Consider the following 115,343-nt stretch of genomic DNA (forward strand, 5'->3'; position numbering starts at 1 on the left):
ACGGGACCGGCTCCCGAGCGTCACCGGCCCCCGGCCCCAGCGCCACCGGCCTCCGAGCCTCACGGACCCCGGCCCCGAGCCGTACCGGACCCCGGCCCCGAGCCGTACCGGGCCCCGGCGCCGAGCCGCACCGGGCCCCGTGCCGGGTGCCTCCGACCCGGCTGGGGAGCCGCGCGCCCGCTGAGCGAGCCGCGTGGTCCTGGCGGAGGGGCACCGCCGGGCCCGGCCGCACTGGTCGCGTCACCTCCGCCCGCCCCCCGGTGGAGCGGGCCGCCCCGCCCCGGGGCACCGGGGGCTACGCCCGTTCCGCCTCCGCCGGGGCGGACTCCGCGTCCGGTTCGTCCGGTTCCCAGCGGAGGAGGTCGCCCGGCTGGCAGTCGAGGACCTCGCAGAGGGCGGCGAGGGTGGTGAAGCGGACCGCCTTGGCGCGGCCGTTCTTGAGCACCGCCAGGTTGGCGGGGGTGATCCCGACCCGCTCGGCCAGCTCGCCCACGGACATCTTCCGGCGGGCCAGCATCACGTCGATGTCCACCGCGATCGGCACGGTCAGATCACCTCGTCCAGCTCGGCCCGCATCCGGGACGCCTCCACGTCCCGGTCGACCGCCTGCGCGAGCAGCGTCCGCAGGACCAGCACGACGAGCGCCACGCCGAACACGGCCAGGCCCACGCCGCCGACGATCAGCACGACCCCCGGCGGGACCTGGTCCTCCTCGGGCGCGCCCGGGTTCAGCGACGCCAGCAGCACGCCGAACACCCAGATCAGCACCGCCGCGGACGCGAACGCCCCGGTGATGACGTCGACGAAGCGGAACGCGGCGTGCGAGAACACCGTCCCGCGCCGCACCATCGTCACCAGCTTCCAGACGCAGACCAGCACCACCTGCGCGGCGACCACGCCCAGGAAGACCAGGAGCACGAACGGCAGCGGCGCGACGTCCCCCGCCTCGTCACGGACGTCGAAGTAGATCAGCGGCAGCAGCACCGCCTGCACGAACAGCGACCCGGCGAGCAACACAGCGATGACGGCGCGCAACGCGAGCACGGCCAGCTTCCCCATCGCCCCTCCCTCTCTCGTTCAATCGAAGAACGATGGGAAGTTATCGAAAAACGATAGGTTTGCGCAAGCGCGAGGGAACGCCGCACCCCCCGGAGGCGAAGCCGCGGCGCTACCCCCGCCGCTTCGCCGCCTGGTCCGTGAGGACCTGGTGGAGCGGCTCCGTCGCGCGGCGGCGGTACTCCTGGACGGCCCACCCGTTGCCGTCGGGGTCGGTGAAGTACAGGAACGTCGCGCCGTCCTGGCCCTCGACGTAGGACACCGGCTCGCTGACGTCGAGGCCGCGGGCGGTGAGCTCCTCGTAGGCCCGGTGGATGTCGGCGACGCACAGCTGGAGGCCGTGGTACGTGCCGGGCGTGAGGGAGCCGGTGGGGATCTCCATGCCCTCCGCCAGGGCGACCGAGCAGCCGGAGCCGGGCGGGGTGAGCTGGACGATCCGCAGGCCGGGAGCCACCTCGCCGTCGAAGTCGACGTGGAAGCCGACCTTCTCCGCGTAGAACCGCTTGGCCCGGTCCACGTCCGAGACGGGGACCATGACCACCTCGAGCGTCATCTCCATGTTCGTCATGGATTCACCGAAACCCACCCGCACCGACCTCGCCAGCGCACGCCGCCGGGCGGGTGGGGGGCGACTAGGCTCGGCTCCGGACGATCACGCTGGGCCGGGTCGGCCACAGGCATCACGACGGAGGAGAGGGCGGCGCGGATGGCGACTCCGGGGCGGCGGAGCAGCACGTTCAGCCAGCTGCTGCGGCACGGGTTCACGGACCCCTCGGCCGCCGGCAAGCTGCTGGAGGCCCCCGAGCTGAGCGGTGTCCGCGGCGATCCCCTGCTGCTGGAGGCGCTCGGCGCCACCGCCGACCCGGACCTCGCGCTGAAGGGCCTGGTGCGGCTGCTGGAGGCGCAGCCGGAGCGGACCGACCGGGTGCGGCTGCTGGACACGCTGCTGGCCGCCAAGCCGCTGCGGGACCGGCTGCTGGGGGTGCTGGGCGCCTCCGAGGCGCTCGGCGACCACCTCGCCCGGCACCCGCACGACTGGCAGGCCCTGGTCACCTACGAGCCGCGCGACCTGCACCAGGGCGTGCCGGAGTTCGAGGAGGGCCTGGCCGAGGCCCGGGACCCGGTGGAGCTGCGGGTGGCGTACCGGCGGTGCCTGCTGTCCATCGCCGCCCGGGACGTGCGCGGGACCATCGACGTCGCCGAGACGGCGGGGGAGCTCGCCGACCTGGCCACCGCCACCCTGCGCGCCGCGCTCGCCCTCGCCGAGGCGGCCGCGCCCGAGGACGCCGGACTGTGCCGGCTCGCCGTGATCGCGATGGGCAAGTGCGGAGGGCACGAACTCAACTACGTCTCCGACGTGGACGTGATCTTCGTGGCCGAGCCCGAGCGGGACGCCGACGAGCGCCAGGCGCTGCAGGCGGCCACCCGGCTGGCCTCGCACCTGATGCGGATCTGCTCGGAGACCACCGTCGAGGGGTCGATCTGGCCGGTCGACGCCAACCTCCGCCCCGAAGGGCGCAACGGGCCCCTGGTGCGGACCCTGAACAGCCACGTTGCGTACTACCAGCGCTGGGCGAAGACCTGGGAGTTCCAGGCCCTGCTCAAGGCGCGGCCGGTGGCCGGCGACCGGGAACTGGGCGCGGCCTACATGGCGGCGCTGCAGCCCATGGTGTGGCAGGCGGCCGAGCGGGAGAACTTCGTCGCCGACGTGCAGCAGATGCGGCGCCGCGTGGTGGCCGGCATCCCGGCGGCCGAACTCGAACGGGAGCTGAAGCTCGGCCCCGGCGGCCTGCGCGACGTCGAGTTCGCCGTGCAGCTCCTGCAGCTGGTGCACGGCCGGGCCGACACCTCGCTGCGCAGCGGCACCACCCTGGACGCCCTGAAGGCGCTGGCCACCGGCGGCTACGTCGGCCGGGAGGACGCCGCGGGCCTGGACGCCGCCTACCGGTTCCTGCGCGAGACCGAGCACCGGATCCAGCTGTACCGGCTGCGCCGCACCCACCTGATGCCCGAGGACGAGGGGGACCTGCGCCGCCTCGGCCGCTCGCTGGGGCTGCGCGCCGAACCCGTCACCGAGCTGCGCAAGGAGTGGCGCAAGCACTCCTCGGTGGTGCGCAGGCTGCACGAGAAGCTGTTCTACCGGCCGCTGCTCAACGCCGTCGCCCAGCTCGCCCCCGGCGAGGCCCGGCTGCGGCCGGAGGCCGCCCGGGAACGTCTGGTGGCGCTCGGCTACGCCGACCCGGCCGCCGCGCTGCGGCACCTGGAGGCCCTGTCCGCGGGCGTCTCGCGCAAGGCGTCCATCCAGCGCACGCTGCTGCCCGTGCTGCTCGGCTGGTTCGCCGACTCCGCCGACCCGGACGCCGGGCTGCTCAACTTCCGCAAGGTGTCCGACGCGCTGGGCGCCACGCCCTGGTACCTGCGGCTGCTGCGCGACGAGGGCGCCGCGGCGGAGAACCTGGCCCGGGTGCTGTCCGCCGGACGGTTCGCCCCCGACCTCCTGCTGCGCGCCCCCGAGGCGGTCGCGCTGCTCGGCGACGGCGAGGGCGAGGGCGGACGGGGCGTCGGCGGCGGCCTGGAACCGCGGTCCCGGCAGCGGCTGGAGCAGGAGATCCTCGCCGCCGTGAACCGCGCCGGCACCGCCGAGCAGGCGGTGTACGCGGCCCGCGGCGTGCGGCGGCGGGAGCTGTTCCGGACCGCCGCGGCCGACATCGTGGGCTCCTACGGCACCGAGACCCAGCCCGCCGAGGCCGACCGGGGCGCGCTGGTCGACCGGGTCGGCGGCGCCGTCTCCGACCTGACCGCCGCCACCCTGGCGGGCACGCTGCGGGCGGTGGTCCGCGAGCGGTGGGGGGACGAACTGCCCACCCGCTTCGCGGTCATCGGCATGGGACGGTTCGGCGGGCACGAGCTGGGCTACGGCTCCGACGCGGACGTGCTCTTCGTCCACGAGCCGCGCGAGGGCGTCGACGAGGCCGAGGCCGGCCAGGCGGCGAACGCCGTGGTGTCCGAGATGCGGCGGCTGCTGCAGCTGCCGAGCACCGACCCGCCGCTGATCGTCGACGCCGACCTGCGGCCCGAGGGCCGGACCGGGCCGCTGGTGCGCACCCTCGCCTCCTACGCGGCGTACTACCGGCGCTGGGCGCTGACCTGGGAGTCGCACGCGCTGCTGCGCGCCGAGCCGGTGGCGGGCGACGAGGAACTGGGACGGCGGTTCCTGGAGCTGATCGACCCGCTGCGGTACCCCTCGGGCGGGCTCGGGGAGGACGCCGTGCGGGACGTGCGGAGGCTGAAGGCCCGCATGGAGTCCGAGCGGCTGCCGCGGGGCGCGGACCCCACCCTCCACACCAAGCTGGGCCGGGGCGGCCTCACCGACGTCGAGTGGACGGTGCAGCTCACCCAGCTGCGGCACGCCGCCGAGGTGCCCGGACTGCGGACCACGCGGACCCGCGAGGCCTTGCTGGCGGCACGCGACGCCGGGCTGATGTCCGACCGGGACGCGGCGGTGCTGGACGAGGCCTGGGTACTGGCCACCCGGGTGCGGAACGCGGTGATGCTGGTGCGCGGACGGGCCGGGGACACCTTCCCGACCGACGTGCGGGAGATGGCGGCGGTCGGCCGGTACCTGGGATACGGGCCGGGGCGGGCCGGCGACATGATCGACGCCTACCGGCGCACCACCCGGCGGGCCCGCGCCGTGGTGGAACGTCTCTTCTACGACAGCGCCGTGTGATGGCCGAGGCGGGGCCGCCCCGGCCGCCCCGGGCTCAGCGCGAGCCGCGGGGCAGGGCCGGCTCCGGCGGCAGGGCCGGTTCGGCGGGCGGCGGGTCCAGGAACGGTGGCGGCGCGGTGTGCCGCAGCGGGCCCGGCACGGAGGCCGCGCCGTACCAGGCGCGGGCCACCGTCCAGCCGAAGGCCAGGCAGAGCAGGCCGCCCACCGCGTCCAGCCAGAAGTGGTTGGCGGTGGCCACGATGACCACCAGCGTGGCCAGCGGGTACAGCAGCGCCAGCACCCGCGCCCAGGGCACCCGGGCCAGCGCGTAGATCGTCAGCCCCGACCACACCGACCACCCGATGTGCATGGACGGCATCGCCGCGTACTGGTTGGACATGTGCTTGAGGTCGCCGGAGGCCATCGACCCCCAGGTCCCGTGCACCAGCACCGTGTCGACGAACATCGAGCCGTTCATCAGCCGCGGCGGCGCCAGCGGGAACAGGTAGTAGCCCACCAGGGCCACCGCCGTGGTCGCGAACAGCACCGTGCGCGCTCCGGAGTAGAGCAGCGGACGACTACGGAACAGCCACACCAGGACACCGAGCGTGACCGCGAAGTGCAGCGTCGCGTAGTAGTAGTTCATGCCGACGATCAGCCACTCGACCGAGTTCACCGCCTGGTTGACCGTTTCCTCGACGGCTATGCCGAGACGGTTCTCCACGTCCCAGAGCCAGTCCGCGTTGCGCAGGGCCTCGGCCTTCTGCTCGGGGACGGCGTTGCGGATCAGCGAGTACGTCCAGTAACTCGCCCCGATCAGCAGGATCTCGAACCAGATCCGCGGCCGACGCGGTGTGCGCACCCGGCGCAGCAGGCCCGGCCGTCGCTCGTCCGCGCCCGCGACGGAGTCCGGAACGGCCTGCCGGGGGCGGCCTTCCAAAGCGGTCACGGTCCCTCACCCATGGCACGTCAGTCTGCCAGAAATGCCTTACTCGACCGATCATCCTCCGGAAGGATCCCGATCGCATTTCTTTCGGGGAAAACTCCGGGGAAACCAGGGGCGATCCCGGGTGGAAACCCGGCGGAACACTCAGGAGCGCTCAGGGTGTCCGGTACGTCCGTCGCGTCAGATACGTCCGTCGCGTCCGGATCCGGCCGGCGCGGAGGCCGTCGAGCCGCGGACGACCAGCTCCGGCATGAAGACGAACTCGCTCTGCGGCGCCGGCGTCCCGGCGATCTCCTCGAGCAGCGTGCGGACCGCGGCCTGGCCCATGGCCGGGACCGGCTTGCGGACGGTGGTCAGCGGAGGGTCGGTGAAGGCGATCAGGGTCGAGTCGTCGAAGCCGACCACCGAGATGTCCTCCGGCACCTCGAGCCCCAGCCCGCGGGCCGCGCGTATCGCGCCCAGCGCCATCATGTCGCTGGCGCAGACCACCGCCGTGCAGCCGCGGTCGATCAGGGCGGTGGCGGCGGCCTGGCCGCCCTCCAGGGTGTACAGCGAGTGCTCGACCAGCGAGTCGATCTCCGCGCCGCTCAGCCCCAGCCGCTCCCGCATCGCGGACGTGAAGCCCTCGATCTTGCGCTGGACCGGCACGAACCGCTGCGGGCCGAGGGCCAGACCGATCCGGGTGTGGCCGAGTGACGCCAGGTGGGTCACCGCCAGGGACGTCGCGGCCCGGTCGTCGGGGGAGATGAACGGCGCCCGCACCCGCGGGGAGAAGCCGTCCACCAGCACGAACGGGACGCCCTGGGCGCGCAGCCGCTCGTAGCGGCCCATGTCGGCGGAGGTGTCGGCGTGCAGGCCGGAGACGAAGATGATGCCGTCGACCCCGCGGTCCACCAGCATCTCGGTGAGCTCGTCCTCGGTCGAGCCGCCCGGGGTCTGGGTGGCGAGCACCGGGGTGTAGCCCTGGCGGGTCAGCGCCTGGCCGATCACCTGGGCCAGCGCCGGGAAGATCGGGTTCTCCAGCTCGGGCGTGATCAGCCCGACCAGGCCCTCGCTGCGCTGGCGCAGCCGGACGGGCCGTTCGTACCCCAGGACGTCGAGCGCGGCCAGCACGGCCTGGCGGGTGGCGGCGGCTACCCCCGGCTTCCCGTTGAGAACCCGGCTGACAGTCGCTTCGCTCACTCCCGCCTGGGCGGCGATGTCGGCAAGCCGTGCGGTCACGGGACGCGACTGTACCGGCCTCCGCGCGCGTGTTCTGTACGCGGGCTGCTGCGTCATCCGCTCCCCGTCTCCTCGTGGCCTTCCGATGATGGGCCGTCACCTACCGGCCCGCAAGAACTTGCAAAGTCTTGCACAGGCGTACGACCGGACCCCTCGGAAGTGCGACTCACGCCACAGAGGATGAATTTGAGGGGTGAATGTCCGGATTCGGGGTGGCGGTGTTCGGCCAGACCGGCCTTCCCGGAGACGGGACGGCAGCGGGAAGGACACGGTTCGGCAGCTTTTTTTCTGCAAGGTCTTTCGCTGAGGTTGCAGCGCTGTTACGTTCTCCGTCGCCCGCCGGTTGCAAGGACGCAGCCGGCCAGTGCACCGGGCATTCACCCTCAAGGAGAACTCATGCGGCGTGGCATAGCGGCCACCGCGCTGGCGGCGTCCCTCGCTCTGACGGCGACGGCGTGCGGCGGGGACAGCGACTCGAAGGCCGACGGCGGCACGGTCACCATCACGTGGTGGGACACCACCAACGCGACCAACGAGGCGCCGACCTACAAGGCCCTGGTCAAGGAGTTCGAGGCCGCCAACAAGGGCATCAAGGTCAAGTACGTCAACGTGCCCTTCGACCAGGCGCAGAACAAGTTCGACACGGCCGCCGGCGCCTCCGGCGCCCCGGACGTGCTGCGCGCCGAGGTCGGCTGGACCCCGGCCTTCGCCAAGAAGGGCTACCTCCTGCCGCTGGACGGCACCGAGGCCCTCGCGGAGCAGGACGCCTTCCAGCCGAACCTGATCAAGCAGGCCCAGTTCGAGGGCAAGACCTACGGCGTCCCGGTCGTCACGGACACCCTGGCGCTCGTCTACAACAAGAAGCTCTTCGCCGACGCCGGCATCGACAAGGCGCCGACGACCTGGGAGGAGCTGAAGAAGGCCGCCGCCACCGTCAAGGACAAGACGGGCAAGGACGGCTACTGGGGCTCGACCCAGGGCTACTACGCCATGCCGTTCCTCTACGGCGAGGGCACCGACACCGTCGACGTCGCGGGCAAGAAGCTCACCGTCGCCTCGCCCGAGGCGAAGAAGGGCCTCGAGGCCTGGCAGGGCCTGTTCGACGGCAAGGGCCTGCACAAGGCCGACGGCACCGCCGACGCCTACGCCCACATCCAGGACGCCTTCGTCAACGGCGAGGTCGCCTCGATCATCCAGGGCCCGTGGGAGATCACGAACTTCTACAAGGGTTCGGCGTTCCAGGACAAGCAGAACCTGGGCATCGCCCCGGTCCCGGCCGGCTCCGCCGGCAAGCCCGGCGCCCCCACCGGCGGCCACAACCTGTCGGTCTACGCCGGTTCGGACAAGGCGCACCAGGAAGCCGCGCTGAAGTTCGTGAAGTTCATGACCTCCGCGAAGTCGCAGGAGACCGTGGCGCTCAAGAACTCCACGCTGCCCACGCGTGACGACGCCTACACCGACAAGGTCAAGGCCGACCCGGGCATCGCCGGCTACCAGGGCGTCCTCCCAGTCGCCCAGCCGCGCCCCGAGCTGCCCGAGTACAGCTCCCTCTTCGGCAAGCTGGACGCCGAGCTGCCCGCCGTCGCCACCGGCAAGAAGTCGCTGGACGCGGGCCTGAAGGCGATCGAGACCGAGATGGCCAAGCTCCTGCCGGGGTTCGCCAAGTAGTCCCGGCAGCCTGAGACCGGGGCGGCTGCCCGGCCCGACCTGACACGGGTCCGGCGGCCGCCCCCGCCCCCTGCCCCCCCTTTGCCCCCGCTCCCGGGCGCCGGCGTCCTCGCGCCCCTCCCGCCCCCGACCGAACGGCCGACTGCGGCCTCGAAGGTGTCGTATCCATGATCGCTCGTATCCGCCACGGATGGCATCGGCACTGGTACGCCTACGCGATGATCGCGCCGGTCGTCCTGGTGCTGGGCGTGCTCGTCCTGTACCCGCTGGCCTACGGCTTCTGGCTCACCCTGACCGACGCGAACTCGCTGAACTCCGCGCGCACCATCGGCGTGAACGAGATCGAGGCGACGTACAAGTTCGTCGGGCTGGACAACTACGCGGACATCCTGTTCGGGGAGACCGCGTACGACCGGTTCTGGTCCCACTTCCTGTGGACCATCGCCTGGACCGTCATCTGCGTGACGCTGCACTACACGCTGGGCCTCGGCCTGGCGCTGCTGCTGAACCAGAAGCTGCGCGGGCGCACGTTCTACCGGCTGCTGCTGATCCTGCCGTGGGCCGTGCCCACCTTCGTGACCGTCTTCGGCTGGCGCTTCATGCTCGCCGACGAGGGCATCATCAACGCCGGCCTCGAGCTGCTGCACCTGCCGACGCCGGCCTGGCTCGAGGACAGCTTCTGGCAGCGGTTCGCCGCCATCATGGTCAACACCTGGTGCGGTGTGCCGTTCATGATGGTCTCCCTGCTGGGCGGCCTGCAGTCGATCGACGGCAACCTCTACGAGGCCGCGGAGCTCGACGGGGCGTCGCCCTGGCAGCGGTTCCGCTACGTCACCCTGCCCGGTCTGCGGTCGGTGAGCTCCACCGTCGTGCTGCTGGGCATCATCTGGACGTTCAACCAGTTCGCGGTGATCTTCCTGCTGTTCGGCACCAAGGCGCCGGACGCGCAGATCCTGGTCACCTGGGCCTACTTCCTGGGCTTCGGCCAGCAGCCGCGGGACTTCGCGCAGTCGGCCGCCTACGGCATGTTGCTGCTGGCGATCCTGGTCGTCTTCACGTCCTTCTACCGCCGCTGGCTGGCCCGCGGCGAGCAGCAGTTCTGAGGCAGGAGCCATGACTACCAACACCCTCGAGACGCCCGTCGAGGCGGCCCCCGCCGCGGCCCCCGCCCGGCGCAAGGTGCGCCGCCGCGGTGAGGCCCGCCCGCTGGTCAAGCTCGCCTCGCACGCCGTGCTGATCGTCGCCAGCCTGATCGCCGTCTTCCCGGTCGCCTGGATCTTCCTGCTCTCGCTCGGCCCGGACAAGGACGACTACCTGAGGCCCGGCGGCATCTTCGGCAAGGCGACCTTCGACAACTACGTCACGGTCCTCACCGAGACCAACTTCTTCCACTGGCTGCAGAGCTCGCTGATCGTCTCGCTCGGCACCACCGTGATCGGCGTGCTGATCGCGGCCTCCACCGGCTACGCGGTCTCCCGGATGCGCTTCCCCGGGCAGAAGAAGCTGATGTGGGTGCTGCTGTGCACCCAGATGTTCCCGATCGCCGTGCTGATCGTGCCGATGTACCAGATCCTCACGGAGCTGCGGCTGATCGACACCTACGGCGGCCTGATCCTGGTCTACTGCTCCACCGCGGTGCCCTACTCGGCGTGGCTGCTCAAGGGCTACTTCGACACCATCCCGTTCGAGATCGACGAGGCCGGCCGCGTCGACGGCCTGTCCCCGTTCGGCACGTTCGTGCGGCTGATCCTGCCGCTGGCGCGGCCGGGCCTGGCGGTGGCGGCGTTCTACAACTTCATCACCGCCTTCGGCGAGGTCGCCTTCGCCTCGACGTTCATGCTCGACGACACCAAGTACACCTTCGCGGTGGGCCTGCAGAGCTTCGTCAGCGAACACGACGCCCAGCGGCACCTGATGGCCGCCACCGCGGTCCTGGTGGCGATACCGGTCTCGGCCTTCTTCTACATGGTCCAGAAGAACCTGGTCACCGGCCTCACCGCCGGCGGCACCAAGGGCTGACCGCGGCGCCCGACGGCACCCACCTCCCCCCACCACAGCGACCCTCGGCAACAGCAAGGACGTCATGAGTCACCAGACCGCCGACTCGGTTTCTCCCACCGCCCGCCCGGCCCGCGCCTCCGCCCTTGCGGACCGCCGTGACTGGTGGCGCGACGCGGTGATCTACCAGGTCTACCCGCGCAGCTTCGCCGACAGCAACGGCGACGGCATGGGCGACCTGCCCGGCATCCGCGCCCGGCTGCCCTACCTGCGCGACCTGGGCGTGGACGCCGTGTGGCTGAGCCCCTTCTACGCGTCCCCGCAGGCCGACGCCGGCTACGACGTGGCCGACTACCGCGCCGTGGACCCGATGTTCGGCAACCTGCTGGACGCCGACGGCCTGATCCGCGACGCCCACGAACTGGGCCTGCGGATCATCGTCGACCTGGTGCCCAACCACTCCTCCGACCAGCACGAGTGGTTCAAGCGGGCCCTCGCCGACGGCCCCGGCTCGCCGCTGCGCGACCGCTACCACTTCCGCCCCGGCAAGGGCGCCGACGGTGAACTCCCGCCCAACGACTGGGAGTCCATCTTCGGCGGCCCCGCCTGGACCCGGGTCACCGAGCCCGACGGCACGCCCGGCGAGTGGTACCTGCACCTGTTCGCCCCGGAGCAGCCCGACTTCAACTGGGAGCACCCGGCGGTCAACGACGAGTTCCGCTCCATCCTCCGCTTCTGGCTGGACATGGGCGTCGACGGCTTCCGCATCGACGTCGCGCACGGCATGGTCAAGGCGCAGGGCCTCCCCGACATCGGCGGCACCGAGCAGGTCAAGCTGCTCGGCGACGGCGTCGTCCCGTTCTTCGACCAGGACGGCGTCCACGAGATCTACCGCCAGTGGCGGCACATCCTCGACGAGTACAGCGGCGACCGGATCTTCGTCGCCGAGGCGTGGACCCCGACCGTCGAGCGCACGGCCCACTACGTCCGCCCCGACGAGCTGCACCAGGCGTTCAACTTCCAGTACCTGAGCAGCCACTGGGACGCGGCCGAGCTGCGCGACATCATCGACCGCACCCTCGACGCGATGAAGCCGGTGGGCGCGCCCGCCACCTGGGTGCTGTCCAACCACGACGTCACCCGGCACTCCACCCGGTTCGGCAACCCCGCCGGCCTGGGCACCCAGATCCGCGTGGCCGGCGACCGCGAGCTCGGCCTGCGCCGCGCCCGCGCCGCCACCCTGCTGATGCTGGCCCTGCCCGGCTCCGCCTACCTGTACCAGGGCGAGGAGCTCGGCCTGCCGGACGTCGTCGACCTGCCCGACGAGGTGCGCCAGGACCCCGCCTACTTCCGCGGGGCGGGCCAGGACGGCTTCCGCGACGGCTGCCGGGTGCCGATCCCGTGGACCCGCGAGGGCTCCAGCCACGGCTTCGGCCCGGGCGGCAGCTGGCTCCCGCAGCCCGAGGGCTGGGGCGAGCTCAGCGTCGAGGCGCAGACCGGGGTCGCCGGCTCCACGCTGGAGCTGTACCGGTCCGCGCTCGCCGTGCGCCGCGCCACGCCGGACCTCGGCGCCGGCGAGGACGTCGAGTGGCTGCCGTCGCAGGAGGGCGTGCTGGCGTTCCGCCGCGGCGCGTTCGTCTGCGTCGCCAACACCACCGGCGAGGCGGTGACGTTCGCGGCGCCCGGCGCCCTGCTGATGGCCTCCGGCGACATCACCGTCACCGACGGCCAGGCCCGCGTCCCGGCCGACACCACCGCCTGGTGGACCACCGGCTGACCCACGGCCGGCACCGACCACCGGTGGACCACGGGGCGGCGTTCCGCCCGCTCGACCGTCCCGTGGCCCACCGGCTCCCCCCGGTCCACCGCACGACCGCATCACCGCACAACCGCACAACTCCCCGTGGCCTGCCGCTCGTTCGCGGCAGGCCACGGGTGAACCCAGCCCCCGCCGCGGCCATCCCCCACGCTCCGCCGGCCGCCGGCCCACCGCTCACCGGACGTCAAGGAGGACCTTCGTGGTGAGTACCAGGAGAACCGGAGCAGCACCCCTGCCCGACGGCAGAGGGAAGCCGGGCCGCCGCGGCCCCGCGGGCACCACGGCGCGGATCGCCGCCGTCACCGCCGCCGCGCTCGCCGCCACCCTGCTGCCCCCGCTCGCGGCCCAGGCCGCCGAGCCCCCGGCGCCCCCGACGGACGCGAAGCTGGCCGCCCAGCCCGCCCGTCACGACCTGACGCGCGACCAGTTCTACTTCGTCCTGCCGGATCGTTTCGCCAACGGCGACACCTCCAACGACCGCGGCGGCCTCACCGGCTCCCGCACGGCCACCGGCTTCGACCCCGCCGACAAGGGCTTCTACCAGGGCGGCGACCTCAAGGGCCTCACCCAGAAGCTGGACTACATCAAGGGCCTGGGCACCACCGCCATCTGGATGGCGCCCATCTTCAAGAACCAGCCCGTCCAGGGCACCGGCGACCAGGCCTCGGCCGGCTACCACGGCTACTGGATCACCGACTTCACCCAGGTCGACCCGCACTTCGGCACCAACGCCGACCTGGAGAAGCTGATCGACGCCGCCCACGCCAAGGGCATGAAGGTCTTCTTCGACGTCATCACCAACCACACCGCCGACGTCGTCGACTACCGGGAGAAGTCCTACTCCTACCTCTCCAAGGGCGCCTTCCCGTACCTGACGAAGGACGGGAAGCCCTTCGACGACGCCGACTACGCCGAGGGCCGCGACCGCTTCCCCGCCGTCGGCTCCGGCTCCTTCCCCCGCACCCCCGTCGTGCCGGAGGCGAAGAAGAACGTCAAGGTGCCCGCCTGGCTCAACGACCCGGCGATGTACCACAACCGCGGCGACTCCACCTACGCCGGCGAGTCCACCACCTACGGCGACTTCTCGGGCCTCGACGACCTGTGGACCGAGCGTCCCGAGGTCGTCTCCGGCATGGAGAAGATCTACCAGCGCTGGGTCAAGGACTTCGGCATCGACGGCTTCCGGATCGACACCGTGAAGCACGTCAACATGGAGTTCTGGACCCAGTGGGCCACCGCCCTCGACGCGTACGCCGCGAAGAAGGGCCGGGACGACTTCTTCATGTTCGGCGAGGTGTACTCCAGCGACACCTCCGTCACCGCCCCCTACGTCACCGAAGGCCGCCTCGACTCGACGCTCGACTTCCCCTTCCAGGAGGCCGCGCGCCAGTACGCCTCCCAGGGCGGCAGCGCCAGGAAGCTCGCCTCGGTCTACGGCGACGACTACAAGTACACGACCGACAAGGCGAACGCCTACGAGCAGGTCACCTTCCTCGGCAACCACGACATGGGGCGCTTCGGCCACTTCCTCAAGGCCGACGACTCCGGCGCCTCCGACGCCGCACTGCTGCGGAAGGCGAAGCTCGCCAACGAGCTGATGTTCCTCGGCCGCGGCAACCCGGTGATCTACTACGGCGACGAGCAGGGCTTCACCGGCAACGGCGGCGACAAGGACGCCCGCCAGACCATGTTCGCCTCGAAGACCCCCGACTACCTCGACGACGACCAGCTCGGCACCGACCGCACCCACGCCGAGGACGCCTTCGACACCGGAGCACCGCTCTACCGGCAGATCAGTGCTCTCGCCAAGCTGCGCAAGGCCCACCCGGCCCTCGCCGACGGCGTGCAGACCGAGCGCTACGCGGCCGACGGGGCCGGCGTCTACGCCGTCTCCCGCACCGACGCCAGGACCGGCGTCGAGTACCTGGTCGCCTTCAACAACGCCGGTGAGGCGAAGTCCGCGACCTTCGCCACCGGCTCCGCGAACGCCTCCTTCCGCGGCATCCACGGCACCGGCGCCACCCTGACCAGCGACGCCGACCGCAAGGTGACGGTCACCGTCCCGGCCGGCTCCGCCGTCGTGTTCCAGGCCAAGGCCCCGCTGCCCAAGCCGGCCGCCGCGCCCTCCGTCACCCTCACCGCCCCGGACGCCGGCGCCACCGGCACCGTGACGGTGAACGCCGATGTCGACGGCGGTCAGCTGAACCGCGTCGTCTTCGCCGCCCAGGTCGGCAACGGCCCGTGGAAGGTCCTCGGCTCCGCCGACCACGCCCCCTACCGGGTCACCCACACCATCGGGAAGGACGTCCCCGCCGGGACCGCCCTGCGCTACAAGGCCGTCGTGGCCGACCGCGCCGGCCGCACCGCGAGCGACCTCGGCGCGAGCACCACGGGCACCCCGCCCGCGCCCGAGAAGCCCGTCGCCACCTCCCGCGACCACGTCCTCGTCCACTACCGGCGCGCCGACGGCGACTACGACGACTGGGGCCTGTACGCCTGGGGCGACCTCGCCGAGGGCGAGGCCACCGAGTGGCCCAAGAGCCACCCCTTCGTCGGCCGCGACGCCTACGGCGCCTTCGCCTGGGTCAAGCTCAAGCCCGGCGCCTCCGACGTCGGCTTCCTCGTGATCGACAAGGACGGCAACAAGGACGTCGCCGCCGACCGCACCGTCGACGTCACCCGCACCGGCGAGATCTGGATCGAGCAGGGCAAGGAGGAGATCCGCACCGAGAAGCCGGCCGGCGAGTACCCGGAGCCCGACCGCTCCAAGGCCGTCCTGCACTACCACCGCGCCGACGGCGACTACGACGGCTGGGGCCTGCACGTCTGGAACGGCGCCGCCAACCCCACCGACTGGGCCCGCCCCGTGCAGCCCACCGAGGTCGACTCCTTCGGAGCCGTCTACGAGGTGCCCCTCGCCGAGGGCGCGACCAGCCTCAGCTACATCCTCCACAAGGGCGACCAGAAGGACCTGCCCACCGACCAGGCCCTCGACCTCAAGGCCAGCGGCAACGAGGTCTGGCTCCTCGCCGGCCAGGAGAAGTACCTGCTCCCGCAGCCCGCGGGCAGCGCCGGCGCCCTCGACCTGACGACCTCCAAGGCCGTCTGGATCGACCGTGACACCGTCGTCTGGGACGGCTCCCCGGCCGCCGCCTCCACCCAGCTGCTCGCCTCCCGCGACGGCTCCCTCGCGGTGAAGGACGGCGCGCTCACCGGCGACGCCACCTGGCTGCGGCTCACCCCGGGCAAGCTCACCGACGAGCAGAAGAAGGCGTTCCCGCACCTCGCCGAGGGCACCGCCTGGACCGTCGACCCGCGCGACGCCGACCGCGTGCGCACCGCCCTGCGCGGCCAGGTCGCCGCCACCCAGCACGCCGCCAACGGCGCCGTCCTCGCCGCCACCGGCGTGCAGATCGCGGGCGTCCTCGACGACCTGTACCCGAAGGCCACCCAGGCCGACCTCGGCCCGGTCTTCGAGCGCGGACGGCCCACCCTGTCCGTCTGGGCGCCCACCGCGAGCGACGTCGACCTCGAGATCGGCTCCGCCACCGTGCCCATGAGGCGCGACGCGGCCACCGGCGTCTGGTCGGTGACCGGGCCCGCCTCCTGGCGGAACAAGCCCTACCGCTACGCGGTCAAGGTCTTCGCACCCACCGAGCAGAAGACCGTCGTCAACAAGGTCACCGACCCCTACTCGGTCGCCCTGACCGCCGACTCCACCCACAGCCTGGTCGTCGACCTCGACGACCGCTCCCTCGCCCCCGCGGGCTGGTCGCAGCTGGACAAGCCCGAGGCCGTCCCGCTGCGCGACGCGCAGATCCAGGAACTGCACGTCCGGGACTTCTCCGTCGAGGACCCGACCGTGCGGGCCGCCGACCGCGGCACCTACCGGGCGTTCGGCGACACCGGAAGCGACGGCTCGAAGCACCTGAGGAAGCTGGCCGACGCGGGCACCTCCCACGTCCACCTGCTGCCCGCCTTCGACATCGCCACCATCCCCGAGCGCCGCGCCGACCAGGCGAACCCGGACTGCGACCTCGCGTCGCTGCCCGCCGACTCGCCCGCGCAGCAGGAGTGCGTCGCCGCCACCGCGGCGAAGGACGCCTACAACTGGGGCTACGACCCGTACCACTACACCGTCCCGGAGGGCTCCTACGCCTCCGACCCCGACGGCACCGAGCGCACCACCGAGTTCCGCGGCATGGTGAAGTCGCTCAACGACAGCGGCCTGCGCGTCGTCATGGACGTGGTCTACAACCACACCGCCGCCAGCGGCCAGGCGAAGACCTCCGTCCTCGACAAGGTCGTGCCCGGCTACTACCACCGGCTCCTCGCGGACGGCAGCGTGGCCACCTCCACCTGCTGCGCCAACACCGCGCCCGAGAACGCCATGATGGGCAAGCTGGTCGTCGACTCCGTGGTCACCTGGGCCAAGGAGTACAAGGTCGACGGCTTCCGCTTCGACCTGATGGGCCACCACCCCAAGGCCAACATGGTCGCCGTCCGCGAGGCGCTGGACGCCCTCACCCTCGAGAAGGACGGCGTCGACGGCAAGAACATCCTGCTGTACGGCGAGGGCTGGAACTTCGGCGAGATCGCCGACGACGCCCGGTTCACCCAGGCCACCCAGAAGCACATGGCCGGCACCGGCATCGCCACCTTCTCCGACCGGGCCCGCGACGCCGTCCGCGGCGGCGGCCCGTTCGACGAGGACCCCGGCGTCCAGGGCTTCGCCTCGGGCCTCTACACCGACCCCAACTCGTCCAACGCCAACGGCAGCGAGGCCGAGCAGAAGGCGCGGCTGCTGCACTACCAGGACCTGATCAAGGTCGGACTCAGCGGCAACCTGGCCGGGTACCGCTTCACCGACACCTCCGGCAAGGAGGTCACCGGCGCCCAGGTCGACTACAACGGCTCGCCCGCCGGCTACGCCGAGGCCCCCGGCGACGCCCTCGCCTACGCCGACGCGCACGACAACGAGTCGCTGTTCGACGCCCTCGCCTTCAAGCTGCCGGCCGGCACCCCGGCCGGCGACCGGGCCCGGATGCAGGTCCTCGCCATGGCGACCGCCGCCCTCTCCCAGGGACCGGCGCTCTCCCAGGCGGGCACCGACCTGCTGCGCTCCAAGTCGCTGGACCGCAACTCCTACGACAGCGGCGACTGGTTCAACGCCATCCACTGGAACTGCGAGGCCGGCAACGGCTTCGGGCGCGGCCTGCCCCCGGCGGCCGACAACGAGCCCAAGTGGACGTACGCCAAGCCCCTGCTGACGGACCCGTCGCTGCGGGCGGGCTGCGAGGAGATCGAGGGTGCCTCCGCCGCCTACCGCGACCTGCTGCGGATCCGCACCACGGAGAAGGCGTTCTCGCTGGACAGCACCGCGAAGGTGCAGCAGCAGCTGTCCTTCCCGCTGTCCGGCAAGGAGGAGACGCCCGGCGTGATCACCATGCGGCTCGGTGACCTCGTGGTGGTCTTCAACGCCACCCCCGAGAAGGCCGAGCAGCACGTCGGCGGCCTCGGCGACACCGCCTACCGGCTCCACCCGGAGCAGGCCCGCGGCACCGACCCGGTGGTGAGGTCCGCCGCGTACGAGGACGGCACCTTCACCGTCCCGGCCCGGACGGTGGCGGTGTTCACCGCCTCCTGACGCCCGTCCCCGACCGGCACGACGGCGGCGGCGCCCCCCACGACCCGTGGGGGGCGCCGCCGTTCGCCGTTCGCCGTTCGCCGTGCGCTGTCGGCCGTTGGCCGGCCGGGGCGCGTCAGTCGTTGACCTGGTCGCCGTAGTCGCGCTCGCACCGGTCCATCTCCGCCTGCGTCCGCGCCTGCTCCACGCACTCCTGGAGGTTCGCGAACTCGTCCGAGCCGACGATGGACGCCCCGATGACGACGATCACCAGCGAGGCGATCAGCCCGAGGCCCCCCAGCACCGCGCCCGCGATCGACAGGCCCCCGTGCGGGGCGCCGCCGCGGCGGGCCCGGCGCATGCCGAGGATGCCGAAGACCACCGCGAGCACCCCGAGCAGGATGCCGCCGAGCACCGTCCAGAAGAGGACGACCGCCAGGACGCCGAGCACCAGGGCGGGGATGGCGAGACCGTTCTTCGGCAGCGGCCGGTCGAAGGAGGACATGGAGCACACTCATCTCTGGGGAGGATCCGACAGGTATGAACTGCCGTCTTCCCCGCGAGCGTTGACGGACTCCTCCCGCTCCCCGGAGGGCCCTGCGGCACCCCTCAGGGCGCCAGCGCGACCAGCTTGCCGATCAGCTCCACGAAGGGACTGTCCTCCGGCTCCCGGGCCAGCACCGTGCGCAGCAGCGCCGCCAGCTCGGGGTCGGAGGTCGCGGCCACCGCCGCCAGGGCGGCGAAGTCGTGCACCAGCCGCACCTCCAGCTCCTCGCGGGGGATCGCCCGGTCGGCCAGCCAGAGCAGCGCCGTCGACTCGGCGTGCGAGATCCACGACCGCAGCAGCAGCTCCAGCCGCGGCGAGACCGGCGGGGCCATCTCCAGGTGCGCCAGCATCTGCTCGAAGGCCACCTGCCGCACCCCGTCGACCAGCGCGTTGGTGGTGGAGGAACCCACCGCCGGGCCACCGCGCATCAACGCCGAGAACCCCGGGCCGTGATCGTCGACGAAGGCGAAGAAGCGGCGCATCACCCGCAGCAGCCGGGCGCCCAGCGGTCCCTCGCGGGGCTCGGTGAACCGCTCGGCCAGCTCCTGGGAGGCCAGCTTCAGGGCGGCCTCGTAGAGGCTGAGCTTGCCGGGGAAGTAGTGGTACACCAGGGGGCGCGAGATGCCCGCGGCGGCGGCGATCTCGTCGATGGAGACCTCGTCGGGCGAGCGGTGGCTGAACAGCTCGAGCGCGACGTCGATCAACTGCTGCCGCCGCTCCTCGACCCCCATCCTGCGGCGTACCCCGGTTGTCATACGAACACCTTAGCGGGGGCCATGGCCGGGGTCAGGACGGTGACGGCCGCCCTCCCGGCCACCCTCCCAGCCGCCCTCCCGGCCACCCTCCCAGCCGCTCTCCCGGCCGCCCCCCGGCCGCCGCGCGTTCCGAGGCCTTTGGGCCCCCCGAGCCCTCCGAGCCCCCTGAGCCCTCCGTGACCCCCGAGCCCCCCGGGCCGCATCAGCCGAGCCCGTCGACCGTCCGGCCGTCGGAAAGGGTCGCCTCGAGGTCGGCGCGCGCCCCCTGCTCGGCCGGGGCGCTGAGGAAGCGTCCCCGCGCCTCGGCGCGGACCCCGCCGGAGGCCGTGACCGATGCCGTCTGCGGGCCGCCCGCCGCCAGCAGGTGCCAGGCGCCGCTCGACGCCTTCCACAGCACGCCCGCGACCACCTGCGGATCCCGCGCCCCGCAGTCCGTGACGTCCGTGCCCTTCGCGGTGACCGCGGCGGCCTCGACGCCCGGCGGGCGGAACTGGGCCAGCGCCTGCGTGCCCCGGCCGCGCCAGGTCTCCGAGCGCGTGCACACCCAGGCCGCCGTCCCGGTGCCGTCCGGCAGCGGCTGCTGGGCGAACCGCCAGGCGTTCACCGACCGGACGCCCTGCCCGCGCATGCCGGTCAGCGAGCAGGCCAGCGGCTGCCAGGCCTGCCGCGACTTCGGGCCGAAGTCGGCGGGGGCCGACCCCGGATCGCCCACCGTCAGAGCGGCCGGGGTGAGCTCGCCCAGGTCGGTGACCATCCGGCGGCCGCCGTCCCCGGTGAGCTCCAGGGCGTTCCACGCCGTGCAGGCGCCGGGCTGCTGCTGCACCGGGCCGGCCAGCGGCGAGGTGACCCCGTCCGGGCCGATGTCCAGCGGCTGCTTGCGCGCCCCGTCCCCGGTGCCCAGCAGGTCCCGGCCGGCCGCCCCGGTGACCCACGGAGCCAGCAGGTAACGGACGTTGCCGTCGGAGCGGCCCACCACCACCGCGCTCGCGGTGACGTCGGAGGCGCCGTCGACCCGGGCGAAGTCCAGGGCCGCGCCGGTGGTGCCGGTGGCCGGCTCCGCGTACCGGACGATCCGCAGCCCGTCGTGGAGCAGCACCACCCGGGCGCCGTCGACCTCGCCGGCGTAGAGCAGCTGCGGCGGCCCCGCGGGAGCGCCGGAGGGCGTGCCGGTGGTCGCGGAGACCTGCACCGTCCGCCCAGGACGCGCCCAGACGGCCAGCGCGCGGCGCAGCAGCCGCTCGTCATCGGCCAGCGCGCCCCGCGCGGGCCAGGCCGAGAAGTCCAGGCGGGGCGAGGTCTTCCAGGCGGCGGGGGCGGCGCGGGTGAGCTCGCCCGGGTCCAGGGCGGCCCGCGCCGCCGGGTTGCTGGCGTAGGGCGGGGCGGCCGCGCCGTCCGGCCCCCAGCCCTCCCCGGGCATCAGCACCAGGGCGGCGCAGACGGCGGCCGCCGCCGCGGCGGCCAGGGCGGCCTTGGTGTGCTGACGGCGGCGCATCAGGTCGGTCGGCCGGGCCTGGAGGGCGCAGGGGTCGAACTCGGGGGAGTCCAGCAGCGTGTACTGCACCGGCACCTTGTCCGCCTCGCGGACCGCCGTGTACGGGTTCTCCACCCCCGCCGACTCCAGGACCTCGCGGACCTCGTCGTCCGGCAGCCGCTCCAGCCCGCGCAGCACGTACGCGGCACGCCCGGCCGGGGAGAGGGCGGACAGGCGCTGCTCCAGCGCCAGCTCGCCCGCGCCGCCCGAGCGGGGGAACAGCCGCAGCCCCCAGACCTGGGGCAGCAGCGGCGGGAGCTGCGAGAGCCGGGGCAGCAGCCGCCGCCTCCCCCCGGCGTCCTGCGCGGCCCGCACGATGCGCATGCGCACCACCGCGTACCCCGGGTCGCCCTCCCGGCCCTGCGCCTGGGCGGGGATCACCGACGGCGGCGTCCTGCCCTTGGGCAGGGCGCGCTGGGTGACGGCGTGCGCGACGAGGACCCGCCGGCCGCGGTCGAGGTCGGCCGGCAGCAGCAGGTACGCGAGCCGGACCAGCCGTGGATAGTGCTCGACGAGCGCGGCCTCGGCCTGTTCGACGTCGAGGCCCCCGCCGGTGCGGTGCGGGCGGGTCTTGCGGGCGGGCGGACGGGAGGCGACATGCTGTGGCTGCACGTTCAGCAGAACGAGCGAATCGAGCGTTGGTCACCCGTTGGTGGGAGAGTCGTCCCTCACCCGTCGCGCAGCACCCGGGCGTAGGCGGCCATCGACCGCTGGTAGCGCGGCAGATGGGCGGCCATGGCCTCGAGCACCAGGGACAGGCCCTCCCGGTCCCGCCCGAGCGAGGAGAGGCAGAGCGCCAGGACGCACCGGACCGCGTCGTCCAACTTGTCGGACGGTGCGGTCAGTTCGGGTTCGAGCAGGGCGAGTCCCTCCTCGGCCCGGCCCACGTTCCGCAGCGAACTGGCGAGCTGGACGCGGGCCCGGCGGCCCTTGTAGCCGTCGAGTCCGCCGTCCAGCGCCCGCCGGTAGAGCGGAACGGCGAGATCGGAACGTCCGGTCGAGTCCCAGGCGCACGCGCGCTCGAACAGTCCGTACGGGTGGTCGTCCGGCAGCTCGTCGGCCAGGATTCCGATCGACTCCCGGAACCTCTCGGCGCCCTCGTCGGTGGGCGGGTACGCGTCGAGCCTCGCCCACGCGGCCGTGACGCGCTCGTCCCAGTCCCGCTCGTCCCAGTTCCGCTCGTCCTTCGGTGTGTCCACCGTGATCCGGTCCATGACGATCACCCTGCCATGGACCGGACCGCGGGGGGAGGCCCATCCCGGAGGATCAACCTGCCTGCGGGGGCGTGTACTTGTAGCCGACCCGGCGGACGGTCCGGATCGACTGCCGGTACTCGGCGCCCAGCTTGCGGCGGAGCCGGGCGATGTGGACGTCGACGGTGCGGCCGTCGCCGACGTGGCCGTAGCCCCAGACGGTGGCCACCAGTTGGTCCCGGGTGTGCACCCGGTGGGGGTGGGCGACCAGGTGGGCGAGGAGTTCGAACTCCAGGTAGGTGAGGTCCAGCGGCCGCCCGTCGACCTCGGCGGTCCGCCGCGGCACGTCCACCCGGATCACGTCGCCGTCCGCGGGCGCGGCCCCGGGCGGCGTGCCCGTGGCGGCCGCGTCGTGCGGGGCGGCGAACCCGGTGGCGGCCGCGTCACGCAGGAACGGCGGCTGCCGGTCGGCGGGGACCAGCACCAGGTAGCCCACCATCGGCGGCTGCCCCGGCAGCGTGGGCACCGCCTGCGGGGGAGCGGGCAGCCAGGTGGCCCCCGGCGGCAGGACCTGCTCGACGACGGCCGCGGCCGTGGAGGCGGCCGTGGCCCCCAACCCCACCGCCCGCAGACGGCGGCGTCCGGCGGGGTCGGCGAGGTGCGGGACGGACCCGTGCGCGGTGGAGGTGTGCGCGGTGGACCCGTGCGTGGTGGGGGCGTGCGGCACGGAGGCGTGCGGGGCGGGGACGTGGAGGTCGGAGGCGTGCGTGGTCGCCATGGGAATCAGCTCTTTCGCGCGGAAGGACGTCGGACGGGACGTGGATCACGCGCGGCGGCTGGGCCGACGAGGCCCAAGGGGCCTCAGGAGAAGGGGAACGTCAGCGGGCCGGCGCGCAGGTCGCGCGGCGACACACCCGGTCGAAGTCGTGGTGCTGACGCGACGGCCAGAAGGGCTCGAGGTCGAACCGACCTGTCATGCCACACCTCCGATGCCGTTGATGGGCTCCATTGAAGCAGAGTCACGCCCAAGGGGAAGGGGGCGTCCACCAGTTGGCGGGCGCCCCCTTCCCCGGGTGCTGCGCGCGGGACGTGCCTCCCGCGGCCGGGTCAGACCTGGCCGGCCTTCTCCAGGGCCTCGCAGCAGGTGTCCACGATCAGGCGGGTCACCACGTACGGGTCGACGTTGGCGTTCGGACGGCGGTCCTCGATGTAGCCCTTGCCGTCCTTCTCGACCTGCCACGGGATGCGCACCGAGGCGCCGCGGTTGGAGACGCCGTAGGAGTACTTGTCCCACGGGGCGGTCTCGTGCAGGCCGGTCAGGCGGTCGTCGATGCCGGCGCCGTAGTTCTTGACGTGGTCCAGCGGCTTGGAGCCCTCACCGAGGGACTCGCAGGCCGTGATGATGGCGTCGTAGCCCTCGCGCATGGCCTTGGTGGAGAAGTTGGTGTGCGCGCCGGCGCCGTTCCAGTCGCCCTTGACCGGCTTGGGGTCGAGGGTGGCGGCCACGCCGAAGTCCTCGGCGGTGCGGTAGAGCAGCCAGCGGGCGATCCAGAGCTGGTCCGAGACCTCGAGCGGGGAGAGCGGGCCGACCTGGAACTCCCACTGGCCCGGCATGACCTCGGCGTTGATGCCGGAGATGCCCAGACCCGCCTTCAGGCAGTTGTCCAGGTGCTTCTCGACGATCTCACGGCCGAAGATCTCGTCCGCGCCGACGCCGCAGTAGTAGCCGCCCTGCGGGGCCGGGAAGCCGCCGCGCGGGAAGCCCAGCGGGTAGCTGTCCTTGAAGAACGTGTACTCCTGCTCGATGCCGAAGATCGGCTCCTGGGCGGCGTAGCGCCCGGCGACCTCGACCAGCGCGGCACGGGTGTTGCTCGGGTGCGGCGTCAGGTCGATGTTCAGGACCTCGCAGAGCACCAGGATGTCGTCGCCGCCGCGCACCGGGTCGGGGCAGGAGAAGACCGGCTTGAGCACGCAGTCGGAGGCGTGGCCCTCGGCCTGGTTGGTGCTGGAGCCGTCGAAGCCCCAGATCGGCAGCTCGGCACCCTTGGCGTCGTCGGACAGGATCTTCGTCTTGGAACGGAGCTTGGCCGTCGGCTCGGTGCCGTCGATCCAGATGTACTCAGCCTTGAAGGTCACGGGCCACATCCTTCGGGTGGTCTCGACCGTGCGGGACGGTCAGTCGCGGGGCGAGGCGCTGCGGCATCGGTGCGCCGGTATGTCCCGCAGACTGTCAAGAGGCGATTTCCCGGCCATTGCTCTCGTGTGAACCCCGTGTTACCTACCGTCCCCGCCACCCGTACGGGTGTGTGAGGCGTCCCGGTGACGCCGCACGGGACGACGCGACGGCCCCCGTCCGGCGCGGCCCCGGCGGGGGCCGTCGGCTCGTATGCGATGGGCTTGACCCGTGCCCGGAGGGGGTAGGGCCCGTCCGTTCACCCGCCCGCGGCGGGGTCCTCGTGGGCCACCACGGTGGCGTTGACATGCTCCAGCAAGCGCTCGGTGTGCGCGGTCAGCTCCTTCTCGCCGGTCTCCGCGCCGTCGGTCCACTGTCCGCTCGCGAAGACCACGGAGCGGACGGTCATCACCCGGCGGAAGACGCCCGCGGAGCCCGGCGGCACCGGGTCCAGGCCGGAGGCCGGCGGCGGGTCGAGGGCCACCACCTGGTAGCTCACCGGGTCCATCGCGGCCATCGAGAAGACCCGGATCGCGTCCTCCTGCCGCGCGAAGCTCAGCACGGTGACCGTGACCTGCGCCTTCCCGGAGGGGTCGGTGTAGAGCGCGGCGCTCTGCCGGGCGCAGGGCCCGCCCTGGGCGATCAGGTCGGCGAGCTGCTGCGACATCCAGTTCGTGCAGTCGGTGGTGGTGGAGGCGTCGACGCGGCGGTAGGTGGTGTCCCGGGTCGTCACCGAGGTGTCGGGGAAGGCCTGCTCCGGGGTGATGACCGGCCTCCGCAGCGCCTCCGCGAGGGCGGGAGGCGCGTCGTCCGGTATCTCCACGTCCACCGGGGGAGGCGAGGTTCCGTCCGCCGGAGCGGCCGACGCCGAGGGGAGCGCGGAGACGTCGCCGGAGGCGCTGTTCCCGCCGGGCCAGAAGACCGCGCCCAGGGCCACCACCGCGGCCACCACGACGACCGCCGCCGCGACGGCGGTGCGGCGGGTGCGGCGCCGCCGCTCCTCCTCGCGCAGCCGGTGCTGCTCCGCCTGCCACGCGGCGTGCTCGGCCGCCTGCCCCTGCCAGGCCGCCGGCTGCCAGGGGTCGTAGGGCTGCGGTCCCTGGGCGGCGGGGCCGGGGCCGGCGGGGGTGTGGTGGTCACCGTGGTTCATGGGCGCGGACGGTAGCAGCGGCCACCGTCAACCCGGCCGCCGGGGCCGCCCGTTCGGAGCGAAGGGGCCGCGTGCGCCGCCCCGGCGGGGGCCGCGGTCCCGTGCGCTGCGGGGGCCTCGCGTCCGTACGCCGCTGGGGCCTGAGGCTCGTGCGCCGGCCCGCGGGGGCCGCGGTCCCGTGTGCGCCGCTGGGGGCTCAGGCCGTGTGCCGCTGGGCCCTCGCCGCCCCTGTGCCGCTGGGGTCTCGCGCCCGTGCGCTGCCGGGGCCGCGGGCCCGTGTGCCGCTGGGGGCTCGCGCCTGTGGGCCGCTGGGGCCTCGGGCCCGTGTGCGCCGCCGGGGGCTCAGGTCCCTGTGTCGCGGGGGTCTCGCGCCCGTGGGGCGCCGCTGGGCCCTCAGTGCTTCCGTGGGCCGCGCGCCAGCGCCTCCCGTACCGCCTCCTCCGACCGGGCCACCACCGCCGTGCCGTCGTCGGCGGTGACGATCGGGCGCTGGATCAGCTTCGGGTGGGAGGCCAGCGCGGTGATCCACCGGTCCCGCGCACCGGCGTCCCGCGGCCACTCCTTGAGCCCGAGCTCCTTCGCCGCGGCCTCCTGGGTCCGCGTGATCTCCCACGGCTCCAGCCCGAGCCGGTCCAGCACGGCCCGGATCTCGTCCTCGGTGGGGACGTCCTCCAGGTAGCGGCGGACGGTGTAGTCGGCGCCCTCCGCGTCGAGCACCGAGAGGGCGCTGCGGCACTTCGAGCAGGCGGGGTTGATCCAGATCTCCATGGCCTCACGATACGTCGCCGGGCCGCCCGCGGAACTCGTTTCCCCCACCCGCCACCGGGGCCCCAACACCCGTTCTGGCCAGGGACTTTGTCAGTGCCAGGCAGTAGAATGAATACATGTTCGAGGGAGTTCGGCGGGCCTTCCGCCGGCCCGTCGGGCGACCCGACCGCGACAGGAGGATTGCCTGTGCCCGCTGCCGCTTCCACCACCCGGCCCAAGGCCCGTTCCACCCGGTCCACCGCCAAGCGTCCCGTTCCGCTCGACCGTCCCTACGTGCCCGTCCAGAAGCGTCCGCTGCCCCCGGGCCGGCCGCGTGAGTGGTACGTCGACCACAACCGCCGCCTGAAGGCGATGCGGCTGGCGATCGCCCTGCTCGACCTGGGCTTCCACACCCCGCGCCAGGCCCCGGACGAGGTCGTCCACCTGGCCGCCCAGCTGATCGGCGTCCACCCGCCGTCCCCGGCCACCTGCCGCCTGGTCCGCGCGCTGCTCCAGGCACACTGACACCCCGTCCGCCCGTCCGTACGTACGCACACACGTCACGCCCCGGCCGTCCGCGGCCGGGGCGTGACGCGTCCGCTCACCGGGCGAGGTCGACGCCGGTCGCCCACGCCAGGAACGGCAGCCGGGAGCGGGGGACGCGGTGCCGGCCACGCCCGAGCAGCGCCGCCACCTCGGGGTCGCTCTTGGGCAGGCCGGGCGGGGGCTCCCACGTGGCGAGACACCGCGCCGCCCGGTTGCGCGTGGGCTCCTCCGGGTCGTCCAGCAGGTCCACCGCAGCCCGTAGCGCGGGCAGCCCGCCGTGCGCGACGAGCAGCCGGAACGCCGCCCGGCGCCGGTGCGGGGGACCGCCGGGCTCCAGCATCCGGCTCAGGGCGTCCGGGTCGAGGGCGTCGGCGTCCGGCAGGAGCGCCGCGGCGGCCTCCCGCACCACGGCGGCCGACGGGTCGTCCAGCAGCGGCAGGAGCTCCGCCCGGTCCAGTGCGTCCACGCCGCGCAGCGCGGCCACCGCCCCGGCCCGGACGGCCGGCGCCGGGTGCGCCAGCAGCGGCCGCAGCAGCAGGGCGTCCTCCCGCCCGCCGCACTCGGCGAGTCCCGCCGGCGCGCCGCGCGGGACCGCCGGGTCGGCGGGGTCCGCGCACAGGGCCCGGTAGCGGGGGAGCGGGTCGATCCCGTGCTCCCGCAGCACCCAGCGCGCGCACGCCCTGACCACGGGGGAGCGGTCGGTCAGGAAGGCCTCGGCCCGCCCGGGCCGGCCCGCGCGGCGCAGCGCGGTGACGCCGGTGGAGCGGGCGCGGGAGTTGCGGGCGGTGAGCAGCGGCTCCAGGACGGCGTCGCGGCCGGCCTCGTCCTCAGGCAACGCGGCCAGCGCCGCGTCGGCGCAGAGGTCCTGGACGACCACGTCGGGGTCGCCGGCGGCCGCGCGGGCCAGTTCGACGGCGGTGAACAGGCTCGCGGAGACGGCGAGTTCGACGGCGAAGCGCCGCACCCACCGGTTCGGGTGCCGCAGCAGCGGCCCGAGTTCGTCCGCCGAGGCGGGCCGCAGGGCGTCGCGCACCAGGCCGACCGCGGTCGCGCCCTGGGCCCGGCGCCCCAGGCGCAGCACCAGCGGCGTGAGGGCCACGGCCCGCTCGACGGTCAGCATCCCGCGCAGCAGGCCCCGGGCCCGCAGCCGGACGGGACCCGCCCAGTCCGCGCACCGGACGACCACCAGCGGCAGCACCTCGGGGCGCGCCTCGGCCTCCTTCAGCGCCTTCTCGCGGATCCGGCCGTCCCCGTGGCAGAGGGCGAAGGCGAGGGCCGGCGGGGTGTACGCGCCCTCCCGCGGCCGCAGTTCCCGCAGGGCCCGCCACCGTGCGTGGCCGGGGTTCCAGGCGGCGTCCCGGCAGGCCTCGCGGACGCCGTGGTCCAGGGCGAGCCACGCCTCGGGGTCGGCGTCCAGGCCGCCGACCACCCGCTCGACGCCTTCCCCCACGGTGAGCCGCAGGGCGCCGGCGTAGTCGTCCCAGGTCACCGGCTCACCGCACGGGCCGGAGGTCGTCGCGGGTCAGCGCGGCGGTGGAGGCGTAGCCGTCGATGGCGAGGGTGAGGTCGAGCTCGGCGAGGAGGCAGCGCAGCACGTGCTCCACGCCGGCCTGGCCGCCCACCGCGAGGCCGTAACCGTAGGGGCGGCCGATCGCCACGGCGCGGGCGCCGAGGGCCAGCGCCTTGACCACGTCGGGGCCGCTCCGGACGCCGGAGTCGAAGATCACCGGCACCTCGCCCGCCGCGTCGACCACCTCCGGCAGGCAGTCCAGGGCGGGCAGGCCGCCGTTGGCCTGACGCCCGCCGTGGTTGGAGCAGTAGATCCCGTCCACGCCGCTGTCCACGGCCCGCCGGGCGTCCTCGGGGGAGCAGATGCCCTTCAGCAGCACCGGCAGGGAGGTCAGGGAGCGCAGCCGGTCCAGGTCGTCCCAGGTCAGCCGCTGGTTGCCGAAGATCATCGCCCAGTGGCCGGTGGCCGCCTCGGGGTCCTCCTCCGGCGGCGCGGCGAGCCGGGAGCGGAACACCGGGTCGCTGAAGTAGTTGGCGAGGCACTGGCCCTTGAGCTGCGGGAAGCTGGCGATGGACAGGTCGCGCGGGCGCCAGCCCAGGGTCAGGGTGTCCAGGGTGACGACGATCGCCGAGTAACCGGCCGCCTCCGCGCGGCGGACCAGGCTCTCCGTCAGCTCGGGGTCGTTCGGCGGGTAGAGCTGGAACCACCCCGGGGTGTCGCCGAGTTCGCGCGCCACGTCCTCCAGCGGGTCCTGGGAGAGCGTGGAGGCGATCATCGGGACGCCGGTGGCGGCCGCCGCGCGGGCGGTCACCAGGTCGCCCCGGCCCTCGGCCAGGTCGCACAGACCGATCACGCCCACCGGGGCGAGCATCAGGGGCGTCGGCAGCCGTCGGCCGAACAGCTCGGTGGACAGGTCGCGTTCGGCGGCACCGGCCAGCATCCGGGGCATCAGGCCCCAGCGGTCGAAGGCCGCCACGTTGGCGTTCTGGGTGCGCTCGTCCCCGGCGCCGCCGGCCACGTAGGACCACAGCTCCGGCGGCATCACCTGCTCGGCGCGGCGCTCCAGGTCGGCGTACGCCATCGGGTGGTCGGGCATCTTCCCGGTCAACCCGTCGAGGTAGATGCCGAGTTGCCAGTCACCGTGGTTGGGCACCGAGGTCTCCTTGGACGATCAGGACGTTCAGGCGTGGCGGGCGTTGGCGAGGGCGGTGGTCATCGCGTAACCGATCGGGCCGGCCGTGTCGTACAGGGTGCAGTGGCCGACCGCGACGCCCTCCTCGCTGCTGTGCGCCGTGGCCTGGAACCCTATGGCGTCGCTGAGCGGGAGACGAGCCAGCGTCAGCGTGTAATCCGCGTTGATGAACTCCAGGTCGTCGTCGGACCGGTGGGCCATCGGACTGGCCGTGTCGGCGGCGAGGGCGACCCGGACGAACGGCGAGAGCGCCTCGCCCGCGACCAGCTCGGCCTCGTCGCGCAGCCAGGCCCGGCGTTCGGCGACGCCGTCCCAGCTCTCCACGGGCCGGTTGTCGCCGCCGAACAGCCAGAGGTTCCACGGCATGCCGTGCCGCACGGGCGCGATCTCCTCCGGGGGCGGGGCGTCCCAGTCCGGGGTCGCCGGGACGGGACCGGCGGGCTGCTCGCCCCGGCGCAGCAGCACGGCGCTCGCACGGGCGGCGACGCCGTTCGCGCCGTGGACCACCGCGTCGGCCACGCGGATGCGGCGGCCGTCGCGGATCCGTTCCGTGGTCACGCGCAGCGGGGCGAAGGGGCAGGCGCGGAAGAGGTCGACGGTGAGGCGGGCGAAGTGGAGGCCCTCCGCGCTGTGCTCGCGCTCCAGGGCGCGGGCGAGGAGCCCGCCGAGGAGACGGCCGTGCACGGCGTCGGGGGTCCACCAGCTCCGGGCGTGCTCGCCGGGGAGCAGGGTGTCCCCGTCGGCGGTGAAGAACGCGGCGGCGTCGTTCGTCGGGTCCATACGGGCGGCGCGCCCCCTCTTGTGTTCATAGGCCAACCATCTGGTCGGGGGCAGCGTAAGCCACGACCCCGCGGGGCTCCCCCGCGAGGTCCCGCGCCGGATGCGGGGCCCGTGGGCGCATCCTGCGGGCAGTCGTGCCGCCGGGGCGGCACGGGTGGGCGCAGGCGGTGGGTCCGCGCGGAACGGCTCGCCGCACCGGGGCCCGGCCGCCCCGCGGGGGCTCGCGCACGCACGCACGCGGCCCCCGCGGCGCGGGGCGCACGCCGCGGGGGCCGGGGTCGAGGCAGGGACCGCGGCTCAGAGGAGGGTGGCCACGCGGTCGCGGTACGTGCGGACCGGCGCGGCGTCCTTGTACGGCTCGAGCCGCCGCTCGAAGTCCCGCACGTACTCCACCGCCCGCACCGACCGCATCTCCGCCGCCTGCCCCGCCGCCTCCGCACCCAGCTGGCACGCCTGGTCGAGCTCGCCGAGCCCCAGCCGCGCCGACGCCAGCACCAGCCGGCAGAACAGCCGGCTCCGCGCGTACGCCGGGGCCCGCAGCTGCAGGGACCGCTCCGCGTACTGCGCCGCCGCCCGGTACTGCTGGAGGTCCCGGTGGCAGTGCCCGAACTCGTCGGCGAGCTGCGCCTCGTCGAAGAAGCGGGCCCACGGCGGGACCTCCTCCTGCGGCCGCGCCGCCTCCAGCGCCCGCTCCGCCCGCACCAGCGCCGCCGTGCAGGCCCGGACCTCGCCCAGCACCCCGTGCGCCCGCGCCTCCACCGCGTGCAGCAGCGCCTGGACCACCGGCGGCGCCGAGCCGCCGGCCCCCTGCTGCGCCACCCGCGCGAGCTGCACCGCCTCACGCCCGTGGCCCAGGTACACGGCCTGCCGGCTCATCGACACCAGCACGTACGCCCCGTACATCCGGTCGCCCGCCGCCTGGCTGAGCCGCAGCGCCTGCACGAAGTACCGCTGGGCCAGCCCGTGCGCCCCGATGTCGTACGAGGTCCACCCGGCCAGCCGCGTGAGGTCGGCCACCGCGCCGAACAGCCGCCGCCCCAGCTTCTCCCCGTAGGCGCCGCGCAGCATCGGCTCGGCCTCGTGCTCCAGGTACCGCACCAGCGCCTGCCGGGCGTGCCCGCCGCCGTAGGCGTGGTCGAGGGAGCGGAACAGCTCGCCCACCGACCGCAGCGCCGCCACGTCGCCGCCGGTGACCCGCTGGCCCGGGCCCCGCTCGGCCACCCGCTCGCCGCCGCGCCCGCCCCGCTGCCGGGGCACCGCGGCCAGGGTCCCGCCCGCCTCCCGTCCGGGACGGGCCTGCGCCGGCACCCGCACGGCGCCCGCGGGCGGCTCGCCCCGGCCGACCCGGTCGTCGGGACGGCCGATCAGCCAGTCCCGGCTGGGCACCACCAGCCCCGCCGGGGTGAAGGCGATCTTGCGGAGCTCCGCGTGGCTGCCGGAGTCCTTGCGCCACAGGCCGCCGACGATGTCCACGGCCTCCTCGGGCGTCGCCGCGAACTCCAGCCCGGCGTAGACCGGGGCACACGCGTCCAGGCCGAGGTCCTGCGCGGTCAGCCGGCGCCCGAGGCGGCGGGTGAAGACCTCCGCGATCAGCGCCGGTGTCGTCCCCCGGGGCTGCTGGCCGCGGAGCCACCGGGTGACGGACGTCTTGTCGTACCGCAGGTCGAGGCCGTGCTCGAGTCCCAGCTGGTCCACGCGCCGGGCCAGTCCCGCGTTGGAGAATCCCGCCTCTGCGATGAGCGCGGCGAGCTGGCGGTTGGGAGTGCGCTGCGCGGGTCGTTCCGTCATCTGCGGTGCGGTCTCCTGCCTTCCGTGGCGAGCCCCGTGGGGCGCCCGGATTGCCTATGAGCAGCCGTTATGGCCAGTGAACGGCGTGAATGTAGCGGAGAGTAGGCAGCTCATCGCACACTTCCCCATTCGTTCGCTCTAACGGGTGAGTTTCCTATCCGGAAGTGACGCTTCGCCCCTGCCGATGTCGACCCAGACGAAGCCGAACGGTCCGGTCCGGACCGGACCACTTACAGTGAGAGGGGCCGCCTGCCGTGGCCGGGTCCGGAGTACGCCTGGAGGTTTCCGTGGGTGAGGTGCGGTTCGTACGCGTGGGGTTCGGCGCCGAGGCCGTCGAGTACACGCAGGCGTGGGAGGAGCAGCGCCGGGTGCACGCGGCGCGCTTCGCCGACGAGATCCCCGACACCGTGCTGCTCCTGGAGCACCCGCCGGTCTACACGGCCGGCCGGCGCACCGCGGAGAGCGAGCGCCCGCTGGACGGCACCCCGGTGATCGACGTGGACCGCGGCGGCAAGATCACCTGGCACGGCCCCGGCCAGCTCGTCGGCTACCCCATCCAGAAGCTCCCCCGCCCCGTCGACGTGGTGGCCCACGTCCGGCGGCTGGAGGAGGCCATGATCCGCACCTGCGCGGAGTTCGGCCTGGAGACCACCCGGATCGAGGGCCGCAGCGGCGTGTGGGTGCTGGGCGACCCGGTGGAACAGCGGCCGTCGCTGGGCGGGCTCTCCCTCGACCTGGACCCGCGGATGACGGACGAGGAGTTCGACCCCCGTCTCAACGGCCCCGAGTACGCGCCCTCCAACGCCGGCCAGCGCCGTGAGGACCGCAAGCTGGCGCAGATCGGCGTCCGGGTCTCCAAGGGCGTGACCATGCACGGGTTCGCCATGAACATCAACCCGGACACCACCTGGTTCGACCGGATCATCCCCTGCGGCATCCGCGACGCCGGCGTCACCTCGCTCGCCGCGGAGCTGGGCCGGGACGTCACCGTCGCCGAGGTGCTGCCGGTGATCGAGAAGCACCTGCGCGAGGTGCTGGAGGACGCCGAGCTCCGCCCCCGCGAGACGGAGCCCGCCGCCTCCGTCTGACCGCGCGGCCCGGTCGGGCGGGCACACTGGGGCGCATGGACGACACCGTGCGCCCCTTCTCGGAGCTCATACGCACCGCCACCCGCGCCCAGCACACGGAGGCGGAGAGCAGCGGCTTCCTGAGCGCCATGCTCGCCGGCGACCTCGGCCTGGAGGGGTACGCCCGCTACACCGAGCAGCTGTACTTCGTGTACCGCGCCCTGGAGGAGTCCGCCGCCGCGCTGCGCGACGACCCGGTGGCCGGACCGTTCGTCCGCCCCGAGCTGATGCGGCTGCCCGCCCTGGAACGCGACCTCGCCCACCTGCGCGGCCCGGGTCGTCGGCGGGAGGCCGTCCCGCTGCCCGTGACCGAGGAGTACGCCGCCCGGATCGCCGCCTGCGCCCGGGACTGGCCGGCCGGCTACGTCGCCCACCACTACACCCGCTACCTGGGCGACCTCTCCGGCGGCCAGATCATCCGCGGCACGGCCGAGAAGACCTGGGGCTTCGCCCGCAAGGGCGACGGCGTGCGCTTCTACGTCTTCGACGGCATCCCGAACCCGGCCGCCTTCAAGCGCGACTACCGCGCCCGGCTGGACGCCCTCCCCCTGGACGACGACGGCAGGCGCCGTGTGGTGGACGAGTGCCGCCGCGCCTTCACGCTCAACACGGCCCTGCTGCGCGGCCTCGAAGGGGAATTCGCGGCCACCGTCCGAGCCTTGTGACAGGGGCGGGGTGGGTGAGAGCCACCCCACGTCCGAAACCCCGGCCTCGGGACGGACACCGAAACAAGGCGGCGTACGCTGGTTACGCCTACGAACCGAAGTCACAGGGAGCCGATGTGTCCGCAGTCGCACCCGACGGACGCAAGATGTTGCGCCTGGAGGTCCGGAACAGCCAGACCCCCATCGAGCGCAAGCCCGAGTGGATCAAGACCCGGGCGAAGATGGGTCCCGAGTACACCAAGATGCAGAACCTCGTGAAGAGCGAGGGGCTGCACACGGTCTGCCAGGAAGCCGGCTGCCCCAACATCTACGAGTGCTGGGAGGACCGCGAGGCGACCTTCCTCATCGGCGGCGACCAGTGCACCCGGCGCTGCGACTTCTGCCAGATCGACACCGGCCGGCCGGAGGCGCTCGACCGCGACGAGCCCCGCCGCGTGGGCGAGTCCGTGGTCACCATGGACCTGAACTACGCCACCATCACCGGCGTCGCCCGCGACGACCTCGAGGACGGCGGCGCCTGGCTCTACGCGGAGACCGTCCGCCAGATCCACCAGCAGACCGCCGGCCGCGCCGACGGCCGGACCAAGGTCGAGCTGCTGGCCCCCGACTTCAACGCGGTGCCCGAGCTGCTCCAGCAGGTCTTCGAGTCCCGCCCCGAGGTCTTCGCGCACAACGTCGAGACGGTCCCGCGGATCTTCCGCCGGATCCGCCCCGGCTTCCGCTACGAGCGCTCCCTCGAGGTCATCACCAAGGCCCGCGAGTTCGGCCTGGTCACCAAGTCCAACCTGATCCTCGGCATGGGCGAGACCCGTGAGGAGATCAGCGAGGCCCTGCGCGACCTGCACGGCGCCGGCTGCGAGCTGATCACCATCACCCAGTACCTGCGCCCCTCCGTGCGCCACCACCCCGTGGAGCGCTGGGTCAAGCCGCACGAGTTCGTCGAGCTCCAGAAGGAGGCCGAGGAGATCGGCTTCGCCGGCGTCATGTCCGGCCCGCTGGTCCGCTCCTCGTACCGCGCCGGCCGGCTCTACGGGATGGCCGTCGAGCAGCGCGCCACCGAGGGCCTCGGCGCCGCCCAGGCGGTCTGAGCGGCGATGCGCCCCACTGCCCGCGTCCGCCCCTCCGGGGGACGGGCGTGGGCAGTTCTTTCATCCGGCTTTGACCGGTGAGTCACGCTCTGGTAACACCTTTCGGGGACGCTGGAACCCGATCCGCCGCCTACGCCGCCCACGAATCCCAGGGGGGACCGTGACCACGGAGACCGTCGAGGCCGCGCCCGTCCGCGCCGCCGCCCTCACCCCGCGCAGGCCGTCGCTGACCGGCGCCCTGCTGGCCATGGAATCGCTGCTGCTCGGCGGTGGTCAGCGCACCGCCCGCCGCAACGCCTGGACCTCCGTCCTGGAGGACCGGCAGCGCGCCCGCGAGCGCGTCGAGGTCCAGCGCGTGCTCGACGGGACCCCCGTCACCGCCGCCGTCCGCTCCTGACCGCCCGCCCCCCGGACGGTCACCGCCCGGGACCGGGCGTACACGGTGCGGGCACCGCCTTCGTGACGGCGGCGTCGTACACGTAGACTTCGAGACATGGCGAGGAAGGAAACCGCAGCGGAGTCTGCGAATGCCGGGCGACTCAAGCAGATCGCCCTGACGTACAAGATGACCCGCAGGGCCGACAAGAAGATCGGTCTTGTACTCGCGGCTGTCGGAATCATCACCCTCGGTGTCTTCCTCGCGATCGGCTTCTGGATCGGTCACCCGATCTACCTGGGCATCCTCGGTCTGCTGGTCGCCCTGCTGGCGACCGCGATCGTGTTCGGGCGCCGGGCCGAGCGGGCCGCCTTCGGGCAGATGGAGGGCCAGCCGGGCGCTGCGGCGGCGGTGCTGGACAACATCGGCCGGGGCTGGAGCACCACCCCCGCGGTGGCGATGAACCGCAACCAGGACGTGGTGCACCGGGCGGTCGGCAAGGCCGGCATCGTGCTGGTCGCGGAGGGCAATCCGAACCGGGTGAAGAGCCTGCTCGTGGCCGAGAAGAAGAAGATGGGCCGCATCGTGGCCGACGTGCCGGTGCACGACATCGTGGTGGGCAACGGCGAGGGCCAGGTGCCGCTGAAGAAGCTGCGCACCACCATGCTCAAGCTGCCGCGGGTGCTCACCGGGCCGCAGGTCACGGTCACCAACGACCGGCTGCGGGCGATGGGCGACCTGATGAAGAACATGCCGCTCCCCAAGGGCCCCATGCCCAAGGGCATGAAGCTCCCGCGCGGCTCCAAGGGCCGCTGACCCGCATCCCACTCCGACGACGCGTGAGGGGCGCCCGGTCCACCGACCGGGCGCCCCTCACGCGTTCCCGTCGCCGCGGGGCGTCGCCGCCTCGCCGGGCGACGTCAGATCCGGACCTCGACCGTTCCGGCGGCCCGGTCGTGCAGACCCCGCCCGTCGCGGTCCCACACCAGCGCGGGCAGCGCCAGGCACAGCAGCAGCGTCCGCACCGCCGCCCGCCACGGCACCACCGTGCCGCTCGCGAGGGCCACGACCCGCAGCCCGAAGAGCCGCTTGCCCGGCGTGAAGCCGACCGAGCCGACGGTCAGGACGCCCAGCCCGAAGAAGATCAGCAGTGCCCAGTTGCTCGTCGCCTGACCGTAACCGTCCGTGATCAGACCGTATGCGATCAGCATGCAGAGCGCCCAGTCGACGACCAGGGCGCCGAGACGGCGCCCGGGGCGTGCGACGGAGCCGGGGCCGTGCTCGGGCAGTCCGAGCTGCTCACCCCGGTAGCCGAAGTCGACACCGGCCTCCTCGGCCGCCGCGCGGGGGCCGGAGAGCCAGGATCCGAGTGCTTGCCTGTTGTCCACGCACTCCACGGTACTTGCCGGGCGCGCGCGTGGCGGAAGGCGGGGTGCGCCACCGGCCGCGGGGCAGGACCATGGGAGGAGACCCGGGCGCGGCGCCGCCCCCAGGGCCGTGATCGAGCGGTTAACTTCCCGGAAACAAATGAGTCATGTTCGAGAAATCGCCGATCACTAGGGTCCCAGTCAGCGTGTGTCACCGCACTGGCGCACGAAGTACTACCACCCCTGGCGGAACCGGCCGGGAGTAGGAGGAGCTGGATGTTCCAGAACGCCGACGAGGCCAAGAAGTTCATCGCCGATGAGGACGTCAAGTTCGTTGACGTTCGCTTCTGCGACCTGCCGGGCGTGATGCAGCACTTCACGATTCCCGCCGAGGCGTTCGACCCGGGCGAGGAGCTGGCCTTCGACGGGTCCTCCATCCGCGGCTTCCAGGCCATCCACGAGTCGGACATGGCCCTGCGCGCGGACCTGAGCACGGCCCGTGTCGACCCGTTCCGCCGGGACAAGACGCTCAACATCAACTTCTTCATCCACGACCCGATCACCGGTGAGCAGTACTCCCGTGACCCGCGGAACGTGGCGAAGAAGGCCGAGGCGTACCTGGCGTCCACCGGCATCGCCGACACCGCCTTCTTCGGCCCCGAGGCCGAGTTCTACGTCTTCGACTCGGTGCGCTTCTCCACCGAGGCCAACCAGGCCTTCTACCACATCGACTCCGAGGCGGGCGCCTGGAACGCCGGCGCCACCGAGAACAACCGTGGTTACAAGGTCAAGTACAAGGGCGGCTACTTCCCGGTCGCCCCGGTCGACCACTTCGCCGACCTGCGCGCCGAGATGTCCCTGGAGCTGGCCAAGTCCGGCCTGCAGGTCGAGCGCCAGCACCACGAGGTGGGCACGGCCGGCCAGGCGGAGATCAACTACAAGTTCAACACGCTGCTGGCCGCGGCCGACGACCTGATGCTGTTCAAGTACATCATCAAGAACGTCGCGTGGCGGAACGGCAAGACCGCCACCTTCATGCCCAAGCCGATCTTCGGCGACAACGGCTCCGGCATGCACGTCCACATGTCGCTGTGGACCGGCGGCCAGCCGCTGTTCTACGACGAGACCGGCTACGCGGGCCTGTCCGACATGGCCCGCCACTACATCGGCGGCATCCTCAAGCACGCCCCGTCGCTGCTGGCCTTCACCAACCCGACGGTGAACTCCTACCACCGCCTGGTGCCGGGCTTCGAGGCGCCGATCAACCTGGTGTACTCGCAGCGCAACCGCTCCGCCGCCATGCGCATCCCGATCACGGGCGCCAACCCGAAGGCCAAGCGCGTCGAGTTCCGCGCCCCCGACTCGTCGGGCAACCCGTACCTGGCGTTCTCGGCGCTGATGATGGCCGGCCTGGACGGCATCAAGAACAAGATCGAGCCGGCCGAGCCGATCGACAAGGACCTCTACGAGCTGGCTCCCGAGGAGCACGCGAACGTCGCGCAGGTCCCGACCTCGCTGGGCGCCGTCCTCGACGCGCTCGAGGCCGACCACGAGTACCTCCTCCAGGGCGACGTCTTCACGCCCGACCTGATCGAGACCTGGATCGACTGCAAGCGGACCAACGAGATCGCCCCGATCGCGCTCCGCCCGCACCCGCACGAGTTCGAGCTGTACTACGACGTGTGATCCACGGGCTCCGTCCCGCACGGAGCCGAGGTCGTGACGAGGGCCGCCACCCGGACGGGTGGCGGCCCTTCGCCGTGCCCGATGCGACGCGTTCGTCGCGGGCGGCGAAACTTTCGGAACCCGGGGCCGCCCCCGCCCGTGCCCCGTGTGGCGGACAAAGGACGCTCCTCGGTGAGCAGAGGTCCCGCGGTGGTCGAAGTCCGGCGTCGGCGGGCTGCCGCGGTCTGAAGGAAGCTACGAAGGTTTTCGAAACTTCGACCGAAACAATTGACACCCGTCCGCGCCTCTCCACACTGTTCAACACCGCACGACCTCTCCCCCCAGAGGAGGCAGCACGTATGAACACGTCCATCCGGCGCACGGGACGCAGACGGGGCGAAGGCGGGTTATTGACCCGGGGCCTGTTCGTCCTCGCCATGGCCTTCGTGGCGTTCGTCGGCGGCCTCGCCCCCGCGAGCGCCGACACGACGATCACGCAGAACCAGACCGGGAACGACGGCGGGTACTACTACTCGTTCTGGACGGACGCGCCCAACACCGTCTCCATGACCCTCAGGTCGGGCGGCGCCTACAGCACGCAGTGGAGCAACACCGGCAACTTCGTGGCCGGCAAGGGCTGGGCCACCGGCGCCCGCAGGACCGTCACCTACTCGGGGTCGTTCAACCCCTCGGGCAACGCCTACCTGACCCTCTACGGGTGGACCACCGGGCCGCTCATCGAGTACTACATCGTCGACAACTGGGGCACCTACCGGCCCACCGGCACCAGGATGGGCTCGGTCACCAGCGACGGCGGCACGTACGACATCTACAAGACCACCCGGTACAACGCCCCCTCCATCGAGGGCACCAAGACCTTCGACCAGTTCTGGAGCGTGCGCACCTCGAAGCGGACCGGGGGCACCATCACCACCGGCAACCACTTCGACGCCTGGGCCCGGGCCGGCATGAGGCTGGGCAACCACAACTACCAGATCATGGCCACCGAGGGGTACCAGAGCAGCGGCAGCTCCAGCATCACGGTCGGCTCCGGCGGCACCACCCCGCCGCCCACCACGCCGCCGCCCACCAACCCCGGGGGCTGCACCGCGACGCTCTCCGCCGGTGACAGGTGGAGCGACCGGTACAACCTGAACGTGGCGGTGAGCGGCTCGAGCAACTGGACGGTGACGGTGAACGTCCCGTCGCCCGCCAAGGTGCTCGCCACCTGGAACACCTCGGCGAGCTATCCCACCGCCCAGACCCTGGTGGCGAAACCCAACGGCAGTGGCGACAACTGGGGCATGACCATCCAGCACAACGGCAACTGGACCTGGCCGTCCGTCAGTTGCAGCACCGGCTGAGCATTCCTCCCGACGCCCTGCCCGACGCCCTGCCCGACTCCTTGATCAACCCCCGCGCCCGGCCCCCGGCACCCTCCGGGGCCCGGACGCCGCCAGGAAAGGCGCCACCGGAGAAGAGGGCCGCCCGGGACCGTGCCCGGGCGGCCGTGAGCCGCCCCCGACCAGGAGATACCGCATGCGCAAGCTGCTCCGTCCGCTCGCCGCACGAGCCGCCGCCGTGATGGGCGCGGTGAGCACCCTCACCGCCCTCACCGCCGTCACCGCACCGGCCCAGGCCGCGCCCGCGCCGCAGGAGGCGCCGTCCGTCCGGGCCGCCGCCGCCTGCAACGGCTACGTCGGCCTCACCTTCGACGACGGCCCCTCCGCCCAGACCTCCGCCCTGCTCAACGCCCTGCGGCAGGCCGGACTGCGGGCCACCATGTTCAACCAGGGCCAGTACGCCGCCGCCAACCCCGGGCTGGTCAAGGCCCAGGTCGACGCCGGCATGTGGGTCGCCAACCACAGCTACACCCACCCGCACATGACCCAGCTGAGCCAGGCCCAGATGGAGTCCGAGATCTCCCGGACCCAGCAGGCCATCGCCAACGCCGGCGGCGGCACGCCGAAGCTGTTCCGCCCGCCCTACGGCGAGACCAACGCGACCCTGCGGGCCGCCGAGGCCAAGTTCGGCCTCCGCGAGATCATCTGGGACGTCGACTCGCAGGACTGGAACAACGCGAGCACGGACGCCATCGTCCAGGCCGCCGGACGGCTCACCGACGGCCAGGTGATGCTGATGCACGACTGGTCCGCCAACACCCTCGCGGCGGTCCCGCGGATCGCCCAGGTGCTGAGCTCCAAGGGCCTGTGCGCCGGCATGATCTCCCCGACGACCGGTCGCGCGGTCGCCCCCGACGGCGGCGGCACCACGCCCCCGCCCACCAACCCGGGCGGCTGCACGGCGACGCTGTCGGCCGGGTCGCAGTGGAGCGACCGGTACAACCTCAACGTGACGGTGAGCGGCTCGAGCAACTGGACGGTGACCATGAACGTCCCGTCGCCGGCCCGCGTGCTGTCCACCTGGAACGCCTCCGCCAGCTACCCCAGCAGCCAGACCCTGGTGGCCCGGCCCAACGGCAGCGGCAACACCTGGGGGGTGACCATCCAGCACAACGGCAACCGGACCTGGCCCACGGTCACCTGCGCCGCCAGCTAGCGCCCCACCGCACCGCCCTTTCCCACCGCGCCACGGCACCACCGTGCGGCGGGGCCGCCCGGGTCACGCCCGGGCGGCCCCGCCGCCCCGACCAGGAGACCCCACGCATGTCCGAGCCTTCACGCCCGCCGGCCGCCGGAGCCGCCCGCGTTTTCGCGCCCGGGGAGGAGGGCGCACCCGCCGCCTGCCGCGGCTACGTCGGCCTGACCTTCGACGACGGCCCGTCCAGCCGCACCCCCGGCCTGCTGGAGGCCCTGCACGACGCCGGGCTGCGGGCCACCATGTTCAACCAGGGCAACCACGTGGACGCCGACCCGGGCCTGGTCCGCGCCCAGGTCGACGCCGGGATGTGGATCGGCAACCACAGCTACAGCCACCCCCGCCTCACCGAACTCGGGCCCGCCGAGCGGGAGTCCGAGATCGCCCGCACCCAGGACGCCGTCGCCGCGGCGGGCGGCGGCATCCCGACCCTGTTCCGCCCGCCCTACGGCGAGACCGACGACACCGTGCGGGCCACCGCGGCGGCGTTCGGCCTCACCGAGATCCTCTGGGACGTCGACCCGCAGGACTGGAACGGCGCGAGCGCCGACGCCATCGTCGAGGCGGTCGGCCGGCTCACCGACGGTCAGGTCGTCCTGCTGCACGACTGGCCCGCCACCACCCTCGCGGCCGTCCCCAGGATCGCCGAGGTGCTGGAGGCCAACGGGCTGCGCCCCGGCATGATCTGCCCGGTCACCGGACGGGCCGTGGCGCCCGACAGCGTGTAGGGACCGCGCCGCACCCGGTCAGGCGCCGGGGTCACGCCGCCCGGGGCCGGGGGACCGGTTCGCCCGGGCGCAGGCCCGTCCCCGCACCGAGGTCGCGCAGGATCGCCGCGGAGGCCCGCCGGCCGGAGTGCAGCGCGCCCTGGACCGTGCCGGTGTCCCGGTGGTCGCCGCAGACGTACAGCCCGGCCAGCAGCCGCACCGACCGCCGCGGGTCGAGCGGCGGACGCATCACCGGAACCGCCTCCGCCGTGTGGTGCACGGCGAGGGTCTCCCAGGCCCGCGTCGGGACCCCGTACAGCCGGGCCAGGTGCTCCCGGGCGGCGTCGTCCACGTCCCGCGGCGGAGCGCCCAGCACCGTCGAGGAGACCAGTGTCCGTCCGGCGGGCGCCCGGGTCGGGTCGACCCGGCTGACCACCGCGGTGTGCGCCACCGGCCCGCCGCGCTCGGCGTCCAGCAGCAGGAAGGAACCGGTGTCCGGGGCCTCGTCGGTGGTGTGGTGGAGCACCGTCACCGGGTGGAAGTCCGGCACCCGCAGCCCTGGCAGCAGCTCGGCGGCGGTCCGCGCGTCGGTGGCCAGCAGCACCGCCCGGCAGCGGAACTCGCCGTGCTCCGCGGTGGTCACCGAGGTGGTCGACACCGAGGTGACCCGCACCCCGGTGTGCACCGTCCCCGGCGGCAGGGCACGGGCCAGCAGCTCCGGCACCACCTCCGCGCCGCCCTCCGGCACGCACAGCCGCCCGGTCGCCCAGGCCCGCAGCGCCAGGTCCGCGCACCGGCTGGAGCCGGCCAGCTCGGGGTCGCAGAGCAGCGCCGCCAGCAGCGGGCGCAGGAACCCCTCCAGCGCCCGTCCGGGGACGCCGCGGGCCGACAGCGCCTCGGCGGCCGGCATCTCCGCGCGGGTCAGCAGCCGCTCCACGGAAGTGGCCGCGATCCCCGCCAGCGCCGACGCCAGCCGCGCCCGGTCGCCCGGGCCGCCGAGCGGACCGTCCGCCGCTCCGAGCACCCGGCGGGGACGGACCCGGCCCAGCCGGGTCCGTCCCCGCAGCCCGGTCATCCGGATCGCCGCCGCCGCACCGGTCCGCACCCTCGCCGGACCGGCCGCGCGGGGCTCGGGGAACGGGGGGAGACCCGCGAGCCCGGCCGGCTCGGGGAACTCGGGGAGCTCCGGGAACTCCGGGAGCGGCGACGGGGCGAGCCGGTCGGCGGGGCTCCCGGGGAGCGGTGGGATCGAGGGGATCGCCGGGATCAGCGGAGGAACGTTCCTCCCGCCTCCCCGCGCGTCGGCCGTGGCCGCGTCGAGCGCCCCCGCGAGCGCCCCCTCCAGTTTCTGCTCGTGCGCCGTGTGCGCCCCTCGCGCGCCCCTGCCGCCCCCCTCGGGACCGCCGGCGTGGTGAAGCCGTCCGCCGCTGTGCACCAGCACCCCCGGCGCGAAGGGACGCAGCACCAGGTCGTCCAGGCCCGGTGTGGTGCGGAGCTCGGGGTACGAGGTGAACAACAACTGGCCCATCCGGTCCAGCCGGAAGCCGTCGACCTTCTCCGTCGACATCCTGCCGCCCACGAACGGGGCGGCCTCCAGAACTGCGGTGCTGACGCCCGCCGCGGTCAGCCGCAGAGCCGCCGACAGCCCGGCCACTCCGGCTCCCACCACGACGACGTCAGCCTTCTGTGCGTGCTGAAGCACGTGCCCCTCCTCGAGGTTGCGCGGCCGCTGGAGACGTGATGCCCCCAAGTTCCCCCCGGAATACCCGAATTCGGGCCACTTCGAGGGTAGGTCCGGCCGCCGCGCGCGGATCCTGCGCACGGACCGGGCACGGTGGCACGGCCGTGGCACGGCGGGCGGCGGGACAGCGGCAACGGCAGCGGCAGGGCAGGGCAGGGCAGGGCACGGTGGGCGGCCCCGGCGTTCCGCCGTGCCACGGCCGGGGCCGGCCGAGGGGGCCGGGGTCAGTCCTCCAGTGCCGCCCGGACCGCGGACTCCACGTCGGGGCAGGAGAACACGAACCCGGACTCCCGCAGCCGCCGCGGCACCGCCCGCGTGCTGCCGAGGACGTCCTGGCTCATCTCGCCCAGCACCGCCCGCAGCACCGGCGCCGGCACCGCGAACACCGCGGGCCGCCGGAGGACCTTCGCCATCGCCGCCGTCACCTCCCGGTTGGTCACCGGGAGCGGCGCCGTCAGGTTGAAGGGGCCCTCCAGTCCCGGCGTGAACAGCAGGTGCCGCAGCGCCGCCACCTCGTCCCGCAGCGCGATGAACGACCAGTACTCCCGCCCGTCCCCGAGCCGGCCGCCGAGCCCGGCCCGGAACAGCGGGAACAGCCGCCCCCAGGCGCCGCCGCCCCGCGACACCACCAGCCCGGTCCGCGCCAGGGCCGTGCGCACGCCCGCGGCCCGGGCCGGCTCCGCGGCCGCCTCCCACTCCACCGTCAGCTCCGGCAGGAAGCCCCGCCCGGGCGGCGCGTCCTCGTCCACCGGCCGGTCCCCGGTGTCGCCGTAGTAGCCGACCGCGCTGCCGTTCACGAACACCCGCGGCGGGGTGTCCATCGCGGCGATCGCCCCGGCCAGCGCGCTCGTGCCGCCCGTCCGGCTCTCGCGGATCCGCCGCTTGTACTCGTCCGTCCAGCGCCGGTCGCCGACACCGGCACCCGCCAGGTTCACCACGGCGTCGCAGCCCGCCAGCGCCGCCGGGTCCAGCCGCCCCGAGGACGGGTCCCAGCGGACCTCGTCCCCGGTCCTGGGCTCCCGCCGCACCAGCCGCACCACCCGGTGCCCGTCCGCCTCCAGCGACCGGGCCAGCGCCCCGCCGATCAGACCGGAGGCCCCGGCCACCGCCACCGTCCGGCGCCCGGACCCCTCGCCCGCTTCCCTCGGTTCCATGCCGTCATCCTCCCGGACCGGCACGGCGTCCGGACGCCGCCGTGCCGAAAGTCCTTTTCCCCGGCGCGCAGGCGGCCCGTACGATCCCCGCATGCCGACGACGACCCGGAACGACACCCTGATCCGACCCGCCCGCGCCGAGGACGGCCCGGCGTTGAACCGCCTGGACCGGGAGACCTGGTCCACCCTGCACGCGGTGGCGCCGCCGCCCGAGCCGGGACGGTCGTTCTTCGACGAGCGGCACCCGGCGGCCGACATCATCGTCGCGGAGACCGGTGGCGAGGTCGTCGGCTACGTGCGGGTGGCCCGGCCGACCCCGCTCGCCGCCAACGCCCACGTCCAGCAGATCCAGGGCCTCGTCCTGGCCGAGGAGTCCCGCGGCCGGGGCGTCGGCACGGCCCTGATGCGCGCCGCCGAGGACGAGGCGCGCCGCCGCGGGGCCCGCCGCCTCACCCTCCGCGTCCTCGGCCACAACGCGCCGGCGCGCGCCCTCTACGCCTCCCTCGGCTACGCCGTCGAGGGCGTCCTGCCGGAGGAGTTCCTCCTCGACGGCGCGTACGTCGACGACGTCCTGATGGGCCGCTTCCTCTGACCCGAGCCGCCCGACCCGAGCCGCCCGACCCGACCCGCCCGGCCTGAGCCGCCCGGCCTGAGCCGCCCGACCCGACCCGCCCCGCGGCGGGAGGCGTGGCCGCGGTCACCCGGGCGGCCCACACCGATCGCGGCGGCCGTCCCCGGCGCGGACAGTGGAGCCATGCGCGTCTCCCGTACATCCGCCGAGGTCGTGGCCCGGGCCCGGGAGCTGTTCCGGGGTCGGGGCCGGGGCCGCGGCCGGGGTGGCCCGGGACGGGGCGGACGGCGGGGGAGGCCCCGGATCGAGGCGGTGCTGCCGCCCGTGGTCGCCGTGATGGTGCTGCTGTTCGTGCTCCTGCTGCAGGGACAGGGCGACGACCGGGCGATGCCGCGCGGTCCCGCCGCGCCGAGCGGGCCCCGGTTCGGGGCGCCCGAGCCGCCGGTCATGCCGCGTTCCTCCTGGCTGAGGCCGGGCGACGAGGGGCACGCCCGGGAGGCCGGACAGGACCCGGGGGGCCGCCCGAGCAAGCAGCCGCCGCCGAAGTACGACGACAAGGTGGTCGCCGTCTTCGTGCACCACACCGACTCGCCCAACGGCTACGACTGCGCCGACGCCCCCGCCATCATCCGCCGGATCACCGCGGACCAGACGGCGGGCCGGCACTGGGACGACATCGGCTACAACTTCCTGGTCGACCGCTGCGGCACCATCTACGAGGGCCGGGCCGGCGGATCGGACCGGCCGGTGACCGGGGCGCACACGCAGGGGTTCAACCACCGCACCATGGGGGTCGCCGCGATCGGCACCTTCACCCAGGGCGCCGAGGTCCCCGAGGCGATGACCGAGGCCATCGCGCGGCTGGCGGCCTGGAAGCTGGGGCTCTCCGACGTGGACCCGCGCGGCGACGTGCGCCTGGTGTCCAGCAACGACAAGAGCCGGTTCGACAAGGGCGAGGCCGCGGTGCTGCCGGCGATCGCCGGACACGACGACGGCTACCGGACGGACTGCCCGGGCGCCGCGCTCAAGGCCCACCTGCCCCTGATCCGGGAGCGGGCCGCCCAGCTCCAGGGCCGGTCCGCGTGAGGACCGCCCTCGGATTCAGTCCGCGCCCTCGACGAAACGGTCCCACAGGCGCGGGAACCGCTCCGCCAGGGCCTCGTCGTCCTCCAGGTCGATCGGCTCGCCCTCGGGCCGCGGGGGCGGGGCGGACAGACCGAGGTCCGGCGTGACCAGGCCGGTCAGCTGCTCGTACGCCTCGTCCGCCGCGTACCCCAGCTCCTCGCCGTCGCCGTCGATCTCGTCGTCGAAGTCGTCGAGGAGACCGGCCAGCGCGTCCGGGTCGTGCAGCGCGCCCTCGAAGACCTCCCGGCCCTGGCCGATCAGCCAGCACCGGAACCGGTCGAAGGCGTCCTCGCCGGCGCCGTCCAGCAGCACCGAGGCGGCACCCCACAGGTCCCAGCGGAAGGCCCGGTCGTAGCGGGACTCGAAGTGGCGCGCGAAGTCCAGGACCGACTCCGGATCGAGCTGGACGAGGCCCTCCACCAACAGGTCGGCCTGCTCCTCGGGGTCGCCCCCGGCCTCCTCGCGGGCCTCGTCCACCAGCTGCCAGAACTGCGCTTCGTCCATCACGCACCCCAGCATCGTCCCTGCGGGCCCCGATCGCACCCGGGCACGACGAAGGGGACGGCGAACATTCGCCGTCCCCTCACCTCGTCGTCCCCGGCGGGTCGTGCGCCCGGGGGCCCGACCCGTCAGAGGCCGTAGCGCTCCCGGGCCTCCTTGACCGCGGTGGCCTTGACCTCGCCGCGGCGGGCGAGCTGGGCCAGCGCGGCGACCACGATCGACTCGGCGTCGACGCCGAAGTGGCGGCGGGCCGCGTCACGGGTGTCGGAGAGGCCGAAGCCGTCCGCGCCCAGGGAGGACCAGTCCTGCTCGACCCACTGCGCGATCTGGTCCGGAACCTGGCGCATGTAGTCGGAGACGGCCAGGACCGGACCCTGCGCGCCGGCCAGCGCCCGGCGGACGAACGGCACCCGCTCCTCGCCGCGCAGCAGCGCCTCGTCGGCCTCCAGCGCGTCGCGGCGCAGCTCCGTCCAGGACGTCGCGGACCACACGTCGGCGGCCACGCCCCAGTCCTCGGCCAGCTTGCGCTGCGCGTCGAGGGCCCAGTGGATCGCCGTGCCCGAGCCCAGCAGCTGGATGCGCGGGGCGTTGGCGGCCGGGGTGAGGCCGGCGGTCTCCGCCGTGTTGAAGCGGTACAGGCCCTTGACGATGCCCTCGTCGATGCCCTGGGCTGCCGGCTTGGCCGGCTGCGGCAGCGGCTCGTTGTAGACCGTCAGGTAGTAGAAGACGTCCTGGTCCTCACCCGGCGCGGCCTCGCCGTACATGCGGCGCAGACCCTCCTTGACGATGACCGCGACCTCGTAGGCGAAGGCCGGGTCGTACGTCAGGGCGGCCGGGTTGGTGGCCGCGATGACCGGGGAGTGGCCGTCGGCGTGCTGCAGGCCCTCACCGGTCAGGGTGGTGCGGCCCGCGGTGGCGCCGACGAGGAAGCCGCGGCCGAGCTGGTCGCCGAGCTGCCACATCTGGTCGGCCGTGCGCTGCCAGCCGAACATCGAGTAGAAGATGTAGAACGGGATCATCGCTTCGCCGTGCGTGGAGTACGCGGTGGCGGCGGCGATGAAGTCGGCCATCGAACCGGCCTCGGTGATCCCCTCGTTGAGGATCTGGCCGTTCTTGGCCTCCTTGTAGTACATCAGCTGGTCGCGGTCGACCGGCTCGTACGTCTGCCCCTTGGGGGAGTAGATGCCGAGCGACGGGAAGAGCGACTCCATGCCGAAGGTGCGCGCCTCGTCCGGGACGATCGGCACCCAGCGCTTCCCGGTCTCCTTGTCGCGGACCAGGTCCTTGACCAGGCGGACGAACGCCATGGTGGTGGCGACGTTCTGCGAGCCGGAGCCCTTGTCGAAGGAGGTGAACGCCTTCTCCGCGGGGGCCGGCAGCGGGGCGACCGGGTGGACGCGGCGGGCCGGGGCCGGACCACCGAGGGCGGCGCGGCGCTCCTGGAGGTAGCGGACCTCGGCGGAGTCGGCGCCCGGGTGGCCGTAGGGGACGACGCCGTCGACGAAGTCGCTGTCCTTGATCGGCAGGTCCAGGCGGTCGCGCATCGCCTTGAACTCGTCGGTGGAGAGCTTCTTCATCTGGTGGTTGGCGTTCTTGGACGCGAAGCCCTCGCCGAGGGTGTGGCCCTTGACCGTCTGCGCCAGGATCACCGTCGGGGCACCCTTGAACTCCACGGCGGCCTTGTACGCGGCGTACACCTTGCGGGGCTCGTGGCCGCCGCGGGAGAAGTGGAAGACGTCGAGGATCTTGTCGTCGCTCAGCAGCTTCGCCATCTCGGCGAGCGCCGGGTCCTTGCCGAAGAAGTCCTCGCGGATGTAGGCGGCGTCCCGGGTCTGGTACGTCTGGACCTGGGCGTCCGGCACCTCGCGCAGGCGGCGGACCAGCGCGCCGGTGGTGTCGAGCTGGAGCAGCTCGTCCCAGGCGGAGCCCCAGAGGCTCTTGACGACGTTCCAGCCGGCGCCGCGGAACTGGGCCTCCAGCTCCTGCACGATCTTGAAGTTGGCGCGGACCGGGCCGTCGAGGCGCTGCAGGTTGCAGTTGATGACGAAGGTCAGGTTGTCCAGACCCTCGCGGGCCGCCAGCGCCAGTGCCGCGGTCGACTCCGGCTCGTCCATCTCGCCGTCGCCGAGGAACGCCCACACGTGGGACGCGGAGACGTCCTTGATGCCGCGGTTGGTCAGGTAGCGGTTGAACCGCGCCTGGTAGATCGCGGAGAGCGGGCCCAGGCCCATGGAGACCGTCGGGAACTCCCACAGCCAGGGCAGGCGGCGCGGGTGCGGGTAGGACGGCAGGCCCTCGCCGCCGGACTCGCGGCGGAAGTTGTCCAGGTGCGCCTCGGTGAGGCGGCCGTCCAGGAACGCGCGGGCGTAGACGCCGGGGGAGGCGTGGCCCTGTACGTAGATCTGGTCGCCGGAGCCGGGAGCCTCGGGGGACTCCTTGCCCTTGAAGAAGTGGTTGAAGCCGGTCTCGTAGAGCCAGGCCGCGGAGGCGAAGGTGGCGATGTGGCCGCCGACGCCGTACTTGCTGCCGCGGGTCACCATGGCGGCCGCGTTCCAGCGGTTCCAGGCCGTGATCCGGGCCTCCATCTCGGCGTCACCGGGCACCTCGGGCTCGGCGGACGTCGGGATGGTGTTGATGTAGTCCGTCTCGAGGAGCTTGGGCAGCGCGACGCCCGCGCCCTCGGCCCGCTCCAGGGTGCGGCGCATCAGGTACGCGGCACGGTGCGGGCCGGCGGCCTCGGCCACCGCGTCGAGCGAGGCCTGCCACTCGGCGGTCTCCTCGCGGTCGCGGTCCGGAAGCTGGTCCAGCGCGCTGTGCGGGATGCCGTGGGGCCGGATGGCGTGGGGGTCGGTCATGTCGCCGCCTTCCTCAGTCGAAGGGGTGCGGAGGCGCGCGGGGTGCGCGCGGTGCGGGGTGCCCTTGGTCTTTGGCAGGACAGGGCAGGGTGGAACCTCGGGTGGAGGCCCGCGGCGACTGTAACCCCCTGATCGATGATCGATCAAAGGGGAGGACGGAAAAACTTGCCGAACGGGCAAAAGTCGGCACGCAGTGCCATGGGTTCTGCGGGCAGGAAGGCACCCGGTGCCGAGGAATCGCAGGTCACGACGGGTGCGGGGCTGCGCTCGTATGGTGCGGGGTCCGCTCAGGCGGGCCCGTCGGCAGGGGCCGCAGGGGGCCGCAGGGGGCAGCAGGGGGGCCGCAGGGGGACCGCGGAGGCGGCTCGCGCTCAGGCGTCGGTGTCGGCGTCCGGGCGCGGGGCGCAGCCGAGGACGTGGGCCTTGACCAGGTCCGCGATCCGGGGGTCACGGCGGCGGAAGGCGGCCACCAGCTCCTCGTGCTCCTCCGCGAAGGACTGCTGCACGGTGCCCAGCCACCGGATCGACAGGGCGGTGAACACCTCGATGCCCAGCCCCTCCCAGGTGTGCAGCAGCACCGAGTTGCCGGCCGCGCGGACCATCTCGCGGTGGAACGCGACCGTGTGGCGCACCTGGCCCGCCGCGTCGGAGAGCCGGTCGGCCTCGTACAGGGCGTCGACGTGCGGCTCCAGGGCCGAGCAGTCGTCGGCCAGCCGCTGGGCCGCCAGCTCCGCCGCGATGGCCTCCAGGCCCGCCCGGACGGGGTAGCTCTCCTCCAGGTCGGCCGCGGTCAGGTTCCGCACCCGCACGCCCTTGTTGGGCGCCGACTCGATCAGCCGCAGCGACTCCAGCTCCCGCAGCGCCTCGCGCACGGGCGTCTGGCTGACCTCCAGCTCGGTGGCGATCCGCCGCTCCACGATCCGCTCGCCCGGCTTCCACCGACCGCTGACGATTCCCTCCACGATGTGCTCGCGGATCTGTTCGCGCAGCGAGTGGATGACGGGCGCGGTCATGGGGGCTCCTTCGGGCAGGGGCGACCTGCGGCCAGGGCCCCCGAGGGCGTTCGACGCTTAGACAATACGGCTGCGGAGCGTGTCTGCCGAGGCGCATCCGCGCGCCGAGACGCAGGTGAGACGAGGCTTACATCACGGAACGGGCATTTCACCGGCACCCCGGCGGCGCCCCGGCAGTGCCCTTGACCTTCGCTTGACCCGGCTTCACACCCCCTTCACGCACCGCGCCCCCGCCCGGTGGGACCGGACGGGGGCGCGAGGGGCGTGAGGCGGTTACAGGCCGAGCTCGACCTCGAACTCACCGGCCTCCAGGATCGCCTTGACCGCGGTCAGGTAGCGGGCGGCGTCGGCGCCGTCCACCAGACGGTGGTCGTAGGACAGCGTCAGGTAGGTCATGTCGCGGACCGCGATGACCGGGCCGTCCTCGGTCTCGATGACGGCCGGACGCTTCACCGTGGCGCCGATGCCCAGGATCGCGACCTGGTTCGGCGGAACGATGATCGTGTCGAACAGCGCACCGCGCGAACCGGTGTTGCTGATCGAGAACGTGCCGCCGGCCAGCTCGTCCGGGGTGATCTTGTTGGCGCGGACCTTGCCCGCGAGCTCCGCCGTGGCCTTGGCGATGCCGGCCAGGTTGAGGTCGCCGGCGTTCTTGATGACCGGGGTCATCAGGCCCTTCTCGGCGTCCACCGCGATACCGATGTTCTCGGTGTCGAAGTAGGTGATCGTGCCCTCGGCCTCGTTGATCCGGGCGTTGATGACCGGGTGGGCCTTCAGCGCCTGGGCCGCCGCCTTCACGAAGAACGGCATCGGGGAGAGCTTGACGCCCTCACGGGACAGGAAGCCGTCCTTGGCCTGGTTGCGCAGGCGCATCAGGCGGGTGACGTCGACCTCGACCACGGAGGAGAGCTGGGCCTGCTCGCGCAGGGCCTTGACCATGTTGTCGCCGATGACCTTGCGGATCCGCGGCATCTTCACGGTCTGGCCGCGCAGCGGGGACCCCTCGAGGACCGGAGCCTTCTTGGCGGCCGGAGCGGCCGGAGCGGCGGCGGCCGGAGCCTGCGCCGCGGCCTTGGCGGCCTCGGCGGCGGCCAGGACGTCCTGCTTGCGGATACGGCCGCCGACGCCGGTGCCCTTGACGGAGCCCAGGTCGACGCCGTTCTCGGCGGCCAGCTTGCGCACCAGCGGGGTCACGTAGGCGTCGCTCGCGCCGGCGCCCGAGGGGGCGGCGGGAGCGGCCGGGGCGGCCGGAGCCGGAGCCGGAGCCGGAGCCGGAGCGGCCGGCGCGGGGGCGGCCGGGGCCGGAGCCGGGGCGGCCGGGGCCGGAGCCGGGGCGGCCGGAGCCGCCGCGGGAGCCGGAGCCGGGGCCTGCGCGGGAGCCTCGGCGGGGGCCGGGGCCGGGGCCGGGGCCGGGGCCGGGGCCGGGGCCTCGGCCTGGGCCGGCTCGGGAGCCGCGGGGGCGGCCGGAGCGGCGGCGGCCGGGGCGGAGCCCGGGGTGCCGATGACGGCCAGCTTGGCGCCGACCTCGGCCGTCTCGTCCTCGCCGACGACGATCTCGAGCAGGGTGCCCGAGGTCGGCGCGGGGATCTCGGTGTCGACCTTGTCCGTGGAGACCTCGAGCAGCGGCTCGTCGGCCTCGACGGACTCGCCGACCTGCTTCAGCCAGCGGGTGACGGTGCCCTCGGTGACGGACTCGCCGAGCGCCGGGAGCACCACGTCGGTGCCCTCGGCGGAACCGCCGCCCGCGGTGGCCTCGGGGGTCGGGGCCGGAGCGGGCGCGGCCTGCTCGGTGGACGGGGTGGCCTCGGGGGCCTGCACCGGCTCGGCGGCCGGAGCGGCCTCCTGCGCCGGGGCGGACTGCTCGGCGGGCGCGCCGGAGCCGTCGTCGATCAGGGCCAGCTCGGCGCCGACCTCGACCGTCTCGTCCTCGGCCACCTTGATGGCGGACAGGACGCCGGACGCCGGCGAGGGGATCTCGGTGTCGACCTTGTCGGTCGAGACCTCGAGCAGCGGCTCGTCGGCCTCGACCCGCTCACCCTCGGCCTTCAGCCAACGGGTGACGGTGCCCTCGGTGACGCTCTCGCCGAGCGCCGGCAGGGTTACGGAAACCGCCATGGTTTCGGTTGCTCCTAACGGAAGTACGGAAGTCTGTGGGGCCGGGCCTGGTCAGTCGTGCGAGTGCAGCGGCTTGCCCGCCAGCGCGAGGTGGGCCTCGCCCAGCGCCTCGTTCTGCGTCGGGTGCGCGTGGATGAGCTGCGCGACCTCGGCCGGCAGCGCCTCCCAGTTGTAGATCAGCTGGGCCTCGCCGACCTGCTCGCCCATGCGGTCGCCCACCATGTGGACGCCGACCACGGCGCCGTCCTTGACCTGGACGAGCTTGATCTCGCCCGCGGTCTTGAGGATCTTGCTCTTGCCGTTGCCCGCCAGGTTGTACTTCAGAGCGACGACCTTGTCCGCGCCGTAGATCTCCTTGGCCTTGGCCTCGGAGATGCCCACCGAGGCGACCTCGGGGTGGCAGTAGGTGACCCGCGGGACACCGTCGTAGTCGATCGGGACGACCTTCAGGCCGGCCAGGCGCTCGGCCACCAGGATGCCCTCGGCGAAGCCGACGTGCGCGAGCTGGAGGGTGGGCACCAGGTCGCCGACCGCGGAGATCGTCGGGACGTTGGTGCGCATGTACTCGTCGACCAGGACGTAGCCGCGGTCCATCGCGACGCCCTGCTCCTCGTAGCCCAGGCCCTGCGAGACCGGGCCACGGCCGACGGCGACGAGGAGGACCTCGGCCTCGAACTCCTTGCCGTCCGCCAGGGTGACCTTGACGCCGTTCTGGGTGTACTCCGCCTTCTCGAAGAAGGTGCCCAGGTTGAACTTGATGCCGCGCTTGCGGAACGCGCGCTCCAGCAGCTTGGAGCTGTTCTCGTCCTCGACCGGCACGAGGTGCTTCATGCCCTCGATGATCGTGACCTCGGAACCGAAGGACTTCCACGCCGAGGCGAACTCGACGCCGATGACGCCGCCGCCCAGGATGATCGCGGACTGCGGGACGCGGTCCAGGACCAGCGCGTGGTCCGAGGAGATGATCCGGTTGCCGTCGATCTCCAGCCCCGGCAGCGACTTCGGCACGGAGCCGGTCGCCAGCAGGACGTGGCGGCCCTGGATCCGCTGTCCGTTGACGTCGACCGAGGTCGGGGAGGACAGGCGGCCCTCACCCTCGATGTAGGTCACCTTGCGGGAGGCCACCAGGCCCTGCAGGCCCTTGTACAGGCCCGAGATGACCTCGTCCTTGTACTTCATGACGGCCGGGACGTCGATGCCCTCGAAGGTCGCCTTCACACCGAACTGCTCGCTCTCACGCGCCTGGTCGGCGATCTCGCCGGCGTGGAGCAGAGCCTTCGTCGGGATGCAGCCCTTGTGCAGGCAGGTGCCGCCGACCTTGTCCTTCTCGATCAGGGCGACGTCAAGGCCCAGCTGAGCCCCGCGCAGCGCCGCGGCGTACCCGCCGCTACCGCCGCCGAGGATCACTAGGTCGAAAACGGTGCTGGCGTCGTTCGCCACGTCACGTCCTCCATGCATGTGCGCCACGCCGGTCTCGTCCGACCGGTCGGCGGCTGGTCACGGCCGCTCTAAGTGCTTCGGCCCGGGTGGGGCCCTGTCCTGCCAAGGGTCCATCTTTGCACTTGTCGCGGTCCAACCGGACGCGGGGCCGTGTTGTGAGACACGGCACAGTTCCCGCCGGACCGTCCTGCGCCTACCCCGCCGCACGACGCGCAAGGGGGCGGGGAGGGGCCCGCGTCGCGGAACCCTCCCCGCCCCCGGTGTGAGCGGTTCGTCAGGACGCGTGCGTCACAGCACGTCGCCGGCGGCGGCGCGCTCGGCCAGACGGACCAGCGTGCGCACCGCGGAGCCCGTGCCGCCCTTGGGCGTGTAGCCGAACGGCTTGCCCTCGTTGAAGGCCGGGCCGGCGATGTCCAGGTGCGCCCAGGCGATGCCCTCGCCCACGAACTCGCGCAGGAACAGGCCGGCCACCAGGCCGCCGCCCATCCGCTCGCCCATGTTGGCGATGTCGGCCGTGGCGGAGTCCATCCCGGCGCGCAGGTGCTCCGGCAGCGGCATCTGCCAGGCGTCCTCGCCGCTCTCCTCGGCGGCCTCGTGGACGGCGCCGCGGAAGGCGTCGTCGTTGGCCATCACACCGAAGGTCCGCGAACCGAGGGCGACCATCATCGCACCGGTCAGCGTCGCCACGTCGACGATCGCGTCCGGCTTCTCCGCCGAGGCGGCCCACAGGCCGTCGGCGAGCACCAGGCGGCCCTCGGCGTCGGTGTTCAGCACCTCGACGGTCTTGCCGCTGTACATCCGCAGCACGTCGCCCGGGCGGGTGGCGGAGCCCGACGGCATGTTCTCCGCCAGGCAGAGCCAGCCGGTGACGTTCACGTCGAGGCCCAGGCGCGCCGCCGTGACGACCGCGGAGAGGACCGCCGCCGCTCCGGACATGTCGCACTTCATGGTCTCGTTGTGGCCGGCCGGCTTCAGCGAGATGCCGCCCGAGTCGTAGGTGATGCCCTTGCCGACGAAGGCCAGGTGCTTCTTCGCCTTCGACGAGGTGTAGGACAGCTTCACGAGGCGCGGCGGGCGGGTCGAGCCGTTGCCGACGCCCAGGATGCCGCCGTAGCCGCCCTTGGTGAGCGCCTTCTCGTCGAGCACCGTCACCTTGAGGCCGTGCTCCTTGGCCGCCTTCTGCGCGATCTCCGCGAAGGTGGCCGGGAACAGGTCGTTCGGCGGCATGTTGATCAGGTCGCGGGCACGGTTCATCTCCTCGGCCACCGCGACGCCGCGCTCCACAGCCGCCTTGAAGGCGCGGTCGCGGGGCTTGCCGCCGAGCAGCACGGCCTCGCCCAGCGGGCCCTTGCCGGACGCGGCGCGGGCCTTCCCGTCCTTGCCGGACTCCTTGTAGGCGTCGTAGGAGTACGCGCCGAGCAGGACGCCCTCGGCGACCGCGCCGGCCGCCTCCGCGTCCTCCAGCGGCAGCGCGAAGGCGGCCTTCTTGACGCCGGCGAGCGCGCGGGCGGCCGATCCGGCGGCACGGCGCAGCGCCTCGGCGCCCCATGCCTCGCCCTTCTCCGGCTCCGCGCCCAGGCCGACCGCGACCACGAGCGGGGCCTTGAACCCGGACGGGGCGGGCAGCTTGGTCACCTCGCCCTCGGTGCCCTTGGCGCCGAGGGTCTCCAGCAGGCCGGCCAGCGAGCCGTCGTAGGCCTCGGCCACGGCCTCGGCGCCCGCGGCCAGGACGGGGCCGCTGCTCGACTGCGCGCCCTTGGCGACACCGACGACGACCGCGTCGGCGCGCAGGCCGGCCACGGCGGAGGTGCTGAGGGAAAGATCAGTCACGGTGGTGATGTCTCGCTTCCGTTTGAGTCTGGTGGAACCGAAAGGTGCCGAGTGGATGGGCTCGGCCACGGCCCTGGGTTGCTCTGCTTCTGTTACGTCTGGTGTTACGTCTGCTGTTACGTCTGCCTCTGGGACAGGAGACTACGCGCGGGTATCGGCGGCGGTCAGCCGAGGCACAGCACCAGCAGCGCCGCGGTCGCCGCGGTCTCCGCGAGCGCGCCCAGCACGTCGCCGGTCACGCCGCCGAAGCGGCGGACGCAGCGGCGCAGCAGCGCCTCCGCGGCGAGGCACCCCAGCAGCACGGCACCGGCCGCGCGCAGCGCCCCGGCCGGGCCGTCGAGCACGGCGCCGGCCGCGGCGGCGAGGAGGGTCACCGTGGCGGCGAGCGCGGCGGCGGCCGGGCGGGGCACCACGGAGGCGACCGTCGCGCCGAGCCCCTCCGGGCGGGCCGCGGGGACGCCCGCCCGCGCGCCCACGGTCAGCGCCAGCCGGGCGGTCACCGCGGCGAGCACGGCGGCGAAGGCGCCGCGGGCGGGGGAGTGCGCGAACGCCTGCGCCAGCGCGGCGGCCTGCGCGGCCAGCGCCAGCAGCAGGGTGACCACGCCGAACGGGCCGATGTCGGAGCGCTTCATGATCCGCAGGGCCTCGTCGGCGGGCCGGCCGCTGCCCAGGCCGTCGGCGGTGTCGGCGAGGCCGTCGAGGTGGAGCGCGCGGGTGAGGGCGGCGGGCACGGCGACGGCGGCGACGGCGGCGAGCGCCGGGGCGAACCCCACGAGGACCCCCGCCGCCCCCGCCAGGGCGGCCGCCGCGCCGACGACCAGCCCGGCGAGCGGCGCGCAGAGCATGCCCGCCCGGGCCGCGTCCCGGTCCCAGCGGCGTACGCGCACGCGCAGCACGGTCAGCGTCCCCAGCGCGAAGCGGGGACCGTCGAGGACGCGGGACGAGGAACCTTCCACCATGCCGCGCGACGCTACCCGCGCGCCCGGCACGGCCGGCGGCCGGGGCCGAGCCGGGGCTCAGCCCGGGATCAGCCCATCGTCGGTGAGCAGGGCGCGGACCTCGTCCAGCGTGGCGTCGGGGGAGGGCAGGATCAGCTCGGACGGCTCCAGGGAGTCGTCCGGCAGCGGTTCGCCCAGCTCGCGGACCCGGTCGAGCAACGCCACCAGGGTCCGGCGGAACCCGGGCCCGTCCCCCTGCTCCATCTCCGACGACAGTTCGTCGTCCAGAGCGGAGAGTTCGGCCAGATGGCTGTCGGACAGCCGGACCTGACCCTCACCCATGATCCGTACGATCATCCCGGGCCTCCCTGAAGCCGGTCGGGGCTACTGCTCCTTGTGGAACCGGGGCGTGTCCTGCGGCTGCTCCTCAGCCTGCCGGCCGCCCTCGATGGCCTGCTGCTGCGCGGACGTGCCGCCCGACAGCTCGGCCTTCATCCGCTGCAGTTCCAGCTCCACATCCGTACCACCGGAGAGCCGGTCCAGCTCGGCCTGGATGTCGTCCTTGGCGACCCCGGACTGGTCGTCCAGGGCGCCGGAGGCCAGCAGCTCGTCGATCGCGCCGGCCCGCGCCTGCAGCTGGGCCGTCTTGTCCTCGGCGCGCTGGATGGCCAGGCCGACGTCGCCCATCTCCTCGGAGATGCCCGAGAAGGCCTCCCCGATCCGGGTCTGCGCCTGGGCGGCCGTGTAGGTCGCCTTGATGGTCTCCTTCTTGGTGCGGAAGGCGTCCACCTTCGCCTGCAGCCGCTGGGCCGCGAGGGTGAGCTTCTCCTCCTCGCCCTGGAGGGTGCTGTGCTGGGTCTCCAGGTCCGTCACCTGCTGCTGGAGGGCGGCGCGCCGGGTCAGCGCCTCGCGCGCCAGGTCCTCACGGCCCAGCGCCAGCGCCTTGCGGCCCTGCTCCTCCAGCTTGGTCGACTGGGAGCGCAGCTGGTTGAGCTGCAGCTCCAGACGCTTGCGGGAGGTCGCCACGTCGGCGACCCCGCGGCGCACCTTCTGCAGCAGCTCGAGCTGCTTCTGGTACGAGTAGTCGAGGGTTTCGCGAGGGTCCTCGGCCCGGTCCAGGGCCTTGTTCGCCTTCGCGCGGAAGATCATCCCCATACGCTTCATGACACCGCTCATGGGCTTCGCGCGCCCCCTTCTGACGACTTCCAGCTCCAGCTACTGCCGACACAACCCACGGTAAGGGCTGTGTCTCCATTACCGCACTGTTCGGAGTGCGGTGCGGTCCTCCGCGAGGACGACCATGAACACGTCCGGTCCGGCCCAAGGAGGAGATCACCGAGGAGATCGCGGCCGATTCCCGGTGATCTCCCCGTGTGGAGGACGCAGGTCGTTGCGGGATCGTTCCCCTCGGGGCGGTGGTCCATGCGGAGGGGCACCCCGTACCCTTGGGTTTTGTGTTCCGTAGCCGTGCCAACGACGAGAAGGCCAAGGACGCCGCGCAGTCGCCGGTGAGCCAGGCCAACCAGCCCCGCGACCCGCAGGCCCCGAAGGGCAGGCCGACTCCCAAGCGGAGCCAGGCCCAGTCCCAGCGCCGCAGCGTCGCCAACACGCCGACCAACCGCAAGGAGGCGGCGAAGCGGCAGCGCGAGGAGCGCCGTGCCGCGCTGGAGCGCCAGCGCCAGGCGCTCGCCTCCGGCGACGAGCGCTACCTGCCCGTGCGCGACAAGGGCCCGGTGCGGCGGTTCGCCCGCGACTACATCGACTCGCGCTGGTGCGTGGCGGAGTTCTTCCTCCCCATGGCCGTGATCATCCTGGTCCTGACGATCATCCGGAACCAGCAGGTCCAGTACCTGGGCATGCTGCTGTGGCTGGCCGTCATCGCGATGATCGTGATCGACTCGCTCTTCACCGGCATCCGCCTGCGCAAGCGGCTCGCCGAGAAGTTCCCGGACGTCAACCGCCGTGGCGCGGTGGCCTACGCGCTGATGCGCTCGCTGCAGATGCGGCGACTGCGGCTGCCCAAGCCCCAGGTCAAGCGCGGGGAGCGGCCCTGACCGCCACCGGTTCCGGGCAGGTGCCGCGACAGGCGGCCCCCTTCGACTCCGACGCGGCCCGCGCCTGGCTGGGCAAGCTGGGCGGCCTGCGTGACCTGGTGCGCCAGGAACTGGTGGCGCGTCAGCTCGACGAGCAGATCATCGGCCACTTCCCGGTCGGCCGCCGGCTGCGCGTGCTGGACGTCGGCATGGGCCAGGGCACCCAGGCGCTGCGGCTCGCCCGCGCCGGGCACCAGGTCACCGGCGTGGAGCGCGACCCCACCATGATCGAGGCCGCGCGCCACGCCCTGGCCGCCGAGCCGGCCGGGATCCGCGAACGCGTCCGGCTGCTGGAGGGCGACGGCCACGAGACCGGCGTCCACTTCCTGCCGGGCAGCTTCGACGTGGTGCTCTGCCACGGCGTGCTCATGTACGTCGAGGAGCCCGACCCGCTGCTCGCCGGACTGGGCCGGATGCTCGCCCCCGGCGGGCTGCTCTCGCTGCTGGTCCGCAACGGCGACGCCCTCGCCATGCGGCCCGGCCTGGCCGGCGACTGGGCCGGAGCGGTCGCCGCCTTCGACGGCACGGCCTACCGGAACCGCCTCGGTGTGGACGCCCGGGCCGACCGGCTCGACGCGCTGACCGAGTCGCTCGCCGGCATCGGCGCGCCGCTGCGGGCCTGGTACGGGGTCCGGGTCTTCACCGACCAGGCGCCGGACGGGGCCACGCCGCCGTCCGACCTCGAGGCACTCCTCGCCGCCGAGGAACGCGCCGCCCGCACCGACCCCTACCGCCGGGTGGCCGCCCTCCTCCACCTCTGCGGCGCCCGGCCGTAGCCGCACCGGACAGCGGCCGCACCGGCCGTCCCCGGCCCCGGACCCTCCGGACGGGCGAGCGGCACCGCGCCCGTTCGGGGGTACAGGACGCGCCGGGGGCCGGTGGCGCGGACCAGACTCGTGCCATGGACGCCATGGACGCCACCTCCGCGCGCCGCGCCGGGCTCGCCCTCGCCTGCTGCCTCGCCCTCGCCGTCCTGCCCGCCTGCCAGCATGCCGCCCAGCACTCCGCCCGGGGTCAGGAGGCCGCCGCCCCGCGCGCGCCGCAGGCCCCGAAGGACCTGGAGGAGGGCTACATCGACGTCATCCGCGACGTCCTGCCCTCGGTGGTCCAGGTGCAGGCGTCCGGCGACCTCGGCTCCGGCATCGTCTACGACGACCGCGGACACATCGTCACCAACGCGCATGTCGTCGGGGACGAGGACCGCTTCCGGGTCACCACCGCCCAGGCGGGCACGCCGCTGACCGCGCGGCTGGTGTCGTCCTTCCCCGAGCAGGACCTCGCCGTGATCAAGCTGGAGCGCATGCCGGAGGGGCTGCGGCCCGCGACGTTCGGCGACTCCTCCGAGGTGCAGGTCGGGCAGATCGTGCTGGCGATGGGCTCGCCGCTGGGACTGTCCTCCAGCGTCACCCAGGGGATCGTGTCGGCCACCGGACGGACCGTCAGCGAGAGCGCCGAGGGCGGCGGGACCGGGGCCACCATCCCCAACATGATCCAGACCTCGGCCGCCATCAACCCCGGCAACAGCGGGGGCGCGCTGGTCGACCTCGACGGGGAGGTCGTCGGCATCCCCACGCTCGCCGCCTCGGACCCCGGCCTCAGCGGCAGCGCGGCGGCCGGCATCGGCTTCGCCATCCCGTCGTCCATGGTCCGCACGGTGGCCGACCAGATCATCGAGCAGGGACGCGTCACCCACACCGGGCGGGCCGCGCTCGGCATCACCGGGCGCACCGTCGTCGACCGCAACTCCCGGGCCACCGGCGTGGCGATCGTCGAGGTCACCCGGGGCGGGGCCGCCGCCGACGCGGGGCTGCGGGCCGGGGACGTCATCACCCGGATGGGCAGCAGCCCGATCACCACCATCACCTCGCTCACCGAGACGCTGGCCGGCATGAAGCCGGGCGACGAGGTGACCGTCGCCTACCTCCGCGACGGTGACGACCGCACCGTGCGGGTGACCCTCGGCGAGCACTGAGGCCGGGCACCGAGGCCGGGCCCCGAGGCCGGGCCCCGAACCCGCGTCCCGGGAACGCGCCGTGCCGGGCGGCGGGTGTCCCGCCGCCCGGCCCCACCGGTCAGGCCTCGGCGCCCTCGGTCTCCTCGGCGCGCAGGCTCATCGGCCCGTAGATCTCCGTCCGGTCCTCGAAGAGCCGCACCTGCTCGGCGCCGCCCTCCAGCAGCTCGCGCCAGTGCTCGCCCAGCCAGGACTCCGCGTCCCCCTGGGTGGTGAACTCCTCCGGCTCCACCGCGGGCTCGACCTCGGTGCCGTCGGCCTTCTCGAACCGCCAAATCCATGCCACCACGTGCGCCTCCAGGGTTGCGGGTCCGGCTTGCGATGCCGTCGTCAGGAGCCTAGGGCCTGTCCGGCGGATCATGCACGTGGGTCGCGGGGCCTGGCACGCACTCCCCAAGCTCTCGGCCTCGCTCGAGCAGGGCGGTGCCCCCTTCGGCGTTGTCGTCACTCGACGACTCCCCCACGCTCGGCTGCGCTCGCGAGGGGGGACCCCCATCGCGTCGCCTCCCTCCTCCGCCTTGCAGCCGCACGCTCCCCCAAGCTCTCGGCTTCGCTCGAGCAGGGCGGGGCCCCCACGACCCCGCTCAAGCGGCGTGGCGTGCGGAGCGAACCCGGCGGCGAGAACGGCATGATCCGCCGGACAGGCCCTGGCCCTGATCGTTCCCGGCCGCGCGCCCCGGGCAACATGACCGGCGTCACCCGGCCCGGATCGGCCCGCCCGGAGGACGTTCCGCCGCCGAACAGACGGCGCGCGGACGCGCGACGGGCGCGAGGGGCGGGAGAATCGGTCCGTGGACGTCACTCTGCTCGGCACCGGAGCCCCCAGCGGGCTGCCCCGCCCCGGCTGCCCCTGCGCCGCCTGCGCGCTCGCCCTCGGCCCGGACGCCCGGGCCGCGACCTCGCTCCTGGTGGACGGGACGCTGCTGCTCGACCTGATCCCCGGCGCCGCCTTCGCCGCCGCCCGGTCGGGCCACTCGCTGACCGGGGTGCGGCAGGTCCTGCTCACCCACCCGCACGACGGCCCCGCCGTCGAGGTGCCGCCGGGGCTGCCGCAGCCGGGCCGGGTGCCCGACGGCCGGGAGCTGGCGCTGCTCACCGGGCACCGGGTGCGCGCGCTGGCCATGGACGCCCCGGGCACGGGGTACGCGGTCACCGGGCCGGACGGCCGGCGGCTGCTGTACCTGCCGCCGGGCTGCGCGCCGGCCGGGCTGGAGGAGACCGCGGAACCGTACGACATGGTGCTGGCCGACCTGATCGGCCGCCCCGACGCGCTGGCCCGCCTGCGGGCGGCGGGCGCGGCCGGGCCCACCACGGACGTGATCGCGGTGCACATCGACCACGACGTGCCGCCGGGCCCCGAACTGCGGCGCCGGCTGGCCGCGGCGGGGGCGCGGGCGGTGCCGGACGGGGAGACGCTGGTGGTGGGGTCGTACGAGAACGTGCCGGACGTGCCGCGGCGGACGCTGGTGCTGGGCGGCGCCCGCTCCGGCAAGTCGGTGGAGGCGGAACGCCGGCTCGAGGCGTTCCCCGAGGTGGTGTACGTGGCCACCGGCGGCACGCGGGGCGGTGACTCGGAGTGGGCCGAGCGGGTCAGGCTGCACCGCGACCGGCGGCCCGCCTCCTGGCGGACCCTGGAGACCTGCGACCTGGTGCCGTTGCTGAAGGACGACGGGGAGGACGACGGCACGCCGCTGCTGATCGACTGCCTGGCCCTGTGGCTCACCGACGCGATGGACGCGGTCGGTGCCTGGGACGACGCCGAGTGGTCCGGCGGCGGACAGCGGGCGCTGCGCGCGCGGACGACCGAACTGGCGCGGGCCCTGCGGGAGACCCGGCGGACGGTGGTGGCCGTCTCCAACGAGGTCGGCTCCGGCATCGTGCCGGCCACCGCCTCGGGCCGCCGGTACCGCGACGAACTCGGCCGCCTCAACGCCGCCGTCGCCGCGGAGTGCGAACACGTGCTGCTGGTGGTGGCCGGTCAGGCCCTGTCCCTGCGCGGCGGCGGCCTCTGACGGGGCGCCGACGGGGCGCGGGCGCCTCCCAGGGCGCGGCCAGGCCGCCCGCTACCTAGGACGCCCGGGCGAGGAGGGGCTGCCAGGGGCGCCAGGGCCGGGGCGGCAGCACGCGGTAGCCGGCCGCGACCAGGTCGCCGGGGCACGTCGGGGCCGGGTCGAGCAGGAGGTGGCCGTCGGGCCGCAGCAGCGCCCGGAGCGCGCGGAGCACGTCCGGACGCGGCCGGACGCCCCGCAGGCTGACCACGTCGTAACGGCCCGTCAGCAGGGCGGCCACCGCCGGGTCGTCCGGCAGTCCCCGGTGCGCCTCCTCCACCCTCCCCGCTGCCAGCGCCACCTCCACCAGCGGGGTGACGTCCAGCCCGTCGAAGGCGGTGTACGGGAAGTACGCCTTCGCCGCCGCGCAGAAGTGGCCCCCGCCGCAGTTGACGTCCAGCCAGCTCTCCGGTTCGGGCGCCACCGCCCGCACCGCCCGGGCCGCCAGGAGGAACCGCAGCCGCTCCACCGGGCCCGGCGGCCCGTCGTCGGGCGGCGCCCCGGCCGACGGGCCGGCCAAAGGGTCGACGGGGCCCTGCGGTTCCGGCACGACGACCTCGGCCACGGCGGCTCCTCACCTCGGAAACAACAGGGGGGATCCCCGGGAACGAAAGCGGGCAAACCGGAACCTAGGGCGTCCCGCCGCAGGACGCAAAGACGCGGCCCCGACGTGCCGGTACTGTTCCGCCAATGAGCTCGCTACATCTCGACGACTTCACGGACCGGATCCAGCGTCCCCACGGCAGCGTGCGCCGTGACGCGGAGGCGCGCCGGGAGCGGCAGGCCGTACCGGCCGGGTCGCTGGGACGTCTGGACGAACTGGGGGAGTGGCTCGCGGCCGCCCAGCACAGCGTGCCGGTGCGCCCCGTGGAGCGGCCCAAGGCCGTGCTCTTCGCGGCCGACCACGGCGTGGCCTCGCTCGACGTGTCCGGGCGCCCGGCCGGCACCGCCGCACGGCTGGTGCGGGACGTGCTGGAGGGCGTCAGCCCGGTCGCCGTCGTCGCCCGCCGGCAGGACGTGCCGGTGCGGATCGTGGACATGGCGCTGGACTGCGACCCCGAGGAGCTGCCCGCCGAGGTGGCCGGCCACCGGGTCCGCCGGGGCAGCGGACGGATCGACGTCGAGGACGCGCTCACCGCCGAGGAGGCGGAGGCCGCCTTCCGCGCGGGCGTCGCGATCGCCGACGAGGAGGCCGACGCCGGAACCGACCTGGTCGTCCTCGGGGACGTCAGCGTCGGCGGCACCACCCCGGCCGCCGTGCTGATCGCCGCCCTCTGCGGCACCGACGCCTCGGTGGTGACCGGCCGCGGCGGCGCCGGCATCGACGACCTGGCGTGGATGCGCAAGTGCGCCGCGATCCGCGACGCCCTGCGCCGCGCCCGCCCGGTCCTCGGCGACCAGCTCAAGCTGCTGGCCGCGGTGGGCGGCGCCGACCTGGCCGCCATGACCGGGTTCCTGCTCCAGTGCGCGGTCCGCCGCACCCCGGTCGTCCTGGACGGCGTGGTCTGTGCCGCCGCCGCGCTGGTGGCCCAGCGGGTCGCCTTCCGGGCCCCCGACTGGTGGCTGGCCGGCCACCGCAGCGGCGAGCCCGCGCAGGGCAAGGCGCTGGACCGGATGGCGCTGGAGCCCCTGCTGGACCACGGCGTGGCCGTCGGCGAGGGCCTGGGCGCCCTGCTGGCGCTGCCGATGGTGCGGGCCGCCGCCGCGCTCGCCGCCGAACTCCCGGCGGTCGCGGAGGGAGCCGCGCAGGATGTCGCGGAGGAGTCCGAGGAGAAGACCACGGGAGAGCCCGCCGAGGAGTCCCCGCAGGGGTCCGCGGGGGAGCGGCCTGTCGCGTAACGGGCGTGGTCCTCAGGTCCACCCTCCTCCGACCGGTTTCTCCGACCGGAGGAGGATGTGACGATCCTCAAATAGGACCAGGGGGCTACCAGGTCAGCGCACCGCATGGGTCAGGATGGAGGCGGCGGTCCCGCCCCCACCCGGCGCCTTCCACGCACCGTGCCCTCACCTCGTAGAGAGACCCTGACCCTTATGTCCTGGCTGTCCAGATTCAGCCTCGCGCAGCGGGCCCTGATAGGTCTGATGTCGCTCATCGCGCTGATCTTCGGCGTCATCGCGATCCCGCAGCTCAAGCAGCAGCTGCTTCCCTCCATCGAACTGCCCATGGTCTCGGTGATCGCGCCGTACCAGGGCGCTTCGCCGGACGTGGTGGAGAAGCAGGTCGTCGAACCCCTGGAGAACGGCATCAAGGCCGTCGACGGGATCGAGAGCCTGACCTCCACGGCGAGCGAGGGCAGTGCCGTGATCATGGCCTCCTTCGACTACGGCCCGGACACCAAGCAGCTGGTCGCCGACGTCCAGCAGGCCATCAACCGCGCCGGGAACATGCTGCCCGAGGGCGTCGACCCGCAGGTGATCGCCGGTTCCTCCGACGACATCCCGGCCGTGGTCCTCTCGGTCACCGCCGACATGGACCAGCAGGCGCTCGCCGACCGGATGGACACCTCGGTCGTCCCCGAGCTGGAGAAGATCGACGGCGTCGGCCAGGCCACGGTCACCGGTGTGCGCGAACTCCAGGTCACCGTCACCCCCGACGACGCCAAGCTGGCCCGCGCGGGCCTGACCACCGCCTCGCTCACCCAGGCCCTCCAGGCCGGCGGCGCGAGCATCCCGGCCGGCTCCTTCGCCGAGGACGGCGCCAACCGCACCGTCCAGGTCGGTGGGGGCTTCACCTCGCTGAAGCAGATCGAGAACCTCACCCTGGTCGGTGAGGACGGCGGCCGCCCGGTCAAGCTCTCCTCGGTCGCCGAGGTCGATCAGAAGCCCGCCGCGGCCACCTCGCTGACCCGCACCAACGGTGAGCCCAGCCTCGCCGTGATGGTCACCATGGACCGTGACGGCAGCGCCGTCGCCATCTCGGACGCCGTCCAGGAGAAGCTGCCAGACCTCCGCGCCGCCATCGGCTCGGGCGCCGCGGTCACCGTGGTCACCGACCAGGGCCCGGCCGTCGCCGACGCCATCTCCGGCCTCACCACCGAGGGCGCGCTGGGCCTCGTCTTCGCGGTCGTGGTGATCCTGGTCTTCCTGACCTCCATCCGCTCCACGCTGGTCACCGCGGTGTCCATCCCGCTCTCGGTGGTCCTCACCCTGATCGTGCTGTGGACCCGCGACACCTCGCTCAACATGCTCACCCTGGGCGGCCTGACCATCGCCATCGGCCGGGTCGTCGACGACTCGATCGTGGTGCTGGAGAACATCAAGCGCCACCTCGGCTACGGCACCGAGCGCAAGGAGGCCATCCTCAAGGCCGTCCGCGAGGTCGCCGGCGCCATCACCTCCTCCACCCTGACCACGGTCGCGGTCTTCCTGCCGATCGGCCTGGTCGGCGGCATGGTGGGCGAGCTGTTCAGCGACTTCAGCCTCACCGTCACCATCGCCATGCTGGCCTCGCTGCTGGTGTCGCTGACGGTCGTCCCGGTCCTCTCCTACTGGTTCCTGCGCGCTCCGAAGCACACCCCGGAGGACGCCGAGGAGGCCCGGCGCAAGGCCGAGGAGGCCGAGCGCAAGAGCCGTCTGCAGCGCCTGTACGTGCCGGTGCTGCGCTTCGCCACCCGCCGTCGCCTCACCAGCGTGCTGATCGCCGTGCTGGTCCTGGTCGGCACGCTCGGCATGACGCCGCTGCTCAAGACCAACTTCCTGGACCAGGGCGACCAGGACGTCATCTCGGTCTCCCAGGAACTGGAGCCGGGCACCAGCCTGTCCGCCACGGACGAGGCCGCCGCCAAGGTCGAGAAGATGATCTCCGGCATCGACGGCGTCAAGGACCAGCAGGTCTCCGTCGGCAGCTCGGGCTGGATGGCCGCCTTCGGTGGCGGCACCGGCACCAACCAGGCGTCCTTCCAGGTCATGGTCGAGGACGGCGCCTCCTACGACGCCGTCCAGAAGGACATCGAGGACGGTCTCGCCGGCCTGGACGACGTCGGCGACACCAAGATCGCCGCGGCCGGCGGCTTCGGCGGCACGGACCTCGCGGTGGTCGTCAAGGCCGCCGACCGCGACGTGCTCGCCGAGGCGACCGAGAAGGTCACCAAGACGGTCGAGGGCCTGGACGACGTCACCGACGTCACCAGCGACCTCGCCCAGTCCGTGCCCCGGATCCAGGTCCGCGCCAACGAGAAGGCGGCCGCGGCCGGCTTCAACGACCAGGCCCTCGGCGCCGTCGTCACCCAGGCGGTCCGCGGCACCACCGCCGGCAAGGCGACGCTGGACGACGCCGAGCGCGACATCGTGATCACCTCGGCCAAGCCCGCCGACACCGTGCGGGAGCTGAAGAACCTGCGCCTCGGCCAGGTGAAGCTCTCCCAGGTCGCCGACGTGAAGCTGGTGGACGGCCCGGTCTCGCTGACCCGGATCGACGGTCAGCGCGCCGTCAACGTCACCGCCCGCCCGACCGCCGACAACACCGGCGCGGTCAGCGCGGAGCTGATGACGGCACTCGACAAGCTGGAGCTCCCCAAGGGCGCCACCGCCGAGATCGCCGGTGTCACCGAGCAGCAGGACGAGGCGTTCACCAACCTCTTCCTGGCCATGCTGGCCGCCGTCGCCATCGTGTTCATGCTGCTGGTCGGCACCTTCCGGTCGCTCGCCCAGCCGCTGATCCTGCTGGTGTCCATCCCGTTCGCCGCCACCGGCGCGCTCGGCCTGCTGATCGCCACCGGCATCCCGATGGGCGTCCCGGCGATGATCGGCATGCTGATGCTGATCGGCATCGTGGTCACCAACGCGATCGTGCTGATCGACCTGATCAACCAGTACCGGGCGCAGGGCTACGGCATCGTCGAGGCGGTGATCGAGGGTGGCCGGCACCGTCTGCGGCCCATCCTGATGACCGCGCTGGCGACCATCTTCGCCCTGGTGCCGATGGCGCTCGGCATCACCGGCCACGGCGGCTTCATCGCCCAGCCGCTGGCGGTGGTGGTGATCGGCGGTCTGATCACCTCGACGCTGCTCACGCTGCTGCTCGTGCCGACGCTGTACGCGATGCTGGAGCTCCGCAAGGAGCGGCGCGCGGCCAAGCGCGCCGCGAAGCGGGGGACCACGGCCCCCGGGGACGGGGACGACACCCCCACCCCCAGCGCGGAGCCCGAGCCCGTCCGGGCCTGACGCGACACCGCGACACCGCGACACGGGAAGGCCCCCGGCGCCGACGAGGCGCCGGGGGCCTTCCCCCTTTTCTTTTCGGATTCCCCGGTCTCCCCGGTCTCCCCGGTCTCTCCGGTTTCTCCGTCGTCCGTCAGGCGAGGTTCTTGCGGACCTCGGCCGCGGCCTCCTCGCCGTAGGCCTCGGCGAAACGCTCCATGAAGTGGGCCCGGTGGAGCTGGTACTCCTGGGTGCCCACCGTCTCGATCACCAGGGTCGCCAGCATGCAGCCGATCTGCGCGGCCCGCTCCAGCGAGACGCCCCAGGCCAGACCGGACAGGAAGCCGGCCCGGAAGGCGTCGCCCACACCGGTCGGGTCCGCCTTGCGGTTCTCCTTCGGCACGCAGACCTCGATCGAGGGCTCGCCGCGCCGCTCGACGCGCACGCCGCGCGAGCCGAGCGTGGTCACCCGGTGGCCGACCTTGGCGAGGATCTCCTCGTCCGACCAGCCGGTCTTCGACTCGATGAGGCCCTTCTCGTACTCGTTGGAGAAGAGGTACGTCGCCCCGTCGAGGAGGATGCGGATCTCCTGGCCGTCCATCCGCGCGATCTGCTGCGAGAAGTCCGCGGCGAACGGGATGCCTCGGGTACGGCACTCCTCGGTGTGGCGGAGCATCGCCTCGGGGTCGTCGGCGCCGATGAGGACCAGGTCCAGCCCGCCCACCCGGTCGGCGACGGTCTTCAGCTCGATCAGCCGGGCCTCGCTCATCGCGCCCGTGTAGAAGGAACCGATCTGGTTGTGGTCGGCGTCGGTGGTGCACACGAACCGGGCGGTGTGCAGCGTCTCGGAGATGCGCACGGAGGCGGTGTCCACGCCGTGCCGGTCGAGCCAGGCGCGGTACTCGTCGAAGTCGGAGCCCGCCGCGCCGACCAGGATCGGGGCGGTGCCGAGCTGGCCCATGCCGAAGGCGATGTTCGCCCCGACACCGCCGCGGCGGACGTCGAGCTGGTCGACCAGGAAGGAGAGCGAGACCGTGTGCAGCTGGTCCGCGACGAGCTGGTCGGCGAACCTGCCCGGGAAGGTCATGAGGTGGTCGGTGGCGATGGAGCCGGTGACTGCGATGCGCACGGCGGATTCTCCTGGCTGGCGGCTGGTGACCTACCGATGGTAGGCGGCGCGCGCGGCGGGAGGGGCGCGAGTCTGCCATCGGGGGGAACCGGGTGCGCCCCGCGTACGTCCCATCGGCGACTCCTGATGAGGGGTGCGGCCACGGACGGCTGGTGAGGTGGAGGAGCACAGTGGTGAACGACGACGCGCGACGTTCCGGTGCGGAACAGGACCCGGGCGAGCGCCCCGCGACGGGCGACGCCGACCGGCAGGGCCCGCGCGGGCACGACCCGGCGGCTCCGGCGACCCCGGCGGCTCCGGCCACCCCCGAGTCCTCCGCGTCCTCCACGGGCCCCTCGGCCCCCTCGGCCCCCTCGACGGCGGCTGACGCGGCCGGGAGCGGCGGCTCCCGCGAGGACGGGCCCGGGGCCGGGCGGCGTCCGGCCGTGTCGCGGGGGCGGCTGGCGGTGGCCGCGGTGACGGCGGCGGTGCTGGTGGTCGGCGGGGTGGGCACGTACGTCACCTCCTCGGCCGGCGGGCCGGCGGCGGCCTCGCCCGCGGAGGCGTCCGAGCCGGAGCCGTTGCCGCTGGACGGCTACGGCGCGGTGCCGCAGGGGCTGCACATCGTCGCCCCCGACGGCTCGCTGCCCCAGGGGCCGGACACCGCCCCCGTCCACCGGACCGACGGAGAGGTCTCCCGCGACCGGGTGGCCGCACTGGCCGCGGCGCTCGGCCTGGAGAGCACGCCCAGGGCCGAGGGCACGGCGTGGAAGGCCGGCGACGGGCTGGTCGTCAACCGCAAGGCGCCCGGCTCCTGGACGTTCACCCGTCCGGCGCCCGGCGGGAAGACCCCCGTGTCCGAGGAGCGGGCCAGGGCCGCCGCCGACCCGGTGCTGAAGGCCGCCGGGCAGGACGACGGCCGGGTGGACGCGAGCGGCACCCTGGGCGCCGAACGGACCGTCGATGTCGAGCCGTTGGTCGGCGGACTGCCCACGCACGGGTGGACCACCTCCCTCAGGGTGGGACCGGACGCCTCGGTGACCTCCGGCGCCGGGCAGCTCGCCGAGCCGGTCCGCGGCGACACCTACCCCGTGGTCGGCGCCGGCACGGCGCTCAAGGAGGTCAACCGGCTGAGCGCCGCCGTCGGCGGCGCGCCCGAACCCGGCTGCGCCAGCGCGGTGCCCCACACCGACGGCGGGGGAGAGGGACGGCCCTCCGCCGAGGTGCCCCCCGCCGACCCCTGCACCCCCGAGAAGCAGGTCGAACGGCGCACCGCCACCGTGGAGAGCGCCGAGTTCGGCCTCGCCGCGCACTTCGTGGACGGCCGCCAGGTGCTGGTGCCCTCCTGGCTGTTCCGGGTGCGCGTCCTGGAGGCGGGCGACCTGCTGACCCTGTCCCACCCCGCGGTCGAACCGGCCTACCTCACCGCGCCGGGCGCGACGCCCACCGAGCGACCGAGCCCCCGGCCGACCGGCCCGGACGACGGGACCGGCACCGACCGGGCACGCGTCACCGGCTACCGGGCCGAGGACGGCCGCCTCACCGTCGCCTTCGAGGCGGGCGTCTGCTCCGACTTCACGGTGCGGACCGAGGAGCGGGGCGACCGCGTCCGGGTCACCGTCGTCGAGAAGAAGTGGGAGGACCGGGTCTGCGTCATGATCGCCAAGATCCACCACCGCACCGTGGAGCTCGCCGAGCCGCTCGGCGACCGCGCGGTGGTCGACCAGGACGGACGCACCGTGCCCCGTGAGAAGGAGCCGCGCCCCTCGACGCGGTGAGCCCCCGCCCCCAACGCCCGAGGGCGGCGCCCCCCTTGCGGGGAGCGCCGCCCTCGGTGGTGCCGGGGAGCCCGGCTCAGTTGAACGAGTCGCCGCAGGCGCAGGAGCCCGTGGCGTTCGGGTTGTCGATCGTGAAGCCCTGCTTCTCGATGGTGTCGACGAAGTCGATGGAGGCGCCGCCCAGGTACGGGGCGCTCATGCGGTCGGTGACGACCTTGACGCCGTCGAAGTCCTTCACGACGTCGCCGTCGAGCGAGCGCTCGTCGAAGAACAGCTGGTAACGCAGACCCGAGCAGCCGCCGGGCTGAACGGCGACGCGCAGCGCGAGGTCGTCACGCCCTTCCTGGTCGAGCAGGGCCTTGACCTTGGCCGCGGCGGCGTCGCTCAGGATGATGCCGTCGGTGACGGTGGTCTTCTCGTCCGATACGGACATCTGATCTCTCCCGGGTTGTACGGAGACTGCTTGCCGACGATTCAACCCGCACGGCCGCGGATTCATTCCGCCCCGCCCGGGCGAAGCCGAGAGCCTGGGGCGTCGCTCGTCCCTCCTCATGCTCGCACACGCCCGGGACCCAGGACAGCGCCCGCCCGGCCGGGGGGCCGACCGGGATTCACGTCACATCGACGCTATCGGCCGTCCTCAAACCGGGCGGCAGAGGTTATGATAGATAGCGTCATTTCGACGAAAAGGGAAAGACCGCCTCCCGCTCCGGGAGACCGCAGAACAGAAAGGGTGCGTGTGGTGACCACCGCCCAGCCCCAGGAGCTCGACGTAACGCCGACGCCGCTCGCGCTGCTCCTCCTCGGCCGCGAGGCCGACCCGCGGAGCGAGCGGGGCGTCGAGTGCCCCGGCGACCTTCCGTCGCCGTCCGACCCGGACCTGGTGGAGCGCGCCCGCGCGGCCAAGGAGAAGCTCGGGGACAAGGTCTTCGTGCTCGGCCACCACTACCAGCGCGACGAGGTCATCCAGTTCGCGGACGTCACCGGTGACTCCTTCAAGCTCGCCCGCGACGCCGCGGCGCGCCCGGAGGCCGAGTACATCGTCTTCTGCGGCGTCCACTTCATGGCCGAGTCGGCCGACATCCTCACCTCCGACGACCAGAAGGTCGTGCTGCCCGACCTCGCCGCCGGCTGCTCCATGGCCGACATGGCGACGGCCGAGCAGGTCGCCGAGTGCTGGGACGTGCTGACCGAGGCCGGCGTGGCCGAGCAGGTCGTCCCCGTCTCGTACATGAACTCCTCCGCCGACATCAAGGCCTTCACCGGCCGGCACGGCGGTCTGATCTGCACGTCGTCCAACGCCAGGCGGGCGCTGGAGTGGGCGTTCGAGCAGGGCGAGAAGGTCCTCTTCCTGCCCGACCAGCACCTGGGCCGCAACACCGCGGTGCGGGACATGGGGATGTCACTCGAGGACTGCGTCGTCTACAACCCGCACAAGCCGAACGGCGGGCTCACCGCCGAGGAGCTGCGGGCGGCGAAGATGATCCTGTGGCGCGGCCACTGCTCGGTGCACGGGCGGTTCAGCCTGGACTCGGTGAACGACGTGCGGGAGCGGATCCCGGGCGTCAACGTGCTGGTGCACCCCGAGTGCCGCCACGAGGTGGTCGCCGCCGCGGACTTCGTCGGGTCGACGGAGTACATCATCAAGGCGCTGGAGGCGGCGCCGGCCGGCTCCAAGTGGGCCATCGGCACGGAGCTCAACCTGGTCCGGCGGCTGGCGAACCGTTTCGCCCCCGAGGGCAAGGAGGTCGTCTTCCTCGACCGCACGGTGTGCTTCTGCTCGACGATGAACCGGATCGACCTCCCGCACCTGGTGTGGGCGCTGGAGTCCCTCGCCGAGGGGAAGCTGGTGAACCGGATCCAGGTCGACCGGGAGACCGAGACCTACGCGAAGCTGGCCCTCGACCGCATGCTGGCCCTCCCGTAACGGTCCGCCCCGGCGGCGTGGGCGCAGGCCGGCGCGTACGCACGCCGCCCCGCGCCCGCGCGGGGCGGCTACCGCTCGCGGCGGACCAGGTAGGCGACCCCGCCCCCCGGGGCGGGGGTCTCGCCCAGGTACCGCTGCCCCCGCATCTCGCACCACGCCGGGATGTCCAGCCGCGCCGCCTTGTCGTCGGAGAGCACCCGCACGACACCCCCGACCGGCACGTCCCCGATGACCTTCGCCAGCTCGATCACCGGGATCGGACACCGCCGCCCCAGCGTGTCGACCACCCGCTCGTCCCCCGACGGCGCCGCCCCGCCGGTCTCCTCCCGCGCCGAGGGCGCCCCCAGCTGCGCCCGCACCGAGGACACCACCCCCGGCAGCACGTCGAGGAACGCCTCCACGTCCTCGTCCCGCGTCCCCGGCGGCAGCGACACCCGGACGTTGCCCTCGCTCAGCACCCCCATGGCCCGCAGCACATGGCTCGGCACCAGCGTGCTGCTGGAGCAGGAGGAGCCGGAGGAGACGGAGAACCCCGCCCGGTCCAGCCCGTGCAGCAGCGCCTCCCCGTCGACGTAGAGGCAGGAGAAGGTGATGATCCCCGGCAGCCGCCGCTCCGGGTCGCCCACCACCTCCACGTCGGTCAGCAGCTCCGGGACCCGCGCCCGGATCCGCCCGGTGAGCTCCCGCAGTCGCGCCGCCTCCGCCGCGGCCTCGGCCCGCACCGCCCGCAGCGAGGCGGCGGCCGCCACCACCGCGGGGATGTTCTCGAACCCCGGCGCCCGCCCCGACTCCCGGTCGTCCGCCGGCCCGGGCGGCGAGAACCGCACCCCCTTGCGGACCGCGAGCAGGCCCACCCCGGCCGGCCCGCCCCACTTGTGGGCGCTCGCCGCCAGCAGCGACCAGGCGCCCTCCACCGGACCCCAGGCCAGCGACTGCGCCGCGTCCACCAGCAGCGGCACCCCGGCCGACCGGCACGCCTCGGCGGCCTCGGCCACCGGCTGCACCGTGCCCACCTCGTGGTTGGCGGACTGCAGGCAGGCCAGCGCGGTGTCCGCGCGCAGCGCGCCGGCGAACTCCGCCGCGTCCACCGCGCCGCCCCGGTCCACGCCGACCCGGGTCACCGTGCCGCCGCCGGCCTCGTGCGCCTCCGCCGCGTGCAGCACGCAGGAGTGTTCGACCGCTGACACGATCAGGTGGTGTCCGACCCGGCGCCGGCCGGCGAGCGCGCCCGCCACGCCGGTGTGCACGGCACGGGTTCCGGAGGTGGTGAACGTCAGCTCGTCCGGGCGGCAGCCCACCGCCTCCGCGGCGGCCTCGCGCGCGGCGTCCAGCAGCAACCGGGCCCGGCGGCCCTCCCGGTGGAGGCGGGCCGGGTCGGCCCACCCCTCGTCCAGGGACGCCTGGAGGGCCTGGCGGGCGACGGTATGGAGGGGGACCGCGGAGGCGGCGTCGAAGTACGGCACGCCCGTACGCTACCGGGCCGTTCGGCCCTTCTTCGGTGCGGCGGGCGCCGCGCCCGCGGAGCACGGCCACTGGAGACGAGGGACCGTCAATCGGGTGAAAACGACGCGCCGTCGGGAGGGCAAACGGACGGCGCCCGTCCGTGCGGCCACCCCTTCGGGGTGTCGGGCGGCGCGTTGGGGGACCCTCCTCGCGCGACCCCAAAAAGCGTCCAGTAGGGTTTGGTCCGCATAAACATCCAAACCCCTGCCCGACGCAGGACGGCGACCGACCAGCGTTAAGGCCGCAGCCAACCAGCGCGGGCGAGACTCTCGGGAAGGCGCTACGTGAGTCCCAACGGCTCCGACCGCTCGCCGCGGCGCCCGATGCGGCGGAAGCTGCTGCAGGCACTGACTGCGGGCCTGGTCCTGGCGACCGCGACTGGTTGCACATACGAGGACTTCCCTCGCCTCGGCATGCCCACCCCGACCACGGAAGAGGCTCCGCGGATCCTCTTCCTGTGGCAGGGCACCTGGGCAGCCGCGCTGGCCACCGGCGTGCTCGTGTGGGGACTGATCCTGTGGAGTTCCTTCTACCACCGGCGCAGCCGGACCAAGGTGGAAGTGCCTCCGCAGACCCGCTACAACATGCCGCTCGAGGCGCTGTACACGATCGTCCCGCTGATCATCGTCTCGGTGTTCTTCTACTTCACCGCCCGCGACGAGGCCAAGCTCCTCGAGACCGTGGACAAGCCCGACGTGACGGTCAACGTCGTCGGCTACCAGTGGAGCTGGGGCTTCAACTACATCGAGAACGTCGACGGCGTTTCCGGTGACGCGAAGACCGACAAGAACCTGGACGCCATCCCGGACAAGTTCCGGAAGGCGTTCCCGGAGAACGCCGGCGGCGTCCACGACTTCGGCATCCCCGCCACGCGGAACCCGCAGAACGGCGACCCCGGGCCGACGCTCTGGCTGCCCAAGGGCCAGAAGGTCCGCTTCGTGCTCACCTCGCGCGACGTGATCCACTCCTTCTGGACGGTTCCGTTCCTGATGAAGCAGGACGTGATCCCGGGCCACACCAACGTCTTCGAGGTGACCCCCTCCAAGGAGGGCACCTTCAAGGGCAAGTGCGCCGAACTCTGCGGTGTCGACCACTCCCGCATGCTGTTCAACGTGAAGGTCGTCTCCCCCGAGCGGTACGAGCAGCACCTCAAGGAACTCGCTGAGAAGGGGCAGACCGGTTACGTTCCCGCCGGCATCGCGCAGACGAGCCACGAGAAGAACCGGGAGACGAACGTACTGTGAGCATCCTCAACCAACCCCAGGGTGCCGCTCCGGGCTCGTACTACCAGGACGAGCACCCGGTTCGCACCAAGACGCCGGGCAACCTCGTGGTCAAGTGGCTCACCACCACCGACCACAAGACGATCGGCACGCTCTACCTGGTCACCTCGTTCATCTTCTTCTGCGTCGGCGGCGTGATGGCGCTGCTCATGCGCGCCGAGCTGGCCCGTCCGGGCACGCAGCTGATCTCGAACGAGCAGTTCAACCAGGCGTTCACGATGCACGGCACGATCATGCTGCTGATGTTCGCGACGCCGCTGTTCGCCGGCTTCGCGAACTGGATCATGCCGCTGCAGATCGGCGCGCCCGACGTGGCGTTCCCGCGGCTGAACATGTTCGCCTACTGGCTCTACCTGTTCGGCTCGACGATCGCGGTGGGCGGCTTCCTCACGCCGCAGGGCGCCGCCGACTTCGGCTGGTTCGCCTACAGCCCGCTGTCCGACGCCATCCACTCGCCGGGTCTCGGCGGTGACCTCTGGATCATGGGTCTGGCCCTCTCGGGCTTCGGCACCATCCTCGGCTCGGTCAACTTCATCACCACGATCATCTGCATGCGCGCGCCCGGCATGACCATGTTCCGCATGCCGATCTTCACGTGGAACGTGCTGCTGACCGGTGTCCTGGTCCTGCTCGCCTTCCCGGTCCTCGCCGCCGCGCTCTTCGCGCTGGAGGCCGACCGGAAGTTCGGCACCCACATCTTCGACCCGTCCAACGGCGGCGCCCTGCTGTGGCAGCACCTCTTCTGGTTCTTCGGCCACCCCGAGGTGTACATCATCGCGCTGCCGTTCTTCGGCATCGTCTCCGAGGTCATCCCGGTCTTCTCCCGCAAGCCGATCTTCGGCTACATGGGTCTGGTCGGCGCGACCATCGCGATCGCCGGTCTCTCGGTGACGGTGTGGGCGCACCACATGTACGTCACCGGCGGTGTGCTGCTGCCGTTCTTCTCCTTCATGACCTTCCTGATCGCGGTACCGACCGGTGTGAAGTTCTTCAACTGGATCGGCACCATGTGGAAGGGCTCGCTGTCCTTCGAGACGCCGATGCTCTGGTCGGTCGGCTTCCTGGTCACCTTCCTCTTCGGTGGTCTGACCGGCGTGATCCTGGCCTCGCCGCCGCTGGACTTCCACATCTCCGACTCCTACTTCGTGGTGGCGCACTTCCACTACGTGGTGTTCGGCACCGTGGTGTTCGCGATGTTCGCCGGCTTCCACTTCTGGTGGCCGAAGTTCACCGGCAAGATGCTCGACGAGCGTCTCGGCAAGATCACCTTCTGGACGCTGTTCGTCGGCTTCCACGGCACCTTCCTGGTGCAGCACTGGCTGGGTGCCGAGGGCATGCCGCGCCGCTACGCGGACTACCTGGCCGCCGACGGCTTCACCGCCCTCAACACGGTGTCCACCATCGGCTCGTTCGTCCTCGGCCTCTCCTTCCTGCCGTTCATCTACAACGTCTGGAAGACCGCCAAGTACGGCAAGCCGGTCGGCGTGGACGACCCGTGGGGCTACGGCCGTTCGCTGGAGTGGGCGACCTCCTGCCCGCCGCCGCGCCACAACTTCCTCACCCTGCCGCGGATCCGCAGTGAATCCCCGGCGTTCGACCTGCACCACCCCGACCTGGCGGCCCTCGACGAGCTCGAGAACCGCGACGTCGAGGGGGCTGCCCTCGCTGGTGGAAAGGAGGCCGGCAAGTGAAGATCCAGGGCAAGATGTTCATCTGGCTGAGCGTCTTCATCCTGGCCGTGGCGATCGTCTACGGTCTGTGGTCGAAGGAGCCGGTCGGTACCACGGCGCTCTTCCTGGCGTTCGGCCTGTGCATCATGGTCGGCTACTACCTGGCCTTCACGGCCCGGCGGGTCGACCAGATGGCGCAGGACGACAAGGAGGCCGACGTCGCGGACGAGGCCGGCGAGCTGGGCTTCTTCTCCCCGCACAGCTGGCAGCCGCTGCTGCTGGGCCTCGGCGGAGCGTTCGCCTTCCTGTCGGTCGCGATCGGCTGGTGGCTGATGTACTTCTCGGCCCCGTTCATCGTGATCGGTCTCTTCGGGTGGGTCTTCGAGTACTACCACGGTGAGAACCGGACCCAGTGACGCCCGCCTCCACGGAGGCGCCACCGCACGCGACACCCCGGCGCCCCGGGTCTCCTCAGGGAGGCCCGGGGCGCCGGCGTTCTCCCCGGGTCCCCAGGTGGGAGCGGGGGCACCCCGCGGACACGCTCCGCGACCGGGCCGTCACCCGGACGGCCCATCACGCGCTGCCCGGTCGCCGGGCCGTCCCTAGCGTGGTGCCATGAGCCACACGACCGCGCGCACCCGCCCCCGCACCGCCGCCGGCGTCCTGCTGGCCTCGGCCCTCGCGGCCACCACCGCCGCCTGCGGCTCCTCCGAACAGCCCCTCGCCGCCCCGGAGGCCTACCAGGCGGCCAACGGCATCACCCTCAAGGGGCCCATAGGCAACGGACGGAAGGCGGACCCGGACAAACCCCTCGAGGTCACCGCCGCCTCCTTCCAGGGCCGGATGACGGACGTCACCGCCGTCGACTCCGCCGGCCGCTACCTGGCCGGTGAACTCTCCGCCGACGGCCGCCGCTGGCACAGCACCACCCCGCTGGCCGGCGACGCCCGCTACACGGTCCGCGTCAGCACCGTCGACGAGGACGGCGCCGCCGGGCGCAAGGTCCTGAACTTCGCCACCGGGAAGCCGACCGCGAAGCAGGTCCTGGACGTCGCGTTCGGCCCGAAGACCGGCACCTACGGCGTCGGGCAGCCCGTCACGGCGGAACTGAGCGCCCCGGTCAGGAGCCCCGCCCAGCGTGCCGTGGTGGAGCGCGCCCTGCGGGTGGAGTCCACGCCCGCCGTGGCGGGCTCCTGGCACTGGGTGGACGACAAGGAGCTGCACTTCCGGCCCAAGGACTACTGGCCCGTCCAGGCCACCGTCCGGGTCCGCAGCAACCTGGAGGGGATAAAGGTCGGCGACCGGATGTGGGGCGGGCGCAGTGCCCCGCTCGAACTCACCATCGGCGACAAGGTGGTGGCCCTCACCGACGCGGGCTCCCACCGGATGACCGTCTACAAGAACGGCGAGGAGATCAAGTCGTTCCCGGTGACCACCGGCAAGCCCGGCTTCGACACCCGCAACGGCGTCAAGGTGGTGCTCGCCAAGGAGCGCTTCGTACGCATGCGCGGCACCAGCATCGGCATCGCCGAGGGCAGCGCGGAGTCGTACGACCTGCCGGTGCACTTCGCCACCCGGGTGACCTGGAGCGGCGAGTACGTGCACGCCGCCCCCTGGTCGGTGGGCTCGCAGGGCGTCGCCAACGTCAGCCACGGCTGCACCGGCATGAGCACGGAGAACGCCGAGTGGTTCTTCGAGAACGTCCGGGAGGGTGACGTCGTCGAGGTGGTCAACTCCGCCGGCGACATGATGGAGCCGTTCGGCAACGGCTTCGGCGACTGGAACCTGGACTGGGAGAAGTGGCAGGCCGGCTCCGCTCTCAGCGGCGAGGGCGCCGGGGCGCCCGGGCCCGCCGACCGCGCGCGCCTGTCCCCGCAGTCGCACTGAGCCCCGACCCGCACGGGTGAGAAGAGCCGAAAGGGTGGCGGGGCCCGCGCGGGCCCCGCCACCCCCTCACGTCGTCCCCCGGAGCGTCTTGAGCGCCTTGAGCGCCAGGAGCGCCGGAAGCGCCGGGGGTGCCGCTCAGCCCGTCAGGGCCGCCCGGCGGCGCAGCAGCCCGGCCAGGGCCTCGGCGCACTCCACCGGGTCCACCGGCATGGTCACCGCCGCGTCCGCCCGGCACCAGGTGGCCAGCCAGGCGTCCTGCGGGCGGGCCATCAGCAGCAGCACCGGCGGGCAGCGGAAGATCTCGTCCTTGATCTGGCGGCAGACGCCCATGCCGCCCATGGGAACGGCCTCGCCGTCCAGGACGCAGACGTCGATCCCGCCCTTGTCGAGCTCACGGACCACCGCCTCGGGGGTGGCGCACTCGACGAACTCCACGGGCGGCACGTCCGCGGCCGGACGCCGTCCGACGGCGAGCCGGACCTGTTCCCGGGTGTTGGCGTCGTCGCTGTAGAGCAGCACCGTCGCGGTCGCCTGCATCCGTGCCTCCGCAAGATAGAACCGGGATGGGGAACTGTGGAACGGGAACCACCTGAACCACGGGTACCGATGCCGCGGATGCTACTCCTCACGACACCCCGCCGACACCGCCCGGCACACGTGTTCGCCACCGGTTCGAGGGGCCTTCCGGCACCCCGGGTGCGGGCCGTACGGCCCAGTCGTGGGGCCCAGACACTCCGAACGGCACCCCCGGGAGTGAGGGCGGGATAAGCGACCGACATAATGTCGGTCGTGGCGACAGCAACGACAGTAGAAACCGGGCACGCGCACCCGTCGGTCAACAGGCCGAACCTCACCAGCGTCGGAACCATCATCTGGCTGAGTTCCGAGCTGATGTTCTTCGCGGCCCTCTTCGCGATGTACTTCACCCTGCGATCGGTTACGGGTACCGATCACTGGAAGGAAATGGCCGACACGCTGAACTTCCCGTTCTCGGCGGCCAACACCACGATCCTGGTGCTCTCCTCCCTCACCTGTCAGCTCGGCGTGTTCGCCGCCGAGCGGGGCGACGTGAAGAAGCTCCGGATGTGGTTCATCGTCACCTTCATCATGGGTGCGATCTTCGTCGGCGGTCAGGTGTACGAGTACACGGCCCTGGTGGCGCACGAGGGCCTGACGCTCTCGTCCGACCCGTACGGCTCCGTGTTCTACCTGACCACCGGCTTCCACGGACTTCACGTGACAGGCGGCCTCATCGCCTTCCTGTTCGTCCTGGGCCGTACCTACGCGGCCCGGCGGTTCACCCACGAGCAGGCGACGGCCGCGATCGTCGTGTCCTACTACTGGCACTTCGTCGATGTCGTCTGGATCGGCCTCTTCGCCACGATCTACATGATCAAGTAGTCGGGCAGGCCGTCCACGGCCTCTCCCATTCCAGAAGCATCGACGCAGAAGATCCTGACACCGGGGTAATCCGTGAAAAAGCTCTCCGCACGACGACGCCATCCGCTGGCGGCGATCGTCGTCCTCATCCTCGCGCTGGCGGCCACGGGGGGGCTGTACGCCGCGTTCGCGCCCGCGGGCGAGGCGAAGGCCGAAGAAACAGCCCAGTCCCTCGCCATCGACGAGGGCAAGAAGCTCTACACCGTGGGCTGCGCCAGCTGCCACGGCACCGGCGGTCAGGGCACCTCCGACGGTCCTACGCTGGTCGGCGTCGGCGCGGCCGCTGTCGACTTCCAGGTCGGCACCGGCCGTATGCCCGCCCAGCAGCCGAGCCAGCAGGTCCCCAAGAAGAAGGTCGCCTACACGCAGGCCGAGATCGACCAGCTCGCGGCGTACGTCGCGTCCCTGGGCGCCGGCCCGGCGGTTCCGACCACCGAGCAGTACGACCCCGCGGGCGCGGACATCGCCAACGGCGGCCAGCTGTACCGCACCAACTGTGCCCAGTGCCACAACTTCACCGGTGAGGGCGGCGCCCTGACCCACGGCAAGTACGCGCCGGACCTCTCCGATGTGGACCCCAAGCACATCTACCAGGCGATGCTGACCGGCCCGCAGAACATGCCCTCCTTCCCGGACACGATCATGCCGGAGCAGGAGAAGCGAGACATCATCGCGTACCTCAACACGGTCAACGGCGAAGAGTCCGTGACGCCCGGCGGCCTGAAGATCGGCGGCTTCGGCCCCGTGGCCGAGGGTCTCTTCGGCTGGGTGTTCGGTCTGGGCGCCCTCGTCGCCGTCGCCGTCTGGGTCGCCGCTCGGACCGCAAAGGCCAAGAAGTCATGAGTAGCCACGACATTTCCGAAGACAACCTGCCGCAGAAGCAGGCCCACGCACACGGTGCGCTGGGGGTGGCGGACGAGGACAACCCGTTCGCCGACCCGGGGCTCCCGCCCCACGAGCACCGTATCCAGGACGTCGACGAGAAGGCCGCGAAGCGCTCCGAGCGCATCGTCGCCGGTCTCTTCACCCTGTCGATGCTGGCGACCGTCGGCTTCATCGCCGCCTTCGTGGCGCTGCCGGTCGACAAGGTCATCTACGTCTTCCCCCTCGGCCACATCAGCGCCCTGAACTTCTCCCTGGGCCTGACCCTGGGCGTGGCGCTGTTCGCGATCGGCGCGGGCGCCGTCCACTGGGCGCGCACCCTGATGTCCGACGTGGAGGTCGCCGACGAGCGTCACCCGATCGAGGCCTCCCCGGAGACCCGCGAGAAGGTGTTCGCCGACTTCAAGGAAGGCGTCACCGAGTCCGGCATCGGCTTCGGCCGGCGCAAGCTCATGCGCAACACGCTGCTGGGCGCGCTGACCCTGGTCCCGCTCTCCGGCGTCGTCCTGCTGCGTGAGCTGGGCCCGATGCCCGGCACCAAGCTGCGGCACACCCTGTGGTCCAAGGGCAAGCTGCTCGTGAACATGAACACCCACGAGCCGCTGCGTCCGTCGGACATCGCCGTGGGCTCGCTGACCTTCGCCATGCCGGAGGGTCTGCACGAGCACGACCACGACTTCCAGAAGGAGATCGCGAAGGCGGCCCTGATGCTCGTCCGGCTCGAGCCGGAGGACATCAAGGACAAGCGCGAGCTGGAGTGGTCGCACGAGGGCATCGTGGCGTACTCCAAGATCTGCACCCACGTCGGCTGCCCGATCTCCCTGTACGAGCAGCAGACGCACCACGTGCTGTGCCCCTGCCACCAGTCCACCTTCGACCTCGCCGACGGCGCCCGAGTCATCTTCGGTCCCGCCGGTCACGCCCTGCCGCAGCTCCGCATCGGCGTGAACGACGAGGGTTACCTCGAGGCCCTCGACGACTTCGCGGAGCCCGTCGGTCCGGCCTTCTGGGAGCGCGGAGAATCATGAGTAGCACCACAACTGCCAACGAGCCCTCCCGCTCGCGCGGGAAGGCCCCGGCCGGCGAGCGCGTGGCCGACTGGGCCGACGGCCGCCTGGGGATCTACTCCCTGGCCAAGGCCAACATGCGCAAGATCTTCCCCGACCACTGGTCGTTCATGCTGGGTGAGATCTGCCTCTACAGCTTCATCATCATCATCCTCACGGGTGTGTACCTGACGCTGTTCTTCCACCCGTCGATGGCGGAGGTGGAGTACCACGGTTCGTACGTGCCGCTGCAGGGACAGCTGATGTCCCAGGCGTTCGAGTCGACCGTGAACATCTCGTTCGAGGTCCGCGGCGGTCTGCTCATCCGGCAGATCCACCACTGGGCGGCGCTGGTCTTCCTGGCCGGCATGTTCGTGCACATGATGCGCGTGTTCTTCACGGGCGCGTTCCGCAAGCCGCGTGAGATCAACTGGCTGTTCGGCTTCCTGCTGTTCGTCCTGGGCATGTTCACCGGTTTCACCGGCTACTCGCTCCCGGACGACCTGCTCTCCGGCACCGGTATCCGCTTCATGCAGGGCGCGATCCTGTCGATCCCGGTCGTCGGCACGTACGTGTCGATGTTCCTGTTCGGCGGGGAGTTCCCCGGCACGGACATCATCGCCAGGTTCTACTCGATCCACATCCTGCTGCTGCCGGGCATCATGCTCGGCCTCGTGGTGGCGCACCTGATCCTGGTCTTCTACCACAAGCACACGCAGTTCGCGGGTCCCGGCCGTACCAACAACAACGTCGTGGGCATGCCGCTGCTGCCGGTGTACATGGCGAAGGCCGGCGGGTTCTTCTTCCTGGTGTTCGGCGTCATCGCGGCGATCTCGGCGATCGCCACGATCAACCCGATCTGGAACATCGGCCCGTACCGTCCGGACCAGGTGTCGACCAACGCGCAGCCCGACTGGTACATGGGCTTCTCCGAGGGCCTGATCCGCATCATGCCGGGCTGGGAGATCAACTTCTGGGGCCACACCCTGGTCCTGGGCGTCTTCATCCCGCTGATGGTCTTCGGTCTGGTCCTGGTCGCGATCGCGGTCTACCCGTTCATCGAGTCCTGGGTCACCGGCGACAAGCGCGAGCACCACATCCTGGACCGCCCGCGCAACGCCCCGACCCGTACCGCGTTCGGCGCGGCCTGGATCGCGCTGTACTTCGTGCTGCTGGTCGGTGGCGGCAACGACCTGTGGGCCACCCACTTCAACCTGTCGATCAACGCGATCACCTGGTTCGTCCGGATCGGCATGTTCGTGGTCCCGGTGCTGGTGTTCATCGCCACCAAGCGGATCTGCCTCGGCCTGCAGCGCCGCGACAAGGAGAAGGTGCTGCACGGTCGCGAGACCGGCATCATCAAGCGCCTGCCGCACGGCGAGTTCATCGAGGTGCACGAGCCGCTCTCCCAGGAGCAGCTGCACACCCTCACCGCGCACGAGCAGTACAAGCCGGCCGAGATCGGCCCGACGGTCGACGAGAACGGTGTCGAGCGCAAGGTGAAGGGATCGGAGAAGCTCCGCGCCAAGCTGAGCCAGGCGTACTACGGCGAGGGCAACCAGATCGAGAAGCCCACGCTGGAGGAGTTCAAGGAGATCGAGGCCGGCCACGGCCACCACTGAGTGCCCCGGCGCCGAGTGAGGGGGCAGGTCCCCCCGGTCGCCGAATGATCGACTGATCGCCACGGCAGGAGCCCCGTCCGGTCCCCGGACGGGGCTCTTCGCCGTCCCCGGGATCGATAGGGTGGGAGGCGCCCCGCGACCGGGGCCACACCAGTGCACCCGCGGCCTGTGGCGGGCCGCCGGACCGAGACCGTCAGGAGCGGCAGATGAACGCTGTGACCCCCGCTGGAGGCGACACCGCGGCGGGCCGCTCCTGGCCGGCCGTCCTCAACGCCCTGCTGGAGGGCCGCGACCAGAGCGCGGACGACACCGCCTGGGCGATGGACCGCATCATGCGCGGCGAGGCCACCGACGCCCAGATCGCCGGCTTCGCGGTCGCCCTGCGGGCCAAGGGCGAGACGGTCGAGGAGATCACCGGCCTGGTGCGCGCGATGTACGCCCACGCCCGGGTGATCGACGTGCCCGGACCGGCCGTGGACATCGTCGGCACCGGCGGCGACGGCGCGAAGACCGTCAACATCTCCACCATGGCCGCGATCGTGGTCGCCGGCACCGGGGTGAAGGTCGTCAAGCACGGCAACCGGGCCGCCTCCTCGGCGAGCGGTTCCTCGGACGTGCTGGAGAAGCTGGGCGTCAACCTGGAGCTGACCCCGCAGCGGGTCGCCGAGGTGGCGAACGAGGCGGGCATCACCTTCTGCTTCGCGGTGAAGTTCCACCCGGCGCTGCGCCATGTGGCCGCCGCGCGAAGCCAGTTGGGCATCCGCACCACCTTCAACTTCCTGGGGCCGCTGACCAACCCGGCCCGGGTGAAGGCCCAGGCGATCGGGGTCGCCGACCCGCGGATGGCGCCCATCATGGCGGGCGTGTTCGCGGAGGCGGGCAACTCCGCGCTGGTCTTCCGCGGCGAGGACGGCCTCGACGAGCTCACCGTGACCGGGCCCTCGCGGGTCTGGGTGGTGCGCGACGGGCAGGTGCGCGAGGAGCTCTTCGACCCCCGTGACGTCGGGGTCGGGTACGCCCCGCTGGAGGCGCTGCGCGGCGGGGACCCGTCCCACAACGCCGACGTCGCCCGCCGCCTGCTGGCCGGGGAGACCGGACCGGTGCGGGACGCCGTCCTGCTGAACGCGGCGGCGGCGCTGGTCGCCCTGGAGCCGGGCGAGGGCACGCTCGCCGCGCGGATCCGCGCCGGCATGGACCGGGCCGCCGAGGCGCTGGACTCCGGCGCCGCCCGCAAGGCGCTCGAGCGGTGGGTGCTGGCGAGCAACGCCTGAGCCGCGCGGGTGCGTTGACGCGCCCCGCCGCCGACGAGGCGTGGTCCGGATGCCGGACCACGCCTCGTGCGCGTGCGGCGGATGTGGCAGGATGCGGTGCAGGTCATGAGTGACAGCCATCAGGCCCCGGCCGGCTGTCCGGCAACCCTCCGTCCGTGGCGGGGTGCCCCGGGTGAGGACCAGGCCGCAGACAGCAAGGTCTGTGGCAAGCGCGGACCTCTCGCGACGTCAGGGGTCCTGGTCGTCGAGGAGATCCCCATGAGCCGACGAATGCGCCGGGCCTGACCGGCGCGAGGGCGGCGCTCCCACGCGTTCCGCCCGCCGGGCAGGCCGTCGAGCCGAGTCCTTCTTCCTACCTCGTCCTCTCTTCCGCGTTCCCGCCCGGATGATGCGCCGCGGTCCGTCCGCCGCCCCCGGGAGCGCCGACGCGCCCACAGGAGTCCGCCATGTCCGTTTCCGCCGTTGCCGCCGCCGACCCGACCGCCCTCGCCCTCGACGCCGCTCCCGCCTCGCCCGCCCTGCTCGCCGAGCCGCTGCCGGTGCTCGGCCTGGACGTCACCGTGCCGCTCGCCTCCGGCCGCCGGGTGCCCTACGCCGCGCTCGACCAGGCCGCCAGCGCCCCCGTGCTGCGGCAGGTGTGGGACGAGATCGCCGAGTACGCGCCGTACTACGGCAGCGTCCACCGCGGGGCGGGACACCTGTCCCAGCTCTCCACCGAGCTGTACGAGGACGCCCGGGAGACCGTCGCCCGCTTCCTGGACTGCCGTGAGGACGACCAGGTCGTCTTCACCCGCGCCACCACCGACTCGCTCAACCTGCTGGCCTCCGCCCTCCCGGACGACTGCCGGGTGTACGTCTTCGAGACCGAGCACCATGCGGCGCTGCTGCCCTGGCGCGGCGCCCGGGTGACCTTCCTGGACGCCCCCGCGAGCCCCGCCGAGGCGGTGACCCTGCTGACCGACGCCCTCGCCGCGCGGGGCGACGACGCGCCCGCGCTGGTCTGCGTCACCGGGGCGTCCAACGTCACCGGGGAACTGTGGCCGGTGCGCGAACTGGCGGAGGCCGCGCACGCGCACGGGGCGCGGATCGTGCTGGACGCCGCGCAGCTCGCGCCGCACCGGCCGGTGTCGGTGCGGGACCTGGGCGTCGACTGGGTGGCCCTCTCCGGGCACAAGCTGTACGCCCCGTTCGGCGCGGGCGTGCTGGCGGGCCGCGCCGACTGGCTGGACGCCGCCGAGCCGTACCTGGCGGGCGGCGGAGCCAGCCGCAGCGTGGTCCGGCGCCAGGACGGCGGCCTCGACGTCGAGTGGCACACCGGACCCGCCCGGCACGAGGCCGGCTCGCCCAACGTGGTCGGCGCGCTCGCCCTCGCCGCCGCCTGCCGGGTCCTCACCGAGGCGGACCCCGCGCTGCTCGCCGGCCGCGAGGAGGCGCTGCTCGCCCGGCTGCGGGCAGGGCTGGCCGCCCTGCCGGGCGTGCGGGTGCTGTCGCTGTTCGGCGAGGACGTGCCCCGGGTGGGCGTGGTGTCGTTCGTGGTCGACGGCTGGGACAGCGCCGACCTCGCCGAACGGCTGGCCTCCTCGCACGGCATCGGCGTGCGGGCCGGGCTCTTCTGCGCCCACCCGCTGGTGCGCCGCCTGCTCGGCGGCACCCGCGACGCCGCCGCCGAGTGCGGGGGGAGCGGCGGCTCCCCGCTGAACGCGGTCCGCGCCAGCTTCGGCGTGGGCACCCCGGTGGAGCACGTGGACCGGCTGCTCGGCGCCCTCGCCGACCTGACGGGCGGGCACGCGTAACCCTTCCTCGCCGGCGGCGGCGCGGGCGACCGTGCCGGCCCCGCCCGGGCCGCCGGGGAGGTCACGTCGCCGGGGCGTCACGCCGCGCGGCGTCCGGCGCCGGCGGTGACCTGGGCGCCCAACAGGACCATGCGCAGGGCGCGTTCGGTGGCGTCGGCGAGGTACTCGGCGCCCCGGCCCATCGCCTCGCCCAGCGACACCGGACCGGGCAGGATCCCGCAGTACGCGTCGATGCCGGCGGCCCGCACCTCGTGCGCCCCCTCGCCGAGGGTCCCGGCCAGGGCCAGCACCGGACGCCCGTGCCGCTTCGCGCGCCGCGCCACCTCGGCGGGGATCTTGCCGAACGGCGTCTGCCCGTCCAGCGAGCCCTCGGCGGTCACCACCAGATCGGCGCGGGCCAGCCGCACGTCCAGGCCGAGGGGGTCGAGCAGCACCTCGAACCGGGGCCGCAACCGGGCTCCCAGGGCGGCCAGGCCCGCGCCCAGGCCGCCCGAGGCGCCGGTGCCGGGCGCCGTGCGCAGGTCCACGGCCGGGGCGGGGAACACGTCCCGGGTCAGGACGCCGGCCCAGTTCTCCAGGCCCGCGGACAGCAGCTCGACCTGGGCCGCCGTGGCGCCCTTCTGCGGCCCGAAGACCCGGGCCACCCCGCGGTCGCCGCAGAGCACGTTGTGCGGGTTGCACGCCACCACCAGCTCGGTGTGCCGCAGCCGCGCGTCGAGCCCCGAGGCGTCCACCCGGGCCAGCCGCACCAACTTGGCGCCGCCGTAGCCGAGTTCGCGGCCGTCCTGGTCGAGCAGCCGGACGCCGAGCGCGCTCAGCGCCCCGGCCCCGCCGTCCGAGGTGCCGGAGTCGCCGCAGCCGACGAGCACCCGCCGCGCCCCGGCGTCCAGGGCGGCCACGATCAGCTCGCCCACGCCCCGGGTGGTGGTCGCCCCCGGGTCCCGGGCGTCGCCCGGCACCAGCCGCAGCCCGGCGACCGCCGCCATCTCGACCACGGCCGTGCCGTCCGGCAGCAGCGCGAAGTGGGTGTCCACCAGGTCGCCCAGCGGCCCGGTGGCGCGGCGCCGCAGCAGCCGCCCGCCGCCGGCCGAGGCCAGCGCCTCCGCCGTGCCCTCCCCGCCGTCGACCAGTGGGATCAGGTCCACCTCGGCGTGGGGCACGACCCGCAGCACGCCCGCGGCGATCGCCTCGGCCGCGTCCCGCGCGGACAGGGACTCCTTGAAGCCGCTGGGAGCGACGGCGAAACGGGTGAGGGCAAGGGACATCGGAACTCCAGGAGAAGAGGAGAAGAGCGAGGAGAGCGGAGGAGAGCGGAGGGAAGGGGGAGGAGGGGAGCAGGGCGCCGGGTCAGCTGACCGGGACGCCGAGCAGGGGCCAGACGAACAGCGCGAAGAGCAGCACCAGCACCGCGGTGAGCGGCCCGAGGACGGCGGAGAGCCGCAGCAGGTCCCGCGGCGTGTAGGTGGGCACCCCGGACAGGCCGGAGAAGAGGGCCACCGGCTTCGCCGAGGCGGGCAGAGTGTGGCAGAACCCGGCCGCCGCAGTGGAGGCGAGCGCCGCGGACACCGGGCTGACGCCGGCCACGCCCGCCGCCGCGACCACCAGCGGCACCAGCACCGAGGAGCGCGCCGACCGGGACTGCAGCACCAGGTGCGCGGCCGTGCTCACCGCCACCACCACCGCGAGGAACACCCACGGGGTCGAGCCCAGCGGCAGCCCCGACACCAGCCAGGCGGCGGCGCCCGAGTCGGCGAGGGCCACCCCGGTGGCCATGGTGGCCGCCATGAACAGCAGCATCGACCAGGGCACGGTCCGCAGCGAGTCCTTGAGCCGCACCGTGCCCAGCGCGGGGGTGACGGCGACGATCGCGCCGATCAGCGCCACCAGGGCGGGGGAGACGCCGTGCAGCGGCTCGCTGCACCACAGCAGCACCACCGTGCCCAGCAGGACCGCGCACCGGCTCTCCGCCGCCGACCAGGGGCCGGTGACGGGCCGTTCACTGTGCTGCTGGACCTGCTCGGCGGTGATCCGCACCGGACCCCGCCGGTCGGCGCGCCGGGTCGTGGTCCACAGCACCACCTCGGCCGCGGTGTGCGAGGAGACCACGGCGAGCGGCAGCCCCAGCATCAGCCACTGCGGGAAGCCGATGCGGTGCCCGGTGGTCTCCCACAGCACGGAGACGGTGATCAGGTGCGCCCCGGCGCCTATCAGGGTGGCCACGGCCGAGAGCAGGATGACGGTGGGGAACAGCAGCGCCAGCATCACCACCAGCCGCCGGCGGTCCGCGAGGACCTGGGCCAGCGCCAGGAACACCGGCAGCGCCAGCGCGGCACGGCCCGAGGTGGCCGGCACGGCGAAGGCGGTGACGACCAGCGCCGCGGTGGTCAGGTGGACCAGCTGCCGCACGCTGCGGGCGCCGGTCACCAGGAACACCGCGGCCCGCCCCGCCAGCCCGGTGGCGGTCACCGCGGCGGCCAGCACGAAGGCGCAGATCAGCAGCCAGACCGTGGGATCGCCGAGGGTGGCGAACAGGGCGTCGGCGCTGATCACCCCGGTCACCGTGAGCGCGAGGCCAGCGGCGAGGGCGACGAAGGTGTCGTCCAGTCCCGTCGCCGTCCACGCGTACACGGCGAGGACGAACACCACGAGGGTGACGCGTGCCTCGCCGCTCAGCCCGGTGACCAGACCGGGCGTGGCGATCAGCGCGCACAGCGACAGCGTCAGGCAGAGGGTGGCGGTTCGCCGGAAGTTCGTCGTCACGTCACCGACGATTCCGCCGCGCCGTGAGCCGTCCATGAGGGCCGGATGAAGGAAAACTCACCCGCCTCAGGACCGCGCCTGCCCGCCGAACGGGTCAGGCGGGCAGGCGGTACCCCATGCCCCGGACGGTCTCCAGACGCGAGGCGCCCAGCTTCTTGCGCAGCGCGCGGACGTAGACGTCCACGATGTTGGAACCCGGATCGAAGTCGTAGCCCCAGACGTGGGACAGGATCTGCTCGCGGGACAGCACCTGGCCCGGATGCCGCAGGAACAGCTCCAGCAGCACGAACTCACGCGCCGTCAGGTCCACCGTGCGGTCCTCCGTGCGGGCACGGCGGGTGCGCAGGTCCAGCGAGAGGGAGCCGGAGCGCAGCACCGTCACCTCCGGCGCGCGGGCCGCGGTGCGCACCCGCAGCCGCACCCGGGCCAGCAGCTCCTCGAACCGGAACGGCTTGGTCATCCAGTCGTCCGCGCCGCCCTCCAGACCGGCCACCGTGTCGCGCACCGAGTCCCGGGCGGTCAGCACGATCACCGGCACCGTCACCCGCTCCTCCCGCAGCCGGCGCAGCACCGTGAAGCCGTCCTGGCCGGGCAGTCCTATGTCCAGGATCACCAGGTCGAACCCGCCGGAGAGGGCGTAGTCGTAGGCGGCGGTCCCGTCGCCCACCACGGTCGTCAGATACCCCTGGGCCCGCAGGCCCTTCTCGACGAAGGAGGCGATCCGCTCCTCGTCCTCCACGATCAGGATGCGTTCCACGACGTGCGTTCCTCCTCCAGGACCAGCACGAAGGTGGCGCCGCCGCCCTCGGTGTCCTCCAGTCGTACGTGCCCGTGATGGCCCTCCGCGATGGCCTTCACGATGGACAGGCCGAGCCCCGCGCCCGAACCCAGGGACCCCCGGCGGGCGGTGCCGCGGCGGAACCGTTCGAAGACCACCTCGGCGTCCTCCGGGCGGACGCCCGGACCGGAGTCCGCGACGTACAGCTCCACCCGCCCGTCCACGGTCCGCGAGCCGATACGGATGGGCGCGCCCTGCACGGTGTGCTGCACCGCGTTCTGGGCCAGCTGCACCATGGCCTGGGTGATCCGCTGCCCGTCCAGCCGGGCCCGCCGGTCCGCCACCTCGGCGAGTTCCCAGCCCCGGTCGCCCAGCGCCCGCGCCTTCACGAAGACGTCGGCGGTCAGCTCGGCGAGCTGCACCTCCTCCGGGCGGACGAAGTCGGGCCGCTCCGCCTTGGCGAGCAGCAGCAGGTCCTCCACGATGCGGCTCATCCGGTCCAGTTCGTCGGTGACCAGCCGGACCGTCTCCTCCCGCTCGGCCGGGTCGTCGCCCATCAGCTCCAGGTGACCGCGCACGATGGTGATGGGCGTGCGCAGTTCGTGCCCGGCGTCGTCGACGAAGGTGCGCTGGGCGGCGAAGGCGCGCTCCAGCCGGTCCAGCATGGCGTTGAAGGTCTCGGCGAGCGCGGCGACGTCGTCCCTGCCGTGCACCGGTATCCGGCGGGTCAGGTCCTGCTCGGTGAGCTCGGCTGCGGCGGTGCGCACCAGTCGCACCGGCAGCAGGATGCGGCCCGCGACCACCCAGCCGATGCCGGTGGTCATCAGCAGGGCCACGGCGGAGATCACCAGCAGCACGCGGAACACCTCGTCCACGCGGTCCCGTTCGCGCTCGGGGTGGAAGGCCACCACGAACGCTGCCTCGGGCCCGCCGTCCCGCCGGGCCACGGTGACCTTCGCCCAGCGCACCCCGTTGTCGGACCCGTCGGCGTGCGGGGCGGTGAAGATCCGGCGCAGGGCGTCGGGATCCTTGAACAGCGGCCGCTCGGCGCGCGGTTCACGGTTCTGCACGATCTGCGCCGGGTCGGGGCCGGCCGTGCCGACCAGCCCGATCAGCTCCTCGTCCGGGTCGGCGTACTGGCGCTCCAGGAACACCCGCAGCAGCCGGGACGGCTCGGCGAAGGGCAGGCCGGTGTCCGGGTCCTTGCCGCGCTGCTGGAAGTTGGCGAACTCGCCGGTCTCCTGGGCGAGCAGCCGGGTGACCCGGTGGTCGACGTCGCGCAGCAGGATGGAGCGGGTGGTGGTGGCGACCGCGCCCAGTGCCATGGACATCACCAGGAGCAGCCACAGCAGGATCCGGACCCGGGCGGTGAGGCGACGGGGCAGGCGGTCAGTCCCCCGTGGTGTCGTCATCGGCGGCGTCGTCGTTCCCGTCGTTCCGGTCGTCCTGCTGGTCGTCCCGCTGGTCGTCCTGCTCGGTGTCGTCGTCGGTGTCGTCACCGGCGTCGTCCGCGCCGCCCTGGTCGTCGTCGGCGTCGTCGTCGGCTTCACCGCCCGGCGGGCGGTCGCTCACCTCGGGGCCGGGGACGAGCACGTCCGAGGGCGTCGGAACCGCGGACGGGGTGCCCTCCAGCTCGACGCGGGCGGGCGCCTTGCGCGGTTCCTCCGGACGGTCGGCCAGCGCGTAGCTCGTCGCCGCGATCCCCAGCGGCACGGCGACGATCGCGGCCAGGGCGGCGATGCGGTGTGAGATCTGCATACGGCGATCCTGCGCCGCCCACCCGCGCGCGGGGATGAGCCGAGTATGAGGATTCCTTCATCCTCGGGCCGGTCCGCGCCGGCCGCGCTCGCGTCCTTCACACCCGCGCCTGCCGCGCCGGGCGGTGTCAGGTCAGGAGTCGAGGCCGATGGCGAACGCGGCCTCGAGGTCGTGCTGGGAGTAGGTGCGGAACGCGACGTGCGTGTCGGTGCCCAGGACGCCGGGGATCTTGCTGATCCGGCCGGGGATGACGTCCGCGAGGTCGTCGTGCTCGCGGACCCGCACCATGGCGATCAGGTCGTAGGTGCCGGTGACCGAGAAGACCTCGCTGACCGAGTCCAGGGCGGCGATGTCCTGGGCGATCTCGGGGATCCGGTCCACGCTGGTCTTGATGAGCACGATCGCGGTGATCACGGCTGGTTCTCTCCCTGGGTCGCCGTCGCTGGTGGATTCACTGTAGTCGTCCGCCGGAACCGCATCCGCGCGGTGGCGAACCCCAGCCCGAACCCCACCAGGTGCGCCAGGTACGCCACCCCCGGGCCGTCCCCGGCGCGCTCCGCGCCCAGCCACTGCAGCGCCGCCCAGAAGGGCAGCACCACCCACGCGGGCAGCCGCACCGGCAGGAAGAAGAGGAACGGCAGCAGGCTGGTGACCCGCGCCCGGGGAAAGAGGTGGAGGAACGCGCCCAGCACCGCCGACACCGCCCCGGAGGCCCCCACCAGGGACTGCGGGGACGACGGGTCGGCGAGCGCGTAGCCCAGCAGGGCCAGGCTGCCGCAGCCCAGGTAGAAGAGCGCGAACCGCGCGCTGCCCATCCGCTGCTCGGTCATCACCCCGAAGACCTGGAGGAAGAGCACGTTCCCCAGCAGGTGCAGCCAGCCGCCGTGCACGAACAGCGCCGTCAGCGGGGTCACCAGGGAGTCGGGATCGCCCGCCAGCAGTTCGGCCGGCACCACCCCCCAGCGCCGGAAGAAGGCGCGCTGCGCCGCCTGCAGTTCCTCGCCGGTCCCGAGGTCGGGACGCAGGCCGGAGGCGGGCCCGATCAGGAAGAGCAGCACGCACAGCGCCGTCAGGCCGTGGGTGACGGGCGCCGGCCGGCTCCGGACCGCCGCGGCGAACGCCGTGCTCCAGTCGCGGATCATGCACGAAGTGTGACGCACCGGACACCGCGGGTGGGTGCCGCCTCGCCGCCGTGGACGGGCGAGCGACCGGCGGGTGAATGGCCGTAGGGTTACCCCGCACAGGCACCGCGGCAGGTGCCGGCAACGGCCCCCGGCCCCCGGCGACACAGAAAGGGCGAAGCCCGCGATGACGGTTCCCCTCCCCACCGAGACGACCCGCTGGCGGTGCACGCTCTGCGGCAACCTCACCCGCTTCGACGTCACCCGCTCCTCGAAGGTCGTCGAGTACGTCCACCTCGACCTGGCGGGCGCGCCCACGGTGGAGGAACGCGAGGTGGTCAGTGAGACCATCGAGTCGGTCCGCTGCCGCTGGTGCAACGCGGTGGACAAGGTGGAACTGGTGGACAGGCCCGGCGCCGGCTCCTGAGGGAGCGGCCCGGAGCTCCGACGGACGACGGACGACAGGCGAGGGGTGACGGATGGCCGGTGACGGAGGCGGGACGCCGGACGACGGCGCCGCCGAGGCGCTGGACCGCCCCCTGCCCGACGGGGTGCGCCGCCGCGTCGTCCAGATCGCCGCGGACGCGTTCGGCTCGCTGACCGTGTCCGAACTGCCAGCCCAGCTCCGGCAGTACGCCCGCTTCACGCCCACCCGGCGCGCCAAGTTCGCGGGCAACGCCATGGCGGCCGCGCTGGAGAGCGAGGCGCAGTTCCGGCAGCGCGTCGGCGAGAAGTTCCGCGAGGCCCAGCCGGAGCTCGCCGACGCGCTGGAGGCCGGCACGCCGCCGCCCGCCGCGGACCCGCTGGACGTGGCGGCCGCCGCGTACGTGCTGCGCCCGTCCGGCTGGGTGAAGCTGGTGACCGCCGCCGGCGAGGAGGCCCAGCGCGCCGAGGCCGAGCGGGCCGACGAGGAGACCCGGGCCGAACTCGACCGCCTGCGAGCCGAGGTGGCCGCCGCCCGCGACCAGGTCCGCACCGAGACGGAACACCTGCGCGCCGAGCTGGAGGCCGCCCGCAAGGAGGCCGAGTCGCTGCACCGCAAGCTGCGTTCGGCCCTCAGCGACGTCAAGCGCGGGGAGGCCGCCCAGCGCAAACTGCGCGGCGAGCTCGACGAGGTGAAGGCGCACGCCCAGGCCCAGGTGTCCGCCGCGGAGAGCGAGAGCCGCCGGCTCAAGGCCCGGCTCGGCGAGACCGAGGCGGCGCTCGAGGCCGGCCGCAAGGCGGTCCGCGAGGGCCGCAGCCTCGAGGACATGCGGGTCCGGCTGCTGCTGGACACCGTGCTGGAGGCCGCCCAGGGGCTGCGCCGCGAACTCGCCCTGCCCCCGGTGTCGGTGTGGCCGGCGGAGACCGTCGACGCGGTCGAGCCGGGCCGGATGACCCCCAAGGACATCGCCGCCCGCGCGCTCTCCGAGGACGACCCCGCCATCCTGGACCAGCTCCTCGCGCTGCCCCAGGTCCACCTGGTGGTGGACGGCTACAACGTCACCAAGACCGGCTATCCGCAGATGCCGCTGGAACAGCAGCGGCTGCGGCTGCTGGGCCAGTTGTCCACCCTGGCCGCGCAGACCAACTGCGAGGTCACCTGCGTCTTCGACGGCGCCGAACTGGCCGCGCCGGTGCTGCTGGCGCCGCCGCGCGGGGTGCGGGTGCTGTTCTCCAAGCCGGGCGTCACCGCCGACGAGCTGATCCGCCAGCTGGTGCGGGCCGAGCCGTCCGGGCGGCCGGTGGTGGTGGTCTCCACCGACCGTGAGGTCGCCGACGGGGTGGCCCGCGCGGGCGCCCGCCCGGTCGCCTCCGCGGTGCTCCTCAAGCGCTTCAACCGCGGCTGAGAACCCGCCGCGTCCCATCTGTCACTTCCCCGCTCCTATGGGCGGGTTGACCGTTTTCGTTCGCAACGCACGGTCATCCGAACGTTACCGCAGGTGAGTTGAGTGCAAAGTTTGCAGGCCGGAGCGAGATTTTTCACCTGAGGATTTGAACTGATCACAGGAAGGTCACTAGGGTCAGCCGTCGAACCTTCGCTCGGGTGATCGCTCAGAGGGAGTGACGGCGAAGGCTCACCGCCCGCCAGGTGTGCTCTCCGGCAGGCGGCTGATGGAAGAAGGAGCTCGCCCACGTGGCGTCCCACCGTCGACCCAAGCAGCCGAGCCGCGCACGCGTCACCGTGCTGACCACCGCCGCGGCCGCCGCCGTCGTCCTCGGCGGCAACGCGGCCCACGCCGCCCCCGCCAAGCCCTCCAAGGGCGAGGTGAAGGAGAAGGTCGACAAGCTCCACGAAGAGGCGGAGCAGGCCACCGAGAAGTACAACGGGGCCAAGGAGAAGCAGAAGAAGCTCGAGAAGGAGATCGACGCCCTCCAGGACAACGTCGCCCGCGGCCAGGAGGACCTCAACGAGCTCCGCGACGCGATCGGCATGGCCGCCGCGGCGCAGTACCGCAGCGGCACCATCGACTCCTCGATGCAGCTCTTCCTCTCCGCCGACCCGGACGACTACCTCGACAAGGCGTCCACGCTCGACCAGCTCAGCAACCAGCAGGTCGAGTCGCTGGCCGAGATCCAGGACAAGCAGCGCGAACTGGCCCAGCAGCGCCAGGAGGCCAACACCAAGCTGGACGACCTGGCCGAGACCCGCGAGGAGCTGGGCAAGAAGCGCAAGGAGGTCCAGGCCAAGCTGGCCGAGGCCCAGAAGCTGCTCAACAGCCTCACCGCCGCCGAACGCGCCTCCATGGCCCAGGAGGAGGCCAAGGCCGCCCAGGAGTCCGCGTCGCTCGCCGGTGGCGGCGGACCGGCCGGCTCCGGCTTCGCCGCCTCCGCCTTCGCCGCCGCGCAGTCCAAGATCGGCGTGCCGTACTCCTACGGCGCCACCGGCCCGAACTCCTTCGACTGCTCCGGCCTCACCTCCTGGGCCTACGGCGAGGCCGGCGTCTTCATCCCGCGCACCTCGCAGGCCCAGGCCAACGCGGGCACCCGGCTGTCGATGAGCCAGCTCAAGGTCGGCGACCTGGTCATCTTCTACAGCGACCTGCACCACGTCGGGCTCTACGCCGGCAACGGCCAGGTGCTGCACGCCCCGCGCACCGGCACGAACGTGCGCTACGAGTCGATCAACAACATGCCGTTCCAGTTCGGCGTCCGGATCTGATCCGCCCGCCGGACCCGTCCTCCGCAACCCGCTCGCCGAAACCCGCTCGCCGTCACCCGGCCGGATGAATGCGGGCGACTCGAACTGACCGCGCGCCCCGCCGATGACCTGCGTCAGAGGCGGGGCGCGGGCATGTTCGGGCCCGGCGGTCTTTGGTGCGGACCCGGCGACGGGGCTACTGTCTGGCGCGTTTCCCCCGGCACCGTGGGGAACGGCCCCGTCACACCCGGTGACGGCCGGCCGGCCAGGTTCGTCAGCCTCGAAGGGAGTGCGGTCGCCCGTGGGTTGTCATCGCCGCCTCGCACCGCGCCGCCTCGTCCCCGCCGGCCGGGCGCCTTCCGCGCCCGGCGCCGCGGGGCTCACCGCCGCGGTCCTGTCCGTCGCCGCCGCGGCCCTCGGCGTCAGCCCCGGCGCCGTCGCCGCGCCGGGCGAGCCGGACGGCCCCCGCGACGCCCGGTCCGAGCTGGACCGGCTGTACACCGAGGCGGAGCGCGCCACCGAGGCCTACAACCGGGCCGACGAACGCGCCGAGGAGCTGCGGGAGGAGGTCGGCGCCGCCCAGGACCGGATCGCCCGCCAGCAGGAACGGGTCAACACCCTGCGCGAGGAGCTCGGTTCGCTGGCCGGCGCGGAGTACCGCTCCGGCGGCATGGACCCGTCGCTGGCGCTGCTGCTCTCCGCCGACCCCGACGACTACCTCGACAAGGCCGCGGTCCTCGACCGGATCGGCTCCCGGCAGGCCGGCGAGCTGAGCCGGCTGCGGGGGGCGCTGCGCGAACTCGGCCAGGAGCGGCGGGAGGCCACCGCGGACCTCGCCGAACTCCACCGCACCCGCGAGGACGTGGCCGACCACAAGCGCACGGTGGAACGGAAGCTGACCGAGGCGCGACGGCTGCTGAACGCGCTGCCCGAGGGCGAACGCGCCGCCTGGGACCGCGCCGCCCGCTCCGCGCGCGACCTGCCCCCGATGGGCGACACCGCGGTGGCCTCCGGGCGCGCCGCCGCGGCGCTGGCGGCGGCGCGGTCCGCGCTCGGGCGGCCCTACATCTGGGGCGCCAACGGGCCGCACGCCTTCGACTGCAGCGGACTGACACAGTGGTCCTACGCGCAGGCCGGGCTCTCGCTGCCGCGGACCTCGCAGGCGCAGCGGACGGCGGGGCGGCAGGTCCCGCTCTCCCAGGCGCGGCCGGGAGACCTGGTGACGTACCGGGCCGACGCCTCGCACGTCGCCATCTACGCCGGCAACGGCCAAGTCATCCACGCGCCGCGGCCGGGCGCCGCCGTGCGGTACGACCCGGTGGACATGCTCCCCATCGCCTCCGTCACCCGGCCCTGACGGGACCGCCCGGGCGGGCGCCGCGGGCGGGTGGGGCGGGTCCGGGTCGGCGTCACGGCGACCCGGACCGGGGACCGTCCTCCTGTCGGTCGTTCCTCCTGTCGGTCGTTCCTGCTCCAGTCGTTTCTCCTGTCAGTCGTCCCACGCCTCGACGACGACCTGCTCGGAGATCCTGCCGTCGCGCAGGGTGATCATCGACTCGGCCAGCACGCGCGGCCCGTCCGGGTACCGGCAGGACTCGCAGTAGGCCGCGTGGTCGCCCTCGACCACGCACCGCTCCAACGTGTGCTCCATGTCGCGGCTGTAGACGTCGGCGAGCATCGCGCCGATCGCCTCCCTGCCGGAGACCACCCGGGGGTGGCTGGGGGTGGCGTCGCGGTTGACGACCCGGATCTCGGCGTCGTCCCGGTACAGGGACAACAGCGTGTCGGGAGTGTCTCCCTCGATACCCCGCCGCAGCGTGTCGGTGCCGAAGGCGGGGCGTGTCTCAGTGCCCATGACGACCTCCTCCTTCACCTCCGAGGCTCCTGCGTCACGGCCGCCCGGGCAACCCCAGGCAGGCGCCGGTCGCGTCGGCCCCTACGATCGGGCGGGTGAAGAGGACCTGGGCGACGGTCGCCGCGGCCGTGCTGGCCTTCGTGCCGGTGGCGTGCGCGTCCGGGACGCCAGACGCCGACGCGGAGGGGCTGCTGGAGCGGCGGAGCGAGGCGCTGCTGGACGGCGACCGCGCCGCGTTCGCGGCGACCGGCGACGGCGGCGCGTGGGAGTCCCTGCGCGCCCTCGGGCCGGCCGCCTGGCGCTACCGGGTGACCGGGACGAGCGGGCAGGGCGGGGACACCACGACCGTGGAGGCCGAGCTGCGGTACCGGCTGCGGCAGGACCGCGGCACCGCGACCGCCCACCGCGTCCTCACCCTCTCCCGCGAGGGCGGGAACGGCGGGGGCGGTGCCTGGCGGGTCGTCTCCGACCGCCCGGCCCCCGGGACGCCGGAGCAGCTCTGGGACGGGGACACCCCGCTGCGCGGCGCCGACAGCGCCCGCAGCCGGGTGCTGGCCGCGGGCGACACCGATCCGCGCGACTGGACCCGGCTCGGCGACGAGGCCGCCCGCGCGGTGGCGGAGGCCTGGGACGTCGACGTCCACCCCCTGGTCGTGGTGCCGGAGTCCACGGAGGCCATGGCCCGCCTCCTCGGCGCGCCCGCGGCGACCTACCGGCGGACCGCCGCCGTCACGACCCCCGGCGCGGCGCCCCGGGTTGTTGTCAACCCGGAGGCGTTCGCCACCCTTGATGCGTCGGCCCGGCAGATCGTCGTCACCCACGAGACCACCCATGTGGCCCTGCGCTCCAGCACCACGGCCCGCACCCCGATGTGGCTCTCGGAGGGCTGCGCGGACTGGACGGCCTTCCGGGGCGGGGAGCGGGAGAGCGATGTGGCGCGGGCCGCCCCGGCCCTCGCCCGCGCCGTGCGCGACGGCCGGGTGCCGCGGCGGCTGCCGACGGACGAGGAGTTCGCCTTCGGCGGGGACGCGGAGACGGTCGGCCGGGCGTACGAGGGCGCCTGGCTGGCCTGCCGGCTGGTGGCCGACCGGTGGGGCGAGCGCGCCGTCCGTGCCCTCCACGACGCCGCGGGCGCGGAGGGCGAGGAGGCCGCCCTGCGGGAGGTGCTCGGTGTGGACCGCGCCCGGTTCACCGAGTTCTGGCGCGCGGCCCTCCGCACGGAACTCGCCGACGCCTGAGCCGCGAACGACCGCCCCGCGCCACGACCGCCCTACGGCCAGGCAGCGAAGCCTCCACCGGGCGGCCGGGCGCCCGCCGTGGCGGCGCCGATGGGCAGCCGCGGCGACGCGGGGTCCCCGGCAGCCGCCGCCGGGCTACCACCGGGCCGTCGCTGGGCAGCTGGGCTGTGGTGGGGGTGACGGGTGACGGACCGACGCGGCGTCACCCGGCACCCGCCGCTGGGCCGTCGCTGGGCGGCCGCCGGGTCGACGGGAGCCGGGCTGTGGTGCGGCTGACGGGCGACGGGGCCGTCCGCTGGGCCGTCGGGGGCTGACGGGCGGCGGGGCGAGCGCTGGGCTGTCGGCGGGCTGGCGGGCGGCTGGGCCGTCGCGGCGTCGCCTGGCACCCGCCGCCGGGCTACCGCCGGGCGGCGGGGCCGACGTGGCGTCGCACGGTGTCCGCCGCAGGGCCGCCGCCGGTCGCGGGGCTGACGGACGGCCAAGCCGACTCGGAGCCGCCCGGCAGTCGTCGCGGCGCCGCGCGGTACAAGGCCGTCGCGGTGCCGCGCGATCGGTGCGGGTCAGAGAAGGTCGCGCAGGCGGTCGGCGAGGAGGTCCCAGCGCCACCGCTCCTCCACCCAGGCGCGGCCCCGCTCGCCCATCCGGCGGCGCAGCTCCGCGTCGCCCAGCAGCGTGACGATCCGGTCCGCGGCCTCCGCCGGGGAACCGCCGCGCACCACCCAGCCGGTCTCCCCGTCGAGGACCGCGTCCGGCGCGCCGCCGGAGTCGCCGGCCACCACCGGGAGGCCCGTCGCGGACGCCTCCAGGTACACGATGCCGAGACCCTCGACGTCCAGCCCGCCCCGCCGGGTGCGGCAGGGCATGGCGAACACGTCGCCCGCCCCGTAGTGCGCCGGCAGCTCCGACCACGGCACCGACCCGGTGAAGACCACCGAGCGCTCCACCCCGGTCTCCCGGACGAGCCGCCGCAGGTCCTTCTCGTAGGGGCCGCCGCCGACGACCAGCAGCACCGCGTCCGGCTCGGCCGCCAGGATCCGCGGCATGGCCCGGATCAGCGTGTCCTGGCCCTTGCGCGGCACCAGCCGCGACACGCACACCACCACCGGCCGGTCGGTGAGCCCCAGCCGGGCGCGCACCTTGTCCCCGCCGGAGCCGGGGTGGAAGGTCGTCTCGTCCACCCCGGGCGGGAGCTGCACCATCCGCGCCGCCGCCTCGGGCGTCAGCGCGTCCGCGATCCGGGAGCGGGTGTACTCGCCCAGATAGGTGATGACGTCGGTGGACTCGCCGATCCGCCGCAGCAGCTGCCGCGCGGCCGGCAGCTGGGCCCAGCCCGCCTCGTGACCGTGTGTGGTGGCCACCAGCCGGGTGGCGCCCGCCTTCCGCAGCGCCGGGGCCATCAGCCCCAGCGGCGCGGCGGCCCCGAACCACACCGAGGTGCAGCCGTGCTCCCGCAGCAGGCCGACGGCCCGGCGGGTGGCACCCGGGGTGGGCAGCAGCATCGTGGTGCGGTCCCGCACCACGGTGAACGGCTGCTCCGCGTCGAAGGCCGCGGTGGCCTCCACACCCTCCCGGCTCCGCTTCCAGGTCGACGCGTACACCACGAACCGCTCCGGATCGAGGCGCAACGCGATGTTGTGCAGGAACGCCTGGATGCCGCCGGGGCGCGGCGGAAAGTCATTGGTCACGATCAGCGTCTTGTGCATCGCCGACGACCCTATCCAACGGCCCCATGGGGGATCATGTCCGCATGCAGACCACGGGCCGCGCGCACCCCCCGTCCGCCAGCACCCCCGCCACCACCCCCACCCCCGCCCCGGCGCTCGCCCTGGTGGCGCTGTGGGTGCTGTGGACCGCCACCCGGGTGGTGCTCCTCCTCCTGGTCTTCAAGGTCTGGGTCATGCCCGGGCCCGACGTCACCTCCGACGTCCACGTCATCTACCAGAACTGGTACGGCGTGCTCAGCGGGGGAACGTTCCCCCAGGAGGACGTCACCTGGCAGTACCCGCCGGCCGCGGCGCTGGCGATCCTCTCCCCGGCGGTGCTGCCCTGGCTGGGGTACGCGGAGGCGTTCTTCGTGCTCGCCTTCCTGGTCGACCTGCTGGTGTTCGCGCTGCTGCTGCGCGCCGGCCGGGGGAGCGGACGGTCCCCGCACGGAGCCTGGCTGTGGACCGCGGGCGTGCCGCTGCTCGGCCCGACCGTGTACGCGCGCTACGACCTGATGGTCACCGCCGTCGCGGTGGGCGCGCTGCTCGCCCTGGCCCGGCGGCCCCGCCTGGCGGGGGCGCTCATCGGGTTCGGCGCGATGCTCAAGGTGTGGCCGGCGCTGCTGCTGGCCGGCGCGGTCCGGCGGACCACCTGGCTGTGGGCGGCCCTGGCGGCCGCGGTCGTGGCGGCCGGGTTCGCGCTGGCCATGCCGGGGGCGTTCGCCTTCCTCACCTTCCAGCGCGACCGGGGGACCGAGGTGGAGTCGCTGGGCGCGCTGGTCCTCCACGTCGCCCGGCAGTTCGGCTGGGAGGGGCAGGTGCTCCTCAACTACGGCTCCATGGAGTTCCTCGGCCCGCACGTGGAGACGGTGAGCCGGGGCGCGATGCTGCTCACCGCCGGGGCGTTCGGCTGGCTGCTGTACTGGCGGTGGCGGGCTGCCCGCCCGGGCGGCACGGTCCAGGTGGCCTGGGCGCCGGTCGTGCCGGCGCTGGCGGGTCTGGTGGCGGTGCTGATGTTCACGGTGACCAGCCGGGTGATCAGCCCCCAGTACATGGTGTGGCTGGTGGGCGTCGCGGCGGTGTGCGTGACCTTCCGCGGCGGCGGCGCCGGGCCCACGGGATGGGTGGTGGTCGCCGCGTGCGGGGTGACGGTGCTGGAGTTCCCGCTGTACTTCGGCGACGTCGTCGGGAGCACGCCGCTGGGGCTGACGCTGCTGTTCCTGCGCAACGGGCTGCTGGTCGCGGCGACCCTGATGGCGGCCGACCGGCTGTGGGACGTCACGGTGGGCGACGCCGCGCCCGCCTCCGCCGAGGCCGGGTCGCCGCGCGCCCCGCTGCCCTCCGCCTGACGCCTCAGGGCGACGGCGGCACGCGCAGCGCCGCCAGGACCGGGAGGTGGTCGGTGGCGCGGGTCAGGTCGGCGGGGGCGACGCCGGGGAGGCCGGCGGGCACGCCGCAGGCGAGGACCTCCACCCCCGGGGTGGTGAACAGGGCGTCGATGCGCTGCACGGGATCCACCGCGGGGGAGGTGTACTCGGCGCCCCACGGAGCGGCGGCATAGGCGTCCCGCAGCTCCGCCGCGACCCGCCGGAACGTCCGCCCCCGGGGCGACTCGTTGAGGTCGCCGCCCGCCAGCACGTGCGGGACATTCAGCCCCCGCACCCGCTCCAGCAGCAGGCCGCCCTGCTCGTACCGCTCGGCGGCCTGCAGCGACAGATGGCAGGACAGCACCCCCAGCCGCGCCGCCGGCCCGAACCGCACCACGGCCGTGGCGAAGCCCCGGCGGTGCAGTCCGGGCGTGAGCGGCAGCAGCACGTCCTCGGCGCGTTCCACGGTCGCCCGCAGCGAGCACAGCAGCGCCGGCCCCGCGGCGGGCGCGCCGCCGGAGAGGACCACCAGGCCCGACTCCCGCGCCAGCCGCGCCAGCCGCTTGCGCCAGCCGACGAACCGCGGCGCCTCCTGCACCAGGACCACGTCCGGCGCGCAGGCCCGGATCACCCGGGCCAGCGCCGCCGTGTCGTCCCGCATCGAGCGCACGTTGTAGGACAGCGCCCGGATCACGGCCGACCCGTCGGCCTCGGTCCGGGACTCCGGAAGCGGGGGGAACGCGTCGGCCGTCACCGGACGGCCCTACATCGGGGCGGCGGGCTGCCGGGCCAGGTCGGCGGCGCCGACCAGACCCGCCTTGCCGCCCAGCGTCGCCGCGGTCACCTCGGCGACCGGACGCCACCCGCCGCCGACCAGCCAGCGCCGGTAGGACTTGCGGACCGGGCCCAGCAGCAGCTCGCCCTCGTCGGAGAGCCCGCCGCCGATGATGAACGCCTCCGGGTCGAAGAGCGACGCCAGGTCGGCGAGGCCCGCGCCGACCCAGCGGGCCAGCTCCCGGTAGGAGTCGACGGCGACCCGGTCGCCCTGCCGGGCGGCGGTCGAGATGTGCTTGCCCTCGATGCCGTCGGGGGTGCCGTCGCCCAGCGAGAGCAGCAGCTCCGCGCTGGACGGCGTGGCGGAGGCGCGCTGCTTGGCGTACCGCACCAGGGCGCGGCCGGAGGCGTACTGCTCCCAGCAGCCCTGCTTGCCGCAGCCGCACTGCAGGCCGTCCGGCACCATCCGCATGTGGCCGAACTCGGCGGCCACACCGAAGTGACCGCGGCGCAGCTTGTCGCCGATGATGATGCCGCCGCCCAGGCCGGTGCCCAGGGTGATGACGATGACGTTGCGGTGGTTGCGGCCCGCGCCGAACTTGAACTCGCCCCACGCCGCGGCGTTGGCGTCGTTCTCCACGACGACGGGGAGGTCCACGCGGGCCTCCACCTTCGCCTTGAGCGGCTCCTGCCGCCAGTCGATGTTGGGCGCGAAGTAGACCGTGGCCCGCTGCCGGTCCACGTAGCCGGCGGCGCCGATGCCCACGCCGACGATCTGGTGGCCGGCCCTTGCGCCGTCCACCGCGGACGCGATGGCGTCGACGATGGCGGCAGCCGTGTCGGGGGTCGGCACCTTGAAGGTCGAGAGGATGTTGCCTTCCTCGTCGACGACTCCCGCCGCGATCTTGGTGCCGCCGATGTCGACGCCGATGGTGAGTCCCATGTGTCCCTCGGTAAATGGTCGTGCCCGCTGGGCCTTACCGTACCGGAGGGCGATCACTCCACGTCGATCCGCTGTCCACCGGACGTCCCGTCGTCGCCGTCGTCGCCGTCCTCGCCGCGCCGGTCGCCGGGACCGGAGGCGGGGCGCTCGGCGGAACGGTCGGTGGAACGGTCCTCGCCGGCGGTCCAGCGGCCCTCCTGGGCGCGCACCGCCGAGCGGTAGGCGGCGAGCAGTTCGGAACCGGCGGCGGCCAGGTGGCGGAAGACCTCCGGATTGCGTTCCACGACCGGCTCCACGGCCGCCCTGGCCTGCCGGACGACCTGCTCCGCGGCCCCCAGGATCTGCGCCTGGCCCTGCAGGGAGGACAGCCGGTCGGCGACCGCGGAGGCCAGCTTGCGCAGCTCCTCGGCGGGCGAACCGGTGTCGTCGGCCGGCCCCCGGCGCTCGCGGTGGCGTTCGCGCTCCGCCCGCAGGTCCTCGGCGCAGGCCTCGGCCCAGGCGTCGGAGTCGCTGATGTGTCCCTCGGGCTTCTCGGGCTTCTCGGTCATCGGCGAACCCTTCCTCCGCGTCGTCCCGCTTCGTCGCGGCCGGACACTCCCGACGTTACCGGAACGACACCGCCGCATTCAGGGCCTGCCGGATTCAGCGCCCGCCGGGGGAGCGGGGCCACAGCCCGGGGTCCGGGACGAAGCGGACGTGGAGCTCGCCCTCGCGCAGCGCCGCCCCGGACACCGCGCACCGGCGCAGCGCCGCGGGCAGGGGCAGGGCGCGGCGGAACCGGCCCGCGGTCAGCAGCAGCTCGTCGCCGCGGCGGACCAGGTCCAGCTCCTCGCGGACGGCGCCGGGCAGCGGGATCCGCCACACCAGCGTGCCGTCCTCGGCCGTCCGGTCCTCCACCGGCCGCTCCACGCGGGGCGCGGACGCCGCGGTGTCCACGCCCGGCACGCCGAGGGCGGTCAGGTCGTCGGCGCCGCGCGGATCCCGGCCCAGGTGCGGGACCACCCGGACGGGGAGGGCCGGGGACCACTCGTCCAGCGCCTTGCGCTGCTGGGCGCCGAGCACCGCCAGCCAGGTGTCGGGGGACGAGTCCGGTACCACCCGGTTGGCCAGCAGCGCCTCGGGACGGTGGCCGTGCAGGGCTAGCCCGAGCACCGCGGCGCGCACCGCCTCGACGGCGCCGGGCCCGGGCTCGGCGGTGAGCCGCACCGAGGCCCGTTCCAGCAGGGCCTCCACCTCGGCGAGTTCGTCCTCGCGGCGGGCGGCGGAGTCGTACAGCCAGTCGGCCGGCAGGGGGACGCCGGCCAGCCGCCCCAGCAGCGGCCGCAGGGCGCGGGCGGCCTGGCGTTCGGGCGGCAGGAGCCGGCGCAGGTAGCGGCGGAGCTCGCCCGGCAGGGCCAGCAGCGCCAGGGCGTCCGGCGCCGCCGGGAGGTCGACGACCAGCACGTCGTGGGCCCCGGAGCGGGCCGCGTCGCGCAGCTCGCGCAGCAGGCCGAGCTCCCGGGCGCCGGGCAGCGCGGTGAGCTCGTCCCGTTCCAGCGGGCGGGCCCCCAGCAGGTCCAGGGCGGAGGAGGAGCGTTCCTGAAGGGCGGCCAGCGCGTCCCGGAACCCCTCCGCGGGGTCGGGCACGCGCACGGCCGGCCCGGGAACCCCGGCGGGCAGCAGCCCGGCCGGCAGCGCCGGATCGGCGGTGAGCAGCAGGACGCGGTGGCCCTCCCGGGCGGCGCGCAGGGCGGTGGCCGCGGCGAGGGTGGTCCGGCCGGAACCGCCGGGCCCGGTGATCAGTACGGTCCGCATGAGCGGGGGACGCCCGGTTCCTAGGCCGCCCTGGACTCGACGCGCTTCTTCAGGCCGGCCAGCGCCCGGTCGATGATGACCTTCTCGGCCTTGCGCTTGATCATCCCCAGCATGGGGATCTTGACGTCCACGGTGAGGGTGTAGGTGACCTCGGTGGTGCCGTCGCCGCGGTCCCGCAGCGCGTAGCTGCCGTCCAGCGACCGCAGCATCTGCGACTTCACCAGGGTCCAGGAGACCTCGTGGTCGCCCTTCCAGGTGTAGCCCAGGGTCTGGTCGTCCTTGATCGCGCCGGCGTCCATCACCAGCCGGACCTGCTCCGCGCGGCCCCGGTCGTCGGTGGCGACGACCTCCGCCTCCTTCACCTCACCGGTCCACTCCGGGTAGCGGGCGAAGTCGGCGATCACCTCCATCACAGCGGCCGGTGCGGCCCCGATCGTGATGTTCGAGCTGGTGTGTTCCGCCATCGCCGTAGCTCCTCCAGATCCGGTCCGGCAGGTCTGCGGGTGCAGGCTATCGCGCGCCGGGCACCGCTCCGGAGCCGCGTCGGGCCCGGGGCTCAGAACTCGAGCGCCCAGGGCTTCCCGCTGCTCGCGAAGTGACCGACGTTCACGCACTCCGTGGACCCGACGCGCATCCGCCGCCGCAGCGGCTGGTGCACGTGGCCGAAGAGCGAGTACCGCGGCCGGGTGCGCCGGATCACGTCCAGCAGGGCGCGGCTGCCGCGCTCGAAGCGGCGGGCCACGGTGTCGTAGACCAGGTCGGGGACCTCCGGCGGGATGTGCGTGCACAGCACGTCCACCTCGCCGATCGCGGCCAGCTTGGCCTCGTACTCCTCGTCGCTGATCTCGAAGGGCGTCCGCATCGGGGTGCGCAGGCCGCCGCCGACGAAGCCGAAGGTCCAGCCGCCGATCTCCACCCGCTGCCCGTCCAGGACGGTGGTGCCCTCCCGCGCGTACTGCGACCACAGCCGGGGGATGTCGACATTGCCGTACGTGGCGTACGTCGGGGCGGGCATCGCCGCGAACATCTCGGCGTACTGCCGGCGCACCGCCCGCTCGATCAGCACCGCCCGGTCCTCGCCCTGGGCCGCCCACAGCCCGGCCTGGAACTCCCGGGCCTCCTCGAACCGGCGGGCCGTGCGCAGCTCCACGATCCGGTCCGCGTTCTCCACGCCGAACAGGTCCGGGAAGATGCCGCGGGAGTGGTCCGCGTAGTCCAGGAACAGGACCAGGTCCCCGAGGCAGATCAGCGCGTCGGCGCCGTCCTTGGCCTTCGCCAGATCACGCGCGTTGCCGTGCACGTCGCTGACCACGTGGATGCGGGTGCCCGGGCGGCCGGCCCGGTCACGCAGGGGTTTCGCTGCCATGCCGAGGAAGCGTAGGCGTGTGGTGCAACCGTGAACAGAGGCGTCGGACCTGCGGTTACTCTGGCTTCCCGAGAATGGCGTGGACTACTGTGCGCAATGGAACACCAGTCGTGTGACGCGGCGAACATCCGACCCGGACGCCCTTTCGGAGCGAACCTACCCAGGGGTAACGTCCGTTCGGTCCCGTAGTGCCAGGTCCAGGGCGGACCATGTCCGTACCCGGCCGGGCGCGCGCCCAAGCCATGGACCGCACCGTCGCATCCACACAACGTCGTGGCGTCGGCGCCAATGAGGAGCAGCAGTCTTGCGCGAGTTCAGCCTTCCGGCTCTGTACGAAGTCCCTGCGGACGGCAATCTGACCGACCTGGTCCGCAGAAACGCCGCGCAGCACCCCCGGACCGCGGTCATCGCCCGCAAGGACGCCGCCGGCGCCTGGCAGGACGTCACCGCCGAGCAGTTCCTCGCCGAGGTCAACGCCGCCGCCAAGGGCCTGATCGGCGCGGGCGTCCAGCCCGGCGACCGGGTGGCGCTGATCTCCCGCACCCGCTACGAGTGGGCGCTGCTGGACTTCGCGATCTGGAGCGCGGGCGCGGTGACCGTGCCGGTCTACGAGACCAGCTCCCCCGAGCAGATCGAGTGGATACTCGGCGACGCCGGCGTCACCGCCGTGGTCGTCGAGACGCCTCTGCACGCCGCCGGCGTCGAGCAGGTCCGGGCCGGGCTCCCCGCCCTCAAGCACGTCTGGCAGCTCGACGACGGCGCCCTCGACGAACTCGGCCGCCTCGGCCAGGACGTCTCCGACGACACCCTCGACGAGCGCGGCCGCTCCGCCAAGGCGGACGACCCGGCCACCATCGTCTACACCTCCGGCACCACCGGCCGTCCCAAGGGCTGCGTGCTCACCCACCGCAACTGGTTCGCGGAGGCGGGCAACGCCGTCGAGCGCCTGGCCCCGCTCTTCGAGACCGGCCGCTGCTCCGTGCTGCTGTTCCTCCCGCTCGCCCACGTCTTCGGGCGGCTCGTCGAGATCGCGTCGATGCTCGCGCCGATCCGCCTGGGCCTCGTCCCGGACATCAAGAACCTCACCGACGAGCTCGCCTCGTTCCGCCCGACGCTGATCCTCGGCGTGCCGCGGGTCTTCGAGAAGGTCTACAACTCCGCCCGCGCCAAGGCCCAGGCCGACGGCAAGGGCAAGATCTTCGACAAGGCGGCCGCCACGGCGATCGCCTACAGCCGCGCCCTGGACGAGCCCGCGGGCCCGTCCTTCGGTCTGCGCGTCAAGTACAAGATCTTCGACAAGCTGGTCTACAGCAAGCTGCGCGCGGTCCTCGGCGGGCGCGGCGAGTACGCGGTCTCCGGCGGCGCGCCGCTGGGCGAGCGGCTCGGCCACTTCTTCCGCGGCATCGGCTTCACCATCCTCGAGGGCTACGGCCTCACCGAGTCCGCCGCGGCGACCGCCTTCAACCCGTGGGACAAGCAGAAGATCGGCACGGTCGGCCAGCCGCTGCCGGGCTCGGTCGTCCGCATCGCCGACGACGGCGAGGTCCTGCTCCACGGCGAGCACGTCTTCACCGGCTACTGGAACAACCCGGCGGCCACCGAGGAGGCGCTGGAGGACGGCTGGTTCCACACCGGCGACCTCGGCACCCTCGACGAGGACGGCTACCTGCGGATCACCGGCCGCAAGAAGGAGATCATCGTCACCGCCGGCGGCAAGAACGTCGCCCCCGCGGTGATCGAGGACCGGATCCGGGCGCACGCGCTGGTCGCGGAGTGCATGGTGGTCGGCGACGGGCGGCCGTTCGTGGGCGCGCTGGTCACGCTGGACGAGGAGTTCCTCGGCCGCTGGTGCGCGGAGAACGGCAAGCCGGCCGGGACGACGCCGACGGACCTGCGGGACGACGCGGACCTGCTGGCGACCATCCAGTCCGCGGTGGACGACGGCAACGCGGCGGTGTCCAAGGCGGAGTCGGTGCGGAAGTTCCGCGTGCTGTCGGGGCAGTTCACGGAGGAGTCCGGGCATCTCACGCCGTCGCTGAAGCTGAAGCGGAACGTTGTCGCCAAGGACTTCGCGGACGAGATCGAGGCGCTCTACCAGCGCTGACGTCCGCGCCGCGCGGCGTACGCGAAGGGGCCCGGGTCGACCTGACCCGGGCCCCTTCGCGTGTGCGGGGCATGCGTACGTACCGTCTGCCTGCGCGGGGTGGAGCGAGCCGCCTGCCGCGTAAGGCGCCGCCCCGCGCCCGCCCGTGCCGCCCCCTGGGCGGCCCAGCCGCCCGCAGGAAGGGGCGACAGCCTGCGGGCAAGTGAAGGGGACCGTCAGACGACCGCGCCGCGGCCCGGGTCGTCGGAGTCGTCCGCGTCGGGATCCATGCGGAGCACCAGCGCCGCCGCCCCGCCCAGGAACCCGCCCACGCACACCGTGGTGAGCCACCACGACATGTGCCACCCCAGCAGCACCGCGAACAGCAGCAGCACCGGCCCGCCGATCACGCCGAGCCAGGCGAACCTGGCCGTCGGGTCCGACTCCGGCAGCGGCGGCGGCTCGGGCGGCACGAAGTGGTCCTCCTCCTCCGGCGGGTCCGCGAGCCCGTAGTCCCGCGGCCCGGCCGGCGGCGCCGTCGCCGTGGCCCCCGCGCCCACGCCCGGCGCGAACGTCACCGACCCGCCCAGCGGCCGGGCCTCCGGCTCCGCGTCCGGCTCGGCGCCCTCCGGCGCCGCCACGCCCGCGGACCCGTCCGCCGCCGGCGGCTCCACGTCCGCGTCCGGCAGCGCCAGGTCCTCCACCGGGCGGAACGGTCTCGTCCCCGGCGGGTCGGCCGGCTCGTCGCCGTAGGACGCCACGATCGCCTCCCACGCCGCCTTCTCGTCGAACGCGGGCAGGTCGGGGTCCTGCTCGCGGTCCGGATCCTGTCCCGTGCCGTTCTCAGCCAACGGAAGCCGCCCCCTCACGGTCGCCGTCCGCCTCCGGCGCCAGCCGCTCGACGAACGACAGGCTCGCCGCGAAGATCCGCTCCGCGTCGTTGTCCAGCGTCGCCACGTGGTAGCTGTCCTCCAGCAGGATCTCCGTGGTGTCCACCGAGGAGACCCGGGACAGGATCCGCGCCGAGTCGGCCGGGGCCACCACGTGGTCCTCGGCGCTGTGCAGGAGCAGCAACGGCTGCGTCACCTGCGGCAGCTCGCGGTCCAGCGTCCGCAGGAAGACCGCCAGCGAGTACGCGGCGTGCAGCGGCACCTTGGCGTACCCGAGCTCCGTGACGCCGTCCTTCTTGATGTCGTCGGTCAGCCCCTTGGTGGTGGGCACCAGGTGCCGCACCACGGGGAGCACCCGCGCGGCCGCGCCGTGCACCTTGTTCACCGGGTTGACCAGCACCAGCCCGCTCACCGCGTCGCCGTGCCGCGCGGCCAAGCGCAGGGCCAGCGCGCCGCCCATCGACAGACCGCAGACGAAGACCTTCGAGCAGCGCGCGGTGAGCTCCCGCAGCGCGCGGTCGACCTCCGCGTACCAGTCCTGCCAGCCGGTGACCTGCATGTCCTCCCAGCGGGTGCCGTGCCCCGGCAGCAGCGGCAGGGAGACGGTGAGGCCGCGTCCGGCCAGGTACTCGGCCCACGGGCGCATCGACTGCGGCGAACCGGTGAAACCGTGACACAGCAGGACGCCGATCTCCCCGCCCTCGTGGCGGAACGGCTCGGCTCCGGGAAGGACCGGCACCTTCGGTCTCCTCGTGACTGGGCCGTGCCGGCGGGTACCCGCACGGCACAGAGGTGGAGTGGGTACTTCACCGTACGCGACCGTGCCTGCACCGGCCAGGGGCGTCGAGCGTTTGCCGCGGCCTCGGGATATGGTTCGGACCCGATGCACAGGAGGGCAGTCGGGTGATCTACGAAATAATGAAGGTGATCATCGGGGCACCGGTGAAGCTCACGTTCAGACCTTGGGTCGAGGGGCTGGAGAACATTCCGGCCGACGGCCCCGCGATCCTCGCGAGCAACCACCTGTCCTTCTCGGACTCCATCTTCCTGCCCGTGATGCTCGACCGGAAGGTCACCTTCATCGCCAAGGCGGAGTACTTCACCACCCCGGGCGTCAAGGGACGTCTGACGGCCGCCTTCATGCGGGGCGTCGGCCAGCTCCCGGTGGACCGCGAGGGCGGCCGCTCGGCCGGCGAGGCCGCGATCCGCAGCGGCATCAAGGTCATCGAGAACGGCGGCCTCTTCGGCATCTACCCCGAGGGCACCCGCTCGCCCGACGGCCGCCTCTACCGCGGCAAGCCCGGCGGCCTGGCCCGCGTCGCGCTGGCCACCGGCGCCCCGGTCATCCCGGTCGCCATGCTCGACACCGAGAAGATCCAGCCGCCCGGCAAGGCCATGCCCAAGATCATGCGCCCGGGCATCCGGATCGGGAAGCCGCTCGACTTCAGCCGCTACCAGGGCATGGACAACGACCGCTACGTGCTCCGCGCCGTGACCGACGAGGTCATGTACGAGCTGATGAAGCTGTCCGGCCAGGAGTACGTCGACATGTACGCCACCGCCGCCAAGCGCCAGCTCGCCGAGGCGGCCAAGGCCGCGAAGGCCGCCGCGCGCGCCGAGGCGACCGCGGGCGCCGGCCGGACGCCGAAGGACAGCTGACCTCGGTCTACCCCGGCGCGGGCTCGCGCCGGGGGACGGGGGAGACGGGGCACGGGGGACGGGGAACGGGGGAGGGGCCGTGGACGGGAGACCGCGCGGCAGGATGTCGGTCGAGCAGCCGATGTGGCGTGCGCTGACCGCCTACCGGGTGCTGACCATGCTGTACGCCGTCGGCCTGTTCGCCTCGGCGTACGACCATTTCGTGCGGCCGCAGGTCGCCGTGGGCTACTACGCCGTCCTGGTGGTGTGGACCCTGGCCACCGTGCGGAAGGTCGCCGACGCCCGCAGCTGCACCAAGGGCTTCCTGGGCATCGACCTGACGATCGCGGTCGTCGGCATCCTCCTCACCCCGCTGGCCGACTCCGCCACCCGGATCCACGCGGGCGGGCCCACCCTGCCGTCGATCTGGACGGCCGGATCGGTGCTCGCCTTCGCCGTCAAGGGAGGCTGGCGCTGGGCGGCCTTCGCCTCCACCCTGGTGGCCGCCGCCAACCTGGTGGAGCGGGGCGCCCCCACCCGCGACACCGTGCACAACGTGATCCTGGTGTGGGTCGCCGCCATCGCCATCGGCTACGTCGTCGAGGTGGCCCGCGCGTCCGAGCGGACGCTGGCCCGCGCCCTGGAGATCCAGGCCGCCACCCGGGAGCGCGAGCGGCTGGCCCGCGACATCCACGACGGCGTCCTCCAGGTCCTCGCCATGATCCGGCGGCGGGCCGCCGACGGCGCGACCCGCGGCGGGGCGTCCGGTGGAGCGTCCGGTGGCGCGTCCGGTGGCGCGGACACCGCCGAACTGGTGCGGCTGGCCGGCGAGCAGGAGTCCGCGCTCCGCGCGCTGATATCCCGAGGCCTGCCCGGCCCGGGAGACACCGCCGCCCACGACGGCGCGGGCCAGGAGGACCAGGAGCAGCCGGACGGCCCCGTCGACCTGCGCACCCTGCTGGCCCGGCACGCCACCGGCCCCCGGATCGCCCTGGCCGAGCCGGGCACCCCGGTGGAGCTGCCCGGCCACGCCGCCCGCGAGGTGGCCGCGGCGGTCGGCGCCGCGCTGGACAACGTCCGGGCGCACGCGGGCGAGCAGGCCCGGGCGTGGATCCTGCTCGAGGACGAACCGGACCGGGTGATCGTCACCGTCCGCGACGACGGCCCCGGCATCCCCGCCGGCCGGCTCCAGGCCGCCGAGAGCGAGGGGCGCCTCGGCGTCGCCCAGTCGATCGTCGGCCGGCTGCGCGACCTCGGCGGCACCGCCGAGCTGTTCTCGGTCCCCGGCCAGGGCGCCGAGGTCGAGTTGAGGGTCCCGAAGAGCTGAAGAGCTGAAGAGCTGAAGAGCTGAAGAGCTGAAGAGCTGAAGAGCTGAAGAGCCGAGGAGAGCGACGCCGATGGGGGAGAGCCCGGTGAACCCGGTGAACCCGGTGAAGGTGATGGTGGTCGACGACCACCCGATGTGGCGGGACGCGGTCGCCCGGGACCTGGCCGGAGCCGGGTTCGAGGTGGTGGCCACCGCCGGCGACGGCGAGCAGGCCGTGCGGCGGGCCCGCGCGGTCCGGCCCGAGGTGCTGGTCCTCGACCTCAACCTGCCGCTGAAGCCCGGGGTGGCCGTCTGCCGCGAACTGGTCGGCGCCGACCCCTCGCTGCGGGTGCTGGTGCTCTCGGCCAGCGGCGAGCACGCCGACGTGCTGGAGGCCGTGAAGTCCGGCGCCACCGGCTACCTGGTGAAGTCCGCCTCCACCGAGGAACTGCTGGACGCCGTCCGGCGCACCGCCGTCGGCGAGGCCGTGTTCACGCCCGGCCTCGCCGGACTGGTGCTCGGCGAGTACCGCCGGCTCGCCTCCGGGCCCGCCGAGCCGGCGCCCGCCGCGCCCGCGCCCCGGCTCACCGAGCGGGAGACCGAGGTGCTGCGCCTGGTCGCCAAGGGCCTGTCGTACAAGCAGATCGCGGAGCGTCTGGTGATCTCCCACCGGACCGTGCAGAACCACGTCCAGAACACCCTCGGCAAGCTGCAGCTCCACAACCGGGTGGAGCTGGTCCGGTACGCCATCGAGACCGGCCTCGACGAGGACTGACCCGTCCGGCCCGGGCGGGGAGGGCCTGACGGCCGCTCGCGGCCCGGGCGGAGCGCTCGTATCGTCGGCTCCATGGAGATCCTCGCGTTCGGTGTCCAGTACGAAGAGAAGCCGCTCCTGGAGCAGGCGTTCGCCGACACGGTGGCCCCGCTGGGGCACGAGCTGCGCTGCCTGGACGTCAACCTGGACGCGGACACCGCCGCGCTCGCCCTCGGCCACGAGGTGGTGGTCACCCCGGTCAACGCGGTGCTCGACCACCAGGTGCTGCAGACCCTCGCGGTGGGCGGGACCGGGCTGATCGCCCAGCGCTCCACCGGCTTCAACAACATCGACCTGCCGGTCGCCGAACGCCTGGGCATGACCGTGGCACGGGTTGTCTCGTACTCGCCGCACTCGGTCGCCGAGCACGCCTGGTCGCTGGCGCTGGCCCTCAACCGGCGGATCGCCCGCGCCTCCCGCCGCACCCGCGACTTCGACTTCCGCATCAGCGGCCTGATGGGCCGTGACCTGCACGGCCGCACCGCCGGGGTGATCGGCACCGGCAAGATCGGCGCGGCCTTCGCCCGGATCGCGCACGGCTTCGGCATGCGGCTGCTGGGCTGGGACATCGCCGAGAACCCCGAGTGCCTGGACCTCGGCATGACCTACGTCCCGATCGCCGACCTGCTGGCCCGGGCCGACGTCGTCACCCTGCACGTGCCGCTCACCCCGCAGACCCAGCACCTCATCGGCGCGGACTCG

General features: G+C 73.4%; 99 protein-coding genes and 1 riboswitch (1 of these 100 running past the window's edge). Of the genes, 47 read left to right on the forward strand and 52 right to left on the reverse strand.

Going from position 1 to position 115,343, the window contains the following annotated elements:
• Positions 1-295: 295 nt before the first annotated feature.
• The 3 genes from ACWD3O_RS16770 to ACWD3O_RS16780 form a co-directional block, all read right to left on the reverse strand.
• The gene (locus ACWD3O_RS16770) at positions 296-544 is read right to left on the reverse strand and encodes a helix-turn-helix domain-containing protein (protein ID WP_356135282.1); all 249 of its coding nucleotides are present in this window, start codon (positions 542-544) and stop codon (positions 296-298) included.
• Positions 545-546: 2 nt separating this feature from the next.
• Positions 547-1,059, reverse strand: a complete 513-nt coding sequence (locus tag ACWD3O_RS16775; RefSeq protein WP_451414328.1) for a DUF2975 domain-containing protein — start codon at positions 1,057-1,059, stop codon at positions 547-549.
• 109 nt (positions 1,060-1,168) lie between these two features.
• Positions 1,169-1,615, reverse strand: a complete 447-nt coding sequence (locus ACWD3O_RS16780) for a VOC family protein (protein WP_451416436.1) — start codon at positions 1,613-1,615, stop codon at positions 1,169-1,171.
• A 147-nt stretch (positions 1,616-1,762) separates the two neighbouring features.
• Between ACWD3O_RS16780 and ACWD3O_RS16785 the strand changes: the two genes are divergently transcribed.
• Positions 1,763-4,786, forward strand: coding sequence for a bifunctional [glutamine synthetase] adenylyltransferase/[glutamine synthetase]-adenylyl-L-tyrosine phosphorylase (locus tag ACWD3O_RS16785; protein WP_451413265.1), 3,024 nt, complete (start codon positions 1,763-1,765; stop codon positions 4,784-4,786).
• Between the two features lie 34 nt (positions 4,787-4,820).
• On the opposite strand, the gene ACWD3O_RS16790 is transcribed toward ACWD3O_RS16785, so the two are convergent.
• Positions 4,821-5,714, reverse strand: a complete 894-nt coding sequence (locus ACWD3O_RS16790; RefSeq protein WP_451413266.1) for a phosphatase PAP2 family protein — start codon at positions 5,712-5,714, stop codon at positions 4,821-4,823.
• 177 nt (positions 5,715-5,891) lie between these two features.
• A complete protein-coding gene (locus ACWD3O_RS16795; protein WP_451413267.1) occupies positions 5,892-6,932 on the reverse strand; it encodes a LacI family DNA-binding transcriptional regulator in 1,041 nt (346 codons plus the stop codon).
• A 396-nt stretch (positions 6,933-7,328) separates the two neighbouring features.
• Between ACWD3O_RS16795 and ACWD3O_RS16800 the strand changes: the two genes are divergently transcribed.
• The 5 genes from ACWD3O_RS16800 (at position 7,329) to pulA (ending at position 18,064) form a co-directional block, all read left to right on the forward strand.
• Positions 7,329-8,600, forward strand: coding sequence for an extracellular solute-binding protein (locus ACWD3O_RS16800; RefSeq protein WP_451413268.1), 1,272 nt, complete (start codon positions 7,329-7,331; stop codon positions 8,598-8,600).
• Between the two features lie 167 nt (positions 8,601-8,767).
• Positions 8,768-9,703 (forward strand): carbohydrate ABC transporter permease, encoded by a 936-nt coding sequence (locus ACWD3O_RS16805; protein ID WP_451413269.1) that lies wholly within the window; start codon positions 8,768-8,770, stop codon positions 9,701-9,703.
• A gap of 10 nt (positions 9,704-9,713) precedes the next feature.
• Positions 9,714-10,619, forward strand: a complete 906-nt coding sequence (locus tag ACWD3O_RS16810) for a sugar ABC transporter permease (RefSeq protein ID WP_451416375.1) — start codon at positions 9,714-9,716, stop codon at positions 10,617-10,619.
• A gap of 64 nt (positions 10,620-10,683) precedes the next feature.
• Entirely contained in the window at positions 10,684-12,375 is a 1,692-nt protein-coding gene (locus ACWD3O_RS16815) for a glycoside hydrolase family 13 protein (RefSeq protein WP_451413271.1), read from the forward strand.
• Positions 12,376-12,649: 274 nt separating this feature from the next.
• Positions 12,650-18,064: a pullulanase-type alpha-1,6-glucosidase gene (pulA, locus tag ACWD3O_RS16820; RefSeq protein WP_451416437.1), complete on the forward strand. Its 5,415-nt coding sequence runs from the start codon at positions 12,650-12,652 to the stop codon at positions 18,062-18,064.
• Positions 18,065-18,179: 115 nt separating this feature from the next.
• On the opposite strand, the gene ACWD3O_RS16825 is transcribed toward pulA, so the two are convergent.
• From ACWD3O_RS16825 to ACWD3O_RS16860, 8 genes are all read right to left on the reverse strand, one after another.
• On the reverse strand, positions 18,180-18,548 hold the full coding sequence (locus tag ACWD3O_RS16825; protein WP_451413272.1) for a DUF4190 domain-containing protein: 369 nt from the start codon (positions 18,546-18,548) through the stop codon (positions 18,180-18,182).
• 104 nt (positions 18,549-18,652) lie between these two features.
• Complete coding sequence (locus ACWD3O_RS16830; protein ID WP_451416376.1) at positions 18,653-19,345, reverse strand: TetR/AcrR family transcriptional regulator; 693 nt, start codon at positions 19,343-19,345, stop codon at positions 18,653-18,655.
• Positions 19,346-19,547: 202 nt separating this feature from the next.
• Positions 19,548-21,488, reverse strand: a complete 1,941-nt coding sequence (locus ACWD3O_RS16835) for a hypothetical protein (RefSeq protein ID WP_451416377.1) — start codon at positions 21,486-21,488, stop codon at positions 19,548-19,550.
• A gap of 56 nt (positions 21,489-21,544) precedes the next feature.
• On the reverse strand, positions 21,545-22,090 hold the full coding sequence (locus ACWD3O_RS16840; protein WP_451416378.1) for a tetratricopeptide repeat protein: 546 nt from the start codon (positions 22,088-22,090) through the stop codon (positions 21,545-21,547).
• A 52-nt stretch (positions 22,091-22,142) separates the two neighbouring features.
• Positions 22,143-22,847, reverse strand: a complete 705-nt coding sequence (locus tag ACWD3O_RS16845) for a winged helix-turn-helix domain-containing protein (RefSeq protein WP_451416379.1) — start codon at positions 22,845-22,847, stop codon at positions 22,143-22,145.
• 329 nt (positions 22,848-23,176) lie between these two features.
• Positions 23,177-24,205 (reverse strand): glutamine synthetase, encoded by a 1,029-nt coding sequence (gene glnII, locus ACWD3O_RS16850; RefSeq protein ID WP_356135258.1) that lies wholly within the window; start codon positions 24,203-24,205, stop codon positions 23,177-23,179.
• A gap of 296 nt (positions 24,206-24,501) precedes the next feature.
• On the reverse strand, positions 24,502-25,392 hold the full coding sequence (locus ACWD3O_RS16855; RefSeq protein WP_451416380.1) for a hypothetical protein: 891 nt from the start codon (positions 25,390-25,392) through the stop codon (positions 24,502-24,504).
• Between the two features lie 393 nt (positions 25,393-25,785).
• On the reverse strand, positions 25,786-26,160 hold the full coding sequence (locus tag ACWD3O_RS16860; protein ID WP_451416381.1) for an arsenate reductase family protein: 375 nt from the start codon (positions 26,158-26,160) through the stop codon (positions 25,786-25,788).
• A 186-nt stretch (positions 26,161-26,346) separates the two neighbouring features.
• On the opposite strand from ACWD3O_RS16860, the gene ACWD3O_RS16865 reads away from it, so the two are divergent.
• Positions 26,347-26,664 carry a hypothetical protein gene (locus ACWD3O_RS16865; RefSeq protein ID WP_451416382.1) on the forward strand — a complete coding sequence of 106 codons (318 nt, stop codon included), beginning with the start codon at positions 26,347-26,349 and terminating at the stop codon, positions 26,662-26,664.
• Between the two features lie 76 nt (positions 26,665-26,740).
• Here ACWD3O_RS16865 and ACWD3O_RS16870 read toward each other — a convergent pair whose 3' ends face one another.
• The 4 genes from ACWD3O_RS16870 to ACWD3O_RS16885 all read right to left on the reverse strand — a co-directional run bounded on the left by ACWD3O_RS16870 (position 26,741) and on the right by ACWD3O_RS16885 (position 31,955).
• Positions 26,741-28,174: a hypothetical protein gene (locus ACWD3O_RS16870; RefSeq protein WP_451416383.1), complete on the reverse strand. Its 1,434-nt coding sequence runs from the start codon at positions 28,172-28,174 to the stop codon at positions 26,741-26,743.
• A gap of 4 nt (positions 28,175-28,178) precedes the next feature.
• Positions 28,179-29,291: a lactate 2-monooxygenase gene (locus ACWD3O_RS16875; RefSeq protein WP_451413320.1), complete on the reverse strand. Its 1,113-nt coding sequence runs from the start codon at positions 29,289-29,291 to the stop codon at positions 28,179-28,181.
• Between the two features lie 84 nt (positions 29,292-29,375).
• A complete protein-coding gene (locus ACWD3O_RS16880) occupies positions 29,376-30,167 on the reverse strand; it encodes an acyl-CoA thioesterase domain-containing protein (RefSeq protein WP_451416384.1) in 792 nt (263 codons plus the stop codon).
• Positions 30,168-30,464: 297 nt separating this feature from the next.
• Positions 30,465-31,955 carry a regulator gene (locus ACWD3O_RS16885; protein WP_451416385.1) on the reverse strand — a complete coding sequence of 497 codons (1,491 nt, stop codon included), beginning with the start codon at positions 31,953-31,955 and terminating at the stop codon, positions 30,465-30,467.
• Positions 31,956-32,242: 287 nt separating this feature from the next.
• Between ACWD3O_RS16885 and lipB the strand changes: the two genes are divergently transcribed.
• The 5 genes from lipB (at position 32,243) to ACWD3O_RS16910 (ending at position 36,027) form a co-directional block, all read left to right on the forward strand.
• Positions 32,243-33,043 carry a lipoyl(octanoyl) transferase LipB gene (gene lipB / locus ACWD3O_RS16890; protein ID WP_451413283.1) on the forward strand — a complete coding sequence of 267 codons (801 nt, stop codon included), beginning with the start codon at positions 32,243-32,245 and terminating at the stop codon, positions 33,041-33,043.
• Positions 33,044-33,078: 35 nt separating this feature from the next.
• Positions 33,079-33,747 (forward strand): biliverdin-producing heme oxygenase, encoded by a 669-nt coding sequence (locus ACWD3O_RS16895; protein WP_451416386.1) that lies wholly within the window; start codon positions 33,079-33,081, stop codon positions 33,745-33,747.
• 116 nt (positions 33,748-33,863) lie between these two features.
• A complete protein-coding gene (gene lipA / locus ACWD3O_RS16900) occupies positions 33,864-34,835 on the forward strand; it encodes a lipoyl synthase (RefSeq protein WP_451416387.1) in 972 nt (323 codons plus the stop codon).
• A 160-nt stretch (positions 34,836-34,995) separates the two neighbouring features.
• Positions 34,996-35,232 carry an SCO2195 family GlnR-regulated protein gene (locus tag ACWD3O_RS16905; RefSeq protein ID WP_451413286.1) on the forward strand — a complete coding sequence of 79 codons (237 nt, stop codon included), beginning with the start codon at positions 34,996-34,998 and terminating at the stop codon, positions 35,230-35,232.
• 96 nt (positions 35,233-35,328) lie between these two features.
• Positions 35,329-36,027, forward strand: coding sequence for a DUF4191 domain-containing protein (locus tag ACWD3O_RS16910; protein WP_451413287.1), 699 nt, complete (start codon positions 35,329-35,331; stop codon positions 36,025-36,027).
• A gap of 104 nt (positions 36,028-36,131) precedes the next feature.
• Here ACWD3O_RS16910 and ACWD3O_RS16915 read toward each other — a convergent pair whose 3' ends face one another.
• Positions 36,132-36,599: an RDD family protein gene (locus ACWD3O_RS16915; protein WP_451413288.1), complete on the reverse strand. Its 468-nt coding sequence runs from the start codon at positions 36,597-36,599 to the stop codon at positions 36,132-36,134.
• A gap of 255 nt (positions 36,600-36,854) precedes the next feature.
• Here ACWD3O_RS16915 and glnA point away from each other — a divergent pair, with 255 nt between their 5' ends.
• The 4 genes from glnA (at position 36,855) to ACWD3O_RS16935 (ending at position 41,569) form a co-directional block, all read left to right on the forward strand.
• Positions 36,855-38,264 (forward strand): type I glutamate--ammonia ligase, encoded by a 1,410-nt coding sequence (glnA, locus tag ACWD3O_RS16920; RefSeq protein ID WP_451416388.1) that lies wholly within the window; start codon positions 36,855-36,857, stop codon positions 38,262-38,264.
• 416 nt (positions 38,265-38,680) lie between these two features.
• Positions 38,681-39,607, forward strand: coding sequence for a glycoside hydrolase family 11 protein (locus ACWD3O_RS16925; RefSeq protein ID WP_451416438.1), 927 nt, complete (start codon positions 38,681-38,683; stop codon positions 39,605-39,607).
• 220 nt (positions 39,608-39,827) lie between these two features.
• Complete coding sequence (locus ACWD3O_RS16930; protein ID WP_451416439.1) at positions 39,828-40,802, forward strand: polysaccharide deacetylase family protein; 975 nt, start codon at positions 39,828-39,830, stop codon at positions 40,800-40,802.
• Between the two features lie 107 nt (positions 40,803-40,909).
• The gene (locus ACWD3O_RS16935; protein WP_451416389.1) at positions 40,910-41,569 is read left to right on the forward strand and encodes a polysaccharide deacetylase family protein; all 660 of its coding nucleotides are present in this window, start codon (positions 40,910-40,912) and stop codon (positions 41,567-41,569) included.
• Between the two features lie 31 nt (positions 41,570-41,600).
• Here the strand turns inward: ACWD3O_RS16935 and ACWD3O_RS16940 are convergent, their stop codons facing one another.
• Positions 41,601-43,250, reverse strand: a complete 1,650-nt coding sequence (locus ACWD3O_RS16940) for an FAD-dependent oxidoreductase (RefSeq protein ID WP_451416390.1) — start codon at positions 43,248-43,250, stop codon at positions 41,601-41,603.
• 263 nt (positions 43,251-43,513) lie between these two features.
• Complete coding sequence (locus ACWD3O_RS16945; RefSeq protein WP_451416391.1) at positions 43,514-44,443, reverse strand: TIGR01777 family oxidoreductase; 930 nt, start codon at positions 44,441-44,443, stop codon at positions 43,514-43,516.
• A gap of 91 nt (positions 44,444-44,534) precedes the next feature.
• Between ACWD3O_RS16945 and ACWD3O_RS16950 the strand changes: the two genes are divergently transcribed.
• Both ACWD3O_RS16950 and ACWD3O_RS16955 read left to right on the forward strand, forming a co-directional pair.
• The gene (locus ACWD3O_RS16950) at positions 44,535-45,035 is read left to right on the forward strand and encodes an N-acetyltransferase family protein (RefSeq protein WP_451416392.1); all 501 of its coding nucleotides are present in this window, start codon (positions 44,535-44,537) and stop codon (positions 45,033-45,035) included.
• A 162-nt stretch (positions 45,036-45,197) separates the two neighbouring features.
• Entirely contained in the window at positions 45,198-46,100 is a 903-nt protein-coding gene (locus tag ACWD3O_RS16955; RefSeq protein ID WP_451413293.1) for a peptidoglycan recognition protein family protein, read from the forward strand.
• 15 nt (positions 46,101-46,115) lie between these two features.
• On the opposite strand, the gene ACWD3O_RS16960 is transcribed toward ACWD3O_RS16955, so the two are convergent.
• From ACWD3O_RS16960 to ACWD3O_RS17000, 9 genes are all read right to left on the reverse strand, one after another.
• Positions 46,116-46,643: a DUF4240 domain-containing protein gene (locus ACWD3O_RS16960; RefSeq protein WP_451413323.1), complete on the reverse strand. Its 528-nt coding sequence runs from the start codon at positions 46,641-46,643 to the stop codon at positions 46,116-46,118.
• A 125-nt stretch (positions 46,644-46,768) separates the two neighbouring features.
• The gene (aceE, locus tag ACWD3O_RS16965; protein WP_451413294.1) at positions 46,769-49,495 is read right to left on the reverse strand and encodes a pyruvate dehydrogenase (acetyl-transferring), homodimeric type; all 2,727 of its coding nucleotides are present in this window, start codon (positions 49,493-49,495) and stop codon (positions 46,769-46,771) included.
• 371 nt (positions 49,496-49,866) lie between these two features.
• A complete protein-coding gene (locus ACWD3O_RS16970) occupies positions 49,867-50,508 on the reverse strand; it encodes a GntR family transcriptional regulator (protein WP_356139338.1) in 642 nt (213 codons plus the stop codon).
• Positions 50,509-50,781: 273 nt separating this feature from the next.
• Positions 50,782-52,623, reverse strand: coding sequence for a 2-oxoglutarate dehydrogenase, E2 component, dihydrolipoamide succinyltransferase (sucB, locus tag ACWD3O_RS16975; RefSeq protein WP_451416393.1), 1,842 nt, complete (start codon positions 52,621-52,623; stop codon positions 50,782-50,784).
• 51 nt (positions 52,624-52,674) lie between these two features.
• A complete protein-coding gene (lpdA, locus tag ACWD3O_RS16980; protein ID WP_451413296.1) occupies positions 52,675-54,063 on the reverse strand; it encodes a dihydrolipoyl dehydrogenase in 1,389 nt (462 codons plus the stop codon).
• Positions 54,064-54,351: 288 nt separating this feature from the next.
• Positions 54,352-55,893 (reverse strand): leucyl aminopeptidase, encoded by a 1,542-nt coding sequence (locus tag ACWD3O_RS16985; protein ID WP_451416394.1) that lies wholly within the window; start codon positions 55,891-55,893, stop codon positions 54,352-54,354.
• A 164-nt stretch (positions 55,894-56,057) separates the two neighbouring features.
• The gene (locus ACWD3O_RS16990; RefSeq protein WP_451416395.1) at positions 56,058-56,852 is read right to left on the reverse strand and encodes an adenosylcobinamide-GDP ribazoletransferase; all 795 of its coding nucleotides are present in this window, start codon (positions 56,850-56,852) and stop codon (positions 56,058-56,060) included.
• Between the two features lie 57 nt (positions 56,853-56,909).
• On the reverse strand, positions 56,910-57,188 hold the full coding sequence (gene pspAA / locus ACWD3O_RS16995) for a PspA-associated protein PspAA (RefSeq protein WP_356138521.1): 279 nt from the start codon (positions 57,186-57,188) through the stop codon (positions 56,910-56,912).
• A 27-nt stretch (positions 57,189-57,215) separates the two neighbouring features.
• A complete protein-coding gene (locus tag ACWD3O_RS17000; RefSeq protein WP_451413299.1) occupies positions 57,216-58,007 on the reverse strand; it encodes a PspA/IM30 family protein in 792 nt (263 codons plus the stop codon).
• A gap of 278 nt (positions 58,008-58,285) precedes the next feature.
• On the opposite strand from ACWD3O_RS17000, the gene ACWD3O_RS17005 reads away from it, so the two are divergent.
• From ACWD3O_RS17005 to ACWD3O_RS17015, 3 genes are all read left to right on the forward strand, one after another.
• Positions 58,286-58,885 carry a DUF3043 domain-containing protein gene (locus ACWD3O_RS17005; RefSeq protein ID WP_451413300.1) on the forward strand — a complete coding sequence of 200 codons (600 nt, stop codon included), beginning with the start codon at positions 58,286-58,288 and terminating at the stop codon, positions 58,883-58,885.
• Positions 58,886-58,998: 113 nt separating this feature from the next.
• Positions 58,999-59,700: a class I SAM-dependent methyltransferase gene (locus tag ACWD3O_RS17010; RefSeq protein ID WP_451416440.1), complete on the forward strand. Its 702-nt coding sequence runs from the start codon at positions 58,999-59,001 to the stop codon at positions 59,698-59,700.
• A 125-nt stretch (positions 59,701-59,825) separates the two neighbouring features.
• Positions 59,826-60,896: a S1C family serine protease gene (locus ACWD3O_RS17015; protein ID WP_451416396.1), complete on the forward strand. Its 1,071-nt coding sequence runs from the start codon at positions 59,826-59,828 to the stop codon at positions 60,894-60,896.
• 100 nt (positions 60,897-60,996) lie between these two features.
• Here ACWD3O_RS17015 and ACWD3O_RS17020 read toward each other — a convergent pair whose 3' ends face one another.
• A complete protein-coding gene (locus ACWD3O_RS17020; protein ID WP_356138516.1) occupies positions 60,997-61,224 on the reverse strand; it encodes a hypothetical protein in 228 nt (75 codons plus the stop codon).
• A gap of 502 nt (positions 61,225-61,726) precedes the next feature.
• On the opposite strand from ACWD3O_RS17020, the gene ACWD3O_RS17025 reads away from it, so the two are divergent.
• Positions 61,727-62,947 (forward strand): bifunctional adenosylcobinamide kinase/adenosylcobinamide-phosphate guanylyltransferase, encoded by a 1,221-nt coding sequence (locus tag ACWD3O_RS17025; protein ID WP_451413308.1) that lies wholly within the window; start codon positions 61,727-61,729, stop codon positions 62,945-62,947.
• A 55-nt stretch (positions 62,948-63,002) separates the two neighbouring features.
• Here ACWD3O_RS17025 and ACWD3O_RS17030 read toward each other — a convergent pair whose 3' ends face one another.
• The gene (locus ACWD3O_RS17030) at positions 63,003-63,548 is read right to left on the reverse strand and encodes a methyltransferase domain-containing protein (RefSeq protein ID WP_451416397.1); all 546 of its coding nucleotides are present in this window, start codon (positions 63,546-63,548) and stop codon (positions 63,003-63,005) included.
• Between the two features lie 125 nt (positions 63,549-63,673).
• Between ACWD3O_RS17030 and cobT the strand changes: the two genes are divergently transcribed.
• A complete protein-coding gene (gene cobT, locus ACWD3O_RS17035) occupies positions 63,674-64,822 on the forward strand; it encodes a nicotinate-nucleotide--dimethylbenzimidazole phosphoribosyltransferase (RefSeq protein WP_451416398.1) in 1,149 nt (382 codons plus the stop codon).
• Between the two features lie 192 nt (positions 64,823-65,014).
• Positions 65,015-68,146: an efflux RND transporter permease subunit gene (locus ACWD3O_RS17040; protein ID WP_451416399.1), complete on the forward strand. Its 3,132-nt coding sequence runs from the start codon at positions 65,015-65,017 to the stop codon at positions 68,144-68,146.
• Between the two features lie 130 nt (positions 68,147-68,276).
• Here ACWD3O_RS17040 and ACWD3O_RS17045 read toward each other — a convergent pair whose 3' ends face one another.
• A complete protein-coding gene (locus tag ACWD3O_RS17045) occupies positions 68,277-69,251 on the reverse strand; it encodes a carbohydrate kinase family protein (RefSeq protein ID WP_451413312.1) in 975 nt (324 codons plus the stop codon).
• A 173-nt stretch (positions 69,252-69,424) separates the two neighbouring features.
• Here ACWD3O_RS17045 and ACWD3O_RS17050 point away from each other — a divergent pair, with 173 nt between their 5' ends.
• Positions 69,425-71,008: a hypothetical protein gene (locus tag ACWD3O_RS17050; RefSeq protein WP_451416400.1), complete on the forward strand. Its 1,584-nt coding sequence runs from the start codon at positions 69,425-69,427 to the stop codon at positions 71,006-71,008.
• 76 nt (positions 71,009-71,084) lie between these two features.
• Here the strand turns inward: ACWD3O_RS17050 and ACWD3O_RS17055 are convergent, their stop codons facing one another.
• Positions 71,085-71,441 carry a HesB/IscA family protein gene (locus ACWD3O_RS17055; protein ID WP_356138503.1) on the reverse strand — a complete coding sequence of 119 codons (357 nt, stop codon included), beginning with the start codon at positions 71,439-71,441 and terminating at the stop codon, positions 71,085-71,087.
• A 309-nt stretch (positions 71,442-71,750) separates the two neighbouring features.
• On the opposite strand from ACWD3O_RS17055, the gene nadA reads away from it, so the two are divergent.
• Positions 71,751-72,935: a quinolinate synthase NadA gene (gene nadA / locus ACWD3O_RS17060; protein WP_451413314.1), complete on the forward strand. Its 1,185-nt coding sequence runs from the start codon at positions 71,751-71,753 to the stop codon at positions 72,933-72,935.
• A 68-nt stretch (positions 72,936-73,003) separates the two neighbouring features.
• Here the strand turns inward: nadA and ACWD3O_RS17065 are convergent, their stop codons facing one another.
• Positions 73,004-74,398, reverse strand: coding sequence for an aminotransferase class V-fold PLP-dependent enzyme (locus ACWD3O_RS17065; protein ID WP_451416401.1), 1,395 nt, complete (start codon positions 74,396-74,398; stop codon positions 73,004-73,006).
• Between the two features lie 324 nt (positions 74,399-74,722).
• On the opposite strand from ACWD3O_RS17065, the gene ctaC reads away from it, so the two are divergent.
• The 4 genes from ctaC to ACWD3O_RS17085 all read left to right on the forward strand — a co-directional run bounded on the left by ctaC (position 74,723) and on the right by ACWD3O_RS17085 (position 79,278).
• Complete coding sequence (gene ctaC / locus ACWD3O_RS17070) at positions 74,723-75,682, forward strand: aa3-type cytochrome oxidase subunit II (RefSeq protein ID WP_451413316.1); 960 nt, start codon at positions 74,723-74,725, stop codon at positions 75,680-75,682.
• Positions 75,679-77,412 carry an aa3-type cytochrome oxidase subunit I gene (ctaD, locus tag ACWD3O_RS17075; protein WP_451413317.1) on the forward strand — a complete coding sequence of 578 codons (1,734 nt, stop codon included), beginning with the start codon at positions 75,679-75,681 and terminating at the stop codon, positions 77,410-77,412. The genes ctaC and ctaD overlap by 4 nt, the downstream gene beginning before the upstream one ends.
• A complete protein-coding gene (locus ACWD3O_RS17080; RefSeq protein ID WP_451413318.1) occupies positions 77,409-77,807 on the forward strand; it encodes a cytochrome c oxidase subunit 4 in 399 nt (132 codons plus the stop codon). The genes ctaD and ACWD3O_RS17080 overlap by 4 nt, the downstream gene beginning before the upstream one ends.
• Before the next feature lie 199 nt (positions 77,808-78,006).
• Positions 78,007-79,278: an Ig-like domain-containing protein gene (locus tag ACWD3O_RS17085; RefSeq protein WP_451416402.1), complete on the forward strand. Its 1,272-nt coding sequence runs from the start codon at positions 78,007-78,009 to the stop codon at positions 79,276-79,278.
• A 135-nt stretch (positions 79,279-79,413) separates the two neighbouring features.
• Here the strand turns inward: ACWD3O_RS17085 and ACWD3O_RS17090 are convergent, their stop codons facing one another.
• Complete coding sequence (locus tag ACWD3O_RS17090; protein WP_451416403.1) at positions 79,414-79,815, reverse strand: hypothetical protein; 402 nt, start codon at positions 79,813-79,815, stop codon at positions 79,414-79,416.
• Positions 79,816-80,058: 243 nt separating this feature from the next.
• Here ACWD3O_RS17090 and ctaE point away from each other — a divergent pair, with 243 nt between their 5' ends.
• From ctaE to ACWD3O_RS17120, 6 genes are all read left to right on the forward strand, one after another.
• A complete protein-coding gene (gene ctaE, locus ACWD3O_RS17095; RefSeq protein WP_451416404.1) occupies positions 80,059-80,679 on the forward strand; it encodes an aa3-type cytochrome oxidase subunit III in 621 nt (206 codons plus the stop codon).
• Positions 80,680-80,751: 72 nt separating this feature from the next.
• Complete coding sequence (qcrC, locus tag ACWD3O_RS17100; RefSeq protein WP_451413584.1) at positions 80,752-81,561, forward strand: cytochrome bc1 complex diheme cytochrome c subunit; 810 nt, start codon at positions 80,752-80,754, stop codon at positions 81,559-81,561.
• Positions 81,558-82,628 carry a cytochrome bc1 complex Rieske iron-sulfur subunit gene (qcrA, locus tag ACWD3O_RS17105; protein ID WP_451413583.1) on the forward strand — a complete coding sequence of 357 codons (1,071 nt, stop codon included), beginning with the start codon at positions 81,558-81,560 and terminating at the stop codon, positions 82,626-82,628. Before qcrC ends, qcrA begins: the two co-directional genes overlap by 4 nt.
• Positions 82,625-84,268, forward strand: a complete 1,644-nt coding sequence (gene qcrB / locus ACWD3O_RS17110) for a cytochrome bc1 complex cytochrome b subunit (RefSeq protein ID WP_451416405.1) — start codon at positions 82,625-82,627, stop codon at positions 84,266-84,268. The genes qcrA and qcrB overlap by 4 nt, the downstream gene beginning before the upstream one ends.
• A gap of 206 nt (positions 84,269-84,474) precedes the next feature.
• Positions 84,475-85,539, forward strand: a complete 1,065-nt coding sequence (trpD, locus tag ACWD3O_RS17115; protein ID WP_451413581.1) for an anthranilate phosphoribosyltransferase — start codon at positions 84,475-84,477, stop codon at positions 85,537-85,539.
• A 101-nt stretch (positions 85,540-85,640) separates the two neighbouring features.
• Positions 85,641-85,757: riboswitch (SAM riboswitch) on the forward strand.
• A 228-nt stretch (positions 85,758-85,985) separates the two neighbouring features.
• Positions 85,986-87,332, forward strand: a complete 1,347-nt coding sequence (locus ACWD3O_RS17120; protein ID WP_451416406.1) for an aminotransferase class V-fold PLP-dependent enzyme — start codon at positions 85,986-85,988, stop codon at positions 87,330-87,332.
• A gap of 77 nt (positions 87,333-87,409) precedes the next feature.
• On the opposite strand, the gene ACWD3O_RS17125 is transcribed toward ACWD3O_RS17120, so the two are convergent.
• From ACWD3O_RS17125 to ACWD3O_RS17155, 7 genes are all read right to left on the reverse strand, one after another.
• A complete protein-coding gene (locus tag ACWD3O_RS17125; protein ID WP_451416407.1) occupies positions 87,410-88,597 on the reverse strand; it encodes a glycerate kinase family protein in 1,188 nt (395 codons plus the stop codon).
• 82 nt (positions 88,598-88,679) lie between these two features.
• Positions 88,680-90,128, reverse strand: coding sequence for an SLC13 family permease (locus tag ACWD3O_RS17130; RefSeq protein WP_451416408.1), 1,449 nt, complete (start codon positions 90,126-90,128; stop codon positions 88,680-88,682).
• Between the two features lie 58 nt (positions 90,129-90,186).
• Positions 90,187-90,849, reverse strand: a complete 663-nt coding sequence (locus tag ACWD3O_RS17135; protein WP_356138475.1) for a response regulator transcription factor — start codon at positions 90,847-90,849, stop codon at positions 90,187-90,189.
• On the reverse strand, positions 90,834-92,282 hold the full coding sequence (locus ACWD3O_RS17140; protein WP_451416409.1) for an ATP-binding protein: 1,449 nt from the start codon (positions 92,280-92,282) through the stop codon (positions 90,834-90,836). Before ACWD3O_RS17140 ends, ACWD3O_RS17135 begins: the two co-directional genes overlap by 16 nt.
• Positions 92,260-92,628 carry a small secreted hydrophilic protein gene (locus ACWD3O_RS17145; RefSeq protein ID WP_451416410.1) on the reverse strand — a complete coding sequence of 123 codons (369 nt, stop codon included), beginning with the start codon at positions 92,626-92,628 and terminating at the stop codon, positions 92,260-92,262. Before ACWD3O_RS17145 ends, ACWD3O_RS17140 begins: the two co-directional genes overlap by 23 nt.
• Before the next feature lie 132 nt (positions 92,629-92,760).
• Positions 92,761-93,042 (reverse strand): Lrp/AsnC family transcriptional regulator, encoded by a 282-nt coding sequence (locus ACWD3O_RS17150; RefSeq protein WP_356138469.1) that lies wholly within the window; start codon positions 93,040-93,042, stop codon positions 92,761-92,763.
• Entirely contained in the window at positions 93,039-93,770 is a 732-nt protein-coding gene (locus tag ACWD3O_RS17155) for a rhomboid family intramembrane serine protease (RefSeq protein ID WP_451413574.1), read from the reverse strand. Before ACWD3O_RS17155 ends, ACWD3O_RS17150 begins: the two co-directional genes overlap by 4 nt.
• Before the next feature lie 166 nt (positions 93,771-93,936).
• On the opposite strand from ACWD3O_RS17155, the gene ACWD3O_RS17160 reads away from it, so the two are divergent.
• The 4 genes from ACWD3O_RS17160 (at position 93,937) to ACWD3O_RS17175 (ending at position 98,227) form a co-directional block, all read left to right on the forward strand.
• Positions 93,937-94,176 (forward strand): hypothetical protein, encoded by a 240-nt coding sequence (locus tag ACWD3O_RS17160; protein WP_108953804.1) that lies wholly within the window; start codon positions 93,937-93,939, stop codon positions 94,174-94,176.
• 52 nt (positions 94,177-94,228) lie between these two features.
• Positions 94,229-95,578, forward strand: a complete 1,350-nt coding sequence (locus ACWD3O_RS17165; protein WP_451416411.1) for an NYN domain-containing protein — start codon at positions 94,229-94,231, stop codon at positions 95,576-95,578.
• Positions 95,579-95,865: 287 nt separating this feature from the next.
• Positions 95,866-96,891, forward strand: a complete 1,026-nt coding sequence (locus ACWD3O_RS17170) for an NlpC/P60 family protein (RefSeq protein ID WP_451413572.1) — start codon at positions 95,866-95,868, stop codon at positions 96,889-96,891.
• Positions 96,892-97,171: 280 nt separating this feature from the next.
• Positions 97,172-98,227: an NlpC/P60 family protein gene (locus ACWD3O_RS17175; RefSeq protein ID WP_451413571.1), complete on the forward strand. Its 1,056-nt coding sequence runs from the start codon at positions 97,172-97,174 to the stop codon at positions 98,225-98,227.
• Between the two features lie 132 nt (positions 98,228-98,359).
• On the opposite strand, the gene ACWD3O_RS17180 is transcribed toward ACWD3O_RS17175, so the two are convergent.
• Complete coding sequence (locus tag ACWD3O_RS17180) at positions 98,360-98,725, reverse strand: nuclear transport factor 2 family protein (protein ID WP_451413570.1); 366 nt, start codon at positions 98,723-98,725, stop codon at positions 98,360-98,362.
• 95 nt (positions 98,726-98,820) lie between these two features.
• Between ACWD3O_RS17180 and ACWD3O_RS17185 the strand changes: the two genes are divergently transcribed.
• Complete coding sequence (locus ACWD3O_RS17185) at positions 98,821-99,963, forward strand: hypothetical protein (protein ID WP_451416412.1); 1,143 nt, start codon at positions 98,821-98,823, stop codon at positions 99,961-99,963.
• Positions 99,964-100,523: 560 nt separating this feature from the next.
• Here the strand turns inward: ACWD3O_RS17185 and ACWD3O_RS17190 are convergent.
• Positions 100,524-101,666, reverse strand: coding sequence for a glycosyltransferase family 4 protein (locus ACWD3O_RS17190; protein WP_451413568.1), 1,143 nt, complete (start codon positions 101,664-101,666; stop codon positions 100,524-100,526).
• A 44-nt stretch (positions 101,667-101,710) separates the two neighbouring features.
• Between ACWD3O_RS17190 and ACWD3O_RS17195 the strand changes: the two genes are divergently transcribed.
• Positions 101,711-103,015 (forward strand): glycosyltransferase 87 family protein, encoded by a 1,305-nt coding sequence (locus ACWD3O_RS17195; RefSeq protein WP_451416413.1) that lies wholly within the window; start codon positions 101,711-101,713, stop codon positions 103,013-103,015.
• Positions 103,016-103,019: 4 nt separating this feature from the next.
• Here the strand turns inward: ACWD3O_RS17195 and ACWD3O_RS17200 are convergent, their stop codons facing one another.
• The 6 genes from ACWD3O_RS17200 to ACWD3O_RS17225 all read right to left on the reverse strand — a co-directional run bounded on the left by ACWD3O_RS17200 (position 103,020) and on the right by ACWD3O_RS17225 (position 107,910).
• Positions 103,020-103,787 (reverse strand): endonuclease/exonuclease/phosphatase family protein, encoded by a 768-nt coding sequence (locus ACWD3O_RS17200; protein WP_451416414.1) that lies wholly within the window; start codon positions 103,785-103,787, stop codon positions 103,020-103,022.
• Positions 103,788-103,796: 9 nt separating this feature from the next.
• On the reverse strand, positions 103,797-104,750 hold the full coding sequence (locus tag ACWD3O_RS17205) for an ROK family glucokinase (protein ID WP_356130745.1): 954 nt from the start codon (positions 104,748-104,750) through the stop codon (positions 103,797-103,799).
• A 53-nt stretch (positions 104,751-104,803) separates the two neighbouring features.
• Positions 104,804-105,298 (reverse strand): DUF5304 family protein, encoded by a 495-nt coding sequence (locus ACWD3O_RS17210; RefSeq protein ID WP_451416415.1) that lies wholly within the window; start codon positions 105,296-105,298, stop codon positions 104,804-104,806.
• Positions 105,299-105,392: 94 nt separating this feature from the next.
• The gene (locus ACWD3O_RS17215; protein ID WP_451413564.1) at positions 105,393-106,544 is read right to left on the reverse strand and encodes an ArsA-related P-loop ATPase; all 1,152 of its coding nucleotides are present in this window, start codon (positions 106,542-106,544) and stop codon (positions 105,393-105,395) included.
• A gap of 20 nt (positions 106,545-106,564) precedes the next feature.
• On the reverse strand, positions 106,565-107,008 hold the full coding sequence (locus ACWD3O_RS17220; RefSeq protein ID WP_451413563.1) for an SRPBCC family protein: 444 nt from the start codon (positions 107,006-107,008) through the stop codon (positions 106,565-106,567).
• A 92-nt stretch (positions 107,009-107,100) separates the two neighbouring features.
• Positions 107,101-107,910, reverse strand: a complete 810-nt coding sequence (locus ACWD3O_RS17225; RefSeq protein WP_451416416.1) for a metallophosphoesterase family protein — start codon at positions 107,908-107,910, stop codon at positions 107,101-107,103.
• 304 nt (positions 107,911-108,214) lie between these two features.
• On the opposite strand from ACWD3O_RS17225, the gene ACWD3O_RS17230 reads away from it, so the two are divergent.
• The gene (locus ACWD3O_RS17230) at positions 108,215-110,014 is read left to right on the forward strand and encodes an AMP-dependent synthetase/ligase (RefSeq protein WP_451416417.1); all 1,800 of its coding nucleotides are present in this window, start codon (positions 108,215-108,217) and stop codon (positions 110,012-110,014) included.
• A 215-nt stretch (positions 110,015-110,229) separates the two neighbouring features.
• Here the strand turns inward: ACWD3O_RS17230 and ACWD3O_RS17235 are convergent, their stop codons facing one another.
• Both ACWD3O_RS17235 and ACWD3O_RS17240 read right to left on the reverse strand, forming a co-directional pair.
• Positions 110,230-110,844 (reverse strand): hypothetical protein, encoded by a 615-nt coding sequence (locus ACWD3O_RS17235; RefSeq protein ID WP_451413560.1) that lies wholly within the window; start codon positions 110,842-110,844, stop codon positions 110,230-110,232.
• Positions 110,837-111,622, reverse strand: a complete 786-nt coding sequence (locus ACWD3O_RS17240) for an alpha/beta hydrolase (protein WP_451413559.1) — start codon at positions 111,620-111,622, stop codon at positions 110,837-110,839. The genes ACWD3O_RS17235 and ACWD3O_RS17240 overlap by 8 nt, the downstream gene beginning before the upstream one ends.
• A 167-nt stretch (positions 111,623-111,789) precedes the next feature.
• On the opposite strand from ACWD3O_RS17240, the gene ACWD3O_RS17245 reads away from it, so the two are divergent.
• From ACWD3O_RS17245 to ACWD3O_RS17260, 4 genes are all read left to right on the forward strand, one after another.
• Positions 111,790-112,542 (forward strand): lysophospholipid acyltransferase family protein, encoded by a 753-nt coding sequence (locus ACWD3O_RS17245; RefSeq protein ID WP_451413590.1) that lies wholly within the window; start codon positions 111,790-111,792, stop codon positions 112,540-112,542.
• Positions 112,543-112,645: 103 nt separating this feature from the next.
• On the forward strand, positions 112,646-113,848 hold the full coding sequence (macS, locus tag ACWD3O_RS17250) for a MacS family sensor histidine kinase (protein ID WP_451416441.1): 1,203 nt from the start codon (positions 112,646-112,648) through the stop codon (positions 113,846-113,848).
• A gap of 70 nt (positions 113,849-113,918) precedes the next feature.
• Positions 113,919-114,602, forward strand: a complete 684-nt coding sequence (locus ACWD3O_RS17255) for a response regulator (protein ID WP_451416418.1) — start codon at positions 113,919-113,921, stop codon at positions 114,600-114,602.
• Between the two features lie 72 nt (positions 114,603-114,674).
• Positions 114,675-115,343: the 5' portion of a 2-hydroxyacid dehydrogenase gene (locus ACWD3O_RS17260; protein WP_451416419.1), read on the forward strand. The gene runs 348 nt beyond the window's last position; the window shows 669 of its 1,017 coding nt (coding positions 1-669); the start codon lies at positions 114,675-114,677; its stop codon lies off the right edge, out of view.

It is taken from the genome of Streptomyces sp. NPDC002640, assembly GCF_053592575.1.

Coding starts and splice junctions, on each gene's coding strand:
- ACWD3O_RS16775 (WP_451414328.1), bottom strand. CDS start 1,059: ATGGGGAAGCTGGCCGTGCTCGCGTTGCGCGCCGTCATCGCTGTGTTG.
- ACWD3O_RS16780 (WP_451416436.1), bottom strand. CDS start 1,615: ATGGAGATGACGCTCGAGGTGGTCATGGTCCCCGTCTCGGACGTGGAC.
- ACWD3O_RS16785 (WP_451413265.1), top strand. CDS start 1,763: ATGGCGACTCCGGGGCGGCGGAGCAGCACGTTCAGCCAGCTGCTGCGG.
- ACWD3O_RS16800 (WP_451413268.1), top strand. CDS start 7,329: ATGCGGCGTGGCATAGCGGCCACCGCGCTGGCGGCGTCCCTCGCTCTG.
- ACWD3O_RS16805 (WP_451413269.1), top strand. CDS start 8,768: ATGATCGCTCGTATCCGCCACGGATGGCATCGGCACTGGTACGCCTAC.
- ACWD3O_RS16810 (WP_451416375.1), top strand. CDS start 9,714: ATGACTACCAACACCCTCGAGACGCCCGTCGAGGCGGCCCCCGCCGCG.
- ACWD3O_RS16815 (WP_451413271.1), top strand. CDS start 10,684: ATGAGTCACCAGACCGCCGACTCGGTTTCTCCCACCGCCCGCCCGGCC.
- ACWD3O_RS16825 (WP_451413272.1), bottom strand. CDS start 18,548: ATGTCCTCCTTCGACCGGCCGCTGCCGAAGAACGGTCTCGCCATCCCC.
- ACWD3O_RS16830 (WP_451416376.1), bottom strand. CDS start 19,345: ATGACAACCGGGGTACGCCGCAGGATGGGGGTCGAGGAGCGGCGGCAG.
- ACWD3O_RS16840 (WP_451416378.1), bottom strand. CDS start 22,090: ATGGACCGGATCACGGTGGACACACCGAAGGACGAGCGGAACTGGGAC.
- ACWD3O_RS16845 (WP_451416379.1), bottom strand. CDS start 22,847: ATGGCGACCACGCACGCCTCCGACCTCCACGTCCCCGCCCCGCACGCC.
- ACWD3O_RS16855 (WP_451416380.1), bottom strand. CDS start 25,392: ATGAACCACGGTGACCACCACACCCCCGCCGGCCCCGGCCCCGCCGCC.
- ACWD3O_RS16860 (WP_451416381.1), bottom strand. CDS start 26,160: ATGGAGATCTGGATCAACCCCGCCTGCTCGAAGTGCCGCAGCGCCCTC.
- ACWD3O_RS16875 (WP_451413320.1), bottom strand. CDS start 29,291: ATGCCCGACCACCCGATGGCGTACGCCGACCTGGAGCGCCGCGCCGAG.
- ACWD3O_RS16880 (WP_451416384.1), bottom strand. CDS start 30,167: ATGGACCCGACGAACGACGCCGCCGCGTTCTTCACCGCCGACGGGGAC.
- ACWD3O_RS16885 (WP_451416385.1), bottom strand. CDS start 31,955: ATGACGGAACGACCCGCGCAGCGCACTCCCAACCGCCAGCTCGCCGCG.
- ACWD3O_RS16895 (WP_451416386.1), top strand. CDS start 33,079: ATGGACGACACCGTGCGCCCCTTCTCGGAGCTCATACGCACCGCCACC.
- ACWD3O_RS16910 (WP_451413287.1), top strand. CDS start 35,329: ATGGCGAGGAAGGAAACCGCAGCGGAGTCTGCGAATGCCGGGCGACTC.
- glnA (WP_451416388.1), top strand. CDS start 36,855: ATGTTCCAGAACGCCGACGAGGCCAAGAAGTTCATCGCCGATGAGGAC.
- ACWD3O_RS16925 (WP_451416438.1), top strand. CDS start 38,681: ATGGCCTTCGTGGCGTTCGTCGGCGGCCTCGCCCCCGCGAGCGCCGAC.
- ACWD3O_RS16930 (WP_451416439.1), top strand. CDS start 39,828: ATGGGCGCGGTGAGCACCCTCACCGCCCTCACCGCCGTCACCGCACCG.
- ACWD3O_RS16935 (WP_451416389.1), top strand. CDS start 40,910: ATGTCCGAGCCTTCACGCCCGCCGGCCGCCGGAGCCGCCCGCGTTTTC.
- ACWD3O_RS16945 (WP_451416391.1), bottom strand. CDS start 44,443: ATGGAACCGAGGGAAGCGGGCGAGGGGTCCGGGCGCCGGACGGTGGCG.
- ACWD3O_RS16950 (WP_451416392.1), top strand. CDS start 44,535: ATGCCGACGACGACCCGGAACGACACCCTGATCCGACCCGCCCGCGCC.
- ACWD3O_RS16955 (WP_451413293.1), top strand. CDS start 45,198: ATGCGCGTCTCCCGTACATCCGCCGAGGTCGTGGCCCGGGCCCGGGAG.
- ACWD3O_RS16960 (WP_451413323.1), bottom strand. CDS start 46,643: ATGGACGAAGCGCAGTTCTGGCAGCTGGTGGACGAGGCCCGCGAGGAG.
- aceE (WP_451413294.1), bottom strand. CDS start 49,495: ATGACCGACCCCCACGCCATCCGGCCCCACGGCATCCCGCACAGCGCG.
- ACWD3O_RS16970 (WP_356139338.1), bottom strand. CDS start 50,508: ATGACCGCGCCCGTCATCCACTCGCTGCGCGAACAGATCCGCGAGCAC.
- sucB (WP_451416393.1), bottom strand. CDS start 52,623: ATGGCGGTTTCCGTAACCCTGCCGGCGCTCGGCGAGAGCGTCACCGAG.
- ACWD3O_RS16990 (WP_451416395.1), bottom strand. CDS start 56,852: ATGGTGGAAGGTTCCTCGTCCCGCGTCCTCGACGGTCCCCGCTTCGCG.
- pspAA (WP_356138521.1), bottom strand. CDS start 57,188: ATGATCGTACGGATCATGGGTGAGGGTCAGGTCCGGCTGTCCGACAGC.
- ACWD3O_RS17000 (WP_451413299.1), bottom strand. CDS start 58,007: ATGAGCGGTGTCATGAAGCGTATGGGGATGATCTTCCGCGCGAAGGCG.
- ACWD3O_RS17015 (WP_451416396.1), top strand. CDS start 59,826: ATGGACGCCATGGACGCCACCTCCGCGCGCCGCGCCGGGCTCGCCCTC.
- cobT (WP_451416398.1), top strand. CDS start 63,674: ATGAGCTCGCTACATCTCGACGACTTCACGGACCGGATCCAGCGTCCC.
- ACWD3O_RS17040 (WP_451416399.1), top strand. CDS start 65,015: ATGTCCTGGCTGTCCAGATTCAGCCTCGCGCAGCGGGCCCTGATAGGT.
- ACWD3O_RS17055 (WP_356138503.1), bottom strand. CDS start 71,441: ATGTCCGTATCGGACGAGAAGACCACCGTCACCGACGGCATCATCCTG.
- ACWD3O_RS17085 (WP_451416402.1), top strand. CDS start 78,007: ATGAGCCACACGACCGCGCGCACCCGCCCCCGCACCGCCGCCGGCGTC.
- ACWD3O_RS17090 (WP_451416403.1), bottom strand. CDS start 79,815: ATGCAGGCGACCGCGACGGTGCTGCTCTACAGCGACGACGCCAACACC.
- ctaE (WP_451416404.1), top strand. CDS start 80,059: ATGTCGGTCGTGGCGACAGCAACGACAGTAGAAACCGGGCACGCGCAC.
- qcrA (WP_451413583.1), top strand. CDS start 81,558: ATGAGTAGCCACGACATTTCCGAAGACAACCTGCCGCAGAAGCAGGCC.
- qcrB (WP_451416405.1), top strand. CDS start 82,625: ATGAGTAGCACCACAACTGCCAACGAGCCCTCCCGCTCGCGCGGGAAG.
- trpD (WP_451413581.1), top strand. CDS start 84,475: ATGAACGCTGTGACCCCCGCTGGAGGCGACACCGCGGCGGGCCGCTCC.
- ACWD3O_RS17120 (WP_451416406.1), top strand. CDS start 85,986: ATGTCCGTTTCCGCCGTTGCCGCCGCCGACCCGACCGCCCTCGCCCTC.
- ACWD3O_RS17125 (WP_451416407.1), bottom strand. CDS start 88,597: ATGTCCCTTGCCCTCACCCGTTTCGCCGTCGCTCCCAGCGGCTTCAAG.
- ACWD3O_RS17130 (WP_451416408.1), bottom strand. CDS start 90,128: ATGGACGGCTCACGGCGCGGCGGAATCGTCGGTGACGTGACGACGAAC.
- ACWD3O_RS17140 (WP_451416409.1), bottom strand. CDS start 92,282: ATGACGACACCACGGGGGACTGACCGCCTGCCCCGTCGCCTCACCGCC.
- ACWD3O_RS17145 (WP_451416410.1), bottom strand. CDS start 92,628: ATGCAGATCTCACACCGCATCGCCGCCCTGGCCGCGATCGTCGCCGTG.
- ACWD3O_RS17155 (WP_451413574.1), bottom strand. CDS start 93,770: ATGATCCGCGACTGGAGCACGGCGTTCGCCGCGGCGGTCCGGAGCCGG.
- ACWD3O_RS17160 (WP_108953804.1), top strand. CDS start 93,937: ATGACGGTTCCCCTCCCCACCGAGACGACCCGCTGGCGGTGCACGCTC.
- ACWD3O_RS17165 (WP_451416411.1), top strand. CDS start 94,229: ATGGCCGGTGACGGAGGCGGGACGCCGGACGACGGCGCCGCCGAGGCG.
- ACWD3O_RS17180 (WP_451413570.1), bottom strand. CDS start 98,725: ATGGGCACTGAGACACGCCCCGCCTTCGGCACCGACACGCTGCGGCGG.
- ACWD3O_RS17190 (WP_451413568.1), bottom strand. CDS start 101,666: ATGCACAAGACGCTGATCGTGACCAATGACTTTCCGCCGCGCCCCGGC.
- ACWD3O_RS17195 (WP_451416413.1), top strand. CDS start 101,711: ATGCAGACCACGGGCCGCGCGCACCCCCCGTCCGCCAGCACCCCCGCC.
- ACWD3O_RS17205 (WP_356130745.1), bottom strand. CDS start 104,750: ATGGGACTCACCATCGGCGTCGACATCGGCGGCACCAAGATCGCGGCG.
- ACWD3O_RS17210 (WP_451416415.1), bottom strand. CDS start 105,298: ATGACCGAGAAGCCCGAGAAGCCCGAGGGACACATCAGCGACTCCGAC.
- ACWD3O_RS17215 (WP_451413564.1), bottom strand. CDS start 106,544: ATGCGGACCGTACTGATCACCGGGCCCGGCGGTTCCGGCCGGACCACC.
- ACWD3O_RS17220 (WP_451413563.1), bottom strand. CDS start 107,008: ATGGCGGAACACACCAGCTCGAACATCACGATCGGGGCCGCACCGGCC.
- ACWD3O_RS17225 (WP_451416416.1), bottom strand. CDS start 107,910: ATGGCAGCGAAACCCCTGCGTGACCGGGCCGGCCGCCCGGGCACCCGC.
- macS (WP_451416441.1), top strand. CDS start 112,646: ATGTCGGTCGAGCAGCCGATGTGGCGTGCGCTGACCGCCTACCGGGTG.
- ACWD3O_RS17255 (WP_451416418.1), top strand. CDS start 113,919: ATGGGGGAGAGCCCGGTGAACCCGGTGAACCCGGTGAAGGTGATGGTG.